At 66.8% G+C, this 95,965-nt stretch carries 89 protein-coding genes (1 of these 89 only partly in view); 39 read left to right on the top strand and 50 right to left on the bottom strand.

Features of this window, described 5'->3' with window-relative positions:
* A partial coding sequence (locus N5C88_RS17415) for a GMC family oxidoreductase N-terminal domain-containing protein (RefSeq protein WP_280015881.1) occupies window positions 1–1,391 on the bottom strand: 1,391 nt, incomplete at its 3' end.
* A 206-nt stretch (window positions 1,392–1,597) separates the two neighbouring features.
* Here N5C88_RS17415 and N5C88_RS17410 point away from each other — a divergent pair.
* From N5C88_RS17410 to nirD, 3 genes are all read left to right on the top strand, one after another.
* A complete protein-coding gene (locus N5C88_RS17410) occupies window positions 1,598–2,485 on the top strand; it encodes a LysR family transcriptional regulator (RefSeq protein ID WP_280015880.1) in 888 nt (295 codons plus the stop codon).
* A 307-nt stretch (window positions 2,486–2,792) separates the two neighbouring features.
* Window positions 2,793–5,342: a nitrite reductase large subunit NirB gene (nirB, locus tag N5C88_RS17405; RefSeq protein WP_280015879.1), complete on the top strand. Its 2,550-nt coding sequence runs from the start codon at window positions 2,793–2,795 to the stop codon at window positions 5,340–5,342.
* Window positions 5,342–5,692: a nitrite reductase small subunit NirD gene (nirD, locus tag N5C88_RS17400; RefSeq protein WP_059373409.1), complete on the top strand. Its 351-nt coding sequence runs from the start codon at window positions 5,342–5,344 to the stop codon at window positions 5,690–5,692. Before nirB ends, nirD begins: the two co-directional genes overlap by 1 nt.
* A gap of 17 nt (window positions 5,693–5,709) precedes the next feature.
* Here nirD and N5C88_RS17395 read toward each other — a convergent pair whose 3' ends face one another.
* A complete protein-coding gene (locus N5C88_RS17395) occupies window positions 5,710–7,761 on the bottom strand; it encodes a transcriptional regulator (protein ID WP_280015878.1) in 2,052 nt (683 codons plus the stop codon).
* A 125-nt stretch (window positions 7,762–7,886) separates the two neighbouring features.
* Between N5C88_RS17395 and N5C88_RS17390 the strand changes: the two genes are divergently transcribed.
* Window positions 7,887–8,735: a class I SAM-dependent methyltransferase gene (locus N5C88_RS17390; RefSeq protein WP_280015877.1), complete on the top strand. Its 849-nt coding sequence runs from the start codon at window positions 7,887–7,889 to the stop codon at window positions 8,733–8,735.
* 219 nt (window positions 8,736–8,954) lie between these two features.
* On the opposite strand, the gene N5C88_RS17385 is transcribed toward N5C88_RS17390, so the two are convergent.
* The 6 genes from N5C88_RS17385 to N5C88_RS17360 form a co-directional block, all read right to left on the bottom strand.
* Window positions 8,955–9,815 carry a D-amino acid aminotransferase gene (locus N5C88_RS17385; protein WP_251881513.1) on the bottom strand — a complete coding sequence of 287 codons (861 nt, stop codon included), beginning with the start codon at window positions 9,813–9,815 and terminating at the stop codon, window positions 8,955–8,957.
* Window positions 9,816–9,840: 25 nt separating this feature from the next.
* Window positions 9,841–10,569: an amino acid ABC transporter ATP-binding protein gene (locus N5C88_RS17380; protein WP_251881515.1), complete on the bottom strand. Its 729-nt coding sequence runs from the start codon at window positions 10,567–10,569 to the stop codon at window positions 9,841–9,843.
* Between the two features lie 27 nt (window positions 10,570–10,596).
* Window positions 10,597–11,280, bottom strand: coding sequence for an ABC transporter permease subunit (locus N5C88_RS17375; protein ID WP_059373420.1), 684 nt, complete (start codon window positions 11,278–11,280; stop codon window positions 10,597–10,599).
* Window positions 11,277–12,032, bottom strand: coding sequence for an amino acid ABC transporter permease (locus tag N5C88_RS17370; protein WP_059373422.1), 756 nt, complete (start codon window positions 12,030–12,032; stop codon window positions 11,277–11,279). The genes N5C88_RS17375 and N5C88_RS17370 overlap by 4 nt, the downstream gene beginning before the upstream one ends.
* 81 nt (window positions 12,033–12,113) lie before the next feature.
* Window positions 12,114–13,022: a transporter substrate-binding domain-containing protein gene (locus tag N5C88_RS17365; protein WP_251881518.1), complete on the bottom strand. Its 909-nt coding sequence runs from the start codon at window positions 13,020–13,022 to the stop codon at window positions 12,114–12,116.
* A gap of 101 nt (window positions 13,023–13,123) precedes the next feature.
* Complete coding sequence (locus tag N5C88_RS17360; RefSeq protein ID WP_059373425.1) at window positions 13,124–14,023, bottom strand: LysR family transcriptional regulator; 900 nt, start codon at window positions 14,021–14,023, stop codon at window positions 13,124–13,126.
* Window positions 14,024–14,447: 424 nt separating this feature from the next.
* Between N5C88_RS17360 and N5C88_RS17355 the strand changes: the two genes are divergently transcribed.
* The gene (locus tag N5C88_RS17355; protein WP_280015875.1) at window positions 14,448–15,866 is read left to right on the top strand and encodes a DUF6602 domain-containing protein; all 1,419 of its coding nucleotides are present in this window, start codon (window positions 14,448–14,450) and stop codon (window positions 15,864–15,866) included.
* A gap of 85 nt (window positions 15,867–15,951) precedes the next feature.
* On the opposite strand, the gene N5C88_RS17350 is transcribed toward N5C88_RS17355, so the two are convergent.
* Window positions 15,952–17,013 carry a LacI family DNA-binding transcriptional regulator gene (locus N5C88_RS17350; RefSeq protein ID WP_059373427.1) on the bottom strand — a complete coding sequence of 354 codons (1,062 nt, stop codon included), beginning with the start codon at window positions 17,011–17,013 and terminating at the stop codon, window positions 15,952–15,954.
* A gap of 112 nt (window positions 17,014–17,125) precedes the next feature.
* On the opposite strand from N5C88_RS17350, the gene N5C88_RS17345 reads away from it, so the two are divergent.
* The 6 genes from N5C88_RS17345 to N5C88_RS17320 all read left to right on the top strand — a co-directional run bounded on the left by N5C88_RS17345 (window position 17,126) and on the right by N5C88_RS17320 (window position 24,274).
* Window positions 17,126–18,145 (top strand): TRAP transporter substrate-binding protein, encoded by a 1,020-nt coding sequence (locus N5C88_RS17345; protein ID WP_054456226.1) that lies wholly within the window; start codon window positions 17,126–17,128, stop codon window positions 18,143–18,145.
* Window positions 18,146–18,154: 9 nt separating this feature from the next.
* Window positions 18,155–20,035: a TRAP transporter large permease subunit gene (locus tag N5C88_RS17340; RefSeq protein ID WP_280015874.1), complete on the top strand. Its 1,881-nt coding sequence runs from the start codon at window positions 18,155–18,157 to the stop codon at window positions 20,033–20,035.
* 66 nt (window positions 20,036–20,101) lie between these two features.
* Window positions 20,102–20,641 carry a VOC family protein gene (locus N5C88_RS17335; RefSeq protein ID WP_280015873.1) on the top strand — a complete coding sequence of 180 codons (540 nt, stop codon included), beginning with the start codon at window positions 20,102–20,104 and terminating at the stop codon, window positions 20,639–20,641.
* 23 nt (window positions 20,642–20,664) lie between these two features.
* Window positions 20,665–21,942, top strand: coding sequence for a ribulose-bisphosphate carboxylase large subunit family protein (locus tag N5C88_RS17330; protein WP_280015872.1), 1,278 nt, complete (start codon window positions 20,665–20,667; stop codon window positions 21,940–21,942).
* Entirely contained in the window at window positions 21,939–23,288 is a 1,350-nt protein-coding gene (locus tag N5C88_RS17325; RefSeq protein WP_280015871.1) for a four-carbon acid sugar kinase family protein, read from the top strand. The genes N5C88_RS17330 and N5C88_RS17325 overlap by 4 nt, the downstream gene beginning before the upstream one ends.
* A 74-nt stretch (window positions 23,289–23,362) precedes the next feature.
* The gene (locus tag N5C88_RS17320; protein WP_280015870.1) at window positions 23,363–24,274 is read left to right on the top strand and encodes a TonB family protein; all 912 of its coding nucleotides are present in this window, start codon (window positions 23,363–23,365) and stop codon (window positions 24,272–24,274) included.
* Here N5C88_RS17320 and N5C88_RS17315 read toward each other — a convergent pair.
* A complete protein-coding gene (locus tag N5C88_RS17315; protein ID WP_280015869.1) occupies window positions 24,271–24,993 on the bottom strand; it encodes a GntR family transcriptional regulator in 723 nt (240 codons plus the stop codon). The genes N5C88_RS17320 and N5C88_RS17315 overlap by 4 nt on opposite strands.
* A gap of 111 nt (window positions 24,994–25,104) precedes the next feature.
* Here N5C88_RS17315 and N5C88_RS17310 point away from each other — a divergent pair, with 111 nt between their 5' ends.
* The 5 genes from N5C88_RS17310 to N5C88_RS17290 all read left to right on the top strand — a co-directional run bounded on the left by N5C88_RS17310 (window position 25,105) and on the right by N5C88_RS17290 (window position 31,047).
* Window positions 25,105–26,118 carry an Ldh family oxidoreductase gene (locus tag N5C88_RS17310; RefSeq protein ID WP_223283248.1) on the top strand — a complete coding sequence of 338 codons (1,014 nt, stop codon included), beginning with the start codon at window positions 25,105–25,107 and terminating at the stop codon, window positions 26,116–26,118.
* A gap of 31 nt (window positions 26,119–26,149) precedes the next feature.
* Window positions 26,150–27,373 (top strand): iron-containing alcohol dehydrogenase, encoded by a 1,224-nt coding sequence (locus tag N5C88_RS17305; RefSeq protein ID WP_251881528.1) that lies wholly within the window; start codon window positions 26,150–26,152, stop codon window positions 27,371–27,373.
* A gap of 34 nt (window positions 27,374–27,407) precedes the next feature.
* Window positions 27,408–28,856, top strand: coding sequence for an NAD-dependent succinate-semialdehyde dehydrogenase (locus N5C88_RS17300; RefSeq protein WP_059373440.1), 1,449 nt, complete (start codon window positions 27,408–27,410; stop codon window positions 28,854–28,856).
* A gap of 70 nt (window positions 28,857–28,926) precedes the next feature.
* Complete coding sequence (locus N5C88_RS17295) at window positions 28,927–30,015, top strand: isocitrate/isopropylmalate dehydrogenase family protein (protein ID WP_118932658.1); 1,089 nt, start codon at window positions 28,927–28,929, stop codon at window positions 30,013–30,015.
* 48 nt (window positions 30,016–30,063) lie between these two features.
* Window positions 30,064–31,047 carry a tripartite tricarboxylate transporter substrate binding protein gene (locus N5C88_RS17290; RefSeq protein ID WP_280015868.1) on the top strand — a complete coding sequence of 328 codons (984 nt, stop codon included), beginning with the start codon at window positions 30,064–30,066 and terminating at the stop codon, window positions 31,045–31,047.
* 15 nt (window positions 31,048–31,062) lie between these two features.
* On the opposite strand, the gene N5C88_RS17285 is transcribed toward N5C88_RS17290, so the two are convergent.
* From N5C88_RS17285 to N5C88_RS17265, 5 genes are all read right to left on the bottom strand, one after another.
* Complete coding sequence (locus N5C88_RS17285; protein WP_280015867.1) at window positions 31,063–33,471, bottom strand: DNA internalization-related competence protein ComEC/Rec2; 2,409 nt, start codon at window positions 33,469–33,471, stop codon at window positions 31,063–31,065.
* A gap of 167 nt (window positions 33,472–33,638) precedes the next feature.
* The gene (locus N5C88_RS17280; protein ID WP_280015866.1) at window positions 33,639–34,571 is read right to left on the bottom strand and encodes an SDR family NAD(P)-dependent oxidoreductase; all 933 of its coding nucleotides are present in this window, start codon (window positions 34,569–34,571) and stop codon (window positions 33,639–33,641) included.
* Between the two features lie 2 nt (window positions 34,572–34,573).
* A complete protein-coding gene (locus tag N5C88_RS17275) occupies window positions 34,574–36,115 on the bottom strand; it encodes an AMP-binding protein (protein ID WP_280015865.1) in 1,542 nt (513 codons plus the stop codon).
* A gap of 188 nt (window positions 36,116–36,303) precedes the next feature.
* Entirely contained in the window at window positions 36,304–36,723 is a 420-nt protein-coding gene (locus N5C88_RS17270; protein WP_251881921.1) for a MaoC/PaaZ C-terminal domain-containing protein, read from the bottom strand.
* Between the two features lie 11 nt (window positions 36,724–36,734).
* Window positions 36,735–37,181, bottom strand: a complete 447-nt coding sequence (locus N5C88_RS17265; RefSeq protein WP_280015864.1) for a MaoC family dehydratase N-terminal domain-containing protein — start codon at window positions 37,179–37,181, stop codon at window positions 36,735–36,737.
* Between the two features lie 209 nt (window positions 37,182–37,390).
* Between N5C88_RS17265 and N5C88_RS17260 the strand changes: the two genes are divergently transcribed.
* From N5C88_RS17260 to N5C88_RS17245, 4 genes are all read left to right on the top strand, one after another.
* Window positions 37,391–37,777: an OB-fold domain-containing protein gene (locus N5C88_RS17260; protein WP_280015863.1), complete on the top strand. Its 387-nt coding sequence runs from the start codon at window positions 37,391–37,393 to the stop codon at window positions 37,775–37,777.
* A gap of 7 nt (window positions 37,778–37,784) precedes the next feature.
* Window positions 37,785–38,948, top strand: coding sequence for a thiolase (locus tag N5C88_RS17255; RefSeq protein WP_251881542.1), 1,164 nt, complete (start codon window positions 37,785–37,787; stop codon window positions 38,946–38,948).
* Window positions 38,949–39,003: 55 nt separating this feature from the next.
* Window positions 39,004–39,747, top strand: a complete 744-nt coding sequence (locus N5C88_RS17250) for a TetR/AcrR family transcriptional regulator (RefSeq protein ID WP_280015862.1) — start codon at window positions 39,004–39,006, stop codon at window positions 39,745–39,747.
* A gap of 64 nt (window positions 39,748–39,811) precedes the next feature.
* The gene (locus N5C88_RS17245; protein WP_059373445.1) at window positions 39,812–41,026 is read left to right on the top strand and encodes a benzoate/H(+) symporter BenE family transporter; all 1,215 of its coding nucleotides are present in this window, start codon (window positions 39,812–39,814) and stop codon (window positions 41,024–41,026) included.
* A 25-nt stretch (window positions 41,027–41,051) separates the two neighbouring features.
* On the opposite strand, the gene N5C88_RS17240 is transcribed toward N5C88_RS17245, so the two are convergent.
* Window positions 41,052–41,912 carry a DUF2272 domain-containing protein gene (locus N5C88_RS17240; RefSeq protein WP_165867835.1) on the bottom strand — a complete coding sequence of 287 codons (861 nt, stop codon included), beginning with the start codon at window positions 41,910–41,912 and terminating at the stop codon, window positions 41,052–41,054.
* 364 nt (window positions 41,913–42,276) lie between these two features.
* On the opposite strand from N5C88_RS17240, the gene N5C88_RS17235 reads away from it, so the two are divergent.
* The 5 genes from N5C88_RS17235 to N5C88_RS17215 all read left to right on the top strand — a co-directional run bounded on the left by N5C88_RS17235 (window position 42,277) and on the right by N5C88_RS17215 (window position 47,585).
* The gene (locus N5C88_RS17235) at window positions 42,277–43,800 is read left to right on the top strand and encodes an amidohydrolase family protein (RefSeq protein ID WP_280015861.1); all 1,524 of its coding nucleotides are present in this window, start codon (window positions 42,277–42,279) and stop codon (window positions 43,798–43,800) included.
* Between the two features lie 117 nt (window positions 43,801–43,917).
* The gene (locus N5C88_RS17230; RefSeq protein WP_280015860.1) at window positions 43,918–45,024 is read left to right on the top strand and encodes an ABC transporter substrate-binding protein; all 1,107 of its coding nucleotides are present in this window, start codon (window positions 43,918–43,920) and stop codon (window positions 45,022–45,024) included.
* Window positions 45,025–45,033: 9 nt separating this feature from the next.
* Window positions 45,034–45,897, top strand: a complete 864-nt coding sequence (locus tag N5C88_RS17225) for an ABC transporter permease (protein WP_280015859.1) — start codon at window positions 45,034–45,036, stop codon at window positions 45,895–45,897.
* Window positions 45,894–46,703 (top strand): ABC transporter permease, encoded by an 810-nt coding sequence (locus N5C88_RS17220; protein ID WP_280015858.1) that lies wholly within the window; start codon window positions 45,894–45,896, stop codon window positions 46,701–46,703. The genes N5C88_RS17225 and N5C88_RS17220 overlap by 4 nt, the downstream gene beginning before the upstream one ends.
* Before the next feature lie 15 nt (window positions 46,704–46,718).
* Entirely contained in the window at window positions 46,719–47,585 is an 867-nt protein-coding gene (locus tag N5C88_RS17215) for an ABC transporter ATP-binding protein (protein ID WP_280015857.1), read from the top strand.
* Between the two features lie 67 nt (window positions 47,586–47,652).
* Here the strand turns inward: N5C88_RS17215 and N5C88_RS17210 are convergent, their stop codons facing one another.
* The 9 genes from N5C88_RS17210 to N5C88_RS17170 form a co-directional block, all read right to left on the bottom strand.
* Entirely contained in the window at window positions 47,653–48,633 is a 981-nt protein-coding gene (locus tag N5C88_RS17210) for a tripartite tricarboxylate transporter substrate binding protein (RefSeq protein WP_223283247.1), read from the bottom strand.
* A gap of 108 nt (window positions 48,634–48,741) precedes the next feature.
* Window positions 48,742–49,161, bottom strand: coding sequence for a nuclear transport factor 2 family protein (locus tag N5C88_RS17205; RefSeq protein WP_059373460.1), 420 nt, complete (start codon window positions 49,159–49,161; stop codon window positions 48,742–48,744).
* Between the two features lie 8 nt (window positions 49,162–49,169).
* The gene (locus N5C88_RS17200) at window positions 49,170–50,393 is read right to left on the bottom strand and encodes an FAD-dependent oxidoreductase (RefSeq protein ID WP_280015856.1); all 1,224 of its coding nucleotides are present in this window, start codon (window positions 50,391–50,393) and stop codon (window positions 49,170–49,172) included.
* A complete protein-coding gene (locus N5C88_RS17195) occupies window positions 50,390–50,710 on the bottom strand; it encodes a non-heme iron oxygenase ferredoxin subunit (RefSeq protein WP_280015855.1) in 321 nt (106 codons plus the stop codon). The genes N5C88_RS17200 and N5C88_RS17195 overlap by 4 nt, the downstream gene beginning before the upstream one ends.
* Window positions 50,711–50,712: 2 nt before the next feature.
* Entirely contained in the window at window positions 50,713–51,981 is a 1,269-nt protein-coding gene (locus tag N5C88_RS17190) for an aromatic ring-hydroxylating dioxygenase subunit alpha (protein ID WP_059373465.1), read from the bottom strand.
* A 22-nt stretch (window positions 51,982–52,003) separates the two neighbouring features.
* Window positions 52,004–52,495 (bottom strand): aromatic-ring-hydroxylating dioxygenase subunit beta, encoded by a 492-nt coding sequence (locus N5C88_RS17185; protein WP_054456184.1) that lies wholly within the window; start codon window positions 52,493–52,495, stop codon window positions 52,004–52,006.
* 35 nt (window positions 52,496–52,530) lie between these two features.
* Window positions 52,531–53,631 carry an AraC family ligand binding domain-containing protein gene (locus N5C88_RS17180; protein ID WP_059373468.1) on the bottom strand — a complete coding sequence of 367 codons (1,101 nt, stop codon included), beginning with the start codon at window positions 53,629–53,631 and terminating at the stop codon, window positions 52,531–52,533.
* A 58-nt stretch (window positions 53,632–53,689) separates the two neighbouring features.
* Window positions 53,690–54,688, bottom strand: a complete 999-nt coding sequence (locus N5C88_RS17175; protein WP_280015853.1) for an ornithine cyclodeaminase family protein — start codon at window positions 54,686–54,688, stop codon at window positions 53,690–53,692.
* A complete protein-coding gene (locus N5C88_RS17170) occupies window positions 54,681–55,550 on the bottom strand; it encodes a fumarylacetoacetate hydrolase family protein (protein WP_059373471.1) in 870 nt (289 codons plus the stop codon). The genes N5C88_RS17175 and N5C88_RS17170 overlap by 8 nt, the downstream gene beginning before the upstream one ends.
* Here N5C88_RS17170 and N5C88_RS17165 point away from each other — a divergent pair.
* From N5C88_RS17165 to N5C88_RS17150, 4 genes are all read left to right on the top strand, one after another.
* Entirely contained in the window at window positions 55,549–55,719 is a 171-nt protein-coding gene (locus tag N5C88_RS17165; protein WP_280015851.1) for a hypothetical protein, read from the top strand. The genes N5C88_RS17170 and N5C88_RS17165 overlap by 2 nt on opposite strands.
* 47 nt (window positions 55,720–55,766) lie before the next feature.
* Window positions 55,767–56,498, top strand: a complete 732-nt coding sequence (locus tag N5C88_RS17160; RefSeq protein ID WP_054456177.1) for a GntR family transcriptional regulator — start codon at window positions 55,767–55,769, stop codon at window positions 56,496–56,498.
* A gap of 14 nt (window positions 56,499–56,512) precedes the next feature.
* Window positions 56,513–57,331, top strand: coding sequence for a hydroxyethylthiazole kinase (gene thiM, locus N5C88_RS17155; protein WP_280015850.1), 819 nt, complete (start codon window positions 56,513–56,515; stop codon window positions 57,329–57,331).
* Between the two features lie 97 nt (window positions 57,332–57,428).
* A complete protein-coding gene (locus N5C88_RS17150) occupies window positions 57,429–59,540 on the top strand; it encodes a 5'-nucleotidase C-terminal domain-containing protein (RefSeq protein WP_280015849.1) in 2,112 nt (703 codons plus the stop codon).
* Here N5C88_RS17150 and N5C88_RS17145 read toward each other — a convergent pair.
* The 5 genes from N5C88_RS17145 to N5C88_RS17125 are packed head-to-tail and all read right to left on the bottom strand — an operon-like array spanning window position 59,537 to window position 65,314.
* A complete protein-coding gene (locus N5C88_RS17145; protein ID WP_280015848.1) occupies window positions 59,537–60,301 on the bottom strand; it encodes an ABC transporter ATP-binding protein in 765 nt (254 codons plus the stop codon). The genes N5C88_RS17150 and N5C88_RS17145 overlap by 4 nt on opposite strands.
* On the bottom strand, window positions 60,298–61,284 hold the full coding sequence (locus N5C88_RS17140) for an iron chelate uptake ABC transporter family permease subunit (protein ID WP_280015847.1): 987 nt from the start codon (window positions 61,282–61,284) through the stop codon (window positions 60,298–60,300). The genes N5C88_RS17145 and N5C88_RS17140 overlap by 4 nt, the downstream gene beginning before the upstream one ends.
* The gene (locus N5C88_RS17135) at window positions 61,277–62,269 is read right to left on the bottom strand and encodes an iron chelate uptake ABC transporter family permease subunit (protein ID WP_118932671.1); all 993 of its coding nucleotides are present in this window, start codon (window positions 62,267–62,269) and stop codon (window positions 61,277–61,279) included. The genes N5C88_RS17140 and N5C88_RS17135 overlap by 8 nt, the downstream gene beginning before the upstream one ends.
* 33 nt (window positions 62,270–62,302) lie before the next feature.
* Window positions 62,303–63,253 (bottom strand): siderophore ABC transporter substrate-binding protein, encoded by a 951-nt coding sequence (locus N5C88_RS17130; RefSeq protein ID WP_059373481.1) that lies wholly within the window; start codon window positions 63,251–63,253, stop codon window positions 62,303–62,305.
* Between the two features lie 42 nt (window positions 63,254–63,295).
* A complete protein-coding gene (locus tag N5C88_RS17125) occupies window positions 63,296–65,314 on the bottom strand; it encodes a ligand-gated channel protein (RefSeq protein WP_059373483.1) in 2,019 nt (672 codons plus the stop codon).
* A 212-nt stretch (window positions 65,315–65,526) separates the two neighbouring features.
* Between N5C88_RS17125 and N5C88_RS17120 the strand changes: the two genes are divergently transcribed.
* Both N5C88_RS17120 and N5C88_RS17115 read left to right on the top strand, forming a co-directional pair.
* Window positions 65,527–66,240 carry a response regulator transcription factor gene (locus N5C88_RS17120; protein ID WP_059373486.1) on the top strand — a complete coding sequence of 238 codons (714 nt, stop codon included), beginning with the start codon at window positions 65,527–65,529 and terminating at the stop codon, window positions 66,238–66,240.
* Window positions 66,240–67,631: an ATP-binding protein gene (locus N5C88_RS17115; protein WP_280015846.1), complete on the top strand. Its 1,392-nt coding sequence runs from the start codon at window positions 66,240–66,242 to the stop codon at window positions 67,629–67,631. The genes N5C88_RS17120 and N5C88_RS17115 overlap by 1 nt, the downstream gene beginning before the upstream one ends.
* 7 nt (window positions 67,632–67,638) lie before the next feature.
* Here N5C88_RS17115 and N5C88_RS17110 read toward each other — a convergent pair whose 3' ends face one another.
* Genes N5C88_RS17110 through N5C88_RS17100 form a run of 3 tightly spaced genes read right to left on the bottom strand, consistent with a single transcriptional unit; the run spans window position 67,639 to window position 70,411 of the window.
* Window positions 67,639–68,457, bottom strand: coding sequence for a TatD family hydrolase (locus N5C88_RS17110; RefSeq protein ID WP_118932674.1), 819 nt, complete (start codon window positions 68,455–68,457; stop codon window positions 67,639–67,641).
* 39 nt (window positions 68,458–68,496) lie between these two features.
* Window positions 68,497–69,186: an ABC transporter ATP-binding protein gene (locus tag N5C88_RS17105; RefSeq protein WP_059373492.1), complete on the bottom strand. Its 690-nt coding sequence runs from the start codon at window positions 69,184–69,186 to the stop codon at window positions 68,497–68,499.
* On the bottom strand, window positions 69,179–70,411 hold the full coding sequence (locus tag N5C88_RS17100; protein ID WP_240633261.1) for a lipoprotein-releasing ABC transporter permease subunit: 1,233 nt from the start codon (window positions 70,409–70,411) through the stop codon (window positions 69,179–69,181). The genes N5C88_RS17105 and N5C88_RS17100 overlap by 8 nt, the downstream gene beginning before the upstream one ends.
* A 178-nt stretch (window positions 70,412–70,589) precedes the next feature.
* Here N5C88_RS17100 and N5C88_RS17095 point away from each other — a divergent pair, with 178 nt between their 5' ends.
* Window positions 70,590–71,534 carry a hypothetical protein gene (locus N5C88_RS17095; RefSeq protein WP_280015844.1) on the top strand — a complete coding sequence of 315 codons (945 nt, stop codon included), beginning with the start codon at window positions 70,590–70,592 and terminating at the stop codon, window positions 71,532–71,534.
* Window positions 71,516–73,216 carry a single-stranded-DNA-specific exonuclease RecJ gene (gene recJ / locus N5C88_RS17090; RefSeq protein ID WP_059373498.1) on the top strand — a complete coding sequence of 567 codons (1,701 nt, stop codon included), beginning with the start codon at window positions 71,516–71,518 and terminating at the stop codon, window positions 73,214–73,216. Before N5C88_RS17095 ends, recJ begins: the two co-directional genes overlap by 19 nt.
* Before the next feature lie 95 nt (window positions 73,217–73,311).
* Here the strand turns inward: recJ and N5C88_RS17085 are convergent, their stop codons facing one another.
* The gene (locus N5C88_RS17085; RefSeq protein ID WP_251881575.1) at window positions 73,312–74,622 is read right to left on the bottom strand and encodes an MFS transporter; all 1,311 of its coding nucleotides are present in this window, start codon (window positions 74,620–74,622) and stop codon (window positions 73,312–73,314) included.
* A gap of 256 nt (window positions 74,623–74,878) precedes the next feature.
* Between N5C88_RS17085 and prfB the strand changes: the two genes are divergently transcribed.
* From prfB to N5C88_RS17065, 4 genes are all read left to right on the top strand, one after another.
* Window positions 74,879–75,983, top strand: a protein-coding gene (prfB, locus tag N5C88_RS17080; protein WP_118932677.1) for a peptide chain release factor 2 whose coding sequence is annotated in 2 segments (ribosomal slippage) — window positions 74,879–74,959 and window positions 74,961–75,983 — 1,104 coding nt in all. Because the reading frame shifts where the segments join, the coding sequence is not laid out codon by codon here.
* A gap of 40 nt (window positions 75,984–76,023) precedes the next feature.
* Window positions 76,024–76,779, top strand: a complete 756-nt coding sequence (locus N5C88_RS17075) for an SDR family oxidoreductase (protein ID WP_280015842.1) — start codon at window positions 76,024–76,026, stop codon at window positions 76,777–76,779.
* Between the two features lie 10 nt (window positions 76,780–76,789).
* Window positions 76,790–78,313 carry a lysine--tRNA ligase gene (gene lysS / locus N5C88_RS17070; protein ID WP_059373507.1) on the top strand — a complete coding sequence of 508 codons (1,524 nt, stop codon included), beginning with the start codon at window positions 76,790–76,792 and terminating at the stop codon, window positions 78,311–78,313.
* 15 nt (window positions 78,314–78,328) lie between these two features.
* Complete coding sequence (locus N5C88_RS17065) at window positions 78,329–78,649, top strand: preprotein translocase subunit TatB (RefSeq protein WP_059373509.1); 321 nt, start codon at window positions 78,329–78,331, stop codon at window positions 78,647–78,649.
* 21 nt (window positions 78,650–78,670) lie between these two features.
* Here N5C88_RS17065 and N5C88_RS17060 read toward each other — a convergent pair whose 3' ends face one another.
* The 8 genes from N5C88_RS17060 to N5C88_RS17025 are packed head-to-tail and all read right to left on the bottom strand — an operon-like array spanning window position 78,671 to window position 87,133.
* Window positions 78,671–79,297 (bottom strand): TetR/AcrR family transcriptional regulator, encoded by a 627-nt coding sequence (locus tag N5C88_RS17060; RefSeq protein WP_187523948.1) that lies wholly within the window; start codon window positions 79,295–79,297, stop codon window positions 78,671–78,673.
* Window positions 79,298–79,312: 15 nt separating this feature from the next.
* Window positions 79,313–80,467, bottom strand: a complete 1,155-nt coding sequence (locus N5C88_RS17055) for a thiolase family protein (RefSeq protein ID WP_251881583.1) — start codon at window positions 80,465–80,467, stop codon at window positions 79,313–79,315.
* A complete protein-coding gene (locus N5C88_RS17050) occupies window positions 80,464–82,323 on the bottom strand; it encodes an AMP-dependent synthetase/ligase (protein ID WP_280015841.1) in 1,860 nt (619 codons plus the stop codon). Before N5C88_RS17050 ends, N5C88_RS17055 begins: the two co-directional genes overlap by 4 nt.
* On the bottom strand, window positions 82,320–83,114 hold the full coding sequence (locus N5C88_RS17045; RefSeq protein ID WP_054456135.1) for an ABC transporter ATP-binding protein: 795 nt from the start codon (window positions 83,112–83,114) through the stop codon (window positions 82,320–82,322). The genes N5C88_RS17050 and N5C88_RS17045 overlap by 4 nt, the downstream gene beginning before the upstream one ends.
* Before the next feature lie 52 nt (window positions 83,115–83,166).
* Entirely contained in the window at window positions 83,167–84,348 is a 1,182-nt protein-coding gene (locus tag N5C88_RS17040; protein ID WP_059373517.1) for an ABC transporter substrate-binding protein, read from the bottom strand.
* A gap of 41 nt (window positions 84,349–84,389) precedes the next feature.
* Complete coding sequence (locus tag N5C88_RS17035) at window positions 84,390–85,427, bottom strand: branched-chain amino acid ABC transporter permease (protein WP_280015840.1); 1,038 nt, start codon at window positions 85,425–85,427, stop codon at window positions 84,390–84,392.
* A 3-nt stretch (window positions 85,428–85,430) separates the two neighbouring features.
* Complete coding sequence (locus tag N5C88_RS17030; protein WP_280015839.1) at window positions 85,431–86,309, bottom strand: branched-chain amino acid ABC transporter permease; 879 nt, start codon at window positions 86,307–86,309, stop codon at window positions 85,431–85,433.
* Window positions 86,309–87,133: an ABC transporter ATP-binding protein gene (locus N5C88_RS17025; RefSeq protein WP_165867837.1), complete on the bottom strand. Its 825-nt coding sequence runs from the start codon at window positions 87,131–87,133 to the stop codon at window positions 86,309–86,311. Before N5C88_RS17025 ends, N5C88_RS17030 begins: the two co-directional genes overlap by 1 nt.
* Window positions 87,134–87,364: 231 nt before the next feature.
* Between N5C88_RS17025 and N5C88_RS17020 the strand changes: the two genes are divergently transcribed.
* Entirely contained in the window at window positions 87,365–88,168 is an 804-nt protein-coding gene (locus tag N5C88_RS17020; protein WP_280015838.1) for an enoyl-CoA hydratase-related protein, read from the top strand.
* A 26-nt stretch (window positions 88,169–88,194) separates the two neighbouring features.
* On the opposite strand, the gene N5C88_RS17015 is transcribed toward N5C88_RS17020, so the two are convergent.
* The 3 genes from N5C88_RS17015 to N5C88_RS17005 are packed head-to-tail and all read right to left on the bottom strand — an operon-like array spanning window position 88,195 to window position 91,183.
* Window positions 88,195–88,980 carry an enoyl-CoA hydratase/isomerase family protein gene (locus tag N5C88_RS17015; protein WP_118932683.1) on the bottom strand — a complete coding sequence of 262 codons (786 nt, stop codon included), beginning with the start codon at window positions 88,978–88,980 and terminating at the stop codon, window positions 88,195–88,197.
* A gap of 14 nt (window positions 88,981–88,994) precedes the next feature.
* Complete coding sequence (locus tag N5C88_RS17010) at window positions 88,995–90,206, bottom strand: CaiB/BaiF CoA-transferase family protein (protein ID WP_280015835.1); 1,212 nt, start codon at window positions 90,204–90,206, stop codon at window positions 88,995–88,997.
* 2 nt (window positions 90,207–90,208) lie between these two features.
* Window positions 90,209–91,183, bottom strand: coding sequence for a tripartite tricarboxylate transporter substrate binding protein (locus tag N5C88_RS17005; protein WP_118932684.1), 975 nt, complete (start codon window positions 91,181–91,183; stop codon window positions 90,209–90,211).
* Between the two features lie 127 nt (window positions 91,184–91,310).
* Here N5C88_RS17005 and N5C88_RS17000 point away from each other — a divergent pair, with 127 nt between their 5' ends.
* A complete protein-coding gene (locus N5C88_RS17000) occupies window positions 91,311–92,270 on the top strand; it encodes a LysR substrate-binding domain-containing protein (protein ID WP_280015834.1) in 960 nt (319 codons plus the stop codon).
* On the opposite strand, the gene N5C88_RS16995 is transcribed toward N5C88_RS17000, so the two are convergent.
* The 5 genes from N5C88_RS16995 to hscB all read right to left on the bottom strand — a co-directional run.
* Window positions 92,263–93,147, bottom strand: a complete 885-nt coding sequence (locus N5C88_RS16995; protein ID WP_118932685.1) for a methylglyoxal synthase — start codon at window positions 93,145–93,147, stop codon at window positions 92,263–92,265. The two genes, N5C88_RS17000 and N5C88_RS16995, sit on opposite strands and share 8 nt — an antisense overlap.
* 139 nt (window positions 93,148–93,286) lie before the next feature.
* The gene (gene iscX / locus N5C88_RS16990) at window positions 93,287–93,481 is read right to left on the bottom strand and encodes a Fe-S cluster assembly protein IscX (protein ID WP_251881602.1); all 195 of its coding nucleotides are present in this window, start codon (window positions 93,479–93,481) and stop codon (window positions 93,287–93,289) included.
* Window positions 93,481–93,822: an ISC system 2Fe-2S type ferredoxin gene (gene fdx, locus N5C88_RS16985; protein ID WP_006395860.1), complete on the bottom strand. Its 342-nt coding sequence runs from the start codon at window positions 93,820–93,822 to the stop codon at window positions 93,481–93,483. The genes iscX and fdx overlap by 1 nt, the downstream gene beginning before the upstream one ends.
* Window positions 93,823–93,831: 9 nt before the next feature.
* Window positions 93,832–95,694, bottom strand: coding sequence for a Fe-S protein assembly chaperone HscA (hscA, locus tag N5C88_RS16980; RefSeq protein WP_280015833.1), 1,863 nt, complete (start codon window positions 95,692–95,694; stop codon window positions 93,832–93,834).
* Between the two features lie 72 nt (window positions 95,695–95,766).
* On the bottom strand, window positions 95,767–95,965 hold the 3' portion of the coding sequence (gene hscB / locus N5C88_RS16975) for a Fe-S protein assembly co-chaperone HscB (protein WP_059373542.1). The gene runs 314 nt beyond the window's last position; 199 of the gene's 513 nt are visible here — the last part of the coding sequence; the start codon falls outside the window, past its right edge; its stop codon occupies window positions 95,767–95,769.

Genomic DNA, 95,965 nt, shown 5'->3' with positions numbered 1-95,965 from the left:
GTGGTGCCGATCTTGCCGGCCGCTTCCCGCAGCTCGGCGTCCGTCTGGAACGCGGGTCCCGGCAGCCATTCCTGCGGCTGGTAGCGCTGCAAGGCCGGCGCCGCCGCGATCCGCCGCACCAGGCGGATCGAGTCCGCCGCCACGCGCAGGTCTTCGTCGGTGCTCAGATACCTGGGCGTGATGGCGGGCGCGCCCTGGGGCCCCTGCGCATGCACGCTGCCGCGCGAGGTCGGCCGCAGATTGCACACGCTGGCGGTGAAGGCGTCAAAACCATGCAGCGGCTCGCCAAAGGCGCCCAGCGACAGCGGCTGCACGTGGAATTCGACGTTGGCGCGCGCCTGGCCCGGATCCGACTTGGCGAACGCGCCCAGCTGCGACGGCGCCATGCTCATCGGGCCGCTGCGTTTGAGCAGGTACTCCAGGCCGATGCCCGCCTTGCCCAACCAGGTGGAGGCGATGCGGTTCAGCGTTTTCACGCCCTGCACCTGGATGATGACGCGCAGTTGCAGGTGGTCCTGCAGGTTCTCGCCCACGCCCGGCAGGGCATGATGCAAGGCGATGCCGCTTTCGCGCAGGCGCGCGGGCTCGCCCACGCCGGAGAGTTCCAGCAGATGCGGCGTATTGACCGCGCCTGCCGCCAGCACCACTTCGCGGCGCGCGCGCAAGGTCGCGCTCTGGCCTTTGCGGCGCAGTTGCACGCCGACGCAGCGCTTGCCCTCGAATACCACTTGCTCGGCATGGGCGCCGGTCATCACGCGCAGGTTCGGGCGCTTTTGCACCGGCCGCAGGAATGCCTTGGAGGTATTCCAGCGCCAGCCGCCGCGCTGGTTCACTTCGAAATAGCCGCAGCCGAAATTGTCGCCGCGGTTGAAGTCCTGCACGCGCGGAATGCCCTCCTGCTCGGCCGCGCCGGCGAAAGCTTCCAGGATGTCCCAGCGCAGGCGCTGCGATTCCACGCGCCATTCGCCGCCTGCGCCATGGAACTCGTCCGCGCCGCGGTGATAGTCCTCGCTGCGCTTGAACACCGGCAGCACCTGGTCCCAGCCCCAGGCGGGATCTCCGGACAGTTCGGCCCAGTCGTCGTAGTCCTGGCGCTGGCCGCGCATGTAGATCATGCCGTTGATCGATGAACTGCCGCCCAGCACGCGGCCGCGCGGATAGATCAGGGAACGGCCGCCCAGACCGGCTTCCGCCTCGGTGCGGTACATCCAGTCCGTCCTGGGGTTGCCGATGCAATGCAGGTAGCCGACCGGGATATGGATCCAGTGGTAGTTGTCGTTCCCGCCCGCCTCCAGCAGCAGCACCTGCACGGCGGGGTCGCGGCTCAGGCGGTTGGCCAGCACGCAGCCGGCCGAGCCCGCACCGACGATGATGTAGTCGTATGTCTCCATAAGCTCTTCTTATCTTCTTGCCGGGGCGGTACGCCTGCGGACTGGGTGAGCCGACCCGGCTCTGGTGACCTTGCACGCGCCGGGCATCTACCGTGACTCTCGCGCAGCCGGGCGGAACTGTCCAATGAATTGTTGAAAAACGGTTTATAAGCAACTTAAATAATGCTCAGCCCCTTTTGCTGGCCGCCTACTCCGGGAACCGCCCCATGGACCTGAAGCACATCCGCACTTTTGCCGCCGTGGCCCGCGAGGGCAACCTGACGCGCGCGGCCGAACATCTGCACCTGACCCAGCCCGCGCTCAGCCTGCAGTTGAAGAACTTCCAGGAATCGCTGGACCTGACTTTGTTCTCGCGCACGGCGCAGGGCCTGGCGCCCAATGCCGACGGCCGCGCGCTGCTGCCCTCGGCGCAGCGCATCCTGGACGCCCTCGACGACTTCCAGCGCGCCCTGGGCGCCTTGCGCGACACCGTCCAGGGCGATCTGCGCATCGGCACCATCCTCGATCCCGAATTCCTGCGCCTGGGCGCCACGCTGCAATACCTGGTGGAGCACTACCCCAAGATCCGCCCCACCCTGCGCCACGGCATGTCCGGATCGGTGGCGAAACAGGTGCGGGCGGGCGAGCTGGACGTGGGTTTTTCCCTCGGGCCGCAAGGGCGCGACGCGGCTCCCGCCGGGCTCGAGGCGCTGCCGCTCGCCTCCTTCGCCTATTTCGTCGTCGCCCCCAAGGGCTGGGGCGCGCAGGTGGCCGGCCGCGACTGGGCCGCGATCGCCGCCCTGCCCTGGATCTGGACGCCGCCGGATTCGGTGCACCACAGGCTGCTGTCGGATAAGTTCGACGCGCTGGGCGTCGCGCCCAACGCCGTGGCCGAAGTGGACCAGGAAGCCTCGATGCTGGACCTGGTGCGTTCGGGCGTGGGCCTGTCGCTGGCGCGCGACTCGATCGCGCTGCGCGAGTCCCAGGCCAGCGGGCTGGTGCTGGTCAAGGGGCTGGCGATCCAGGCCGAACTCGCCTTCATCACCCAGGCCTCCCGCCGCGACGATCCCCTGGTCGCCGCGGCCTTCGCCGCCGTCCAGGCGGCGTTTGCCTAGGTCCATCCGCTGCGCCAAACGGGTGCAGCGACGCACGGCAATATGCACCGCCTTGACGCACGCCGCCTGCAGCTGCGCGGCGCGCGACACGCGCGCCAAAAGCCATCCTGGGTCCGCTTCCCCTATGAAGATCCGCGCGCGCCGATGGTCATCGGCATCCCTGGCACAGACTTTGCTTGATGGTTCATGCGCGGGCCGCAAGGCTGGCGAGACAACTTGAGCAGCAACGGCAATGGCGCCCCGACCGCAAGGTCCAGGGCGCCTTTGCGTTTTCTGAAACCCGAATACCCAAGCCCGGGGACATCCCATGAAAGTAGCGGCCGCATCCGATTCTCTGCAGACCCTCGTCGTCATCGGCAACGGCATGGTGGGTCACCATTGCGTCGAGCAACTCATCGCCGGCGGCGCGCTTGCGCGCTACCGCATCCACGTCTACGGCGAGGAAAGCCGCCGCGCCTACGACCGCGTGCACCTGTCCGAATACCTGAACGGGCGCGACGCGGAATCGATGGCGCTGGGCGATGCCGCGCTGTATGAACACGAAGGCGTGACCCTGCACCTGGGCACACCCGTGCTGGAGATAGACCGCCGCCAGCGCGAAATCGTGACCGCCAGCGGCCGCAGCGCCTACGACAAGCTGATACTTGCCACGGGCTCCTATCCCTTCGTGCCGCCGATCACGGGTGCGGAAGGCGCATCGCGCCTGGTGTACCGCACGCTCGACGACCTGGACCTGATCCGCGAGGCCGCCCGCGGCGCGCGCCGCGGCGTGGTGGTGGGCGGCGGCCTGCTGGGGCTGGAAGCCGCCCATGCGCTGAAGTCGCTGAACCTGGAGGCCCACGTGGTCGAGTTCGCGCCGCGCCTGATGCCGGTGCAGCTGGACGAGCAAGGCGGCGCGGCGCTCAAGGCGCGGATCGAGGCGCTGGGCGTGGGCGTGCACCTGTCGCGCGCCACCCAGGACATCAAACCCGGCACGCAGTACCGCTACCGCATGCGCTTTGCCGAAGGCGCCCCGCTGGAAACCGACCTGATCGTGTTTTCGGCCGGCATCCGGCCGCAGGTGGCGCTGGCGCGCAAGGCCGGGCTGACGCTGGCCGAGCGCGGCGGCGTGGCCATCGACGACCAATGCCGCAGCAGCGATGAACACATCTACGCCATCGGCGAATGCGCGGCCTGGAACGGCAGCGTGTTCGGGCTGGTGGCGCCTGGTTATCAGATGGCGCGCACGGTGGCGGCGGCGCTTTGCGGCAACGCCGATCAGGCCTTCAGCGGCGCCGACATGTCCACCAAGCTCAAGCTGCTGGGCGTGGACGTGGGTTCGATCGGCGACGCCCACGGCGCCACGCCCGGCGCGCGCAGCTACCGCTACATCGACGAAGCCGGCGCCGGCTACCGCCGCCTGGTAGTGTCGGCCGACGGCAAGCGCGTGCTGGGCGCGGTGCTGGTGGGCGACAACAGCTACTACGACACGCTGCTGCAATACGTGCAGAACGGCATCGCGCCGCCCGCGGACCCGGCCAGCCTGATCCTGCCGCAGGGCCAGGGTGCGCCGCTCCTGGGCGTGGATGCGCTGCCCGCCGCCGCCACCATCTGTTCCTGCCATAACGTGAGCAAGGGCGCGGTCTGCGCCGCGATCGACGGCGGCTGCGCGGACCTGGCCGCGGTCAAGAGCTGCACCAAGGCCGCGTCCGGCTGCGGCGGCTGCGCCAGCCTGCTCAAGCAGGTGGTCGAGCACGAACTGGCCAGCCGCGGCGTGGCCGTGGACAAGAGCCTTTGCGAACACTTCCCTCACACCCGCCAGGAGCTGTACGCCATCGTGCGCGTGAGCGGCATCGAATCCTTCGACGAGCTCCTGGCCAGCCACGGGCGCGGCCAGCAGGGCTGCGACATCTGCAAACCCGCGGTGGGCTCCATCCTGGCCTCCTGCTGGAACCGCCCGATCCAGGATCCCCACCTGGTGCCGCTGCAGGACACCAACGACACCTTCATGGCCAACATGCAGAAGAACGGCACCTACTCGGTCGTGCCGCGCATCCCCGCGGGCGAGATCACGCCCGACGGCCTGATCGCCATCGGCGCGGTCGCCAAGAAGTACCAGCTGTACACCAAGATCACCGGCGGCCAGCGCATCGACCTGTTCGGCGCGCAGCTGCATGAACTGCCGGACATCTGGGCGGAATTGATCGCCGCCGGGTTCGAGACCGGCCATGCCTACGGCAAATCCACTCGCACCGTGAAGTCCTGCGTCGGCAGCACCTGGTGCCGCTACGGCGTGCAGGACAGCGTCAAGATGGCGCTGGACATCGAGCACCGCTACAAGGGCCTGCGCTCGCCGCACAAGCTGAAGTTCGCCGTGTCCGGCTGCACCCGCGAATGCGCCGAGGCGCAAAGCAAGGACATCGGCGTCATCGCCACCGAAAACGGCTGGAACCTCTACGTCTGCGGCAACGGCGGCATGCGCCCGCGCCACGCGGAACTGTTCGCCACCGACCTGGACGACGCCGCCCTCATCCGCACCATAGACCGCCTCTTGATGTTCTACATCCGCACCGCCGACAAACTGCAGCGCACTTCGGTGTGGCGCGAATCGCTCGAGGGCGGCCTGGACTATCTGAAGCAGGTGGTGCTGGAGGACAGCCTGGGCCTGTGCGCCGAGCTGGAAGCGCAGATGCAGCTGGTGGTCGATCGCTACGAATGCGAATGGGCCAACGCGCTGAACGATCCGGAAAAGCTCAAGCGCTTCCGCACCTTCGTCAACGACGCCAGCGCCGACCCCGGCATCCAGTTCGTGCAGGAACGCGGCCAGCCCCGGCCCGCTCCCGCGCGCGTCATCGCCATCACCGAGGAGATTGCCTGATGGACGCCCTGATCCGCGAACCCCAAGACTGGCGGCCGGTATGCCGGCGCCAGGATCTGGTGCCCAATTCCGGCGTGGTGGCGCTGGTGGATGGCGCGCAGGTCGCCTTGTTCTACGTGCCGCAAGCCGCCGGCGACGGCGTCTATGCCATCGATAACCGCGACCCCAAGTCCGGCGCCAACGTCATCGGCCGCGGCATCGTCGGCCACGTGGGCGGCGAACTCATCGTGGCCTCGCCGCTGTACAAGCAGCACTTCCGGCTTGCCGACGGGGTATGCGTGCAATACCCGGAGCAGCGGCTGCGGACCTGGTTGGCGCGCTTGAACGGCGATGCGGTGGAGATCGCCTGAAACGCGCCGCCGCCGGCTCAGCCCAGTCCGATGCGCCGGGCGCCCGCCCTGAACAGCGCTTCGGCATCGCCGGCCAGGCGGAAGGCCGCCAGGAAGTCGTCCACGCGATATGCGGGATGCGTCTTGCGTATCGCGGCCAGCAGGCCGGAGGTTTCATCGTCCTTGCCGGCTATCGCCAGGCAGCAGGCCGCGATCGCCAGGATGTGCACGTGGGCGTTGGGGCGGGCCGCCGCCTTCAGCGCCCAGCCGGCGGCTTCCTCGAACCGGCCCAGGCGCACCAGCGCCAGGGCGCGCACGGCCAGCATGCCGAACAGCAGCGGGTCGTAGGGACTCAGTTCGCGTGAATGGTCGGACCAGCCTATCGCGGCCTCGGCGTCGCCCGACTGGCAGTGGACGAAGCCCAGGGTGTAGTGCGCCAGCGCGAAGTTCGGGCTCAGGTCCACGGCGCGCGTCAATTCGGCCAGCGACTGATCCTGGCTGCCGCGCAGCCATAGCGCCCGGCCCATGGCCCAATGCGCCGCCGGGTCGCGGTCGTCGGCGATCAGGCCCTGGCCGGCGGCTTCGAACGCCAGGTCGATGGCCGGCGCTTGTGCGCCCCAACGCTGGAACGCATCCTGCCAATGGGTGAACGACAGGCCCGCGTAGGCCCGCGAGAACGTCGGGTCCAGCCGCAAGGCCATTTCGAAAAAGTGCCGCGCCTGCTCGTTGTCGGCCCGGTTGAAGCGGTACATGTGCCACAGGCCGCGGTGATGGGCCTGCCAGGCGTCCAGGGAGTTCGGCGGCTTCAGAATGGCGCGGTTGCGCTCGGCGGCCTCGATTTCGATGTCGACGGCGGCCACGATCCGGTTGCCGATTTCATCCAGGGCCAGCAAGGCATCGTCCAGCTGCCGGTCGTAGACGTCCGCCCATACGATGCGCGCGGTCCGGGCTTCTATGAGTTCAACGGCCACGGCGATGCGGTCTTGCCGGCGCTGCAGCCACCCGCTCACCACGTAGTCCACATTGAGCGTGCGGCCGGCCTCGTCCGGCCCCACGTTGCGCTGGTCCAGCGCGAACACCGTGCCTTGCGCTATGACGAACAGGCTGCGCAGCTTGGCCAGCCGGGCGATGATGTCATAGGCCAGGCCATCGGCCAGCCCGCCGCGCACGCCGGCCAGCGCCGAGCGGTCCACGAACGGCATCACCGCGATCGAGGCGCGGCCCCCGCGCTGCGCGGGCGGCTCCTCGGGCGGCTCTCCTGGCGCGGCCTCCGGCTGCGGCGCCTGGCCGGTCCGCCCCCTCAACGCCCGCCACGCGTCGCGCAACGGCCGCCAGTCCAGCCCGTCCGCCTCGAAGGCCCGCACCGCGGCGGCCAGATGTTCCTCGCCTTCGCGCCACTGGCCGCGCTGCGCCAGCAGGCCCAGCAACAGCTCGTGCGCACGCCGGTCGAAGGGCGCAAGCTGCAGCCACTTGTCCAGGCAGGCGAAGGTATCGCCTGACCCTGCCGGGAGCCTGGCCGCCAAATGCTCCAGGACGGCGGCATGGCAGGCTCTCAGCCGCCGGCGCTGCGCGGTCAGCCAGTTGTTGAAGAAGGGATTGCGGTCGATCTCCAGCCCCTCGAGGAAATCACCCGCGAACTGCCCGGCCAGCGCTTGCAACCGCCCGCAGTCCACCTGGGCGATACCCTGCTGCATCGCACTGCCGATTTCGATGGCATCGACATGGCAGTCGGCCAGGTCCAGCCGCACCGTATCCTGCGCCGTCTCGACCCTGCGCCGGCCGGGCTCGTCCAGCAGCGCGCGGGCCTTGCTGAGGCACCAGCGCAGTTCGCCGCGCGGATCGTTCGGAACGTCCCACAGCAGTTCGCACAGATGCGCGCGCTGCACGGGCTGCGGGGCAAGCGCCAGATAGGCGACAAGCGCGCGCAGCTTGCGCGACGGCGGCAGCGACAAGGCCGCGCCCGCCCGGCTGATCGCCACGGGTCCGAGCAGGCGCAGCCGGACCTCGCCGCCGGGGACGGAACCGGCCGGCTGCGCGGGGCCGGCCGAACCCTCGGCCGATTCCACGCCGGCTACCACGCCCGCCTCCATGGCCCGCTCTTAACTTGGATCTCGGGATGCACGGTGCGCGCAAGCCTGCGCGGCGCCGGTTGCGATTCCCCGGCAGGCCGGTATCGCGCGCTGCCGCATACACAGAGCCTTAACGGAGACAGACCATGTCCATTTCCTCCCTCGCCACCAGCCCCGTGCGCGATTCCGCGCAGCCCGACCTGGCCGCCTTGAAGACACGCCAGCAAGGCACCTGGGCTTCCGGGGACTATGCCGTAGTCGGCACCACGCTGCAGATCGTAGGAGAACAGCTGTGCGAATCGCTGGATGTCCGCGCCGGACAGAAGGTGCTTGATGTCGCCGCTGGCAACGGCAATGCCTCGCTGGCCGCCGCCCGCCGCTGGTGCGATGTCGTTTCGACCGACTACGTGCCGGCGCTGCTGGGCCGCGGCCGCGAACGCGCCGCCGCCGAGCACTTGAAAATGGAGTTCCAGGAAGCCGACGCCGAGGCCCTGCCGTTCCCGGATGGCGGATTCGACGCGGTCGTCTCGACCTTCGGCGTGATGTTCACGCCCGACCAGGACCAGGCGGCGGCCGAACTGGTCCGCGTCTGCCGCTCCGGCGGCAAGATCGGCCTGGCCAACTGGACCCCCGAGGGCTTCATCGGCCAGGTCTTCAAGACCATAGGCAAGCATCTGCCGCCGCCCGCCGGCGTCAAGTCGCCGGCGCTGTGGGGCACCCGCGCGCGCATCGAGGAAATGTTCGGTCCGCACGCCTCGTCGATCCAGACCCAGCCCCGCCACTTCGTGTTCCGTTACCGCTCCCCGGAACACTGGCTGCAGGTCTTCAAGACCTATTACGGCCCCCTGCTCAAGGCGTTTGGCGCATTGGATCCGGCCACCCAAGCCGCGCTGACCAGCGATCTCATGGTGCAGATAGACCGGTATAACCGCTCCGGTGACAGCGCGATGGTCGTACCCAGCGAATACCTGGAGATCGTGGTGACGCGCCGGTGACCGGACCTTGATGCCTGGCTTGGGCCGGTCCGGGCCATCCACGCGGACAGCGGACGGGAAGCGATCCATGGCGCAACGCCTTCACGGCCGCCCGCGGAATGGCCCGGGCGGCCGATGTAGACCAACCATACGATGAGATAGGCAATGGCGTGCCGGCCATTGCCGGACGGGGTGCGAGCCCTTATGCGGAATCATACGCCCGCCCTGGCTCGCGCGCCGCTACAGCGCGGAAGCCAGCGCGTACTCCATATAGAGCTGCCGCAGCTCGCGGCACACGGGTCCGGGCTGGCCCGTACCGACGCGCTGGCCGTCCAGCTCGATGACCGGCAGCACGAAATGCAGCGCCGACGTCAACACCAGCTCCGTCGCCCGCCGGCATTCGTCCAGCGTGAACTTGCGCTCCTCCACCGCCACCCCGCGCTTGGCGGCCAGCGCCAGCACCGCCGCGCGCGTGCAGCCCGGCAGTATCTCGCGCGACAAGGGCCGCACCACGATCCGTCCTTGCGCGTCGACCAGCAGCGCGCTCGACGAGGCGCCTTCCGTCACCACACCGTCGGCATCGACCATCAACGCCTCGAACGCGCCCGAGGCCTGCGCGGCCTGCTTGGCCAGCACCTGGGCGATCAGCGACACGCTCTTGATGTCGCGCCGCTGCCAGCGCATGTCCGGCACGCTGGCCACCCGCACGCCAGATTCCGCCAGCGGATTGACGCGCAAGGACTTCTCGCTGACGTACATCATCACGGTGGGCTCGACGTCGGCGGGAAAGGCGAAATCGCGCTTGCTGTCCGTGCCGCGCGTCACCTGCACATAGACGGACCCCTCGCGCAGGCCGTTGCGCAGCACCAGTTCGCGGCAACGCGCCAGCAACGTGTCGCGCGGCAGCGGATTGCGGATGCCGACTTCGGCCAGGCTGCGCGCCAGGCGGGCGGCGTGCCGCTCGAACTCCAGCAGCAGGCCGTCGATTACCGCGATCACCTCATAGACGCCGTCGCCGAAAAGAAAGCCCCGGTCCAGCGCCGGGATGACGGCCTGCTCGGCCGGAACAAGATTGCCGTTGATATGGAAAATGGAAGACATGGATGCCTAGGTGGAGTGAAGGAAATCAGTGGCTGATGATGCGGGACAGGAAAGCTCGCGAACGCGCCGACGCGGCGTTGCCGAAGAACGCCTCGGCGCTGGCATCGTCGACGATCTCGCCGGACTCCATGAACACGACGCGGTCGGCGACGCGGCGCGCGAATCCCATTTCATGCGTGACGACCATCATGGTCATGCCGTCGCGCGCCAGCCCCGTCATCACGTCCAGCACTTCACCGATCATTTCCGGGTCCAGCGCCGAGGTCGGCTCGTCGAACAGCATCACCACCGGGTCCATGGCCAGCGCCCGCGCAATCGCGACCCGCTGCTGCTGCCCGCCCGATAGCTGTCCCGGGTGCTTGCCGCCATGCGCCGCCACGCCGACGCGTTCCAGCAGCGCGGCCGCCTTCTCCAGCGCTTGCGCGCGGCTGCGGCCCAGCACGCTGACCTGCCCCAGGCAGACGTTCTCCAGCACCGTCAGATGGGGAAACAGCTCGAAATGCTGGAACACCATGCCGACGCGGGCGCGCAGTTTCGGCAGATCCGTGCCGGGCGCGCCGACGTCGGTGCCGTCGACCACGATGCGGCCCGCATCGAAAGGTTCCAGACGGTTCACGCACTTGATCAGCGTGGACTTGCCCGACCCGGACGGCCCGCAGACCACCACGACCTCGCCGCGCTGCACGCGCAGCGAGCATTGCTTGAGCACCGGCAGATCGCCGTAGCGCTTGCCGACCCGTTCGATCTCGATCATGTATGTAGACTCCTCATGGAAACAGCTTCAGGCCCCGATCCGGGCGCGCAGCGCCCGCACGCCGCGCGAGGCGGTGAACGAGATCACGAAAAACACCAGCGCCACCAGCATGTACATTTCCACCAGGCGGTTGTCGCGCTGCGCGATCTTGGTCGCGGCCCCCAGAAAATCCGTGAGCGACAGGACGTAGACCAGCGCCGTTTCCTGGAAGATGACGATCACCTGGGTCAGCAGCACCGGCAGCATGTTGCGAAATGCCTGCGGCAGGATCACCTTGCGCAGCACTTGCGCATGCGTGAGGCCCAGGGCGCTGCCGGCGGCATACTGGCCTGGCCCCACGCTCCCGACCCCGGCCCGGATGATTTCGGAAAAATACGCGGCTTCGAACAGGATGAAAGTGATGAACGCCGACCCCATGGCCCCCAGCACGATGGGCCGCTCAGCCCCCGTGACCGCCTGTAGCGCATACGGCAGGATGAAATAGATCAGGAAGATCACCAGCACCAGCGGCAGCGAGCGGAACAGGTTCACGTACACCGTGGCAGGCCACGCCAGCAGGCGGCCGCCATACAGCCGCGCAATCGCCAGCAAGGTGCCCAGCAGCACGCCGCCCACGGTCGACGTGAAGGTCAGCAGCAGGGTAAAACGCAGGCCCGACAGGATCAGGTACGGCAACGCGTCAACGATGGCTTGCAGGTCGAAATCCGTCATGCCCTGCCCCCTTTCGCCGCGCGCCCGCCGACCGCGCGCCCCGGAATGCGCAACTTGTATTCGAGCGCCCGCATCACCACGATCACAATCAGGTTGAGCGCCAGATAGGCCATGGTCGCGGTCAGGAACGCCTCGAACACCTGGAACGAAAACTCCTGCATCGCATGGGCCTGGGCGGTCAGTTCCGCCAGCCCGATGGTCAGCGCCACCGAGGTGTTCTTGATGGTGTTCAGGCAGTCCGACGTCATGGTGGGCAGGACCGTGCGCAGCGCATTCGGCAACAGCACGTGCCAGTACAGCTGGGGCAGGGTCAGCCCCAGCGCCAGACCTGCGTTGCGCTGCCCCTTCGGCAGCGCTTCAATCCCCGCGCGCAGCTGTTCGCCGATGCGCGCCGACATATACATGCCGATGGCCAGCGCGGCCGTGTAAAAGGACGCGTCGGGCAGTTGCTTGATCCAGTCTCCCGCCGCCGTCGGCAGCAGTTCCGGCAAGACGAAGTACCACAGGAACATCTGCACGATCAGCGGGATGTTCCGGAACACTTCCACGTAGACGGCCGCCGCCGCGCGCACCCCGCGATACGGCAGCGTGCGCGCCACGCCGACCGCCAGGCCCAGCGCCAGCGCGATCAGCCACGCCAGCGCCGCCGTCTTGACCGTCACGCTCAATCCATCCAGCAGGGTTTGCAGATAGGTTTGCCCGCCATCGGGCGACGGGGCCAGCAGCACGCCCCAGTTCCATTGATATGCCATGCTTTTCTCGATGATCAGGCCGCGCGCGGTCCCGGCCCCGGGGCGGGGCCGCGCATCGGCGTATTGCGGCAGGTTCCGGGCCTAGCGGTAGGCGGCCGGATCGCCCGAGTCGGTGGGAGTGGCGACCACGCGCTTGAGCGCCTCGCTCATCGCCACGTTCAGGTTGATGCCCTTGGGCGGCAGCGGGCTGCGGTACCAACGGTCGTACAGGGCCTGGAACTCGCCGCTGGCATAGAGCGCCTTGATGGTGTCGTCCACCAGCGCCTTGAACTGCGGATCGTCGCGGCGCAGCATGATGGCGTAGGGCTCGATCGACAGGGACTCGTCGGACACCTCGTAACGGTCGGGCTGCTTGGCGTTGGCGATCAGGCCGTACAGCAGGATGTCATCCATCACGAAGGCGGCGGCGCGGCCGGTCTCCACCATCAGAAAGCCTTCCGCGTGCTCCTTCACGGGCACGATGCGCATGCCCAAGCCCCGCGTTTCATTCAGCTCGTTGATCTGACGGATGTTCGCGGTCCCGGAGGTCGACGCCACCACCTTGCCCTTCAGGTCGTCGATGGAACGCAACTTGGACGACTTCTGGCTGAGGAACCGGTTGCCGGTGACGAAGGTCGTGACCGAGAACGCCACCTGCTGCTGGCGGTCCAGCGTGTTGGAGGTCGAGGCGCACTCCAGGTCTATGGTGCCGTTGCCCATCAGCGGAATGCGCGTGGCGGAGGTGACGGGCAGGTATTTGACCTGGATGTCGCTGCGCTTCAGACGGGCCTGCACCGCGCTGACGATGCGATTGCAGATGTCGATGGAGTAGCCGACGGGTTTCTGGTTGCCGTCGTAGTAGGAAAACGGGATCGACGTCTCGCGATGGCCGATGGTGATCGCGCCGGTGTCAGCGACCTTCTTCAGCGTGCCGTCGAGCTGCTGGGCCGCGACGGGGCCCGCCATTGCAACCGTCAATGCCGCGATCAATGCCTTGATGGAAAGTGCCATGCTTTTCTCCTTGGGATTCATGTACTTGTGGGGTGCTGCGCAGGACTCGCCGCCGAGCGCGCCCGTCTCCCGCCCGTGGCGGGAGTGGCGGGCGCGGCCAGTCAACGTTGGGTATACAGGTTGAACACGCGCTGCACCGGCTCCTGGGCCGGCCCCTGGCGGCGCGCATACATGCAGATCTGCATCGGGACGGCGCAGCGCCGGTCCTTGATCGCGACGATCTCTCCCGCGTCCACCGACGCCCGGGCGCTGGACTCGGGCAGCCACGCCAACCCGACGCCGGCGCTGACCAGCGTGCGCGCGCCGTCCACGAAATCGGTTTCGCAGACGCGCTGCAGGACGGGACGTTGCAACAGGTCGCCGCAAGACAGGTCTACCAGCCGCCGGAAATAGGCGCCCTGGGCATGCGACACATAGGGGTAACGCGCCTGGGAATCGGCGTCGTACAGCGCGGTTTCGTCCACCGGCATCGCGGCGGGGCGGAACAGGCGCAGGAAATCGGGTTCCATGCCGGTCCGCATGTAGGCTTGCGGATCCAGCTGTATATCTTCCGCGGCGTGGCGAAAGCACACCAGCAAGTCCACCACGCCGGCCGCCAGCCACTCGACCGAATCGTGCACATTGCCCACATGCAGGCGCAGCGACTCGACCCCGCTCTCCTCCTTCCAGCGGACGCACCAACCCGGGAAGTGCGAGGTCGCCAGGCAATGCGGCATCGCCACCCTGAGGACCGCGCCGTCATGGCCGGTGACGCTGGCCTCGCCGCGCGCATCCACCACCTTGCGCACGATCTCGGCGGCATTGGAACGGAATTGCTCGCCCGCCACGGTCAGCCGCAAGGGAAAGCAGCCCCGGTCGATCAGCGCCGCGCCTGCCCAGGTTTCCAGGGACTGGATGCGGCGGCTGAACGCCGACTGCGACACATGCCGCAGCTCGGCCGCCGTGGTGAACTGCCCGCATTCCGCCAAGGTCAGGAAATCCTGGAACCAACGTAGATCCATTGCAACCGCCGCGCCGTCAGAGTGAATGCGAGGCAGTATAGGGACCGCGCCCGGACGCCTTATGCATAGTTTGCATAACGCCCTCGCCGTCAGGGTTACTCCGGACTGACCTGCTCCCTCTCCATCCCTGCCGGATCTTCCATTTCGATATGCTTCTTGAACCGGAAACGGCCTTATCACGCCCTTTTTTTGAGCGTCCCAGCACAGTCCAGATGGAAAATCTGGGGATCACGCGGCTGGCCGAGTCGATGTAGGCGTACCTGAGGACCCGATATGGAGCTCCCAGAAATAGCGCGAAGCGCGGGGCAGAATTTTCACAAGTGGGTCGGAACTCAAGAAGTGAACCCAACTCCACCGGATATTCGATCAAAGGGTCTATCGCCCCCCTGAGAAAATACAGTCTTTCGATATAGGATGGACTCGGATGACTAACCCATTCGGCAGTAATCTTTCGCGTGGCCACAGAGCAGTGTGGATAGATCAAGCCTGGGACAAACTGGACGTCTTTCTCGTCCAGGAAGTTTCGCCAGTAATTAAGCTAACCGAATACCCCGGAGAAATTATCAGCGGGAAGATCGTCCACACCATTCCACAAGCGAGCATTTCTCAGGTAATTATCTCACCATACAACAACCAACATCCGAACTCACCGAGCCCAATCACTCGCCACGCGCATTTTATTGAAAACCTGGCAAGCTCCATAATTCGCGAAACGGGAAATATTTCACCCGAAGACCTTGTAACGCATCTAGAATCAGATTCACGCCTGAAGGGTTGGGATTCACGAACCATCGAGATATTGATAAAGTGCATGGTTGCATCCAACCGCCTCCATGCAACCGTTAAAACCACTGGAAGAGGCCGCAATCGCAAAAGCTCGGTCGAGCTAACCCTGTCGAAGGGCGCGCTGCTAGTTGAGAAAGCAAGAACGTTCGCAGGTACGTTTGCCAACGAGCTAGCTCAGCTCAGCGAACGTGTACGCCACATGATCAGCCATCCTGGAGCGGTTGGCTCCTATCGAGAATCTCTTCTACAGAACTTACTAAAAAGATCCCTTCCAGAACGCTACCATGTTGCCACTGGTTTTATCCACGGATGTCCCAGGCAGCTCGACATATTGATCTACGATAAAATCGAGTACCCAGTCCTGTTTCGGGAGGGAGACCTCGTCGTGGTGCCACCGGCTTCGGTTCGCGCGGTCATTGAGGTGAAAACAAATTTGGGAAAATCTGAATTGTGGTCCAGCCTCGAACAGATAGCACAGGTCTCCAGCTTTGACACCCCGGGGCGGCCGTTTTTTAAAGGCATATTCGCTTTCGAATCCGGCCTCAGTGACGATACGCTTCTAAAGCATCTGCACTCATTTTATTCAGATTCGATCGATGACAATATTTCGGCAATACCGGATTTTGACGAGAATCAGCCGCATATTGTTCACCCCGGATTCGGCTCAATCAGTCAGCCCTACCAACATTTGACTAGCCTCTGCATATTGGACTTACTGTATGCATACATCGACTACGAGAAGTCCAGCAAAGGACGGTACGAAGCTGCGATCTGGAATCTAACCAGCGCCACCAAATTAAAAGCACAAGCGGCTCATTTCGTTGATCAACTTCTGGCATATCTCAATATTGGTCAATCGCCAAACCTTCACAACTATCATTACAGAAGATCGCTAGGTGCCGACACCATCATCACGAAATTTTGTGACATCACGGCTAAATATTCATATGCCTGGGGAGCTTATTTCGCAGAGGAACAGGGCATAGATGGCGGCTTAGAAGATCGCGAAGAAATGGAAAAGAGAATCAATGAAACCCAGCTATGGCTAAAGATGTAAAGCGCCTATAACGTCCGAGCATACGCACATATCACCCCAGCAAGCGATCATGATAAAGATCGCTTCGCCAAGGCCCCCTCTCTGCCTAGGGCAGGTTTTCCCGGAAGATCACCTGGCTGCGCGCCAGTTCCACCCCGTTCATCGGGCTGCGCTTGTCGCGCAGGTTGCAGAAGATGCGCACGCAGCTCATCAGCGCTTCCATCGGGCTTTGCGTGATGACCGCGTCCATGGTGCCGTCGATCAGCAGCGCGCGGGTGTCGGGCGTGAGGCCGTGGCCGATGAAGACCACCCGGTGCTGCTGCCCGGCTTCCTTCAGCGCGCGCGCCACGCCGTCGGACGCGCCGCCGATGTTGTAGATGCCGGCCAGCTGCGGATATTGCTCCAGCAGTTGGCGGGTCTGTTCGTAGTTGCGCTGCGCGTCGTCGTAGCCTTCGCGCAGGTCCACCACCTGCATGGCCTGGAACTGTTCGGCGTACAGCTGCAGGAAGCCGCCTTCGCGCTCTTCGTGGGCGCGGTAGTGGCGCGACCCGGCGATCAGCGCCACGTGCGCCGCGCGCGACCCGATGAAGCGCGCGATCAGGTAGCCCGCGGTGCGCCCGGCGGCGCGGTTGTCCAGGCCCACATAGGCCACGCGGGCGCTGTTGGCCAGGTCGGAGATCAGCGTCACCGCCGGCACGCCCTGCTGCGCCAGCAGGTTGACCGCCTCGCGCACCGCGGGGTGCTCCAGCGCCATGAACGCAATGCCGTCGGCGCGCTTGCCATGCTTGGCCAGCGCCTGCGCCAGCGCGTCCGGATTGAAGCTCTCCACGTACTCGACCTGGCACCTGGCGTTGAGCGGTGCGAAGTGCTCCTGCGCATAGCTGACGGTGTCGCCCAGCATGCGCAAGTAGCGGTTGCTGCCTCGCGGCAGCAGGAACACCAGCCGCAAGGGTTCGGGCGCCGCGGCCGCGCGGACCTCCTGCTCCGGCAGGTAATCCAGCTCGATGGCCGCCTTGAAGACTTTCTGGGCGGTGCTGGCGCGCACGCCCGGCCTGCGATTCAGGACCCGGTCGGCGGTCGCGGTCGACACTCCAGCGCGCTCCGCCACATCGGCCAGGCGTGCCAGCTTGCGTTCGGGAGGCGTTCGATTCACATCAAAATCCATCATTAATCAGGTTTGACGATGTTGGCAACGATTCACTATTGTCCAGTCTGCCGCATGGTACTGGCGCTGTTGTGGCACATCAAAAAACATCATAACCAAGATTATGGAGACAAGCATGAAGCTGCTGACACGCCGTAGCGCCCTGCGCCGCCTTTGCGCGGTTCCCGCCGTCGCCCTGACCTCGGGCTTTCCGCTGATCGCCCGCGCCGCCGACTACACGCTCAAGTACGGCAACAACCTGCCGGTCACGCACCCGCTGAACATCCGCGCCCAGGAGGCCGCCGAACGCATCCTCAAGGAAAGCAACGGCCGCGTGGACATCAAGATCTTCCCGAACAACCAATTGGGCGGGGACACCGACATGCTGGCCCAGGTGCGCTCGGGCGGCATCGACTTCTTCACCCCGTCCGCGCTGGTCATCGCGACCCTGGTGCCGGTCGCGGCGATCAACGCCGTAGGCTTCGCCTTCAAGGACTACAACCAGGTCTGGAGCGCCATGGACGGCGCGCTTGGCGCCCACGTGCGCGCCGCCATCGCGCAGCGCCGCCTCTACGCCTTCGAAAAAATGTGGGACAACGGCTTTCGCCAGACCACCAGCAGCAAGGCGCCGGTCAAGTCCGCCGCCGACATGGAAGGGCTGAAGATCCGCGTGCCGGTCAGCTCGCTGCCGATCTCCATGTTCAAGGGCCTGGGCGCCGCCCCTGCCAGCCTGCAGTTCAGCGAGGTCTATTCGTCGTTGCAGACCAAGGTGGTGGATGCGCAGGAGAACCCGCTGCCCATCATCCAGGTGGCCAAGCTGTACGAAGTGCAGAAGTACTGCTCGCTCACCAACCACATCTGGGACGGCTATTGGTTCATCGCCAACGGCCGCATGTGGGAAGGCCTGCCGCAAGACCTGAAGACCGTCGTGGCGCGCGGCATCAACGAGGCCGGCCTGGCCCAGCGCGAAGACATCAAGAAGCTCAACGCCTCGGTGCAGTCGGACCTGGAGGGCAAGGGACTGCTGTTCAACCAGCCGTCGGCAGACAGCTTCCGCGAGCAATTGCGCGCGGCAGGCTTCTACAAGGAATGGCAGGGCCGCTTCGGCAACGAGGCCTGGACCCTGCTGGAGCAGGCCGTCGGCAAGCTGGCCTGAGGACGCGCCATGTCCTCCCTGTCCGCTCCCCACGCCGCGCCGCAGGCGCTGCCGGCCCACCCCTTGCGCCGCGCCGCCGGCGCGCTCGACGCGCTGCTGGGCAGCGTGGTCGAACACGTGGCCGCGGCCATCGTGCTGGTCGAGATCGCGGTGCTGTTCGCCGGCGTGGTGGCGCGCTACGCCTTGCACAGCCCGCTGGTCTGGTCCGACGAACTGGCATCCATCCTGTTCCTGTGGCTGTCGATGCTGGGCGCGGTGGTCGCCCTGCAGCGCGGCGAACACATGCGGATGACGGCGCTGGTCAACAACGTCAGCCCGGCGCGCCGCGCCCAGCTGGAAACGCTGGCGCTGGCCGCGTCGCTGGCCTTCCTGGCGCTGATCCTGGCGCCCGCCGTGGAATACGCGCATGAAGAACACTTCATCATCACGCCCGCGCTGGAGCTGAGCAACGCCTGGCGCGCCGCCGCGATTCCGGTGGGCATGGGGCTGATGGCGGTGGTGGCGCTGCTGCGCCTCCTGCGCACCCAGACCGCGCCGCAGATGCTGGCGGCGCTGGCGGGAGCCGCGGCCGTGGTCGCGCTGTTCTGGGTGGCGCAGCCCCTCTTCGCCACGCTGGGCAAGCTGAACCTGCTGATCTTCTTCGTGGGCATCGTCGCCGCCACGGTGTTCTCGGGCGTGCCCATCGCGTTCTCGTTTGCGCTGGCCACGTTCTCCTACCTGGCCCTGACCACCAACACGCCCATGGTGGTGATGGTGGGCCGGCTGGACGAGGGCATGTCGCACCTGATGCTGCTGGCGGTGCCGCTCTTCATCTTCCTGGGTTCGCTGATCGAGATGACCGGCATGGCGCGCGCCATGATCCAGTTCCTGGCCAGCCTGTTGGGCCACGTGCGCGGCGGGCTGTCCTACGTGCTGATCGGCGCGATGTACCTGGTGTCCGGCATCTCGGGTTCCAAGATCGCCGACATGGCGGCCATCGCGCCCGTGCTGTTCCCGGAAATGCAGAAGCGCGGCGCCAAGCCCGGCGACCTGGTGGCGCTGCTGTCCGCCACCGGCGCGCAGACCGAGACCATTCCGCCGTCCATCGTGCTCATCACCATCGGCTCGGTGACGGGCGTGTCCATCGCCGCGCTCTTCACCGGCGGGCTGCTGCCGGCCGTGGTGCTGGGCCTGGCCCTGTGCTCGGTGGTGTGGTGGCGTTACCGCAAGGAAGACCTGAGCCTGGCGCAGCGCTTCAGCGCCCGCGAGATCGGACGCTTCTTCGTCATCGCCCTGCCCGCCGTGGCCCTGCCCTTCGTGATCCGCGCCGCGGTGGTCGAAGGCGTGGCCACCGCCACCGAGGTCTCGACCATAGGCATCGTGTACTCGGCCGTGGTCGGCCTGCTGATCTACCGGCGCTTCGACTGGGCCCGCTTGAAGCCCATGCTGATCGAGACCGCCTCGTTGTCGGGCGCCATCATGCTGATCGTGGGCTGCGCCACGGCCATGGCCTGGGCGCTGACGCAGTCCGGCTTCTCCGGCGACCTGGCAAAGCTGATGGCCGGCATGCCCGGCGGCAGCTACGGGTTCCTGGCCGTGTCCATCGTGGCCTTCATCATCCTCGGCAGCGTGCTGGAAGGCATACCCGCCATCGTGCTGTTCGGCCCGCTGCTGTTCCCGATCGCGGCGCAGGCCGGCGTGCATGAGGTGCACTACGCCATGGTCGTGATCTTCGCCATGGGCATAGGCCTGTTCGCGCCGCCCTTCGGCGTGGGCTACTACGGCGCCTGCGCCATCAGCCGCGTCGATCCCAACGAAGGCATCGGCCCGATCTGGGGCTACGTCGCCGCGCTGCTGGTGGGCCTGGTGATCGTCGCCGCCTTCCCCTGGTTCTCCATCGGTTTCCTGTGAGGTCAGCGGCCCGCAGCGGGCCGCATCCTCCCGACATCCTCAAACCTCTCCCGCAAAGAATCCATCATGAGTCGTTTCCTGGGCGAAATCCGCCAACTCGGTTATGTGGTGCACGACATCGAAGCCGCCATGGACTACTGGAGCAGCACGCTGGGCGTGGGCCCCTGGTACTACAACCCGCGCGTGCCCATCGTCAACTACCAGTACGACGGCGCGCGCCACGAACCGCACAACTCGGTAGCGCTGGCCAACTCCGGCTTCGTGCAGGTCGAACTGATCCAGACCCGCAACGACGTGCCCTCCATGTACCGCGACTTCCTGCAGGCCGGCCGCACCGGGCTGCAGCACGTGGCCTACTGGACCGAAAGCTACGACGCCGACCTGGAACGGCTGCTGGCGCAAGGCTTCAAGCCCAAGATGAGCGGCGAAGTGGGCGAGAAAGGCCGCTTCATCTACTTCGACACCGAATACCACCCGGGCACCGTGATCGAACTGTCCGAAGTCGCCGGCCCCAAGGGCCGCCTGTTCGACCTGATCCGCGACAGCGCCCGCGATTGGGACGGCAAGGACCCCCTGCGCCCCTTTCCCGACCTGAACCGGATCTGATTCCCTTACCCGCCATCGCCGCCATGAATTCCCAATCGTTTAGCGCCACCTACCTGATCGAAACCCCGCTGGACCCCGCAAGGGTCGCGGAGATCATGGCCGGCGAGCAATCCTGCGGCACCTTTGCCCGGGTGCAGGGCGAAACCGACGAGCTGCGCGCCCGTGCCCGCGCGCGCATCGAGTCCATCGAGTCCCTGGAATCCGTGTCCGCGCCCAGCCTGCCCAACGCCTGGCTGGCGCGCCAGCCGGGCGGCATGCCCGGCCGCTACCAGCGCGCCCGCGTGCGCATCGCCTTTCCCGTCGCCAACGTCGGCGCCAACCTGCCGACGCTGGCTGCCACGGTAGGCGGCAACCTGTACGACCTGGGCGAAGTCACCGGGCTGCGCCTGGAAAGCATGGAGCTGCCGGCCAACTACCGCGCCCAATTCGACATGCCGCGCGCGGGCATCGCCGGCACGCGCCAACTGACCGGCGTGGCCCACGGTCCGCTGATAGGCACCATCATCAAGCCCAACGTCGGCCTGTCGCCCGAACAGACCGCGCACCTGGCGGCCCAGCTGTGCGCCGCGGGCGTGGACTTCATCAAGGACGACGAGGTCTGCGCCAACCCCGCCCACGCGCCGCTGGCCCAGCGCGTCGCCGCCGTCATGGCGGTGGTGCGCGCGCACCGCGAACGCACCGGGCGCCAGGTCATGGTGGCGTTCAACATCAGCGACGAAACCGACGCCATGCGCCGCCACGCAGACCTGATTGAACGCGAAGGCGGCACCTGCGTCATGGCCAGCCTGAACCATTGCGGCTACTCGGCCATCCAGACCCTGCGACGCGGCACGCCGCTGGCGCTGCATGGGCATCGCAACGGCTACGGCGCGCTGTCTCGTGACCCCTTGCTGGGCGTGGGCTTCCAGGCCTACCAGACGCTATGGCGACTGGCCGGCGTGGACCATATGCACGTGCACGGCCTGCAGGGCAAGTTCGCCCAGGAAGACGCCGAAGTCGTCGAGTCGGCGCGCGACTGCCTGGCCTCGCTGACTCCCGGGATCGACGACCCCGTCATGCCGGCATTCTCGTCCGGACAATGGGCCGGCACCGTGCCCGCCACCTGGGCCGCCGTGCGCAGCGACGATCTGCTGTTCATGTCCGGCGGCGGCATCCTCGCCCACCCGGACGGCCCCGCCGCGGGCGTGCTCAGCATCCGCCAGGCCTGGCAGGCCATGCGCGACGGCGAGCGCCTGGAAGACTACGCGCGCAACGCGCCGGAACTGCGCCGCGCCATCGAGCGCTTCGGCGGCCGCGCATGAATTCAGCGGCGCAAGAAGAAACGCGGCCGCGGCTGGGCTGGTACGGCGACGACTTCACCGGCGCCACCGACACGCTGGCCGAAACCGCCCGCGCCGGCCTGCGCAGCCTGCTGTTCCTGGGCGTGCCCACGCAGGAACAACTGGGGCGCGCCGGGCCGCTGGACGCCATCGGCATCGCGGGCGCGGCGCGCGGCATGGCGCCGGCCGACATGCAGGCCGAACTGCGCGCCGTGGGCCGCTACATGGCGGGTGCGGGCGTGCGCGTGCTGCACTACAAGTGCTGCTCCACCTTCGACAGCGCGCCGCATGTGGGCAGCATCGGCGCAGCCGTGCGCGAGCTGCGCCGCCACATGCCCAACCCGCTGGTGCCTATCGTGGGCGGGCAGCCCAGCATCGGCCGCTATTGCAGCTTCGCCCAGCTGTTCGCGCGCGCGGGGTCCGCGCCCGAGATCCACCGCATCGACCGCCATCCGGTCATGAGCGCGCATCCCGTCACCCCCATGCACGAGGCCGACCTGCGCCTGCACCTGGCGGCGCAGGGCTTGGCGGACATCCGCTCCTTGCCGCACACGGCCTACCCGCGCCTGCGGCGGGCGGCGGATGCGCCGCTGCTGGACGACTGGATGAACCAGGTCATCGACAGTACCGACGGACCGCTGCTGCTGGATCTGGTCGACGAAGAACAGCTGGCCATCATCGGCCGCCTCATCTGGCGCGCGGCGTCCTGCCTGCCGCTGCTGGCGGTCGGCCCCAGCAGCGTGCAGCAGGCGCTGGCCCGCGCCATGCCAACCGGCGGCACAAGCGCCGCGGCCGCGCCGCTGCAAGCGGCCTCGGGTCCGGTGCTGGCGGTCGCCGGCAGCCTGTCTCCGGTCACGGCCAGGCAGATCGCCGCGTGCCGGCAATACCAGCGCCAGCCGCTGCAGGCGGAACGGCTCTTGCGGGACCCTGCCTATGCCGCGCAACAGGCGCAGCTGGCCGCCGCCACGCTGGCACAGGGCCGCAACGTACTGGCGCACACCGACCGGCCCGCCCAGCCCCTCGCCCCGCATCAGACCGCTGCAACCGCCCGCGCCACCGGCCAACTGGTGGCGGACATCGTGCGCGCCAGCGCGCAAGCCGGCGCGCGCCTGTCGCGCATCGGCATCGCCGGCGGCGATACCTCCAGCCAGGCGACGCTGGCCCTGGGCGTCTGGGGCCTGGCGTTCCGCTGCGTGCTGGCGCCCGGCGTCACCGTCAGCCTGACCCGCAGCGACGACCCCGTGACCGACGGCATCGAGCTGATGCTCAAGGGCGGACAGATGGGCGGCGATCTGCTGTTCGATGAGTTGGCGTCGGGGCAGCGCTGAAGCGTGCGCGTCCGGGTTATGCTGCGCCGGTGCGCCCAGCCGGCGGGCGCCGCATCCCCAGGAGACTTGCCCACATGAACTGGCCGATACGCGCCTGCGCCATGGCCGCGATCGCCTTGTGCGCGTCCACGGCGGTTTCGGCCGCCGCCCCCGCCAATCAGGCCGAGTGGACCACCGGCGCAATGCGCAAGCTGCAGAACCATCTCGAAATGCCCTCGGAGGCGTACGAACTTGACGGTCCCCTAAGCCTGCGCCTGCGCCTCACCGTCCTGCGGGACGGCAAGATCGAGGCGGTGGACCTGGCCAGCTCCTCGGGCTATGTCGCCGTCGACAAGGCCGCGGTCCGCATGGTCCGGCGCGCCAGCCCGCTGCCCGCCTTCACCAGCGACATGTACGCCGACAGGCAAATCCTGATGCTGCCGGTGCGGTTCCAGATGATCGACGAGCCCGCCAGCGACGCCGAGCGCCGCTATGCCGACCGGACGCGCGGATTCGGCGTAGCCGTGCCGGCGGCATATCGGATCGTGAAGCACGGCAAGTCCGACGAATTCGACGTGCTGGTCGAGATCGTCCGCGCCAACGGCGCGCCGCAAGTCCCGGATGCGGCCGGCTACCTGTGCGGCATCGGCTTCAGCATGCCGCGCAAATCGCTGAAGACGCATCCCGGCGCCGAAGCGCCGCCCTCTGCCGCCGAGCGCATGGCCGCGGCCGAGGCGATCCTGGCCGCGCAGGGCGAATCGCCCGAGCAGCGCAGCGGCTTTGAGTTGCAAGGCGCCAAGGGCATCGACTATGTCGCGCCCGCAGGCGCCCGGCCGGATGGCACCCGCCTGCGGGAGTACAACGCGCTGGTGGATACGGCGACGCTGCGCGTGGCCATGCGCTGCACAGTGGCAAGCGAAGACATGCCGGCAGCCCTGTCCGCGTTCCGCAAGATCCGGGACGGCATTAGCCTGGGCGGACAAGCGCCCGGACCCGCCGCGCGCTAATCCAGCATTTCGAAGTACGGCGCCATGCGCTCGCGCGACCTGAGGATGTGGTCGCGCATGGCATCCTGCGCGCCGTCAGCGTCACGCTCGTTCAGCGCCCGCACGATGCGCGCGTGCTCGGTCACGGCTTCTTCCGTAACCCGCGAGTGGAAACGCAGCCGGAACAGATGGGTATGCGCATACAACCGGGCCAGCGCTTCGGCAAGCAGCTCATTGCCGCTCTGTTCCGCGATCCAGGAGTGGAACTGCGCGTCCAGCACGGCGAATTTGCCATAGGCCACGCGCGCGTCATCGGCGCTCGGGGCGCTCATCGCCGCAGACAGCGCCGCCAGTTCCTGCAGTGACGCGTCCGTCATGCGTTGCGCCGCCAGCCCTGCCCCGAATGGTTCCAGCTGCAAACGCAATTCGTACATCTGCTCGAAACGCCTGCGCGTAGGCATGGGCGCCGCGCTGTATCCCACGTGGTGCGTCTTGACCACCAGCCCTTCGGTTTCAAGCCGGATCAGCGCGGCGCGTATCGGCGTTTGCGAGACGCCTAGCTCACGCACCAGCGCATCGACCGCGATACGCATGCCGGGCGCGATCTTCAGGGAAATGAGCTGCGACAGCAGCGTTTCATAGACCTCATCGCCCAACGACCGCACGCGCTCGCCCAGGCGCTGGCCGGCCGCGGGCGGGGTCGAGAGTACGGCTGCGGAACCGCGAGAGAGTGTCGTCATGGTTGTTTCACCCTGATTTGCCAACTATGTGTTGACGTCCAATTTGTTACGAGGTTAGCATAAATCAGATCGTATTTCAGATCCGATCGGATTTAACAACTTAACGACACTATGACGACAACGATAAAAATGGGGGAGGCACGGCAAGTCTGCATCCGCGCACTGGAACTGGCCGGAACCCCGGCCGACCACGCCGCGACGCAGACCGACCTGCTGCTTGAAGCCGAATTGCGCGGCCGCGCGTCCCACGGCCTGTTGCGCCTGCCGCGCATCATCGAACGCATCCACAACGGCGTGGCCGACCCGAAGACCCGCGGCACGGCCGTCTGGCGCTCCCCAGCCTTCCTGGACATGGATGGCGAGCGCGGCCTGGGTCCGGTGATCGCGCTGGCAGCCCTGGAGCAGATCCGCGAACGCGCCCGCGAGACGGGAATCGCCATCGCCGCGGTCAGCAACAACAACCATATCGGCATGCTGGCGCTCTACGCGGAAAGAGCGGCGCGCGAAGGCCAGATCCTTTTGGCCCTGTCGACCAGCGAGGCCCTGGTCCATCCCTGGGGCGGCCGCCACGCCCTGATCGGCACCAATCCTATCGCCATCGGCGTGCCCACCGCGGACGAACCGTTCGTGCTGGACATGGCCACCAGCCAGGTCGCCATGGGCAAGATCCACGACTACGCCAACCATGGCCGGCCGCTCGATCCGGGCTGGGCGCTCGACGGCGCCGGCAACCCCACCACGGATGCCGAAGCTGCCAAGGCGGGCGCACTGGCCCCCTTCGGTGAAGCCAAGGGTTACGCGCTGGGCCTGGCGTTCGAGGTCCTGGTCGCCAGCCTGACGGCATCCGCGCTGGGCAATGCCGTCAAGGGCACGCTGGATTCCAGCGAAATATGCAACAAGGGCGACGTCTTCATCGCGATCGAGGCTGGGTCGGGCGGGATTGCCAGCCGCGTCACCAGATACCTGGATGACATCCGCGCCTGCCCTGCCCTGCTGCCCGGGCGGCCCGTCGCGGTGCCAGGCGATCGGGCGCGCACCGAACGCCGCCTGCGGCTGGATAGCGGCATGGAACTGGCCGACGAGGTCTGGCGCCGCATCCTCGATCTCGCGCAACGCACCGCCTGAATTTCCCAAGACTCCCCTTCAAGGATCCACAATGAGTGAATTGTTTGGAATCATGCGCGCACCGCGCGCCGTGCTGTTTGGCAACGGCCAGCGTCTTGCGCTGGGCCGCGTCGCGGCCGCCCTGGGCCAGCGCGCGCTGATCTGCACCGACGAGCGCTTCGCCGCCACGGCGGAAATGTCCGAACTGCTGGCCACACTGGAAAGCGCCGGCGTGCGCGTCCAGGTGTACGACCGCACCCAGCCGGACCTGCCCGTCGAGGGCGTCTACGAATGCGTGGCAGCGCACGGCGCGTTCCAACCACAGGTAATCGTCGGACTGGGTGGCGGCAGTTGCCTGGACATGGCCAAGCTGGTCAGCCTGTTGCTGACGCATGGCGGGAAGGCCTCCGATTACTACGGTGAATACAAGGTGCCTGGCCCGGTGCTACCCGTGATCGCGCTGCCCACCACATCGGGCACGGGCTCCGAGGTCACGCCAGTCGCCGTGCTGGCCGATAGCGCCCGCGATCTGAAGGTGGGCGTCTCCAGTCCGCACCTGATTCCCCACACCGCCATCTGCGATCCTGAACTGACGCTGACCTGCCCCAAGGGACTGACCGCCATCGCCGGCGCCGACGCCTTGACCCATGCCATCGAGGCCCTGACCGCGGTCCGCCGCAGTCCGGATGCCGACATTGCGCAGACCCGCGTATTCGTCGGCAAGAACGCCTTCAGCGACCAGCAGGCGCTGATTGCCATCCGCGCGCTCGCGTCCTATCTGCCCCGCGCCGTCGACGACGGCGCTGACCTTCATGCCAGGGGCCAGGTCATGGCCGCGGCGCTGGCCGCTGGCCTGGCCTTCGGCGTGGCGGGCACCGCGGCGGCGCACGCCATCCAGTACCCGATCGGCGCGCTGACGCACACGGCGCACGGCGCGGGCGTGGCAACCCTGATGCCCTATGTCATGGATTTCAACGCAACGGCCTGCAGCGCCGACTATGCGGCCATCGCTACGGCGATGGGGGACACGGAAACCGATCCCGCGCGCCTCGCCGCCCGCGCGCCGCGCCATGTGTATGACCTGTTCTCGCGCATCGGCATCCCTGCGACGCTGGCCGGACTGGGCGTGCGCGCCGACCAGCTCGAATGGATCGCCGCGCAGTCCATGCTGGCCGCGCGCCTGGTCACGAACAACCCGCGCCCGCTGGACCAGGACGGCATCGCCGCCATCGTGGCCGCCGCCTACGCGGGACACGGCTCGTTTCGCGCATCTTGATAACCCGCCTTCCACCCACATCCGGAGCTGACGCATGACCATCGAGGCCAACAAGCTGTCCACAGACCTTTACATCGACGGCGCCTGGCGCGCCTCCACCTCGGGCCGTCGCATCGACGTGTACGACCCGTCCACCGAACAGGTGATCGCCAGCGTGGCGGACGCGACGCTCGAAGACGCCGCCGCGGCCGTGGACGCAGCGGCGCGCGCCGCCGCCGGCTGGGCAGCCACGCCCGCGCGCCAGCGCGGCGAAATCCTGCGCAAGTGCTATGAACTGATGATCCGCGACGCCGACCATCTGGCACGTCTGATTTCCCAGGAAAACGGCAAGGCGCTGACCGACGCGCGCGGCGAGGTCGCCTACGCCGCCGAGTTCTTCCGCTGGTTTTCCGAGGAGGCGGTGCGCATCAATGGCGATATCAGCGTGTCGCCCAGCGGCGCCAGCCGCATCATCGTGCAATACCAGCCCATAGGCATCGCATTGCTGGTCACGCCGTGGAACTTCCCCGCAGCCATGGCCACCCGCAAGATCGCGCCCGCGCTGGCCGCCGGCTGCACCTGCATCCTCAAACCCGCCACCGAGACCCCCTTGACCGCCTACGCCGTCATGCGCCTGCTGGAAGAAGCCGGCGTGCCTGCGGGCGTGGTCAACGTACTGACGACCTCCTCGGCGGGCAAGTTCGCCAACGCGGTGCTGGACGATCCGCGCGTGCGCAAGCTCTCCTTCACCGGCTCGACGGAAGTGGGCCGCGTGCTGCTGCGCAAGGCGGCGGATTCCGTCATCAGCTGCTCGATGGAACTGGGCGGCAACGCGCCGTTCCTGGTCTTCGACGACGCGGATATCGATGCCGCCGTGGAAGGCGCCATGATCGCCAAGATGCGCAACGGCGGCGAAGCCTGCACGGCGGCCAATCGCTTCTACGTGCAGCGCGGCGCGGTCGAGGAATTCAGCGCCCGCTTCGCCGTACGCATGGCCGCGCTGAAAACCGGCGACGGCGTCGATCCCGGCACGCAATGCGGCCCCTTGGTCAATGCGGGCGCGGTGGACAAGGTGGCATCGCTGGTGGCCGACGCCGTCGCCAAGGGTGCGCGGATCAAGGCCGGCGGCAAGCGGCTGGACCGCGCCGGTCACTTCTACGAGCCCACCGTGCTGGTGGATGTGCCCGCCGATGCCGACCTGCTTGCTGAAGAAATCTTCGGTCCCGTGGCGCCCATCGTGGCGTTCGATACCGAGGACGAAGCCGTGGCCTTGGCCAATGCCACCGAGTATGGGCTGGTGGCATACGTCTATACGCGCGACCTGGCGCGTGGACTGCGCGTATCGGAACGTATCGAAAGCGGCATGATCGCCCTGAACCGCGGCCTGGTATCGGATCCCGCGGCGCCCTTCGGCGGCGTCAAGCAAAGCGGCCTGGGCCGCGAAGGCGCGCACCATGGGCTGCTGGAGTTCATGGAAGCCAAGTACATATCGACCAATTGGTAAGCCCTGACGGCCGCGTCCCGGACGCGGCCGTCCCTCTGATTGCAAAACCCTCACGAGGAGACAGCCACACATGGCTAAGTATGAAATTGCGACCATCGACGGCGATGGCATCGGTCCGGAGGTCTGCCAATCGGCAATCACCGTACTGAAGGAAGCCTGCGGCGCCGACCTGCTCTCATTCAGCAGCTACGACGGCGGCGCCGATCACTACGTCAGGTCGGGCCAGGTTTTGCCCGACGACACCTACGCAGCCTGCAAGGCGGCCGACGCCATCCTGCACGGCGCGGCGGGCATGCCGGGCGTGACCTATCCCGACGGCACCGAAGTCGGAAACGACCTGCATCTGCGCCTGCGCTTCCGGCTGGACCTGTACGCCAACGTGCGCCCGATCCGCCTATACCAGGGCGTCGATTCGCCGCTCAAGCATTTCAAGCCCGGACAGATCGACTACGTCATCGTGCGCGAAAACACCGAAGGCCTGTACGCCAGCCGCGGCGGCGGCATCGTGCTGCGCGACGAAGTGGCGACCGACACCATCGTCGTCACCCGCAAGGGCATCGAACGCGTCGCCCGCTTTTCCTTTGAGCTGGCACGCCAGCGCAACGGCGCGCCGCGTGACGGCAAGCGCCGCGTCACGGTGTGCGACAAGGCCAACATCCTGCGCACCTACGCCTTCTTTCGCGCAGTCTGCGACGATGTGGCCGCCAGCTATCCCGACGTCGAAATCGATTACGCCTATGCCGACGCCATCACGGTGCACATGCTCAAGCGGCCGGATTTCTATGACGTGATCGTGGCGGAGAACATGTTCGGCGACATCATCTCCGACCTGGGCGCCGCCACGATAGGCGGCATGGGCCTGTCGGCCTCCGCAGAACTGGGCGACACCCATGGGCTCTTCCAGGGCGCGCACGGATCCGCGCCCGACATTGCCGGCCAAAACGCCGCCAGTCCGCTGGCCACCATCCTGTCGGGCGCGCTCATGCTGCGCTGGCTGGGCGACAAGCATGCCGATGCCGCGCTCTCCGAATCCGCGCAACGCATCGAGCGCGCGGTCGAACAGGTGCTCGCCAAAGGCGACCACGTGCCACGCGACCTGGGCGGCACGGCAAGCTGCACCGACATGACCGACGCCGTCTGCCGCGCGTTGTCGCGCTGACGGCCAGGCCGATCCCCACCTAGAAAAGAGAATACGAGGAGACACCCCATGCTACGCATCACCCCCTTCCTGTGCGCCGCCCTGACCGCGGCAGCCTTTGCCGCTCCCGCCGCCGCCCAGGACTATCCCAGCCGCGCCATCACGGTCATCGTGCCCTTCGCGCCCGGCGGCACCAGCGACACGCTGGGCCGCCTGGTGGCCACGTCGCTGTCCAAGCAACTGGGCCAGACGGTGGTCGTCGAAAACTCCGGCGGGGCCGGCGGCCTCATCGGCATGCAGAAGCTGCAGAAGAGCGCACCGGACGGCTACACCCTGGCCTTCAACAACATGTCGCTGGCGATCCTGCCGCATCTGCATCCCAAGGCCAACTACGATCCGCAAAAGGAATTGGCGCCCATCGGCATCGTCGCGACCGTGCCCATGGTGCTGTCGGTCAGCAACAAGAGCGGCATCCAGGATCTGCCCGCCATGCTCAAGCGCATCCGCGACGCGAACGCCGTCAAGCTCAACCTGGGCTCAAGCGGGCCGGGCAGCACGGCGCACCTGGCCGAGGCCATGTTTCTGCACTTCGCCGACGCACGCGGCGAACTCATTCCCTATCGCGGCACGGGTCCCGCGCTGACCGACTTGATGAGCGGCATGATCGACGGGGTCATCGACCAGACCGTGACCATGCTGCCGCTGCATCAGGACAAGCGCGTCAAAGCCATTGCCGTGACCGGAACTGCGCGCCTGACGCAAAGTCCGGACATCCCCACCTTTGCCGAGGGCGGGCTGCCTGAGTTTGATCTGGCTATCTGGAATGGCCTGGTGGCGCCGGCTGGCACGCCGCAGCCTGTGATCGAAAAACTGGCCGCCGCTCTGTCGCAAGCGATAGACACCCCCGAGTTCAAGACTCGTCTGGAACAATTGGCGGCGCAAGCGCCTACCACGCAGGAACGCGGCCCCATCGCATTCTCCGATCTGCTCAGGCGCGACTCGCAACGCGTATCGTCGCTGGTCAAGAGCGCGAACCTGCTCGGCGCCAATTGAACGCCGCGGGCGGCCTCAGCGCCCATGCCAGTACCGCCGCCCGCGCTCACGCTCAGCCGTCACATCCAGCCCCCCGGCGCCTGAAGTCGCCATCACCGCGCCATCGCGGTCGCTGCGCCAGAACGCCGCGCCGGCGCGCGTCCACCGCAGCTCCACCGCCCGGGCCGGATGGCGGAAGCGGTTCAGATGCCCCGCCTGCGCGATCGCATGACCAGCGGCGGACGCGGCCACCAGATCCCGGCCCGAGGATGATGCCGAACCGTGATGCGGCGCTATCACCACGTCGACCTGGGGCAATGCCTGGGCCAGCGCATTTTCCTGAGCCACGCCCACATCGCCCGTCAGCAGCAGCGCATGCGATGTACCTTGCACCAGCAGCACGCAGCTATCGGCATTGCGGCCCTCTCCCTTCTTGCCACCGCCATCGGCGGGATTCAGGAAGGTGAACGCCACGCCGTCCGCCTCCCAACTCATGCCGCGCTGGCAACGCCCCATGTCGGCGGGCAATGGCGGCGCGGCGCTGCCGGCTTGCGGCCACATCCGGATATCGCGTCGCAGGAACGCAGCCAGATCGAACGATGCGTAGCTGCGCCCAGCCGGAACCGCCGCCAGCACCGCGCGCAATCCGCCCACGTGGTCCAGATCGGCATGCGACAGGACCAGCACGTCCAGCTGCCGGATGCCCCGCGCCAGCAGGAACGGCGCGACGACGCGCTCGCCCGCGTCGCTGCCGCCGTAATGACGCGGCCCCGCGTCGAACAGCAAGGCCTGGCTGGCCGTCTCAACCAGGATGGCGCTGCCCTGCCCCACATCCATCGCGCTCATGCGCCAATATCCCGGCTCGGGCCGGTCGGGCCGCCAAAACAGCAACGGCAGCATGCAGAGCCACCCCAGATGCCTGCCCGGCCACCCGCGCACCTGTAGCGCCCACGCCATGCCCGCCACGGCCAACAGCAGCCATGGCCATGGCGCAGCCGCAACCGGCATGCTGGCCCAGGACGCGTTGCCCACCCAGGACACCGGCGCCATGGTCAGGTCAAACGCCTGCAGACCCCATCGCCCGGCCAACTCGGCCAGCCCCTGCGCGCCCGGCAAAACCGACAAGGCCGCGCATAGCAAGGCCAGCGGCGTCACGATGAAGGTCACGACGGGGATCGCCACCGCATTGGCCAGCGGCGATCCCAGCGATACCTGGTGCACCAGGTAAGCCAGCAAGGGGGTCAGGCCCACGGTCACCATCAGCTGCAGGCGCGCCGCCTGCGCCAGCCTGGCCGTGCAGCGCCGGCGCCAGCCGGCTTCGCGGTCAATCGGCGCGTCTGCGATGCGCAGTAGCACCGCCACCGCGCCGAACGACAACCAGAATCCCGCCGACACCGGCGCCCACGGATCCAGCGCCACGACCGCCGCAGCCGCGCACGCCAGCACCCGGCCGCCCGACAGCGGCAAACGCGACACCGCGGCCGCCAGCACCACCGACAGCATGAAGAACGTGCGGCGCGCCGGCACGCCCCAGCCGGCCAGCAGGCAATACAGCAGCGCGACCAGCGCGGCCGCGGCTCCGCCCGCCACCCGCGCAGGCACATGCTCGGCCAGCCCCGCGCCGCGCCACCGTCCTCGCCGCCACAGCGCCGCCACCAGCAACCCGGCGATGCCCGCGATCGACGTCACATGCATGCCGCTGATCGACACCAGATGGGTAATGCCGCTGCGGTTGAACAGCAGCCAGTCCTCGCGCGCCACGCCGGCCTGGTCGCCAATGGCCAAGGCGATCATCACCGGCGCATAGCGATGCTCACCCAAGGCCGCGCGCAAGCCCTCCCGCACGCTGTGGCGCGCCCGCTCAATGGCGATGCCTGGCGTCGCCCAGGGCCGGTCCGCCAGCAGCCTGGGCTGCCCGCGGACCGTAGCTACCGCCCGTATCCCTTGCGCGAACAGGCGCCCTTCCACATCCGGTCCGGCTGGATTCAACAAGCCGTGCGGACGCCGCAACACCAGCGCCATGCGCCAGACCTGGCCGGGCTTGATTTCGGGAAGCAGCGCCTGCGGGCCGGGCGGCGCCTGCCAGGCGACCTGGATGCGCGAGGGAATGCCGGGCGGCGCAGGTTCGTCGAGTTCGGCCAGAAAGCGCTGGCTGCGCTCGTCGCCAGCGGGCAGGCTGGCCACGCGCAGCGCCAGGCGCGACACGGCGTCCTGGTGCTCGTCCGACAGCGCGTCGTCCAGCCGGAGTTGCGCCTGCAGGGCGGCATTGAGGAGGCCCGCGCACGCCCCCAATGCCAGCGCCGCAAGCTGGCGCGCAACGCCGCGGCGCATGTGCGGGCGAAGAACGAACGCAAACAGGCAGATTCCTGCCAGCACCCACTGGACGCCGGCGGCGGGGACTTGAGCAGATATCTGAACCAGCCCCGCGCCTGCCACAAACGCCATGCAGAGAATTCGGCCCGTGATTTCCGCCTCCCGAAATGGGATAGCGTAGGCCCAGGGGCGGCGCCGTAGCAGGTTGCGTGCACGGTTTCAGCCCTTACGGTCGAACGCAGTTTCGAAGAAACTGCGTCCGTTGCAAACCGCTCCGGCCGAAGCCCGCCTTAGCTCATCTAGCTGGCCGCCGCGTTGGCAGGCGGCATCGCGAACACGCTCGGCGGCAGACCGTCGGCGACCTGCTTGAACGTCTTCTCCAGCATGGAAGACAATTGATCAAACTGCCACGGAGCGGCAGAGCTGATCTGACGTATCTCTTCGGGATTGCTGTACAGCCCGACATCGAAACCGCCGGCGGACAGTGTGCGCCCGTTGAGCCAACCCGAACGTTCGCTGGCGAGATACAACGCGATCGGCGCAATGTTCTCCGGCATGAGCGCTACCTTTCTGGCACTGTCCATATCGCCCCCCTTCTTGTCGCTGGGAATTGTGCCGGTCAGTCGCGTTGCCGCCAGCGGAGCGATGGCGTTGGCCGTAACGCCGTAGCGCGCAAGTCCTTGCGCCAAGGAATACGTCAGCCCCACCACCCCCATCTTGGCCGCGGCATAGTTGGCCTGCCCGGGCGACCCCTGCAGGCCCGAAGCCGAAGTGAAGTTGATGATGCGGTAGTTCCCTTCCGGGTTGCGCTGCTGGCGGAAATAGGCTGCCGCGGGCTGAACGGTGCTGAAATGCCCCTTCAAATGCACGCGGATGACAGCGTCCCAATCGGCCTCGCTCATATTGAAGATCATCCGGTCGCGAAGTATGCCCGCGACATTGACGACGATATCGAGTTTCCCGAATTTCGCCACTGCCGTCTCGACCAGCCGCCGCCCCGTCGCAACGTCGGCGATGTCGCCCGCGTCAGCCACCGCGCTGCCCTTGAGATCGTTGATCTGTTCGGCGACGCGATGCACCGGGCCATTGTCGCCGCCAGTGCCGTCCGGTCCGGTTCCCAGATCGTTGATGACCAGATTCGCGCCCTCTCGCGCAAAGGCGAGGGCAATGGCCGCGCCGATTCCCTGCCCTGCTCCCGTGATGATCGCGGTACGGCCTTTCAGGATACCCATGCTCAATTCTCCGTTGTGGATGTGTTGTAACGATCTCTAAGAACATTTCTTTGCAGCTTGCCCGCCTCCGTGCGGGGCAGCTCTTCAAGAAATTCATACCGTCGCGGGCACTTGTAGCCAGCCAGCGTCGCGGCCGCATAGGCGCCGAGCTCTTGCATCAAGGCCGCGCGGTCGCCGCCTGCGTCCACGGGCTGTATGACCGCCAGCACGCTCTGCCCCCATTCAGGATCGTCCACGCCGATGACCGCAACATCCTTTACCGATTGGTGGCTGATCAGGCGGCCTTCGATTTCGGCGGGATAGATGTTCACACCGCCTGACAGGATCAGATCATTGCGGCGGTCAAGAATGAACAGGAAGCCATCCTCGTCGATGGTGCCGATGTCGCCGGAAGTCGCGTAGCCATCGACGAGATGAGTCGCCCGGGTCTTTGCTTCGTCCTTGTGATAGGCAAAGTCGGTCAAGCCATTGCGCGAATAGATCACGCCGACTTCGCCTGCCGGCAGCTCCTGGCCGTGCTCATCCACGATCTTGAGTGCCGTCCCGGGCACGGACTTCCCCACGGTTCCCGGCTTTCGGCGCCAGTCCTCCGGTCCCACCATCGAATACATGCCAGCCTCGGTCGAACCAAGGTATTCCCAGATCCTTGGCCCGAACCAATCCAGCATCTTGTACTTGACGTCGATCGGGCAAGGCGCCCCGGCGTGCACTACGCATTTCAAACTTGAAATGTCGTATTGTTCACGGCCCTCGAGCCGCAACAATCTGACAAAATGCGTCGGCACCATATGTATGGTCGATACCTGATACTGCTCGATATCCCGCAACACCAGCTCAGCGTCGAATTTGTTGCGGCAGACGATCGTGTGGCCGCGATGCAGGGACGAGATCGCCCACGCCGCTGGCGCGGAGTGATACAGGGGCGAAAACACCAGATGACAACCGGCGTCGTGAGCGGCGCCAAACAGCGCCAGCATGTCGGGTTGATTCGCAAGGACTTCCTCGGGGCTCTTGCCCGCAAGTTTGCGCTTCACCCCCTTGGGCATGCCGGTAGTGCCGGAGGTATAGCCCATCAATGAGCCTGCGCTGCGCTCTTCGGGGCTGCGGCTATCCCCCAGCAGTTCGTCGTACTCCTGCCAGCCAGCCGCTACCGCACCAACGGCAAAGCGCAAGTCTGGCAATTCGGCCGACACCAGGTTTTGCGCGAATTCATGCGATGCGATCAGTATCTTGGAATCGCTGTCGCGCACGATGTAGGCGACCTCGTCGGCGGTAAGGTGCCAGTTGACCGGTACCAGGTACAGCCCGAGCTGGCCCGTAGCCAAAGCCAGCTCGAAATAGGCCTGACAGTTCTTCAGCAGCACGGCGACGGCATCGCCGGTGCGCAAGCCCCGCGCGCGTAGTCCGTTCGAGAGTCCGTTGACCCTGTCGAGCAACTGGCCAAAGGTCGTCGACGCGCCTTCGGGATCTATGTACGCAATACGTTCGGGGTGCCGGCAAGCGAAGCTGTAGAAACCTTTCGATTCGGGTCCTTGGCCATGCATGAGTCTTCCTCCGTGGGGTATTCGTTCTTATTTGGAAACCGCCGCCTGGTTTTACGGACGATTTTTGTCTGTAAATACTATTGACGCGATCATCTGCTGTCAAGCGGCAAAATCCATCGCTTTTTTCGTGGGCGTAGGACAGGTCGGCCTGCCGCAAGCGCGCAGACCATCGCCAGCCCGCGCCCGGATCAGAGGGCGGCGACTACGGCCTCGCCTATCAGCTTCTGCGCGCCATTCTGATCCTGGCAGCCCAGGCTTAGCCTGACCAGTTTCTCTCCATTGTCCTCGGACTTTTCGATCACCCGACCTATACATTTTGGCTGGTCGCCAACGTTGGTAATGCCGGTGAATCTCACCGACATGCTGCGTATGTCTTCCTGCGGCGCCAGCTTTGTCAGCAGTCTTCCCAGATATGCCGCCGAAAGCATGCCGTGCGCAAATACGTCCTGCATTTTTGCTTTCCTGGCGAAATCGATGTCCACATGGATCGGGTTGTGGTCGCCGGACGCGCCGCAGTACAGCGCCAAGGTGGTTCGGGTGATGGCCGGAATATCGGTCAGCGCAATCTCATCGCCAATGGAGACGGCCGAAAATTCAAGTCTTTGCACGTGCATGCTCCTTATCCGTTTCTGCGCTCGACGAGCGTGCTGCGAAGTTGGGCCACCGCTGCTCCGTCGGCGTCGCTTACGGCGGTTTCCATGACGACGAAATGCAGCAGGCCGTCCTTCTTGTCGTACACATCGGCCACCTTGGTTTCAAACTGCAGGACATCGCCCGCATAGACCATTTTTTGATAGGTGAACGCCTGCTCGGCGTGCAGAATGCGCGCCAGGTCCAGCTTCAGGATCGCCAGGGTGTTGCTGGCGCTCGCGACTTCGCTGTTGAGGCAGAACAGGAAAGTCGGCGGCACTGGAATGCCGCGGTACCCGGCGGCAAGCGCCGCGGACTCATCGGAGTAGATCGGATCGTGCTCCCCGATCGCCTTTGAAAAGAACTTCAACCGCCCCCTTTCTACCGTCGCGGTTCCGCGGGACAGGATCGTCCCGATGTCAGCTGGCTCAGCCATTGCGCATCTCCGTGGAAAAGAAATTCCGTTCTGGCGCGTACCGCCTGCCCAGGCCACCAGCCGCTCGCCGGCAGAACCGTTGACTTGCTCACACACCAGCACTATTATTTTCAGACCATTTTCGTCTGAAATTCATCGTAGCACAGAAATTGCGGAGCTAAACAGCAAGTCGAAGCAACACCATCGTCAATCACACCGAAGCGACACACATGAAGCCCATACCCACACCCGAAACCCTTCCATACTGGAACGCCGCGAAACAAGGCCGCCTCGAAATCCAGCATTGCGACGACTGCGGCAAGTTCTTTTTCTATCCCGGAATCTTTTGCCGGCATTGCCTTTCCGGGCAGGTCCGCTGGAAGCAGGTTTCCGGCAAGGCAAAACTGATCTCCTATGTCATCAATCACCGCCCCATCCCGGGCAATGAAGGCGCTTCGCCCATCATCGCGCTGGTCGAACTGGCCGAAGGTCCGCGCATGATGACCAATATCGTGGGCGTCGCGCCCCAGCCGGAAAACCTGGCATTGGACATGGATCTGGTCGTGGACTTCGTCCAGCGCGATGACATTTCGCTTCCTGTTTTCAGCCCGAGGTAACCAGCCAATGAGCAACATGAACATGCATGGCGGAAACGTAGCCATTGTGGGCGCGGCCGAAACCGATGAGATCGGCGTCCTGCCCTCCAAATCGGTGATCGCGCTCCATGCCGAAGCGGCAAGAAATGCGCTCCGCGACGCGGGCCTGTCCCCCTCGGATGTCGACGGCATCGCAACTGCGGGCCTGCTGCCCATGGAGGTCTCGCACTATCTGGGGATCACCCCCAGATGGATCGACGGCACCATGGTCGGCGGATGCAGTTTCCTTTCCCACGTGCGGCATGCAGCCGCAGCCATTGCGTCGGGAGCGGCGAACGTCGTCCTCATCACGCATGGCGAGTCCGGCCGCTCCAGGGTCGGAGCTCCCGCCTGGAACATCAACGCAGCGGCTGCGGATGGGCAATTCGAAGCGCCCTACGGCGCCGTGGCGCCTTACTCCACCTTTACCGTACCCGCGTTGCGCTTCCTGCATGACCGGGGCATGGGAACGCGGGATCTGGCGGAAGTCGTGGTTGCGCAACGGAAATGGGCAAGCCGCAACGCCCGCGCCATGCGCCGGGACATCGTCACGGCCGATGAGGTGCTCGCCGCGCCCGCCATCGCCTACCCGTTCACGCGCGACATGTGCTGCGTCGTCACCGATGGCGGCGGCGCCCTGGTCCTGACCAGCGCCGAGCGCGCCGCGGACCTGCCTTCGGCAAGCCGCGCAGTCTATCTGCTGGGTTCGGGCGAATCGGCCGAATCGCGGCTGGTTTCGCAAATGGAAGACGTAAGTTCGTTCCAGTCTTTCCGCCGGTCGGCCAAGGAAGCTTTCGAAACCAGCGGAATCAGCCATGGCGACGTGGATCACCTGATGTGCTATGACGCATTTGCGCACCTGCCGCTATACATGCTCGAAGACTTGGGATTCGTGGGCAAGGGCGAGTCCGGCGCGTTCATTGCCGATGGCAATACGCTGCCGTCCGGCCAATTGCCCATGAATACCAATGGAGGAGGCCTCTGCTACACTCACACGGGCATGTACGGCATGTTCGCCATTCAAGAAGCAGTACGGCAACTGCGGGGCTGCGCCGACGCCCAAGTTGAAAATGCGCAGCTCAGCTTCGTGCAAGGCGTGGGGCTGTTTTTTGCGGCATCGACCAGCCTGGTACTGTCTGCCAGCCGTCACTGATTTCTGCTCGCGGAGGTATGTCTGGCATCCACGCCGTGAGTCCCCACGAAGGAGCATGCGCTTTGGCGGCATGCTCCGTTTTGCTTTATGGGGAGCCGTGCTCGCCATCCGCTCCGCATCCGAGGACAGCATCCTGAATTCGCCTACACCCATCCGCGGCCGCCCCGTAGATCCGACACTCGAACCCCGGGTCTTTGCCGCTACGCGTGTTCTATATAAAGAGCTGGGCTGGGCCGGGCTGACCATCGATGGCGTTGCACGCGCGGCGAAGGTCGGCAAGGCCGCCATATACAAGCGCTGGCCGAGCAAGGAAGCCTTGATCGCGGACACCTTGAAAGACCTATCCCCCCCGCTTCCGGATTTCGGCAATACCGGATCCCTGCGTGGCGACCTGGTCGCCCTGGCGGTCGGAATCTTGCGGTTCTACGCCCAGGGTTACGGACTCATCGTCACCCGCTTGCGCATCGAGGCAAAGCTCTTTCCTGAAGTGTTGGGAAAATCGCTGGCAGACTGGGAACGGAGCAGCCGCGACCACGGGCGGAAGATGATCCTGCAAGCGATGGAACGGCGGGAAATTCCCAAAGACGTGTCTCCGGCCCTGATACTCGACCTGGTCGCCGGCGCGCTGCTGAACCATTTCCTGTACACCCCGAACGACAAAATGGAATTGCTGCAGAAAAACTGCGCAAGCTACGCCGAAACGGTCGTCGACTTCGTTCTGCGCGGCGTGGACTACCGGCATCCCGCGCCCGACGGCAAGGCGCAGGGCGCCCCGGCCCGGCGGCCCCGAGCTTCATAGCGCGATATTTCCTGTATTGTTTCGGTGCTCGGCAAAATGCTTCACTCATTAATGAGATAAGTCCATGGCCCACCCAGAAACGATCCCAGCCGCCCCGTCCTCGTTCCCGGCGACTGAGCTGACGAACGCTTTCGTCGCCTTCCTGTTTTCCGCCTCGGCGCCGGTAGCCATCATCCTGAGCGCCGGCGTGAAAGGGGGTCTCAGCCAGGCCACCCTCGCCTCCTGGATCTTCGCGGCCTTTGTGCTCAACGGCATCCTAACCATCGTGATGTCGGCCATTTACCGGCAACCATTGGCCTTTCTCTGGACCATCCCGGGCGCGGTGCTGGTCGCAAGCGCCCTGCAGCATCTGCCCTTCGCCGAGGTCATCGGCGCCTACCTGCTGACCGCCGCGCTGATGCTGGTGCTGGGGCTGACGGGCTGGGTCGGCGCCATCATGGACCGCATCCCCATGCCCATCGTCATGGGCATGGTCGCGGGCGTCTTTCTCAGCTTCGCGCTGGACTGGATCCGATCGTTCGCCTCCGATCCCTGGCTGGCAGGCGCCATGACCGCGACCTTCTTCGCGGTCTCGTTGTTTCCCGCGGTGCAAAAGCGGCTCTCCCCCATCATCGGCGCGCTCATCGCCGGCGTGTGCACGCTGGCGTTCACCGGCAGGACGCCCGCGCTGGAACATGTGACGTTGGCGACCTCGTTGGCAAGCCCGCAGTTCTACGCGCCGGTGTTCTCGTGGGCCGCCGCGTTCGAGCTGGTGCTGCCGCTTGCCGTGACCGTGATCGCCGTGCAGAACGCGCAAGGCATTGCCGTGCTGCGCAACTCGCTGCACCGCCCGCCGGTCAACGCCATCACCAATGCCTGCGGCGTGTTCTCGGCGCTGACCGCCTGCCTGGGCTGCGTCTCCACCTGTCTGGCCGGGCCGTCGAACGCCATCATTGCCTCTGGCGCCAACGCGTCACGGCATTGGCTGGCCGCGATCTTCCTCGGGGTCATGGTGATCGTGTTCGGCCTGTTCTCTCCCCTGGTCACGCAGGCGCTGCTGGCCACGCCCGCGGCCTTTGTCGCCACGCTGGCAGGCCTGGCGCTTCTACGCATCCTGCAAGGCGCATTCCACACCGCGTTCCGCCAGCACTTCACGCTGGGCGCCCTGGTTGCCTTCCTGGTGACGCTGGGCGGCCTGCCGCTGCTGGGCATCGGCGCGCCGTTCTGGGGCGTGGTGTTCGGCGTGGCGACCAGCTTCGTCCTGGAGCGCGGCGACTTTGCGAAGCAGCCCGCGGCTTGAGATTGCTTGCGCAACACCGCTCCCCTCAATCGATTCGGTTCTTCATCAGGACGATGGCTTCTCCAACCAGCTTTTCCTTGAAGAAACGCTGGTTCTTCGCGATATTGCCGTCCGCCGTCAGCTGATACCCGGTAACGAAGACCGACTGGCTGACGTTGCCGCCTATGGCCAACGCAACTTCGGTGCCTACCGCCACAATGATGTCGGAATGGCTGGGAGCTTCCGGATTCTTTGAGGCTGCGAGATATTGATCGAACGTGTAGGGCTTGTCCCGCCAACTGCCGATGATGTCGCCGACCTGCGGCTTTTCTTCCGCTATGCGTACGCCCCAAAACGGCGCGGACTTGTCCTGGCTCGCCCGCTTCTTGATGGCATCCCACATGTACGCCGCATGACCGATGGAACGCTTGAACGCCTTGAATTCCGGGATGACCTTGGCCGCATTGCTCACCATGAGAGAAATAGCGACGGCGGACCAGGGATAGCCGGTGTCCTTTCCGCTCAGATTCTTGCCCAGCGCCTTCCACATCTCGTGGATGTAGCTGCTATAGGGTTCGACGGTCTCCTTTCCCCGCCCTTTGTCGAATCGTAGCCACTGTTCCACCGCCGCTGCCACGAGCGTCTCGCGAGCCCGGGTATCGGGTGGCCGCAGGGTTGGCTGCCTGGCTGTGGGGGCCCACTTGAATTTCGAATCCGCCAGGCCATCGACTGCATAGCCTTCGACGGTCAAGCCGCCCATTTGCGTCCGAACATGGTGCCAGCCCGCGGGTGCATCCCCTAGATCGTCAACCTCCTGGCCCAACGTCAGGCTACCGACAGGCGTGTTGTTCTCGGTGCTGGGAATGGACCGCAGGTTGACTGCCTCGACATTGACGAAACGCTTCATGAAACGCTCCCGGAGCTCCTCGGACATGGGCAGCCGCGCACGCCAGGCCGAGCAGATGTTGTCTGTCTATCCAAATGCCAAAAGAGACGCAGGTTCCAGAATGCCGCGTGGACCGACGGTACGCGAAAACGTCCCGACTAGCCCTCCTCCGGTCGCATGAGAGGCGCAGCCGCGGATACCATCCGCACCAAATATGGGAATGCCGGAATTCCGACAATCTCCCCCAATGCCATAAGCACATCACTTAGTTGGAAATTGCGAATCGGTCGTTTGGCCAGGCGGCCAACTCCCGTAATGTGACCTGTCCGCGCCGGCCTTGCCGAATCCGCAAGGCGCCGCGTCCGTTTCACTCTCGGAGACCCGCATGAACGACCGGCTGCACCGTACCCAGGCTTCCCGATCCGCCGCGATCAAGGCGAAGCTGGACTATCCCGTGATCGATACCGACGTACACGTCAACGACTACGCGCCCGTGCTGGAGGACTACATCCAGCACTATGGCGGTTCCAAGCTGGTGGACGTGCTGCGCAAGACGCAGGGCTCGCGCTTCGCCACCAAGTCCCAGGGCAAGGACTGGTACCAGCAGACCCCGGAGGAACGGCAGCGCAACCGCACGTTGCGCTCGCCCTGGTGGGCGCGCGTCACGCGCAACACCCTGGACCTGGCGACCGTCACGCTGCCGGAGCTGTTGTACGAGCGCCTGGAAGAACAAGGCTCGGACTACTCCATCCTGTTTCCCAACGACGTGCTGGCGCCGCTGGGCGCGGGCGACGAGTATCGCCAGCCCCTGCACCGCGCCATCAACCACTTCCATGCGGACCAGTACCGCAAGTACAGCGACCGCCTGACGCCCGTGGCAGGCATTCCGCTGAACACGCCGCAGGAAGCCATCGAGGAACTCGAATTCGCGGTCAAGACGCTGGGGCTGAAGGTGGCCAACATCCCGGGCGGCGTGCGCCGGCCGATCAAGGCCATCGCCGACAAGTACCCGCCCGCCGAATTCCCGGAGATCGCGCGGCATGCGTCCTATGTGGATTTCTTCGGTCTGGACAGCGAGTACGACTACGACCCGTTCTGGGCCAAGGCGGTGGAGCTGGGCGTGCCGCTGGCCACCCACTACGGCAGCCAGGGCTGGACCGGGCGCCACTCCATCAGCAATTACATGTTCAACCATATCGGCCACTTCGCCGACGGTTCCCAGGCCTTTGCCAAGGCGCTCTTCTTCGGCGGCGTGACGCGGCGTTTTCCGAACCTGCGCGTGGCCTTGCTGGAAGGCGGCGCCGACTGGGGCGCGCACGTGTACGCGCACCTGGTGGACCGCTGGGAAAAGCGCAACCGCGACGCCGTGCAGCAATACAACCCGGCCAACGCGGACGTGGAGCTGCTGGCGGACCTGTTCGAACGCTACGGCGCGGACCTGCTCAATGGGCGCGAGCTCAACAAGGACACCCTGTTGCGAGACAGCCTGGGCCTGTCGGCGCTGCACCACAGCCGCGACCCCCAGGGCGATGAGCTCGACGACTTCGCCGCGGCCGGCATCGAAAACGTAGAGGACATCCGCAAGCGCTGGGTCGACAGCTTCTACTTCGGCTCGGAGGCCGACGACCGGACCATAGGGGCGGCCTTCAACGACCGCGCCAATCCGCTGAACACCAAGCTCAACGCGATCTGGTCCTCCGACGTCGGCCATTGGGACGTGCCGGACCTGACCGAGCCGCTGGCCGAAAGCTGGGACCTGGTGGAAGACGGCGTGATCTCCGCGGCGGATTTCAAGGCCCTGGTGTTCGACAACCCATACCGCTTCTACACCCAGGCGCATCCCGACTTCTTCAAGGGCACGCGCATCGAACAGAAGCTGCAGGCGCGCGCCGAAAAGCGCGCGGCCTGACCTTATCGCGTACCTGCAATCCCGCCCGCCGGCACATGCCGGCGGGCGCCTAGTCCTGCCCGCGGCCGGCGCCTGCCAGCCCGGACCTGTCTTTCATCATCGATATACGGAACGACCATGCGCACCCTGCTCTCTCCCCGCAGCCTGATTTCACGCCTGATGCTGGGCGCAGCCTTGTGCGCCGTCAGCCTCGCCTCCCTGGCCGCGCCCGACGTGGTCCGCATCGGCGTGGCGACCGCCGGCGGCGGCGACCCCATCACCTGGGGCGGCTCGCCGGGCGGCGTGGCGCGCGCCAACAACTGGCTGGAGGAAGCCTTCAAGGGCACCGGCACCGAAGTACAGTGGTTGTTCTTCAAGGGCGCAGGCCCCGCGGTCAACGAAGCGCTCTCGAACAAGCAGATCGATTTCGCCTACCAGGGCGATCTGCCGTCGGTGGTGGGCCGCTCCAACGGGTTGAAGACCCGCATCCTGTTGGGCAGCGGCGTGCGCAACAACCTGTACGTCTCCACGCCCAAGGACTCCCCGCTGCAATCGCTGGACGACCTGAAGGACCGCAAGGTGTCGATCTTCCGCGGCACCAACGGCCATCTGGTCGCCATCAACGTGCTGGCCTCGCGCCAGCTGACCGAACGCGACATCAAGGGCGTGAACCTCGACACCGGCAGCGCGCAAGCAGCGCTGGTCTCCAACGGCGTGGATGCGGCCTTCGGCGGCTATGAATACTTCAAGCTGCGCGACCAAGGCCTGGCGCGCATCATCTATTCGACCAAGGGCCAGGATCCCTCGTTCACGCGCCAGGCGTCGCTGCTGGTGCGCGAGGATTTCGAAAAGGAGAATCCCGAAGCCGTGCAGCGCGTGGTCGACGTGTTCGTGCGTGCGGCGCAATGGTCCTCGGACGAGCAGAACCGCGATGCGCTCTTCAATATCTGGGCGCGCAGCGGCACGCCTTACGCGTCCTGGCAGGCAGAGTTCGACGGCGAAGTGCTGGCCGTGCGCAATTCGCCGCTGCTGGACGAGTTCCTCGCCGCGCGCTACCAGGCCGTGGCGGACGACGCGCTGAAATTGAAGCTGATCCGCCGTCCCGTGAGCGTGGACGGCTGGTTCGAGCCGCGCTACCTCGACGCCGCCTTGCAGAAGGCCAATCTTGCCGCCCGCTGGACCGCGTTCAATGCGCAAGGCCAGCCGGCCGCGGGCGAGCGCCAGGCCAGCGCCGCCGTACGATAAGGAGCCGCCATGTCGGGAAACACGCTGAACGCCCCATTTGCGTCCGCGCGGCGCGGCGCGCGCCCGGCGCCTGCCGCCCTGCTGCGCAACGCCGGCGGCCGCCTGCTGCCCTGGCTGCTGCCGCTGGCCCTGCTCGCGCTTTGGCAGCTGGGCGCATCGCAGGGCTGGATCTCGCCGCAGGTGCTGCCCTCGCCCGGCTTCGTCTGGCTGACCTTGCAGGATCTCTACAGCAGCGGCGACCTCTGGCTGAACGTGCAAGCCAGCATGCAGCGCGTGCTGGTGGGCTTCGCGGCCGGCAGCGCGCTGGGCCTGGCGCTGGGCGCCGCGATGGGATTGTGGCGTCCGCTGGAAGCCTACATCCTGCCCACCTTCAATGCGCTGGTGCAGATCCCGGTCCTGGCCTGGCTGCCCTTCGTCCTGCTGCTGGTGGGCATAGGCGAACCACTGAAGTACATCCTGATCGCCAAGGCCGCGCTGGTGCCGGTGACGCTGAACACCTTGCAGGGATTCCGGCAGACCCCGACCAGCCTGCTGGAAGTGGCCCGCGTCTATGGCTACACGCGCCGCCAGCAGGTGCTGGAAGTCGTGTTGCCCCACGCCCTGCCGACGCTCTTCACCGGCTTGCGGCTGGGCTTCACCAAGGCCTGGCTGTCGCTGGTGGTGGTGGAGCTGGTCGCGTCCAGCGAAGGACTCGGCTACCTCATCGTCTACGGCCGTCAACTGTTCCAGCTGGATCTGGTGATGGCGGCGGTGATAGTGGTGGGCGCCATCGGCTACGCCATCGACAAGCTGCTGGACCTGGCCGAAACCCGCGCGGGCGGCGGCCAGGCCGCTACGCGCCTGGGCGCGGCGGCCACCGGAGCCCGAACATGACCGCGGCGTTCATCTCCACGCTTCCCGTGGTCCGACGCGGCAGCGCCTGGTTGCGCGCGCGCTGGCGCGGCCTGGTGCTGCCCGCCGCCGCCATCCTGGCCTGGTGGGCGCTGGCGCGGCTGGACTGGGTATCCACTCCGCTGCTGGTGTCGCCGGGCAAGGTGCTGGAGACGGCGGCCAGCCAGATATCCTCGGGACGGCTGTGGCGCGCGCTGAGCGCGAGCCTGGCGCGCGAATTCACCGGATTCGCAATCGGCACCGCGCTCGGCCTGATACTGGGCGCGCTGCTGGGACTGCTGCCGTTGTTCAACCGCATCGTCGGTCCCAGCTTCAACACTTTCAAGCAGATCTCGCTGTTTGCCTGGATCCCCCTGATCTCGGTCTGGTTCGGCCTGGGCGACGTGGCCAAGGTAACGTTCCTGTCGCTGGCCGCCCTGGTGCCCGTGGTCGTCAATACCTGCGATGGCATACGCAGCACCCCCACGGCGCTGCTGGAAGTGGCCCGCGTGTACGGCTATTCCCGCTGGCAGACGCTGCTGCACGTGGTCCTGCCAGCGGCCGCGCCTTCGATATTCACCGGCGTGTACCTGGCGCTGATCTACTCCTGGCTGGCGACGATAGGCGCGGAGTACCTGCTGGTGGCCGGCCACGGCATCGGCAACACCTTGATCGAAGGCAGCGAACACTTCCAGATGGACCTGGTGATCTTCGGCATGTTCGTGATCGGCCTGGTGGGCTGGTTCATGAATGCCTTGGCCCGCGCGCTGGAGCGCAGGCTGGCGCGGCACCGCTACGGCGCCGCCTGATGGAGTAGGAAAGGAATGACGAGCATCTTCGGCAAGGAATTGAACATCCGCGGCGTGGGCAAGCGCTATGCCGGCCCGGGCGACGGCGCAGAGGCGCTGCAAGTCCTGCAGGACATCAACCTGGACGTGCCCGCCGGGCATTTCGTCAGCATCGTGGGCGCCAGCGGCTGCGGCAAGTCCACGCTGCTGCGCCTGATCCTGGGGCTGGATGGCGACTACGCCGGCCAGATCCTGCTGGACGGCAACCCAGTGCGCGGCGCGGGCCTGGACCGCGGCATCGTATTCCAGGACCACCGGCTGTTTCCGTGGCTGAACGTGGAACGCAACATCGCGGCGGCGCTGCGCAACGCACCGCTGTCGAAGGCAGAAAAGCGCGAGCTGGTGGCCGAGCACATTGCGCTGGTCGGCCTGCAGGGGTTCGAGAAATCCTACCCGCACCAGATCTCGGGCGGCATGGCGCAGCGCGTGGCGATCGCGCGCGGCCTGGTCAACCGCCCGCGCGTGCTGCTGCTGGACGAGCCGCTGGGCGCGCTGGACGCGTTGACGCGGTCGCGGCTGCAGAACGAGTTGCAGCGCATCTGGCAGCAGGAGCAGATCACCATGGTGCTGGTCACGCACGACGTGGAGGAAGCCGTGTTCCTGGGCGACCGCGTGGTGGTGATGCAGCCGCGCCCGGGACGCATCCGCCGCATCGTCGACGTGGATCTGCCGCATCCGCGCAACCGCAGCGATCCGCGCTTCATCCGATTGCGCGACGATGTGCTGAGCGATTTTCTCGATCCAGATGGGCGCGTGGCCCGCCATGAAGAACAGCCGCCTGACGGCCTGGCGGCCACGATGGGCGCACTGCCCGCGTTGGGGCGCTTGCGCATGGCTTGGTAGTTTCCTTGCGCACAAAGCCAAGCCGGCGGCACGCGCCGCCGGCTTGGTTGGTTCAGGCCTCAGCCGCTCAATCGATCGACGCGCCCGCCACCTTCACGACCTTCCCCAGCCGCGCGTACTCTTCCGCACCGAACTCCGCCAGCGCCTGGCGCGACGTGGGCGAAGGAATCGCACCACGCGACTCCAGCATCTTGCGCACTTCGGGCTGCTGCAGCGCGCGGTTGACCGCCGCGTTCAGCTTGTCCAGCACTGCCGCCGGCGTGCCCTTGGGCGCGTACAGGCCGTCCCAGGCGAAGAACTCATAGCCCTTGACGCCCGCTTCGCTGATCGTGGGAATGTCCGGATTGGAAGCCACGCGGTCCGGCGTCGTCACGCCCAGCGCCCGCAGCTTGCCCGCCGCAATCTGCCCCGACACGTTGGGCATGACGTCGATCATGAACGAAATGCGGCCGCCCAGCAGATCGGTCATGGCCGCGCCGCCGCCCTTGTAGGGAATGTGCATGACCTTGGTGCCGGCCATCTGGTTCAGCAACTCACAGGCCAGATGCGAGGACGTGCCGTTGCCGGCGGAACCGCAGGTCAGCTCACCCGGATTGGCCCGGGCGTAGGCCAGCAGCTGCGCCAGGGTCTTGAAGCGCTCGTCGGTGGCATTGACCACCAGCGCCGCCGCAATGACCGTGAAACGCGAGATCGGTTCGAAGTCCGACGGCGCATAGCCCGGCGACTTGTACAGCCAGTGATTGGTGGCCTGCGTGCCATTGGTGCCGTAGGACAGCGTATAGCCGTCGGGCTTGGCGCGCGCGGCGATCGAAGTGCCGATATTGCCGCCCGCGCCGGGGCGGTTCTCGACGATGATGGACTGCCCGAGCTCGCGCGACAGCGGCTCGGCGACCAGGCGCGCCAGCGTGTCGCCACCGCCGCCGGCCGCGAACGGCACCACCAGCGTGATCGGATGGGTCGGCCAGTCGGCCTGCTGCGCCTGGGCGCCGGACACGACGGCCGCACAGGCGGCCGCCAACATGCAATGCAAGATTCTTGAGGGTTTCATGGTTTGTCTCCTGGGGTATTTACGGTACGCGCCCATTGCTTTTTGAATGGTCCGGACGCGTGAGGAACAAGAATTCGGAATGTGCGGGATCTCCGTGATGTCAGTCCGTCATTCCGGCGGAAGATGGCGGCGGCTGCTCTTGTCCGCCAGCCGCCAGCCGCCGTCCGTCTCCACCAGCACGTCCTGGCACTCGCGGATGGCGACCAGGCGCGGCGCGCCGCCCTGCTCGTGCGGCACGCTTTCGTAGGCGGTCAGGAAGTAGCCGACGGTGGCGCGCGCGCCAGCCAGCTCGACCAGTCGCAGATTGGTAATGACGTGGCAGGTGCTGCGCTCGGGCGCGCGGGCATTCAGGGCTTGCAGGATTTCCTGGCGGCCGGCAAGCCGGCGTCCCTGCCGTTGCCAGACGCCGTCCTCGGCCATGAGCGCGGCTGCGGCCTCGTGCCGCCGCGTGTCCAGGGCATGGAAGAATTCCAGCACCACGGATTCGCAGGCCGTCTTGGCCAGCATGGGCAAAATCGGGTTTTCCATTGCGATCCTCATCCGATCTGGGCGCTGGCCAGCGGCACGTCGGGCCGCCCGAGCAACGCCGGGTCCAGGGTCGCGCGCTGCGCGATCCATTTGCGCAGCTGGCGGAAATCGCGGGCTGCATCCACCGATACGCCGGCCACGGCGCGGCCACTGGCGTCCAGCGCCACCGACAGCAAGGCGCGCTCCCCAGCCTGCGGCCGCAGCACTTCGCTGCAGGCCAGGCCCGGGAATCCGACGATCTGCACCATGGCGTCGTATTGTTCCGACCAGACGGCGCCGGTCGGCACATAAGGTTCTCCCAGGCCCAGGGCCGACAGCGCGGCGGCCGTGCCTTGGTCCTGCGCGTTCTGCCACGACTCCATGCGCGCATGGCCGTCCTCGGCCGTCAGCACCGCGACGTCGCCCGCCGCATAGACGTCCGCCGCCGAGGTCCTGCAGTACGCGTCGACCAACACGCCACGCTCGCAGGCCAGGCCGGCTTCACGCGCCAGTTCGTCATTGGCCCGCAGGCCCACGCCCAGCACGATGGCGTCCGCGTCCAGACGCGTGCCGTCGGCCAGTTCCGCCACCGGGCGGCCGTCCGTCTGCGCCAGCACCGCGCGCAGGCAAGTGTCCAGGCGCAGGTCCACGCCATGGGTGGCATGCAGCGCGGCCAGGTGCGCCGACACCGCAGGCTGCACGCTGCGGGCGCACAGTCGCGGTCCCTGCTCCAGCACGGTCACGGCGCTGCCGGACTGGCGCGCCGTCGCCGCTACCTCCAGCCCGATCCAGCCGCCCCCGACCACCACCAGGCGGCGGCCCGGGCCGAGGCTGGCGCGCAGGCGCAGCGCGTCGCCGCGGGTGCGCAGCACGTGCACGCCGGGGCCATCCACGCCGGGCAGCGCAGGCACGACCGGCCTGCCGCCCATGCACAGGATCAGCTTGTCATAGGCGATGCTGCCGCCGTCCGAGGTATCCACCTGCCTGTCGGCCACGCGCAGCCGCGCCGCCGCCACGCCCGGCCGAAACTCGATGCGCAACGCCGCCAGCCGCTCGGCCGAAAACAGCTCGGTGCTTTCGGGCACGGCCTGGCCGCCCAGCACCGCCTTGCTCAAGGGCGGGCGTTCATAAGGCGCGTGGGGCTCATCGCCCAGCAGCACGATGCGGCCTTCGTAGCCGCGTTCGCGCAAGGTCGCCGCGGCCCATCCGCCCGCCTGGCCGGCGCCGACCACCACGATGGCGCCCGAGTTCATGCGCCTTCCGCCTTCAGGTAGACGGTGCCCGACTCCACCCGCACCTCGTAGCGGCGCAGGTCCGTGGTGACCGGCGGGCATTGCGGCTTGCCGGTGCGGATGTCGAAGACGCCCTGGTGCAGCGGACACTCGATGGTGCCGTCTTCCAGATAGCCGTCGGCCAGGCTGGCGTTGCCATGCGGACAGCGGTCCTGCGTGGCGCAGATGTCGCCTTGCAGGTTGTAGAGGCAGACGCCTTCGCCTTCATGCACCACGCGCAGGGTGCCGGTGTCGGGCGAAATGTCCGACACCATCGCCACAGGTTTCCAGGTATCCATGCTCACAGCCCCATCGCCTTGCGGTAGTAGTCGTAGAAGGAGCGGATCAGCACCTCGGTCACCATGTAGTCGGCGGGCTCGGTGTCGCGGCCGCCCATCTCGATGATGCCGCGCTCTTCCGGATAGCCGGTGACGCCGATCTGCACCTGGTTCAGCATTTCGCTGTCGTCCATCGACACGAAGCCGGCCGGACCCAGCAGGTTGGCGTGCTTCAGGCGCAGGCGGGTCATTTCCTCGTCGTCGTCCTCGTAGCCGTAGTAGGTGAACACCAGTTCGTGCTCGGTCGGGCTGCGCGGGATGACGTGGCGGGTCTTGAGCGAGTTGGCCTGGATGCCGAACTGCGCGGCCGGGAACACCCACGCGCCACCGACGCGGCCGCGGTTGAACTCGGCGCGCGGCGTCACGGTTTCCAGGTCCAGCAGCTCCAGGTCGTCACGGAAACGGCTCATTTCCGTGGTGGCCTCGGTCTTCTTCTTGCCCTCGTTGTGCGACACCATCACGCTGTGCGCGCCGCCGCCCGTGGGGATGCACTCGGACTTGGAGTCCGCGCGCCACAGGCCGAAGGTGATGTAGAAGGTGTGCAGCAGCGTGGCGTGGTACGGATCCTTCAGGTTTTCCAGGTACATCTTCCAGTTGCTGGGGATCAGCTGGCGGCTGTAACCCAGCAGCTTGAGCGGCTTGCCCGGCAGCATGTGGTCGATTTCCGCCAGCACTTCAGGACCGCAGTAGTCCTCGAAGCTGGGCGCGTCCTCGGCGAAGGTGGCCCAGATCGAGCCGCCGCGGTTCACGCTGCGCAGCTTGCGGATGCCGTTCTGCTTGGGATCGAAGTCGCGCGGCATGCCACCCTTGCCCATGGCGCCGCGGCGAAACGGCACGCCTTGCAGATTGCCGTTCAGGTCATAGTTCCACTGGTGGTAGGGGCAGGTGAAGTCCTCCACCTTGCCGGTGTTGTGCCAGCAGATCTGCGCGCCGCGGTGCGCGCAGCGGTTCTCCAGAACGTTGATCTCGCCTTCCGCGTTGCGGACCATGACCACGGGGCGGTCGCCGATCCAGTTGCGCTTGTAGCAGCCAACTTCAGGCACTTCGCATTCCAGGCCCACGTAGTTCCAGGTCTTGCCGCCGAAGAACACGTCCATCTCCTTCTTGAAGATGGCGGGATCGGTGTAGACCCAGTTGGGGATGCGCGTATAGCCTTCCTTGGGCCAACGGCGCTCGATGTGGATGGGAGCCGCCGCCGGAGCCTCTGGCGCGGTCGAGTGGGTACAGGTCATGATGGGTATCCTCGGGGCGGATTCAGATGGGAACGATGAGCGAGGTGCGCACACGGTAGTTGTCGTACACGCAGTCGCGGCGGCTGAACGCCAGGCCCTCGGGCGTCACGCGCACCACGTCCAGATAGCGGCCCACCATGTTCAGGGTGGGTTCGCGGTCGGACAGCGACTCCATCACCGCAAAGTTGGCCTGCGCCACGATGTGGTCGCCCTGCACTTCCAGCACGCGCACGCCGCTGATGAAGTGGCGCAGCGAACGCGGCTCGAACATGGTGGTTTCGCGCAAGGCCGTGACGCGGTCGCGCACCATGTTCTTGTTCATGCAATAGATCAGGCCCAGGGGCAGGCCGGCGTCATGGTTCTCGCGCGACAGCACCCGGTAATGGCAGTCCTCGGTGAAGAAGGCGGGCCAGTCCTCCAGCCGGTCTTCGTCCAGGCAGTAGGCGTAATCGTCATAGAAGTCCCGCAGGCGCGCGCGCAGCGACGGGGTATCGGAAAGCTCGGTCATGGTCATTGCGGATCCAGGTATCGGTTCTAGGAAATCGCGTCCTATCGGGCCGCGGCCAGTTGCGCGCGGTTGCTCTCGAAGCCGCTCTGGCTGCCCAGCGCCAGGATGGGTTCCTGCATGCGCTCCTGCCAGATCAGCGACTCCATGGCAATCTGCAGCGGATGGTCCTGCACCGTCAGCGCGGAGGTGGTTTCCGTGCCCGAGTGATGCGAATGCATGGCCCAGCCTGGCGCCGACAGGATCAGGTCGCCCGCCTTCCAGTCCAGCCGCGTGCCATTGACCTTGCTGTAGCCGTTGCCGCGCAGGTAATAGTTGATGGCCGACGAGCTGTGGCGGTGCGGCACGTGGTGGTTGTCGGGCGGCGACGAGGAAATGGTGGCGAAGAAGCTGTGCGTGGTGCCGATGCGGCGTTCGGTCGCCGGGTTGTACAGCACGAACAGGCGGCGGCCGTTGTAGCCGCGCGCCATGTCCTCGACGCTGGGCAGCTGGCGCGACACCGCCGACCAGGGCCAGTGCAAGGCCTTGGATTCCAGCACGTCGATGTCGATCAGCCACTCGTAGCCCAGCAGCCAGGCGCCCTCGGGCGTGATCTGCTCGCGCAGCGCCAGGTCGCGCGAACGGGCCGCGTCGGGCGCGCGCGGCGGCACCGGCTTGGTATTGGCGTCGGCCGGCGGCACGCTGCCCTCGAACTCCTCGACGTAGTGGATCTCCAGCTTTTCCAAAAGCGGCGCGTTGGAGTACGACAGGCGCACCCACGGCGTCTTGCCTTCGTTACGGTAGGAATGCACCTGCATGGCGGGGGTGTTCCAGACGTCCCAGTGCCCCACGCGGATGTCGCGCCCGGCCACCGTGGCCACGCCCTCGCCGCTGATACAGATCTCCAGCATGTTGGAGTTCTTGCGCAGATTGAAGGTGCTTTCACCCGGATTGACCACGTTGATGGTGACGTCCGTTCCCGGGGCCAGGCCCAGGCCCGGCGCCGTGGCTTCCGGGTGCACGATGAGGGAGGCGCGGCGGCCGTTGTCCGGCCGGGGCGCGTCGGTCAGGCGCGCGATCTCAAGATCGATGTCCTCTTTGGGGATGACGATGGACTGCCATTTGTTTTGTTCCCGCGGACTGGCGCCGCTGATATCGACGAACATGTATGTCTCCTCTTGCCGCCGGCGCCCCGCGCCGGCTGTGCGGTTATGCGAATTCGGTTCAGGGCTGCGCCAGCAGCAGGTTCTCGCGGGTCTGGGGCGGCAGCGCCACGCCCAGGCCATGGTCGCGGGCATGCTCGTACACCACGCGCGCCATCGCCAGGTCGGACAGGCCCATGCCCATGCCCTTGAAGATCGTCAACCGTGCGCCTTGCGGACGGCCCTCTCCCGCGGCGAGCAGGTCGCTCAGCACGGTCACGCCCTGCCATGGCGCAACGTCTGCGCCAAAGCGCTCGCGCAGTTCACGCGAACCGCGGCGGGCGTTTTCCAGGTCGTCCACCACCACGCGGTCGGCGCGTTCGAACACGTCCTGCGCGAACTCGGCCTTGGCCGGCAGGATCGCGCCCACGGCGTTCAGGTGCCTGCAGTCGGCCAGCATGGCCGCGTCCACGAAAGGCTCGACGGCGCGCGTGATCAGGGTGACGATCTCGGCGCCGGCCAGCGCCTGTTCCAGGCTGGCCGCTTCCTCGACCTCGAATCGATACTTGCCTTGCACGCTGGCGACAAAGGCGCGGCGCTTTTCCGGCGTGGGGCTGTAGACGCGCACGCGGCGCAAGTCGCGCACGGCGGCCAGCGCGGCCAATTGGGTGACGGCCTGCGGGCCGGTGCCGATCAGCGCGGCGCAGGCGGCGTCAGCCGGCGCCAGCGCGCGCGTGGCGACCCCGCTGATCGCGGCGGTGCGCAGCATGCCCAGCGCGCGCGCCTCGATCACGGCGCGCAGAAATCCCGACTCGGCGTCGAACAGGCTGAACAGCGAGCCTCCGCCGCTCTTGGTATGGACCCAGGTCTTGAAACCCGCATAGCCGCCCGCGCCGGTCTGCACGGAGCCCAAGGCATGCATCGAGCTGCCGTCGCCCCAGGTCGCCAGCGCCTTGGGCAGGTTGCGGGCCTGCTCGCGCCCTTGCGCGACCAGCATGGCGTGCAGGGCTTCGATCGCCTTGGGAATATCCAGAACCGAGACCACGTCCCGTTCCGTCAGGTACCGCAGCGCATCAGACATGCGCGTCTCCTTGTTCGTCGGCGGCGGGCTCGTCCGCCACCGTGTTGATCAGTGTTCCGAGGCCGGGAATCTCGACTTCCAGCGTGTCGCCGGCGCTCATGAAGCGTGGAGGCTTGCGGCTGGAGCCCACGCCTTCGGGCGTGCCGGTGGCGATCACGTCGCCCGGCGACAGGCGGGTGAAGCTGCTGATGTAGGCGATCAGCTCAGGGATGGGGAAGATCAGGTCGGACACCTGGCCGTGCTGCATGACCTCGCCGTTGAGGCGGGAAATGACTTCCAGGCCAGCCGGGTCGCCGATCTCGTCGGCCGTGACCAGCCAGGGACCCAGCGCGCCGCTGCGCTCGAAGTTCTTGCCCGGCGTCACCTGCGCGTTGTGCTTCTGGAAATCGCGCACGGAGTTCTCGGCCATGCAGGTGTAGCCGGCCACGTGCGCCAGGGCGTCCTTGGCGGCGATATGGCGGCCACCCCGGCCGATCACCACGGCCAGTTCGGCCTCGTAATCGAAACGATCGGAGGCTTGCGGCTTCCACACCGCCTCCCCGTGGCCGACGAAGCTGTCCGCAAAGCGCGCGAACAGCGAGGGGTGCGCGGGCAGTTCGCGCCCGGCCTCGGCCACATGGCGGCCGTAGTTCAGGCCCACACAGAGAATCTTGCGCGGCGCCACGACCGGCGGCAGCAGGCGCAGCCCGGCCAAGGGCATACAGGCCTGGCCAGCCGTCTCCGCGGCGCGCGCGATCTGTTCCACCCCTGCCTCCAGCGCCGCGACCATGTCGGGCCAGACCTGGGTCAGCGCCACGACCTCGGCGCCGCGCACCACGCCCCAGGCGCTGCGGCCTGCCTGAACGAAGCTGACGAGCTTCATGTTGTCTCCTGTGCTTGCGGCGGCTTATGGCATGCATCGACGGATTTCTTTGCATGCATTTATCGCTTCAACCGCACTTGAATCGCTGTTTTTCCGAATTATTGCATGCAATTTTGATAAATCGCAAGGCAAGATCGGTTTTTTTATTGACTATTGCATGCAATTTTGACGGTACACTGAAAGCCCTCACAGACCGGAACCAGCCTCCCCCTCCCTATGGCCGCACAAATCGATAAAGTCATTTCCGAACTCCGGGACATGGTGCTTTCTGGCGTTCTGCAGCCGGGGGAACGCGTGGTCGAGTTGCAGTTTTCGGCGCGCCTGGGCGTATCGCGTACCCCGTTGCGCATTGCGCTGACCGAGCTTGAAAAGGAGGGCCTGCTGGAACGGCTGCCTTCACGCGGCTTCCGGGTACGGGCCTTTACGGTGGACGAAATCGGCGACGCGGTGGACGTGCGCGGCGTGCTCGAAGGCATGGCGGCCCGCCTGCTGGCCGAGCGCGGCGCCTCGCAGGACGTGCTGGACCGCTTGTCGCAGGCGGTGGACGAAGGACGCGCCCTGCTGGCCCCGGCCCGCCGCGATCCCAACACCACCGTGGATGCTCGCGCCTGGGGGCAGATCAACCGGCGCTTTCACGAGATCCTGTGCGAAGCCGCGGGCAACCGCGCGCTCTTGTCGGCGCTGGAACACAACAACAAGACGCCGCTGGCCGGCCCGGCCGCGCTGACCCTGCCATCCACGCCCTCGCTGCTGGAAACGCCGTTCGTGCTGCGCGCGCAGGCGGACCACGAAGACCTGCTGCGCGCCATTACGCGGCGCGAGGCCGTGCGCGCCGAGAACCTGATGCGCGAGCACGCCTATCGCAGCCGCGAAAACAAGCGCGTACTGCTGGAATCGCTGCGCGGCGCCCTGCCCGCGCAGCCCGGGCTGTCGGACGTCAGCGCATAAACAGGATCCACGGCATGCAATCCATTCCCGACCTTTCCGCCCAGGCGCTGATCTCGCGCGACCTGGTGGCCGCCCTGCGCCGCGATGCGCCGCTGGTGCAGTGCCTGACCAATTTCGTATCCATGAACACCGCCGCCAACGTGCTGCTGGCCATGGGCGCTTCGCCCGCCATGGTGCATGCGCAGGAAGAAGCGCCCGAGTTCGCGCGCGTCTGCGGCGCGGTCGTGATCAACATCGGCACCCTGTCCTCGCCCTGGCTGGACAGCATGCTGCTGACCGCCGCGTCGGCCAACGAAGCCGGCATACCCTGGGTGCTCGATCCGGTGGCGCACCACGCCACCGCTTTTCGCCGCGACGCGGTGCGCCGCCTGTTGGACCTGCGGCCCGCCATCATCCGCGGCAATGCCTCGGAGATCATCGCGCTGGCCGGCGGCCAAAGCGCGAGCAAGGGCGTGGACGCGCGCGACGCGGTCTCGCAGGCGGAGCATTCCGCGCATGCCATCGCCGCCAGCCGCGCGACGGTGGTGGCGGTGACCGGCGAAACCGACTACGTCACGGACGGCGCGCGCGCCGTCCGCATAACGGGCGGTTCGCCCCTGATGCCGCGCGTCACCGCCACGGGCTGCGCGCTGACGGCGCTGGTTGGCGCCTGCGCCGCGGTGTCGCGCAACGATCCGTTTTCCGCGGCGGTCGCCGCCCTGTCGTGTTTCGCCATCGCGGGCCAGCGCGCCGGCGAGCTGGCGCAAGGCCCCGGATCGTTTGCGTGGCGCTTCCTGGATGCGCTTGCGGCGTTGGAAACGGGCGACCTCATCGAAGAATCTCCGCTGTGCTAGACGCGGCACGACTGCCCCGCCCCGTGGCGCGACCGTGTCACGGCCGGGTCACACGCTATGCGCAGAATTCCTTTCCTTCAAACCCGGAGGAAAGACGGTGAAGCCGAACCTAGGAAAGCTCTTTGCGCTGTCCGCCAGCGCCGCGTTGCTGGCAAGCCTGGCCGCTTGCGGCGGCGACAATGACGACGACACGCCCGACACCCCGCCGCAGGCCGGCGTGCCCGCAGGCTCCACCCTGGACGTGGCCATCCTGGGCACCACCGACCTGCATGCCAACGTGCTGGGCTACGACTACTACAAGCTGGCCGAGGACAAGAGCTACGGCGTGGACCGCACGGCCACGTTGATCGCCAATGCGCGCAAGCAGAATGCCAACACGCTGCTGTTCGACAACGGCGACACCATCCAGGGCACTGCCTTGTCCGACTACCAGGCGCTGGTCAAGCCGGTGCAATGCAGCGACATGCTGGCGATCTACAAGCAGATGAAACTGCTGGCCTATGACGCGGCCACGCTGGGCAACCATGAGTTCAACTACGGCCTGCCGTTCCTGTCGCAGATCACCGACACGAATTTCGGGCTGGCTGGCATCGGCAAGGGCACGGCGCAGACCAACCCCGCCGGGGCCAAGGACTGCGCGGCGCCGGGCTTTCCCTTCGTGTCCGCCAACGTGGTGTCGGCCGCCAGCAAGCAGCCCATCTTCAAGCCCTGGGTCCTGCTGAACAAGACCTTCAAGGCCACCGATCCCAACGGCAAGCAGATCGAGGTCGCGCTGAAGGTCGGCGTGATCGGCTTTGCGCCCCCGCCCATCCTGCAATGGGACAAAGCCAATCTGGAAGGCCACGTGGAAGTCGCGGGCTGGAAGGAATCGGCGCAACGCTATGTACCCGAAATGCGCGCGGCGGGCGCCGATCTGGTGGTGGCGCTGGCGCACGGCGGCATCGACATGCTCAGCGCCTACAGCCCGGCCATGGAAAACGGCGCGGGCTACCTGAGCCAGGTGCCTGGCATCGACGCGCTGATTACCGGTCACCAACACCTGCTGTTCCCCGACACCAATGCCAAGTCGCAATTCGCGGGGCAGCCCGGGATAGATCTGGAGAAAGGCCTGATCAACGGCGTACCGGCGGTACAGGCCGGCCAGTGGGGCAACAACCTCGGCCAGATCACGCTCAAGCTTGCCTATGACAAAGGCTGGCAGGTGCAGAAGGACGCCACGCGCGTGCAGCGCATCTCCACGCGCCTGACCGCGCAGAACGGCGCCACGCCCGCGACCTACGTCGAACCCGACGCCGCCGCGCAGCAGCTGGTGCAGGCTGAACACGCCGCCACCATCGCCTATGTCAAAACGCCCATCGGCCAGAGCCGCTTCGACATGGCGACCTATTACGCGCTGGCGGGCGACGTGTCGGCGCTGCAAATCGTCAACATGGCGCAGATCGACTATCTGACGGACTACATCGCCAAGAACAAACCCTCGTATGCCGCCCTGCCCATCCTGTCGGCGGCCGCGCCCTTCAAGGGCGGACGCAACGGTCCGGGCGACTTCACCTACGTGAAGCAGGGCAACATCGCCATCAACAACGCCGCCGATCTTTACCTGTACCCCAACACCTTGCAAGTGGTGCGGGTCAGCGGCGACATCGTGCGCCAATGGCTGGAGAAGACCGCCGAGCAGTTCAAGCAGATCGACCCGGGCCAGGTCGCGCCGCAGGATCTGGTCGACACGGGTTTTCCGACCTTCAACTTCGACGTGCTGTATGCCGCGGGCAATGCCCTGCGGTACGAAATCGACGTCACCCGGCCCAAGGGTACACGCATCACGCAGCTGACTTACCAGGACGCGCCGCTCGATCCCGCTGCGCAATTCCTGGTGGTCACGAACAACTACCGCGCCAGCGGCGGCGGCGACTTCCCCGGCCTGGCCGGCGGCAAGGGCGACATCGTGCTGCAAGCCCCGGACGCCAGCCGCGACGTGCTGATCAGCTACATCCGCAAGCACCCGGACCTGGATCTGGCCACCTATGGCCTGGACCGCAGCTGGCGCTTCGCGCGAGTGGGCGTCCTGGCCGGCCCGGTGGTGTTTTCGTCGGTGCCAGGCACCCTGGCCATGGCCGCCGCGCATGGCGTGGACAACGTCACGGTGCATGACGCCACGCCTGACCCGGTGACCCAGCTGTCGCGCTACGCGGTGGATCTCAGCCGCTAAGGCTGGCGGTAGTACACGCAGATGCGCCGGCCGTCGATCTCGTGCACCTCGATCGGCAACTCGTACAGTTCGCTCAGGACCTCCGGCCGGACCAGTTCGGCCGGAGTCCCCTGATGCGCGATGCGCCCTGCCCGCATCGCCACGATGCGGTCCGCATAGGTGGACGCGAAATTGATGTCGTGCAGCACCAGCACCACCGTCTTGCCCAGCTCGTCCGCCGCGCGCCGCAGCGTGCCCATCATGGCGACGGCATGCTTCATGTCCAGGCTGTTCAGCGGTTCGTCCAGCAGGACGTAGCGCGTGTCCTGGCACAGCACCATCGCCACGAACGCGCGCTGGCGCTGCCCGCCCGACATCTCGTCCAGGTAGCGGTCGGCCAGCGGCTCCAGGTTCAGGTAGGCGATGGCGCGGTCGATGTGGTCCTTGTCTTCCAGCGTCAGGCGGCCGCCCGTGTGCGGATAACGGCCGAACGCGACCAGATCCCTGGCCGTCAACCGCAGCGGCAGGTGATTGTCCTGCCGCAGGATGGCCAGGCGGCGCGCCAGTTCGCGGCTGTCGGCCCGGGTCACGTCCAGCCCCTCGACCAGCACCCGGCCAGCGGACATGGGAAGCAGACGGCTGACCATGGACAGCAGCGTGGACTTGCCTGCGCCATTGGGGCCGATGATCGCCGTGACGCCGCCCGCCGGCAGCGACAGGCTGACGTCGTCGACCACCACGCTGTCGCCGTATTGCTTGCTGACTTGCTGGATCTCTATCATCGGCGCCCCCTGCGCAGGATCAGGGCAAGGAACATCAACCCGCCCAGGAATTCGATCACCACGCTGACGGTGGTATTCAGGCCCAGCACGCGTTCCAGCAGCGTCTGGCCGCCTACCAGGAAGATCACGCTCAGCAGCACGGCCGCCGGGACGGTGTGGCGATGCCGGTCGGACCCCATGGCCTGATAGGCCAGGTTGCTGACCAGCAGGCCGAAGAACGTCACCGGCCCCACCAGCGCGGTGGATACCGACACCAGCACGGCGATGGCGGCCAGCGTCAGCATCAGCGTGCGGCGATAGTCCACGCCCAGGTTCACCGCGATGTCGCGGCCCAGCGCCAGCACGTCGTAGCGCCGCCGCATGCGCCACACCAGCAGCGACGCGGCGCACACCGCGGCCAGCGCGATCGGCAGCAGACCCACGCGCACGGTGTTGAAGCTGGCGAACATGCGGTCCTGCAACACCAGGAATTCATTGGGGTCGATCAGCCGCACCACGAAGTTGGACAGGCTGCGAAACAACAGGCCGAAAATGATGCCCACCAGCATCATCAGGTGCAGGCTGCGCACCGCGTCCGAGAACAGCCAACGGAACAGCAGGCAGGCGAACGCGGTCATGGCGCCCACCTCCAGCAGGAAGGCGGCCACCGGATGGCTGGCGGCCGCGGCCGCCTGGCCGAAGCCGAACACCACCACGGCCTGGATCAGCAGGTACAGGGCGTCAAAGCCCATGATGGCGGGCGTCAGGATGCGATTGTGGGTGATCGTCTGGAACAGCACCGACGACACCGCCACCGCATAGGCCACCAGCAGCATCGCAGCCAGCTTGGCGCCGCGGAACGGGATCACGAAGGACCACTGGCCGTTGGCGCCCAGCGTCATGAAGGCGATGGCGCAGGCCAGCGCAATGGCGCCCAGCAGCCACAGGCGCCAGGTCTGCGGCGCCCGGGCCGACGCCGGGACGGAGACTGCAAGCTCAGCCAAGCCGGTTCCTCCGCGCGCGCAACAGCCACAGGAACAGGATGCTGCCCAGCACGCCGACCACCGTGCCGATGGGAATCTCGTAGGGATGGATTACCAGCCTGCCGATGACGTCGCAGGCCAGCACGAACACGCCGCCCAGCACCGCCACCCAGGGGATGGCGCGGCGCATGTTGTCGCCCAGCACCAGGCTGACCGCATTGGGCACGATCAGGCCCAGAAAGGGTATGCCGCCGGCCGTCACCACCACCACGGCCGAAATCGCCGACACGATCAGCAGTCCGGCCAGCGTCAGCCGCGCATGGTTCAAGCCCAGGTTGGCGGCGAACTCGCGGCCCATGCCGGCCACGGTGTAACGATCGGCCGCCGCGTAAGCCGCGCAGGCCAGGCCGAAGCCGATCCAGAGCAATTCATAGCGCCCCCGCAGCACGCCGGAAAAATCGCCCGTGGTCCAGGCGTGCAGCGACTGCAGCAGGTCGTAGCGATAGGCGACGAAGGTGGTGGCCGCGTGGATCACGCCGCCCAGGATCAGGCCGATCAGCGGCACGATGAAGGGCGTGCGCAGCGGCACGCGCTTGAGCAGCGCCAGAAACAGCAAGGTGCCCGCCAGCGCGAAGCCCGTGGCCGTCAACATCTTGCCGATCACGGGCGTGTCCGGCGCCAGCAGCGTGACCACGAGTATGCCCAGGGTGGCGGACTCCACGGTGCCGGCCGTGGTGGGTTCGACGTAGCGGTTGCGCACCAGCATCTGCATGATGAGTCCGGCCACCGCCAGCGACATGCCGGCCAGCAGCAAGGCCAGCGTGCGGGGGATGCGGCTGACCATCAGCAGGCGCCAGGCACGCTCGGCCTCGTCACCAGTGCCCCACAGCGCGGCCAGGCTGAGCTGGCCCGCCCCCAGGCTGACGCTGGCCGCGCACAGGGCCAGCAGCAAGCCTACCGCCACCGCCAGCCCGCCCCAACCGCCTATCGACTGCCGCCAACTCACCCGCGATTACTCCCGCCGCTCATGCATCAGGCTTTACTTGCCCGCGGCCAGCGCGGCCGCGATCTCGTCCACGTTCTGCTGCATCGCGGTCAGGCCCGCGCTGCCCAGCAGATACCAGTTGTAGCCGTTCAGGTAGACCACGCGCTTGTTCTTCCAGGCCTTGGTCGGGCGCACCAGCTCGTTGTCCAGCATGCGCTGGGCCGACACGCCCTCACGGCCGATGGCGGCATCGCGGTCGATCACGAACAGCCAGTCGGGATCGGTCTGGGCGATGAACTCGAACGAGATCGCCTGGCCGTGGTTCGACACGCTCAGCCCCGTCGTCGCCGGCTTGATGCCGAAGGCGTCGTGGATCACGCCGAAGCGCGAACCCGGACCGTAGGCGCTCATCTTGCCGCCGGTGGTCAGCACGATCAGCGCGGTGCCGGCGTTGGCCGCCTTGCCATTCAGGTCCGCGATCGAGGCGCGCAGGGCGTCGAGCTTGGTCTTGGCGACATCCTGCTTGCCATAGATGGCGGCCAGCGTTTCGGTGTTGCGCGCGACGCTGCCCACCAGGTCCCGGGCATTGACCGTCAGGTCCACGGTGGGCGCCAGCTTGGCGAGCTCGTCGTACTTGGGCGCCGAGCGGCCCGCCACGAAAATGAGTTGCGGCGCGGCGGCGTGGATCACCTCGTAGTTGGGCTCGAACATCGAACCCACCTTCAGGTAGCGCTCATCGGCATACTGGCTTAGCTGCGGCGGCCACTTGGCGACCGTCGGTACGCCCGTCGCGTCCACGCCCAGCGCATGCAGCGTGTCCAGCACGGCCAGGTCCATCACCACCGTCTTCGCCGGATTGGCCGGCACGGCGGTTTCGCCGCGCGCATGCTTCACCGGCAGCGTCGCCTGCGCCGCGCATACCGCCGTGGCGGCGCCCAGGACCAGCGCGGCCCCGGCCTGAACCGCCCAACGCCGGACGCGGCCTGCTTGCGTTTGCTTCTTCATGCGTACCTCTTCATGTTGCGGGCGCCAGGCGCCCTTTCAAACTCAGAACTTGACGCCCACGCCCAGCCAGTAGCGGCGGCCGTCCTCGACGTAGCCGTAGTCGTCGTACGTGACCTGCTTGTCGAACAGGTTGTAGATGCCGGCGTACACCGCCACCGTCTTGTTCACCTGGTACGAACCGCCCAGGTCCACGAAGGTGTAGGAAGGCGCGACCACCGACGAGGACGACGGACCGGTGATGGGCTGGCTTTCCTTGCCGCGGTAGTTCAGCCGCGCCCAGGCCTGCAGCGCATCCGAGGCCTGCCAGTTCACCGTGGTGGTGAACAGGTGCTTGGGCAGCTGATTGAGCGGCTGGCCCTTGTACTGGCCGGACTTCTGCTCCGACTTGGTGAACGTGTAGCTGCTGGTCAGGGACCAGTCGCGCGACAGCGGCAGCTTCAGGTTGGCTTCCACGCCGCGGGAATTGGCCTTGTCCACGTTCATGTAGGTGGTCGGATCCGAGCCGAACTGGTTCGGGCCGTCCGTGCACTGGGTCGCGGGGCAGGCGACGCGGGTGATCTTGTCCTTGAAGTCGTTGTTGAAGACGGTCAGGCCGGCGTTGAAGCCTTCGCCGTCGTCATACAGGATGCCGATTTCCTCGGTTACCGACTTCTCCGGCGTCAGGTCCGGATTGCCGTACATATTGCCGCCGCGGCTGACCTGGCCCCAGCCCGCCACCGTCTGGCGCAGGTCGGGCGCGCGAAAGCCCGTGGACACGCCGCCCTTCAGGGTCCAGCGGTCGGCCATGTGCCAGACGCCGTACAGGCGCGGGCTGAAATGCGTGCCGAAGTTCTCGTCTTCGTCCATGCGCAGGCCGGTGGTGACGGCGAAGGTCTCGGTCAGGCGCCATTCGTCTTCGGCGAACAAGGCCCACTGGTAGCGGTCCACCTTGCTGGGGCCGTTGGCCAGCTGGTTGCCGGTCTGGTCGTTCAGGCGCTGGCTGAGGTAGCTGCCGCCCAGGGTCAGCATGTGCGAACCCAGCGGCAGCGTCCAGCTCGTCTGGATGTCCAGGTTCTTGATCTTCATCTGGCGCGAGCGGTTGTCGAACTCTTCCTGCTGCACGTAGCTGTCCGACACGCCCCAGCCCCAGCGTCCGGTATGCGACAGCGCCCACTTGTTGCTGCGGTAGTCGGTATCGGACGAAGCCGGGCAGCCATTGCGTCCGCAAGCCTGGCCGGGCGGCAGCGGCTCGACCGTCTTGCCCAGCGTTTCGTGCAGCTTCTGGCGCATGGTGGTCGCTTCCAGCACGATGTCGTGGTCGCGGTTGGGCGTCAGCGCCAGCTTGGCCGTGACGCTTTCCGAGTTGCGCTTGCGGAAGCCGTCGACGATGTCGTCTTCGTCGCGCTGCGTGGCCTGGCCGTAGATCTGCAGGCCCAGCAGGTCCGTCTTGATCGGGCCGGACAGGTAGAAGTTGCCCTGGTAGATGTCGCCCGACTTGTTGCTTTCCTGGATGGTGCTGTCCAGGCGGATCTCGCCGCCCCACTCCGAGGGCACCTTGCGCGTGATGATGTTGATCACCCCGCCCATGGCGTCCGAGCCGTACAGCGACGACATGGGGCCGCGCACCACCTCGATGCGCTCGATGGCGGAAAGCGGCGGCGTCCAGCCGCCTTCGACGCCCGTGGAGTCCGAGTTGGTGCGGGTTTCGCGCGAATTCTGGCGCTTGCCGTCGATCAGGATCAGCGTGTACTTAGGGCCCATGCCGCGCAGGCTGATGTCCTGGCGGTCGCCGCCGCCCGTCACGATCACGCCCGGCACGTCCACCAGCGCGTCGTTGATGTCGCGGTAGAACTTCTTGTCCAGGTCCTCGCGGGTGATCACGCTGATCGATGCCGGCGCGTCCTGGATCTGCTGTTCATAGCCCGAGGCCGTCACCACCACGGTGTCCAGGGTCTTGGCAGTGTCGGCGCTCTGAGCCCAGGCGGGTTGCGCCACGCCGAAACCCGCTGCGCACAGGGCCGCCGCCAACTGCGTGCGCGAACCCGGACCGCGCCGGCCGGCGACCAATTCTTTGCTGCTCATGATTCCAGTTTCTCCCGTCCCAGGCCCGCGCCCCACCCCGCGTGCGGCGTCCGTCCTGCCTCGTATTTATTAATGAAAACCATTCTCATATTAGAATTGGACCTGCCGGGAGCCAGCAACACGCTTTCCGCAACTTTTATCTTCTTTGCACTTCTTGACACTCCGGCCCGCGGCCATAAGCCAAACTGCCGGATGCAGAACCGACGACACGCATGCCTTTTTCCCACGCACCGGCGACTCGCCGCATCCTGCTGATCGATGACGATGTCGAGCTTGCGCAGATGCTGCGCGAGTACCTGGAACCCGGTCATTGCCGGCTCACCCTGGCGCATAGCGGCACGCAGGGCCTGGCCCTGTTGGCTCAGGACGACTACGACCTGGTGCTGCTGGACCTGATGCTGCCCGACGGCAATGGGCTGGATCTGCTGAAGCAATACCGCCTGCGCTCGCGCCGGCCGGTCATCATGTTCACCGCCCACGGCGGCGAGACGGACCGCGTGCTGGGCCTGGAGTTCGGCGCCGACGATTACCTGGCCAAGCCCTTCAGTCCGCGCGAACTCAAGGCCCGCATCACGGCCGTGCTGCGCCGTTTCGAGGAAGTGCCGGACACGGCCCGCCCCGCCCTGGCGCTGGGCGCAGTGTCGCTGGACGCCGCCACCGGCGTGCTGCGGATGGGCGACAGTGAAATCCCGCTGACCGGCGCCGAACAACGCATCCTGGAAATCCTCATGCGCACGCCCGGCCAGGTGGTCGCGCGCGACCAGATCGGTCTGTACGCGCTGGGCCGCAAGCCCGACCGCTACGACCGCAGCATCGACACCCACATCAGCTCGCTGCGCAAGAAGCTGCGCAGCGACAGCGGCGCCGAGACATTGGCGATCCGCAACCTGCGCGGCCTGGGTTACGTGCTGGCCGGCGCCGACTGATGGCCTGGCTGCCCACCCGTTCGCTCTTCGGACGCGCTTTCCTGACCTTCTGGGGCGCGATGGCGGTCATCCTGGTCTGCGGCATGGTGCTGACGGCCGCGGTCGCCTGGTACCGCTTCAACTCGCTGGACGGCTTGAATCCCGGCAATCTCACGCGCGACGCCGCGCAAATCGCCCGTAGCGAAGGGGCGGACGGCCTGAAGCGCTGGGTCGAGGCCATGGACCAGCGCTACTCGGCCCTGAAAATCTACATCATGGACGCCCGCGACCAGGACATCCTGGGCCGGCGCCTGCCCGCCCGCATGGAAGACTGGCTGAGCGATTTCCGCGCCGGGCCGGACCGCTCGCCGAAAGCCGACTACCTTCCCGCCGACCCCGCCGGCGAGCGCGTTTCCTGGTGGGAGCCGCAGAAGCTGATCCTGCCCGATGGTTCGGTGCTGCTCTTGCTGTTCCTGCCGTTCGACTCCTCGCATTGGGAAGTGCTGGCCCTGTCGCCCGTTGCGCTGGCGCTGATGCTGTTCGCGCTGGCCGTGACCGCGCCGTTCTGCTGGGCCTTGAGCCGCCACGTGACGGCGCCCTTGGCGCAGTTGCGCCAGACCACGCATGCCTTGTCCGCCGGGCGGCTGGATGCGCACACGCCCGCCAAGCTGGCGCGCCGCAAGGACGAACTAGGCCTCCTGGCGCGCGATTTCGACGCGATGGCCGACCGCCTGAAGGCGCTGGTCGACACGCGCGAGCAGCTGCTGCACAACATCGCGCACGAACTGCGCTCGCCGCTAGCGCGGCTGCGGCTGGCGGCGGAGCTGGCGCGGCGCAGGGACGAGCGCCAGGACCTGCAGCTGGACCGCATCGAACTCGAATGCGAACGCCTGGACGCGCTGGTCGGCAACACCTTGCGGCTGGCGCGCCTGGGCGCCCTGCCCGTGCCTACCGACACCCTGGACCTGGCCGAACTCGTGTCCGACGTCGTCGAAGACGCACGCTTTGAGGCCGGCGGCCGGCAGATCCGCATAGAGTGGAACCAGCATGCGCCCGTGCTCCTGGTCGGCGACCGCTGCAGCCTGGCCAGCGCCATCGAAAATGTACTGCGCAACGCCTTGCGCTTTGCGCCCGCGCACAGCGCGATCCGCGTGCGCCTGCTGTCGACCGCGCACGAAGCCTGCCTGGAGATCGAGGACCGCGGGCCCGGCGTGGCCGCGGAAGAACTGCAATCGCTGTTCGAACCTTTCTATCGGACGGCCTCCGGCGCGCGCAAGCCGGGCAGCGGCGCCGGACTGGGCCTGTCGATTGCCCAGGCCGCCGTGGCCGCGCACAAGGGCAGGATGTCGGCCCGCAACATGTCGCCGCAGGGGCTGAGCGTGCGGCTGGAACTGCCGCGCCTGAACGGCTGAGGCCCGGTCAGTCGGCGTCGGCCAGGATCGCGGCCGGCAGCCGCGGCAATACCCGCATGGCGTTGGCCGTGGTGGCATGCGCCACTTGCGCCGGCGTGATGCCGCGCAGCTCGGCCAGCGTGGCGGCGATGCGGACCAGTTCGGCCGGCGCATTGCGCCGCTGCGGCGGATGCAGCCAGGCCGGCGGAATGTCGGGCGCGTCGGTTTCCAGCACCAGGTGCGCCAGATCCACGTCCACCGCATGGCGGCGGATCTGCAAGGCGCGCTCGTAGGTCATCGCGCCGCCCAGGCCCAGCGCGAAGCCCTGGTCTATGAATGCCTGCGCCTGCTGCGCGCTGCCGTTGAAGGCATGCGCGATGCCGCCGATGCGAGGATGGCGGCGCAGGTATTTCAAGAGGATGTCCTGCGACTTGCGCACGTGCAGCAGCACCGGCAGGCCGAACTCGGCGGCCAGCGCCAGTTGCGCGGCATAGAAGTGTTCCTGGCGCTCGCGCGGTTCGCCGGAGGCTATTTCAGGCACGAAGAAGTCCAGGCCGATCTCGCCGATGGCGACGAAGCGGGGGTCGCCCAGCGATTCCTTGACGGCCGCGCGCAACGCCTCCAGGTCGCCGTCGCCGGCGCGCTGAACATACAGCGGATGGATGCCCAGTGCATAGGCGCCGCCGGCCGTCTTGCCGGCCAGTTCGCGCACCACGGAAAAATTGGCGCGCTCGACGGCGGGAATCACGATGGATTGGACGCCTGCCTCACAGGCACGGTCGGCGACCTGCTCGCGGTCGGCGTCGAACTCGGCGGCATCCAGGTGGCAATGGGTATCGATCAGCATGGGCGCGACCTCCTTGCCCGGATTATCCCCCGGCGCGCCTTAACCCGAAACCAGGCGGCCGTTTTCCATGAGCAACTGGCGGTCGGCGCGGGCGGCCAGTTCCGGGTCGTGCGTGACGATGGCGAACGCCGTGCCGGACTCCTGATTCACCCGCGTCAGCAGTTCGAACATATTGTGCGCGGTGTGGCGGTCCAGGTTGCCGGTGGGCTCGTCGGCCAGCACGCAGACCGGGCGCGTGACCAGCGCGCGCGCCAGCGCCACGCGCTGCCGCTCGCCGCCGGACAGCTGGCCCGGGAAGTGACCTTCGCGCGCGGCCAGGCCCACCAGACCCAGAACCTCGTGCGCGGCGGCGCGCGCCTTGTCGCGATTCTCGCGGCGCACGATCAGCGGCATCGCCACGTTGTCCAGCGCGGAGAACTCCGGCAACAGGTGGTGGAACTGGTAGACGAAGCCCAGGCTGCGGTTGCGCACGGCGCTCTTGCGGGCCTCGGACAGCCCGACGGCAAGCTGGCCGTCCACCGACACGGAGCCGCTGGTGGGCACGTCCAGCAGGCCCAGGATATGCAGCAGCGTGCTCTTGCCGGAACCGGAGGCGCCGACGATGGCGACCATCTCGCCACGCGCCACCGACAGGCTGACGTTGCTCAGCACTTCAATGCGCGCAGGGCCTTCGTCGTAGACCTTGACGATGTTGTCGGCCTGCAGCGCGGGAGTCAGCATGTCAGTCATGGCGCAGCACCTGTGCGGGTTGCAGGCGCGAGGCGCGCCAGCTGGGATACAGGGTCGCCAGCAGCGACAGCACCAGGGAAGTCACGCCGATGGTGACGATGTCGCCCACTTGCGGATCGGACGGCAAGGCGCTGATGAAATAGATTTCACGCGGCAGGAAATGCACGCCCAGCAAGCCTTCGATGAAGGGCACGATCACGTCCACGTTATAGGCGATGAGGATGCCGCCCGCCACGCCCAGCAGCGTGCCGATCACGCCGATCAGCGCCCCCTGCACCAGGAAGATGCGGGCGATCTCGCGCGGACCCGCGCCCAGCGTGCGCAGGATGGCGATGTCGGACTGCTTGTCCTTTACGGCCATGACCAGGGAGGACAGCAGGTTGAACGCGGCCACGGCCACGATCAGCGCCAGGATCAGGAACATCATGCGCTTTTCGGTCTTCACGGCCGCGAACCAGGTGCGGTTGTTGCGCGACCAGTCGCTCGCCATCACGTAGGGCGGCAGCACCTTCTGCAATTCCGCCGCCACTTCCGGGGCGCGCTGCATGTCGGCCACGCGCAGGCGCACGCCGGCAGTGCCGCTGTCACGGAACACGCGGGCGGCATCCTCGTCGTCGACGAAGGCCAGCGAGGAATCGTATTCATAGTGGCCGGACGAAAACACGCCCACCACGGTGAACTGGCGCATGCGCGGGGTGAAACCCGCCGGGCTGATCGAGCCCTGCGGCGCCATCATCAAGAGCGTATCGCCCAGCTTCACGCCCATGCCGTCGGCCAGTTCATTGCCCAGCACCACGCCGAAACTGCCGGGCTTCAGGTCGGTCAGCTTGCCCGATACCATCTGGCGCGGCAGGTCCGACACATTGCCTTCGGTCTGCGGATCAATGCCGCGCACCTGCACGCCGCGCAAGGCCTGCCCGCGCACCAGCATGCCCTGCGCCGCCACGAACGGGGCGCCGGCCTTGACCGAGGAATTTTTCTCGGCGGCGGAAGCGAACTCCTGCCATTTCTCCAGCACCCGCTCGGGGGCAGCCCCCGGGATATAGAGTTCAATATGCGGCAGCACCGACAGCATGCGGTCGCGCACTTCCTTCTGGAAGCCGTTCATCACGGACAGCACCACGATCAGGGCGGCGACGCCCAGCGCGATGCCCGCCATGGAACTGGCGGCGATGAAGGAGATGAAGCGATCGCGGCGGCCGCGTCGCTGGCGGATTCGGGCCAACCCGGCATAGCGGGCGCCTATCCAGAGTTCGTAGGGTATTTTCAGCACGAGCGCATTATGGCATTAACCGCCTGGATTCCGCGCCGCGGATGTGCGCGTCCAAGACCAGGCGTTTCAAGCTATGGCAGTGCCAGGCGCCGCTTAGTTCCCGCAGCCCGTGCGGACTACAATCGCGCCCATGCTGATCGTCATTCCGGGCGCTTTGCCCGCCCTATCCGTCGCCGCCGAACTGGCCAAGCTCCTGCCCGAACGCGCGCCCACGCTGCACGGCTGGCTCCAGGCCGGCGCCGCTCGCCCCCAGGCTCACGACGTGCGCGCCCAAGGCTGTACGCCCTACGAAGCCTGGCAGTTGGCCCGCGCCGGCTACGTCCCCGAAGCGGGCCTGCCGCCCGGCGCCGGACTGGGTCCGCTGCTGGCCGGCGCCCAAACCGACGGCGATGAACCCGTCTGGCTGGCCGAGCTGGTCCATCTGGCGCTGGGCACGGACCAGGCCGCCTTGCTCGATCCCGGCCTGATGGAACTGCGCGCCGAGGAAGCGGCCGCCCTGCTGGACACCGCCCGCCCGCTGTTCGAAGGCACGGGCTTCGAGGTCGAGACGCTCTCGCCCGAACGCTGGCGCCTGCGCCTGCCGCAAGGCCTGCGGCCGCAGACCGCCAGCCCGCTGGCCGTGGCCGGACAACGCCTGAACGACTGGTGGCGTCAGGATGCGGAAACGCGCCCGTGGCGCCGGCTGCTCAATGAAATACAGATGGCCTGGCACGAACACCCGGTCAATGACGCCCGCGCGGCGCGCGGCCTGCCTCCGGTCAATGCGCTGTGGCTGTATGGCGGCGGCAGGCCCTGGGCGCAGTCCCGGCCTGTCCCCGCGCAGGTCTACAGCAACTTGGACGCCCCGCAGCGGGCCGGCGACTGGGCCGCCTGGCTGGACGCCCTGGCCGCGCTGGACGCGCAGCATCTGCGCCCGCTGGCCGGCAAGCACGGCCTGCCGGCCACGCCCGCCGAACTGCTGCTGCTGGGCGACGACCGCAAGGTCGCCCTAACCCTGAAACCGCGCGGGGGCCTGCTTGGCTTGCTGCCCGCGCCCAAGAAAAACTGGAGCGCCTGGTGGTCTCACCCCGCTTAACCGTCCGCACCCCCGACCCGCAAGCCTGCCGCATTCTTGAAGCCTCGGGCATCCACCCGCTGCTGGCCCGCCTGTGGGCAGCCCGCGGCGTCACCCATCCCGATCAAACCCAACTCGCCTGGAAATCGCTGCTGCCGCCCAATGGTCTGACGCATTCGGACCACGCCGCCGGCGTGCTGGCCGACGCCATCCAGGCGGGCAAGAAGCTGCTGATCGTGGCCGACTACGACTGCGACGGCGCCACCGCCTGCGCGGTCGGCTTGCGCGCCCTGTCCGCCATGGGCGCCGACGTGGACTTCCTGGTGCCCAACCGCTTCGAGACCGGCTACGGCCTGTCGCCCGCCGTGGTCGAACTGGCGGTGCGGCACCGCGCCGGCAAGCCCGACATCATCATCACGGTCGACAACGGCATCGCCAGCGTGGACGGCGTGGCCGCGGCCAATGAGGCCGGCATCGGCGTGGTCATCACCGACCACCACTTGCCGGGCGACACGCTGCCGGCGGCCCTGGCCATCGTCAACCCCAACCAGCCGGGCTGCGGCTTTCCGTCCAAGAATCTGGCAGGCGTGGGCGTCATCTTCTACATGATGCTGGCGCTGCGCGCCGAACTGCGCCGCCGCGGCGTCTATGCGGCCGACGGCGGCCCGCGGCTGGACGCGCTGTCCGACCTGGTGGCCCTGGGCACCGTGGCCGACGTGGTCAAGCTGGATGCGAACAACCGCCTGCTGGTCACGCAAGGCCTGCAGCGCATGCGCGCCGGCCGCCTGCAACCCGGGCTGCGCGCGCTGTTCGCCGTGGCCGGACGCGAGCCGCGCGCAGCCAACGGCTTTGACCTGGGCTTTGCGCTCGGCCCCCGTATCAATGCCGCCGGCCGCCTGGCCGACATGAGCCTGGGCATCGCCTGCCTGACCACGGACGACGAGGCGCAGGCGCTGGAAATGGCGCGCGAGCTCGACAACATCAACCGCGAACGCCGCACCATCGAAGCCGAAATGCGCGAACAGGCGCTGGCCGCCATGGAAGAGCCGAACGCGGCCGCCGGCGCCACGGTCTGCGTGTTCGACCCGGGCTGGCACCAGGGCGTGGTGGGCCTGGTGGCCTCGCGCCTGAAGGAAAAGTTCTGGCGTCCCACGCTGGCTTTCGCGCCCGCCGGCGACGACGAAATCCGCGGTTCCGGCCGCTCGATTCCCGACGTGCATCTGCGCGACGCGCTGGACCTGGTGTCCAAGCGCCATCCCAACCTGATCCGCAAGTTCGGCGGCCACGCCATGGCTGCGGGCCTGACGCTGGGCCGCAACGACTTCGCCGCCTTCGCCCCCGCGTTCGACGCCGCGGTGCGCGAGCTCACGGGCCGCGACACCTTCGAGCCGGTGATCGAAACCGACGGCTCGCTGGAAACCGGCTACGCCAACGCCGACGTGGCCGGCATGCTGCAGCAGCAGGTCTGGGGCGCCGGCTTCGCCGCGCCGCTGTTCCTGGACGAGTTCGTGGTGCGCAACCAGCGCCTGGTCGGGGAAAAGCACCTGAAGCTGTCGCTGGAACGCGGCCACCAGCGCTTTGACGCCATCTGGTTCGGCCACGACCAGTCGCTGCCCGAACATATTCAGGCGGCGTACCGGCTGGAGCAGAACGTTTGGAACGGGATGGTGTCGGTGCAGCTGGTGATCGAACACGCGGGGTAGGGCCCGCCATCGGAGCCAGCCCGCCGTGACCCGCGATGGCTTGCGCGCGGCGCGCGCCTGAGTCTTTGCCTCAGGCTGCACGCGCTCCACCCATCCTACTTGTTCACCAGCTTCGCCGGCTGCGCCAGGACCACCAGCGCCCCCACCACCAGGCAGCCCGACAGCATGTAGAGGCCGGTGTTGGTGGTGCCGGTCATGTCCTTCAACCAGCCCACCAGGTACGGGCTGACGAAGCCCGCCAGGTTGCCCACCGAGTTGATGAGCGCGATGCCGGCCGCGGCCGCCGTGCCGCCGAGCAAGGCGGTGGGCAGGCTCCAGAACAGCGGCAGCACCGTGCAGATGCCGATGTTCGCCACCGTCAGCGCCACGATCGCCAGCACGGTGTTGCCGCTCCAGATCGCCGAGAACAGCAGCCCCAGCGCGCCGAACAGCGCGGGCAGCGCCACGTGCCAGCGGCGTTCGCGGAGACGGTCCGAGTTGCGCGAGATCAGGATCATGCCGATCACGGCGAACAGGTTGGGAACCGCCGTCAGCAGACCGATGGCCAGCGGGCTCTGCACCCCCGTGCCCTTGATCAGGGTCGGCATCCAGAAGCCCACGCCGTAAAGCCCCATCACGAACGAGAAGTAGATCAGCGACATCGCCCAGACGCGCGGCTTGGCCAGCGCGGCGCGGATCGGCGGGTCTTCCTTCTGCTGTTCCTCGGCCGCGATGTTGCGGATCAGCACCGCCTTTTCCGTAGCGGTCAGCCATTTGGCCTTGTTGATGCGGTCATCCAGATAGATCAGCACCAGCACCCCGATCAACACCGAAGGTATGCCTTCCAGCAGGAACAGCCATTGCCAGCCCGACAGGCCATGGTCGCCATGGAACGTGCTCATGATCCAGCCGGAGATCGGCCCGCCGATCAGCCCGGACATGGGCACCGCGGTCATGAAGAAGGTCGTGATGCGGCCGCGCCGTGCCGCCGGATACCAGTAGGTCAGGTACAGGATGATGCCCGGGAAAAACCCGGCTTCCGCGGCGCCCAGCAGGAAGCGCAGGATGTAGAACATGTGCACGCTGGTCACGAACATCATGCACGCGGAGATGATCCCCCAGGTGATCATGATGCGCGCGATCCAGATCCGCGCCCCCACCTTGTGCAGGATGATGTTGCTGGGAATCTCGAAAATGAAGTAGCCGATGAAGAAAATACCCGCGCCCAGCCCGTACACCGTTTCGCTGAACTGAAGCTCCTGCAGCATCTGCAGCTTGGCGAAACCCACGTTCACGCGGTCCAGGTAGGCCACGACGTAGCAAACCACCAGCAGCGGCACCAGCCGCCACCCTACCTTGCGGTAGATCCGGTCTTCCTCAGACGCCGGGATCGCCGGCGAAACCCCGGGGGCCATCGTATTGTCCATCTATGTCTCCATTCCTCTGTCGGGATAGGCCGGCTGGGCCGGCGCCTTTGCGGCCCTGCCCTCCCGATCAGGAACGGCTGGACCGCTTATACGCAGCCTAGAACCCCCGGCTTGACAAAAAACTGAACAACTTGGATCCACGCCAGGAAACCGCCCGCTCGCGATCCGTCCCCCTTCCCGCCAACGCGGCCGCGCACTTGGCCCAAGCACGGTAAAATGTTTGGTTTCGCACAAAAGTCATCAGGACAGGATCATCATGGAAGCCGAACGTCAGAACCAGCTCGCAGCCCGCCTCGCCGATTACGCGGAGCGCGAACAGGCTCTACGGAGGTATCTTTGACTACGATGCCAAAGCTGAACGCCTGCAAGTCGTAAACGCCGAGCTCGAAGACCCGGCGGTCTGGAACGACCCCAAGCACGCCCAGGACCTGGGCCGTGAAAAGAAAGCCCTCGAAGACGTGGTGGAAACGCTCACGGCGTTGGGCACGGGCCTGTCCGATTCGAACGAACTGTTCGAAATGGCGGCCTCCGACGACGACGACGCCACCCTCGAAGCCATCGAGCAGGACGCCGACGCCTTCCAGGAAAAGCTGGAAGCGCTGGAATTCCGCCGCATGTTCTCCAATCCGGCCGATCCCCTGAACTGCTTCCTGGACATCCAGGCAGGCGCCGGCGGCACGGAAGCGCAGGACTGGGCCTCCATGCTGCTGCGCCAGTACCTGAAGTACGCCGAGCGCAAGGGCTTCAAGGCCGAAGTGCTGGAAGAATCCGAAGGCGACGTCGCGGGCCTGAAGTCCGCCACCATCAAGATCGAAGGCGAGTACGCTTTCGGCTACCTGCGCACCGAAACCGGCGTGCACCGCCTGGTGCGCAAGAGCCCGTTCGACTCATCGGGCGGCCGCCACACCTCGTTCGCCAGCGTCTTCGTCTACCCGGAAGTCGACGAGTCCTTCGAAGTCGAAGTGAACCCCGCCGACCTGCGCGTGGACACCTACCGCGCTTCGGGCGCGGGCGGCCAGCACATCAACAAGACCGACTCGGCCGTGCGCCTGACCCACATGCCCACCGGCATCGTGGTGCAGTGCCAGAACGACCGCTCGCAGCACCGCAACCGCGCCGAAGCGATGCAGATGCTGAAGTCCAAGCTCTACGAACTGGAAATGCGCAACCGCATGGCCGAGCAGCAGAAGCTGGAAGACTCCAAGACCGACGTGGGCTGGGGCCATCAGATCCGCTCCTACGTGCTGGACCAGAGCCGCATCAAGGACCTGCGCACCAACGTTGAAATTTCCAACACGCAGAAAGTGCTGGACGGCGACCTGGATCCTTTCATCCAGGCCAGCCTGAAGCAAGGCATCTAAGTTTCGCGATACTCCCCTCAACGCATCCAGAGGTTCACGAATGTCCGACACCATCGCAATTCTTACCGGCGCTTCGCGCGGCATCGGCGCCGCCATGGCGCGCGGCCTGGCCAAACCGGGCACGCGCCTGATCACGCTGGCGCGCCGCGAAGATCCCGAACTGGCCGCCTATGCGCGTGCGCAGGACGTCCAGCTGGAACAGCTGTCCGTGGACCTGTCGGACCTGAACACCGTTGAATCGGTGGCGCAGCGCATCTGCGCGTCGCTGCCGCGCGATGCCAGCCGCTATCTGCTGATCAACAACGCGGGCACGGTGCACCCCATCGCCGGCACCGACGCGCTGGTCGACGGCGCGGCCATCACCGCCGCCTTCAACCTGAACGTCAGCGCCGTCATGCTGCTCACGGCGCGCTTCCTGGCCGCGGTCGAAGACCTCAAGGCCGACCGCCGCGTGCTCAACATCTCCTCCGGCGCGGGCCGCAACCCGAACGCCGGCTGGGGCGTCTACTGCGCCACCAAGGCTGCGCTCGACATGTACTCGCGCGTGGTCAAGACCGAGCAAGGCGCCGACGGCGCGCGCATCGTCGCGCTGGCCCCCGGCATCGTCGACACCGACATGCAAGTCGCCATCCGTTCCAGCGATCCGGAAAGCTTCCCGGCGCTGGCCAAGTTCCAGGAGTTCCACGCGACCGGCAAGCTGTCCTCGCCCGCCAACGTGGCCTCCCGCATCCTCGCCTACCTGGATCGCGAAGATTTCGGCACTACCGAGATCGACGACATCCGCAATTACGACTGATTCCCCGACCATGACCGACCACTCGACCACTCCGGCGCCCGCCCAGGATGAAAACCGCTTGATCGCCGAACGGCGCGCCAAGCTGGCCAAACTGCGCGAAACCGGGGTCGCGTACCCCAACGACTTCGTACCCGACGCCCGCGCCGCCGCCTTGCACGACCAGTACGACGGCCAGGAGCAGGAAGCCCTTGCCGCCAACCCTGTCACCGTCAAGGTTGCCGGCCGCATGATGCTCAAGCGCGTCATGGGCAAGGCCAGCTTCGCCACGCTGCAGGACAGCACCGGCCGCATCCAGATCTACCTGGACCGCGGCACCCTGGGCGAAGACAGCTACGCCGCGTTCAAGCAATGGGACATCGGCGACATCATCGCGATCGAAGGGTCGGTCTTCAAGACCAACAAGGGCGAACTGTCGGTGCACGCCGCCAGCGCGCGCCTGCTGTCGAAGTCGCTGCGCCCGCTGCCCGACAAGTTCCACGGCGTGGCCGACCAGGAACTGCGCTACCGCCAGCGCTACGTCGACCTCATCATGACGGACGCCACGCGCCGCACCTTCGAGGCGCGCAGCAAGGCCGTGGGCAGCATCCGCCAGTTCATGCTGAACGCGGGCTTCCTCGAAGTGGAAACCCCCATGCTGCACCCGATCCCGGGCGGCGCGGCGGCCAAGCCTTTCGTCACGCACCACAACGCGCTGGACATGGAAATGTTCTTGCGCATCGCGCCCGAGCTCTACCTCAAGCGCCTGATCGTCGGCGGCTTCGAACGCGTCTTCGAAGTCAACCGCAACTTCCGCAACGAGGGCGTGAGCCCGCGCCACAATCCTGAATTCACCATGATGGAGTTCTATGCGGCCTTTGCGGACTACCGCTGGCTCATGGACTTCACCGAAGAGCTGATCCGCCAGGCCGCCATCTCGGCCACCGGCAGCGCCGTGCTGACCTACCAGGAACGCGAGCTGGACCTGGGCAAGCCCTTCGACCGCCTGACCATCTGCGAAGCCATCCTCAAGTACGCGCCGGGCTACACCCAGGCGCAACTGGACGATCCGGCCTTCGTGCGCGCGGAACTCAAGAAGCTGGGCGCCGATGCCGACGGCCCGGTGCTGTCGCGCGCCGGCCTGGGCGCGCTGCAACTGGCGCTGTTCGAAGAGACCGCCGAAGCCAAGCTCTGGAACCCCACCTACATCATCGACTACCCGGTGGAAGTCTCGCCGCTGGCGCGCGCCTCCGATACCCGCGAGGGCATCACCGAGCGCTTCGAGCTCTTCATGACGGGCCGCGAGATCGCCAACGGCTTCTCCGAGCTGAACGATCCCGAAGACCAGGCCGAACGCTTCCGCTCGCAAGTCGAAGCCAAGGACGCCGGCGACGAGGAAGCCATGTACTACGACGCGGACTACATCCGCGCCCTGGAATACGGCATGCCTCCGACGGGCGGCTGCGGCATCGGCATCGACCGCCTGGTCATGCTGCTGACCGACAGCCCCAGCATCCGCGACGTCATCCTCTTCCCGCACCTGCGCCGTGAAGACTAAAGAGGCGCTGGCATCATGATCTTCAAGATCCTGATGCTGCTGCTGGTCGTGGCGGGGCTGATCTACTGGATCAAACAGCCCCGCGGCGGCCAGCCCTATTCCTCCTATCCGGCGGCGCGGCCGCGCCGGCCGGTGTTCATCGCGCTGTGCATCGCCGCGGCGCTCTCGGTGGCAGCTTCGCTCATGACCTTCCTGCTGTGGGCGGGCGGCGTGGCCGGCGGCGTCACCGGCGGCGGCTATCATGGCCAGGTGGATTTCCTGCTGCCCGTGGCGGGCAGCCTGCTGGCGCTGGCCGTCATCTGCGCCGTGGGTGCGTTCCTCAAGCGCCGGGGCTGAACTCCCGGCCCTGCGGCCCGACTATACGGGCCACTTGCCGGCTCCCGCCGGCAGCGACGGCAGCGAAGCCTGCAGCATCGCATCGATGAATTCGGCGGGCCGCAAGCGGCCGTCCGGCTTGTACCACTGCACTGTCAGGTTCATCGCGCCCAGCACGCAGCGCTTGATGACGCGCGCGTCGCCTTGCAGCAGCCCCGTCGCGACCGCTGCCGCCACCGCGTCCTGCCACATTTCTTCGTAGCGGTCGCTCAACGATTTCACGGCCGCGCGGCTGGGCGCGGACAGGCTGCGCCATTCGTAGACCAGCGCGTTCATCGCATCGCCGCCCGCGCCGTGCAGCATGCTCCACATGTGTACGCGGAACAGCGCCGCCAGCCGGTCCGCCGGCGCCTGGTAGCGCGCCAGCGCCCGTTCGCCGTCGTCTATCACTTCCTGAATGCCGTTGTTCATCACCGCCACCAGGATCTCCTCCTTGCTGCGGAAATGATGAAACAGGCTGCCGGATTGCAGGCCCACCGCCCGCGCCAGCTCGCGCACGGTGGTGCGTTCATAGCCGTGCTTGCAGAATAGCTGCCCGGCCGTCAGGATCACCTCGCGCCGGCGTTCGGACTCCGAACCCTCGTCCCGCCCCTGCGCGGCCTCCCGCAGTTTCTCCATATCCGGTCACAGCCTCTGGATGATCGTCGCCGTGGCCATGCCGTGGCCAATGCACATCAGCTGCAAGCCCAGCTCGCCTTCGGTGGCTTCCAGCCCGGCCAGCATCTTGGCCATCAGGCCGGCTCCCGTCGCGCCCAGAGGATGCCCGTGCGCGATCGCCCCGCCCCAGGGATTGACGCGCGACAGATTGGCGCCCAGTTCACGCTGCCAGGCCAGTACCACGCTGGCGAAGGCTTCGTTGATCTCGATCCAGTCCATGTCTTCCAGGCTCAGGCCGGCGCGCGCCAGCGCCAGCCGCGCCGCCGGGATCACGCCCGTCAGCTGCAGCACCGGGTCCGATCCCACCGCCACGCGGGCCAGGAAACGCGCTCGGGGCCGCAAGCCGTCGGACAGCGCGGTATCGCGATCCGCCAGCAGCACCGCGGACGCGCCGTCCGCGAGCTGGCTGGCGTTGGCGGCGGTGACGCCACCCTGTCCCGGCGGCCGCAGCGCCGGCGCCATGGCGGCCATGCGGTCGGGGTCGGTTTTCTCGCGTATGCCTTCGTCACGCCCGGCATCGGCCCGCGGCCCCGGCAGCAGCTCGGCATGGCGGCCGGCCTGCGCGGCGCTCCAGGCGCGCGCATGGCTTTCCCTTGCCCATTCATCCATCTCGGCCTGGGACAGTTGCCAGCGCTCCGCGATCCGCTCCGCGCTCTCGATCTGGTGGATCAAGGGATAACGTTCCAGCAGGGCCGGGTTCAAGCCTTCGAAGCCGCGGAACTCGCCCTGGCCCAGCGTCACGTCCAGGAACATCGGCACCCGGCTCATGCTTTCCACGCCGCCCGCGACCACGTAGCGCATGTCGCCCGCGGCAATGGCTTGCGCGCCGAAATGCACCGCCTGCTGGCTGGATCCGCACATGCGGTTCAGCGCCACGCCCGGCACGCTCTCGGGCAAGCCCGCCAGCATGGCGGCCAGCCTGCCGATATTGGCGCCCTGCTCGCCCGCCTGGCTGACGCAGCCCGCGATCAGGTCCTCGACCTGGGCACCCGGCAGTCCGGCCCGCGCCAACAGGCCCCTCACGGTTTCTGCCAGCAGCGTGTCCGGCCGCGTGTCCGCCCACCATCCTCCGCGCCGCCCGAAGGGGGTGCGCACGGCTTCCACGATCACGGCTTCATTCATGCCGTCGTCTCCTCAACGTAGAGCGCTTCGATCTCGTCCGCATAGCTGCGGTAGATGCTGGCGCGCCTGACTTTCATGGTGGCGGTCACTTCGCCGTCATCATGGTCCAGTTCCTTGGTCAGCAGATGGAAGCGCTTGATCTGCGCCACCGGCGCCAGGCCGGCGTTGGCGCGCGCGACTTCCTGCTGCACCAGCTCGCGCACCTGCGCGCATTCGGCCAGCGAGCGGAAATGCGTGAAGGCGATGCGGCGCGACTCGGCCCACTTGCCCACCGTGTCGAACTCCAGCTGGATCAGCGCCGACACGTACTTCCTGCCGTCCGCGATCACGATGCATTCCTTGACGTAGGGGCTGCCCTTGACCGCGTTCTCGATCTCGGAAGGCGTCAGGTTCTTGCCGCCCGCCGTGATCATGATGTCCTTCAGGCGGTCCACGATGCGCACGCGCCCTGCGTCTTCGGCCACCACGTCGCCGGTGTACAGCCAGCCGTCGCGTACGGTGCTGGCGGTGGCTTCCGGGTTCTTGTAATAGCCCTGGAACACCATATCGCCGCGCACCAGCAACTCGCCGGCATCGCCCATGCGCCATTCCACGCCCAGGATCGGTTCGCCCACGGTGCCCACCTTCACGCGGTCAGGATGCTGGCCGAAGATCATGCCGGCGGACTCCGTCAGCCCGTAGACCTCGATCAGCGGCACGCCCAGCGTGCGGAAGTAGCGCACCACGTCCGGCGAGATCGGCGCCGCGCCCGTCATGGCCACGCGCACCCGCCGCAGCCCGATGAAATTCTGCAAGGCGCGCAGTACCAGCCAGTACCACAGCCAACGGGTCCAGCGCTCGCGCAGGCTGTACTGCGCGGGGGACTTTTCCAGGAACGGCGTGCAGGCGGCCAACGCGCGTCCATAAAGCCATTGCTGCAGGCGCCCGGCTTCCTGCATCTTGATCGAAATGGCGGCGTGCAGTTTTTCCCAGATGCGCGGCACGCCCAGGAAGATAGTCGGCGCCACTTCGCGCAGGTCTTCCTGCACCGTGCGTATCGATTCGCCGAAATTCACCTGCGCGCCCAGGTAGATGGGCACGAAGGTGGACAGCATCTGTTCGGCCACGTGGCACAGCGGCAGGTAGGACAGGTGCACGCTGTTGCCATCCATGGCCAGCCGATCGGCGATGCCCGGCGCCACGCCGCGCATATTGCCGTAGCTCAGCATCGCGCCCTTGGGCTTGCCGGTCGAGCCGGAGGTATAGATCATGAGGCCGGTGTCGTCCAGCCGCTGGCCGTCCAGCGCCGTGTTCAACGCAGCGAGTTCGGCCGCCTCGCGCCGCGCCCCCTCGGCCTCGATCTCGGCGTAGGTCACGATGCGCTCGCGCTCGGCGGGCGCATAGGAGCGCAGGCCCTTGGTCTCCATCATGACGATGCGGCGCAACAGCGGCAGCCGGTCCGCCACCTGCAGCACCTTGTCGGTCTGCTCCTGGTCCTCGCACACCACCAGTTCCACGTCCGCGTGCTCCAGCACGTAGCCCATTTCCTCGGCCGGGCTGGTGGAGTACACGCCCACCGCCACCGCGCCGACCGCGCCCGCCCCCATCTGCGTCAGCAGCCATTCCACGCGGTTCTCGGAGACGATGGCGACCCGCCCGCCCGCGCTCAGTCCCAGGGCGCGCAGGCCCAGTCCCACGCGGCAGGCCCGGCTCCAGTATTCCGCCCAGGTCATGGGCTTCCAGATGCCGAAGTCCTTTTGCCGGATGGCGATGGCCGCAGGCTGGCGCCGGGCCTGTTCACGCAGCATCTGCGGCAGCGTCAGGGCCGGCCACGCCTGCGCCGAAGCTCCAGGAATATCCATGTGCTTGTCCATCATGACAGCCAGCGCTTGCGGCGCTTGTAGTGCTTGATGTCGCGAAAGCCGCGGGCCTCGCCCGTGCCGCCCACGCCCAGGTAGAACTCGCGCACGTCCGGGTCCGCCGCCAGCTTCTCGGCGCTGCCGTCGATCACCACCTTGCCGGTCTCCATGATGTAGCCATAATGCGCCACCGCCAACGCCACCGAGGCATTCTGCTCCACCAGCAGCATCGACACCCCCTGTTCATGGTTGATGCGGGCGATGATGGAGAAGATGTTCTCCACCAGCATCGGCGACAGTCCCAGCGAGGGCTCGTCCAGCAGCATCAGCCTGGGCTGCGCGATCAACGCGCGGCCGATGGCCAGCATCTGCTGTTCGCCGCCCGACAGGTAGCCTGCCAGGCCGCGGCGCCGCTCGAACAGGCGCGGAAAGTAGCCATAGACCAGATCGAAGTCGACCTTCGCCCCCGGCCTGCCCGTCAGGGCATAGGTCGCGGCCACCAGGTTTTCCTCCACCGTCAGGTCCTCGAATACGCGGCGTCCCTCCATCACGTGCGCCAGCCCCGCGCGCACCAGGTTCTGCGGCCTGGCGCCCGCGGTGTCGCCGCCGTTGAAGACGATCTGCCCGCGCACCAGCGCGCCATCCTCCAGGTCCAGCAGGCCGGACACGGCCTTCAGGGTGGTGGACTTGCCGGCGCCATTGCTGCCCAGGAGGGCCACGATGCTGCCGGCGGGCACCGACAGCGACAAGCCGCGCAGCACCTGCACCGCCTTGTTGTAGACGACTTCGATATTGTTGATATCGAGCACCGCCGCTGCGGGCGGCGCGGCATGCGCGCCATGTCCAGGGTTCACGGCCGCCTCACTTCAGCACGATCCAGTCGGATGCCGGCACCATCTGCTTCTGCTTCACATCAGCGCGATAGATCCGCCCCACCGGGATCGAATTGCCCTTGATGGAAATCGGCACGCCGATCAGGCCGCCCGTATCGAAGTCCTTGATGCCGTCCAGCGCCGCCTTCATGTTGGCGCTGGTCAGCTCCTTGCCGGCGTCCAGCGTGCGCTTGGCGACTTCGGTGAACAGCATGGCGGCCAGGAAGCCCTGCATGTAGCCGGTGCTCTGGTATTGCGGACGCATCTCGCGGATCTTCTTCAGCATCGGCGCGTCTGCCGCCGTATCGTAGTAGTAGCGGTACGGCATCACGCCCATGAAGCCCTCGGCGTCCTCGCCCATCTGCATCACGGTGGAGTTGTCCATGGTCCAGAACGTGCCCATGTAGCGCGTCTTCAGACCCATGCGCTTGCCCTGCCCCACGAATTCGGGAATCGGCGCCAGCACGTAGCCGTGGAAGATGGTGTAGTCCGGATCGGCGCGGCGCAGCTTGATGACCTCGGTCGACACGTCCACGCTGCCCGGCGGCGTCATGATCTCGGTCGCGACCTTCAGGCCCAGCTTTTCCGCCACCGCGCGCGAGCTGGCGATGGGATCGCGGCCGAACTCCGTGTCCGAATACACGAAAGCCACCTTGGCGCCGGGCTGTTCCTTGGCGATGTAGCGCAGCAGGATGCCGAACATCTCCGTATAGTCGGGTCCCAGCATGAACTGGGCGGGATACTTGGCCGGATCGTTCAGTTCCGTGGCGAAGGACGCACCGGTCATCAGGATGTCGCCCGTGCGGTTCAGCTCGGCGTTGATGGTCTTGGAGAAGCCCGTGGAGTCGCCGTAGTAGAAGTTCACCTTGTTCTGGCTGGTGATCTTCTTGAAGGCCGCCACCGAGGCATCCACCTTGTAGGCGGTGTCTTCCGGCACGTAGCGCAGCTTGCGGCCCTTCACGCCACCCTGATCATTGACGATTTTCACGTAGTCGGTGATGCCGGCATGGATGCCCTGCCCGGCGAAGGCGAACACCCCGCTCAGCGGGATGGACCCGCCCAGCACCAGGTCCTCGGCCGCCTGCGCGGCTGGCGCCGCCGCCAGGGCCGCCGCCAGGCCCAGGGGGGCCAACAACCTCGATAAACCGCTGCCGATCCGGATGCGCTTCATGGTTAGTCTCCTGAGGGTCTTATGGATGGCCGCCGCCATGGCTAGGTACGGAAAGGCCAGAGGTGGAAGTAGCGGCGCACGCGCCGCCAGATTTCCGCGAGCCCGTGCGGCTCGAAGATCAGAAAGCCCACGATCAGCAGGCCGAAAACAATGGTGCGCACCGGCGAAATCAGGCGCAGCGCGTCGCCGCCCACCGGCAGCCAACCCACGACCAGCTTGAGCAGTTCCGGCACCATGGTCATGAAGATGGCGCCCAGGATGGAACCCAGGATCGTGCCCATGCCGCCCACGATGATGGCCGCCAGGAAGAAGATCGACATGATCAGCGGGAAGCTCTCGGGCGTGACCACCCGGAAGAAATAGGCCCACATGCCGCCCGCCACGCCCGCATAGAACGACGACAGACCGAACGACAGCAGCTTGTAGCGCAGCAGGCGTATGCCCAGCACCTCGGCCGAAATGTCGCGGTCGCGAATGGCGATGAAAGCGCGGCCGATGCGCGTGCGGAACAGGTTGGCCGCGCCCAGCACCATCAGCGCCGTCACCGGCACGATCAACCAGTAGATCTTGAACGAGGTGTCCAGGTCCACGCCCAGCACCCGCGCCGGCGGCACCTGCAGCCCGGTCGTGCCGCCCGTGAACTGCCAGTTGGCGAAGATGAAGTGCGCGATGAACGACGCGGCAATGGTGGCAATGGCCAGGTACAGCCCCTTCACCCGCAAGGACGGAATGCCGACCAGCAGGCCGCCCAGCATCGCCACCAGTCCGCCGGCCACCAGATTGAGCAGCACCGGCGTACCCAGCCGCTGCTCCAGCACCGCGACCGTGTACGCTCCCAGTCCCATGAAGGCGGCCTGCCCCAGGCTGACCAGGCCGGTATAGCCCGTCAGGATGTTCAGCCCCGTGGCGCTGGCGACGTTGATGGCCACCAGGCAGGCCAGATAGAGCCAATAGGCGTCGGCCACGAAGGGAAACATGGCCAGAGACGCGGCCAGCAAGGCCAGCCACGCCTTCTGCGTGCGGGTGTCGAACAGCGCTTCGTCCGCAAGATAAGTCTGCTTGGCAGTCGCGATGCGCATCGGTCAGAGCCTCTCGATTTCACGGGTGCCGAACAGGCCGTAGGGCCTGACCATCAACACCACCACCAGCACGATGAAAGTGGCCAGCAACTTGTATTCGCCGCCCATGTAGGCGCCGGCCCAGGCTTCCAGCAGGCCGATGAACACGCCGCCCACCAGGGCGCCCGCCACGCTGTCCAGGCCGCCCACGATCACCACCACCAGCACCGACAGGCCGAACACGCCCATCGACGAGGAAATGCCGCCGATGGCGCCCACGATCACGCCCGAGACCGCGGCCAGCGCGCCCGCCGCCACCCAGGCCAGCGAAAACACGCGCGGCACGTTGATGCCCATGGCATAGGCCGCCCCCTGATCCGATGCCGTGGCGCGCAGCGCCACCCCGCCGCGCCAGTAGCGGAACACCACCAGCACCAACAGCGCCAGCACCACCGCCACCCAGAAGCCGTAGAACACCTTGGGCGCGACGAAGGCCTCGCCTATCATCACCGGCGAGCGCGGCATGAATTCCGGCAGGCGGCGCTGGTCCGCCGTCCAGATCAGTTCGACCACGCCCACCAGGATCGACGCCAGCCCCACCGTGACCATGAATACCGAGATCGGCGCTTCGCCCAACATCGGACGGATGGTCAGCCGCTCGACCAGCGCCCCCAGTGCGCCCGACACCACCACCGCGCCCACGATGGCCAGCCAGATCGGCCATTCCATGCCGGTGGCGAAGGCATAGAACACGTAGGCGCCCAGCATCAGGAATTCGCCGATGGCGATGTTCACCACCCGGGTCGCCTTGTAGACGATGACAAAGGCCAACGCCGCCAGCGCATAAAGCCCGCCGCTGCCCAGCCCGGCCAGCGTGACTTCCAGGAAGAACAGCATGTCCATCAGGCCGCCTCCCGCAGGCGACGGCGCAGGTCGCCCACGTCGCCCGCGCCCAGATAAGCCTGGATGACCTGGGGATCGGCCTGCACCTGCGCCGGCGTGCCATCGGCAATCACCTGCCCGAAGTTCAGCACCACCACGTGGTCCGACAGGTCCATCACCATGCCCATGTCATGTTCCACCATCAGCACCGTCACGCCCCATTCGGAGCGCGCGTCCAGGATGAAGCGCGCCATGTCGTCGGTCTCTTCGCGGTTCATGCCCGCCACCGGCTCGTCCAGCATCAGCACCTTGGGATTCATGGCCAGCGCTCGCGCCAGCTCCACCCGCTTTTGCAGGCCATAGGACAGCGCGGCCACCGGCGCGTGGCGGATGTGGTCGATCTCCAGGAAGTCGATGATGCGTTCTTCGATGTCGGCGCGCAGCGCCATCTCTTCGCGGCGCGCCCGCCCGAAATACAGCAAGGCGTCCAGCACGTTGGTGCGCAGGTGGGCGTGGCGGCCCAGCTTGATGTTGTCCAGCACCGTCATGCCGCGGAACAGCGCAATGTTCTGGAAGCTGCGCGCCAGGCCCAGCTTGGCGCGTTCGGGCGCGGCCACGCGCGTGATGTCGCGTCCCTGGAACCGGATGTGTCCTGACGCCGGGCGGTAGAAGCCGGAAATGGTGTTGAACAGCGAGGTCTTGCCCGCGCCGTTGGGGCCGATGACCGTGGTGATGGAGCCGGGCTCCACGCGAAAGCCCACCCCGGTAAGCGCCTTGACCCCGCCGAACGCCAGCGTGACCCCATCCACCTCCAGCAAGGGAGGGCTGTCGGACTGATCCACCATTTGTCTCCTCGCCTTTACATGCGAAGTTTTTTATCGACGTCGGTCTGGCGAACCCGCGAGGCAGGAGATGCAACGAACCTGTCTTTACCTACGCCAGTACAGCGCCGGAAAATCGTTCTATGCGTTACGCTAAGCGTGCTTAAAAGAAAACCAAGCAAGCGCTCGGTTCAGACCATAGCATCGCGGTTTTTGGATCGACAGTTGGTACTTACCCGATAACGGAGACTCGCCATGACCCAAGAACACCCCGCCTTCCAGACCCTGTTCCTGGAAACCGACGGCGCGATCGCGACCGTGACGCTGAACCGCCCCGACGCGCTGAACGCCATCGATGTGGCGATGGCGCAGGACCTGCAACGCGCCGCGCAATGGCTGGAAGCGCGCGACGACATCCGCGCCGTGTTGCTGCGCGCCACCGGCAAGACCTTTTGCGCCGGCGGCGACATCAGCATGTTCACGGGCGAGCCCGCCCTGGTGCGCGCCACCCTGCTGGACCTGTTCACGCCATTGAACGACTTCATTGCGCGCATTGCCCGCATGGACAAGATCTGGATTGCGCAGGTCCACGGCATCGCCGCGGGTGCGGGCCTGTCGCTGGTATTGGCTTGCGACCTGGCCATCGCCGACGCCGACGCCCGCTTCATGACGGCCTACCTGAAGCTTGGAGCGACGCCCGACGCCGGCATGACCCATGGCCTCACGCGGGTGCTGGGCGCCCGCCGCGCGCTGGACCTGCTGCTGCGGCACGACGCCTTTTCCGCCGGCGACGCGTTGGCCTGGGGCATCGTCACGCGCACCGCCCCTGCCGGAGAACTCGCGCAAGCCGCGCAAGGCTACGCGCTTGAGGTCGCCCGCCACGCGCCGCACGGCATCGCGGGGGCCAAGGATCTGCTGCGCTCGGCCGAACACGCCGCGCTGGAAACCCAGCTGGCCGAAGAGACCGCGCGCTTCCTGGACAGCGCCTCGCGCGCGGACTTCGCGGAGGGCGTGCGCGCGTTCCGCGAGAAGCGCGCGCCGCAGTTCAAGGGCGAATAGGTTCCAGGGTGCGCCTCGCGGCGGCGCTAGCCGCCTTGCCGCAGCCCGCTCCAGTCGGGCGCGCGCTTTTGCACGAAGGCGCTCAGTCCTTCGCGCGCCTCGGGCGTGGCGGCTGCATTGCAGAACACCTCGACCGCCGTCGCCACCCGGCGCCGGTACTCGTTGTCGTTGCTGTAAACGAAGGCGCGCCGCCCCATCGCCAGGACTTGCGGCGGCTTGCCCGCCAATGACCGCGCCAGCGAGCGGGCCTGCTCCAGCAGCTCCGCTTCGGGCGCGACGCGCGCCACCAATCCCAATCCCTGGGCCTCTTGCGCACTGAAGGTGCGCCCGGTGAACAGCAGGTCGAACGCGCGGTGCTTGCCAACGATGCCCGGCAAGTGCACGTAATGGATCGCCGGCAATACACCCACATCGATTTCGGGATAACCGAACGTGGCGGTCTCCGCCGCCACCACCATGTCGCTGGATATGGCCACCGTCATCCCGCCGCCCCGGACCGCACCCGACACCACCGAAATCGACGGCTTGGTCAGGTTGAACTGCGTGTCGTAGAGCTTGATGTACAGCTTGGACAACAGCGCGTGGATCCGCGCCGGCGTGCTGTCCAGCAGCTTCTTCATATCCAGCCCGGCGCAAAAGCGCCCCGGCAGATCGCTGGCCAGCAGCACGGCGCGCACGCCGGAGTCGGCATTGGCCCGTTCCAGCGCGGCGATCAGCGCGTCCAGCATGTCTTCGTCCAGCGCATTGACGGGCGCATGGCATAGATGGATTTCCGCAATCTGATCGCGGACTTCATAGCGCAGGAATGTCATCGTCGCTCTCGTTTTCAGGAGTGGGCTTGCACGCTGCCCGACGCCAGCAATGCCTGGATGTCGGCTGGGGCGTAGCCCAGTTCGGCCAGGATCTCGCGCGTGTGTTCGCCCAGCACGGGCGCGGGCAGCGCGGCCTGGCGGGGCTGGCGTCCGAAGCGTATCGGCAAGCCGATGTTGCGGACTTCCCCCAGGACCTTGTGCTCACTTTTCACGACGAGTTCGCGCGCAGCGACCTGCGGATGCGCCAAGGCCTGGTCCAGCGTATGAATCGCAGAACAGGCAATGCCCGCTGGCTTGAGCGCTTCCAGCCATTGCGCCACGCTGCGCGTCTCCATGCGCGACTGGACCAGCGCGACCGTCTCGGCAAAATTGCGTACCCGGTCGGCGTTGGTGGCGAACTGCGGCGCATCGACCTGGTCTTGCAGCCCCGCAACGGCGCAGAAGCGCTGCCATTGCGCATCGTTGCCCACGCCCAGCATGATGTCGCCATCAGCCGCGTGGAACGCCTGATACGGACACATGGCGGGATGGCCCGTACCCATGCGGCGCGGAATCTGGCCAGTGCGCCAGTAGTTCTGCGCCATGTACGACATCAGGCCGAGCGACGTATCCAGCAAGGAAACGTCCAGGTACTGCCCCTTGCCGCTCTGGCTGCGCTCCAGCAACGCGGCCAGGATTCCGCTCAGCGCAAAGGAACCCGTGCCCAGGTCCACCGGCGAGAAGCTGGCGCGCGCAAAATTCCCACCCGGTTCGCCCATGGTGCTGATCATGCCGCTGAAGGCCTGCAGCATGACGTCGTAGCCCGGCTCCTCGCCCATCGGACCCTCGCGGCCATAGCCCGAGATTTCGCAGTACACCAATCGCGGGTTGAGGCCGCTGAGCGTCTCGTAATCCACGCCCAGGCGCGCGGCGGTCTTGCCGCCGAAACCTTGCAGCACCACGTCCGCCTGTTCCGCCAGGCGATGCACCACGGCGCGCCCTTCCGCGGTTTTCAGGTCCACGGCCAGACTGCGCTTGTTGTGGTTCACCGCCAGGAAGGTCGCCGACTGGCCCGCATCCTGCGGCAGCCAGGCACGCGTATCGTCGCCCGAACCCACCGGTTCGACCTTGATCACCCGCGCGCCCAGCTCGCCCAGATACTGGCCGCATAGCGGCCCGGCCAGCACCTTGCTCAAATCCAGGACGGTAATGTTCTTCAGCGGCGTCATGCGCGCATCCATCGACATGATTACTGCTCGCTCTTCAGGCCGATGGTTTGCGCGGCCTGGGTCCACTGCGCGGTTTCACGCTTGAAGAACGCGTCCAACTCGGCGGGAGCGACCTGGAAGGCTTCCGCGCCTCGGTCCTGCATCGCCTTGCGGTAGTCATCGCTCGCGACGACACGCGCTACCGCCTCGCGCAGCTTCTGCACCACTTCCGGCGGCGTGCCCGCGGGCGTTTGCAGGGAGAACCAGAATTTGAGGTCCAGGCTGGGATAGCCCGCTTCCTTCAGCGTGGGCACGTCCGGCAACAGGGGCGACCGGTCGGCGGAGGTAATGGCCAGGGCCTTCAACCTGCCGGCCTGCACCTGGCCAAGACTGGTCGACATGCTGTCGAACAGGAAATCGACCTGCCCGCCGATCACGTCGGTCACGGCGTTCGCGCTGCCTTTGTAGGCGACGCCCACGGCTTGAAAGCCGGCCAGCTTCTGCAGCGACGCACCATAGACGTGCGGCGAACTGCCCGGCCCGAAGGTCGCATAGCTAAGCCCGTTCTTCATGCCGCGCCCGCGCTGGACCAGATCGGCCAAGGTCTGGACCGGCGTGCGTTCGGGATTGACCACCAGCAGATTGGGCATGGCGCCCGTCGTGCCGACGGGCACGTAGTCCTGCAATGGATGCATCTTCGCGCTCGGGTACATCAGCGGGTTGATGGCCTGCATGGCCACCGTGTTGTGCATCAGCGTGTAGCCATCCGCCGGGCCATTCAGCACGCTTTGGTAGCCGACGTTGCCGCTGGCGCCCGGCTTGTTCTGGACGATGACCTGCTGCCCCAGCTCGCGCGCCAGAGGCTCCGCCACCAGACGCGCGATGAAGTCGGTCGGACCGCCGGCCGAGAAAGGCACGACCAGCGTAATGGGCTTTGAAGGCCAGGTATCGGCCAACGCCGGCCCGGACAGCGCCGCCGCAGCCATGCCAGCGGCGAGGATTTTCTGGAACGCCATGATGTCTCCGTTATGTTCTTGGTGGGATGGCGCCCATTATGCGAAGCGTCTTGATATATTAGAAATACCGTTTAAATATGCAGGCCATAATAAACTTATTATGCCCCTGCCCGCCTGAGGTCTGCGCATGTCCATGTCCATCCGCGCGATGCAATGCTTTGTCGCCGTGGTTTCCACCGGGTCGATCAGCCGCGCCGCGGCCGCGCTGCATGTGGCGCAACCCGCGTTGAGCCTGCTGATACGCAATCTGGAAGAAGATCTGGGCGTGGTGCTGTTGCATCGCAGCGCACGCGGCGTCACGCCGACAGCGGCGGGATCACGCATGCTGGCGCACGCGCGCGAGATCCTGGGGCGCATCGACACGGCGCGTGCCGACGTGCGCGAAGACCTGAACGCTCCCCGGGGCACGGTATCGCTGGCCATGTCCATGTCCATGGCCAAACTGGTGACCGTGCCGTTGCTGCGGTTCTCGTTGGAGCACTGGCCCGGCGTCTACCTGAAGATCATCGAATCCAGTACGGGATACATCCCGGGCTTCGTCAGTTCCGGCCATGCCGACCTGGGACTGACTTTCAGCGACGACGCCTCGGTCGATCTGCGCTTCCAGCGCCTGATGGACGAAGAGCTGGTCGTGGTTTCGCCGCCCTCGGCCAAGCCGCGAAAAAAGCCGTCCCCAGCCGCGCTGCATGCGCTGCCGGTCATGGATCTGCACGCGCTCGCCGAACTGCCGCTGGTATTGCCCGGCAGTCAACACAGCCTGCGCCGGTTGCTGGACCAGTATCAGCAGCAGGAACGCGCCGAGTTCCGCGTCATTGCCGAGGCCAACGCCATCCCGCAGCTGATCGAACTGGCGCAGGCGGGCATCGCGCACACCATCCTGTCCTACGCGGCGGTGCACCAGGAAGCCGCGCGCGGCGAGGTCATCCTGCACCGCATCGTCAAGCCGCGCCTGACGCGGCCGGTGTTCCTGTGTCGGTCGGACGTCCTGCCCTTGTCCATGGCCGCGTCGGCCGTGGCCGACCGGGTCGGCCGCATCATCACGGACTCCCGGCCCGGCGCCGCGCCCACCCGGGCAAAGCTCAGATAACGCGCTTTTCCACCGCCTGCGCCCAGCGCCGCGCCACCGTCGGCGAGGTGGCGCAGGTGGCGGACTCGGTCACTACGCGCACCGCGCGTTCCAGTAGCTGGATGTCGGCCTCGTGCTGGCGCGCCACATGCGGATCCTCGAAAAAGATCACGCGCTGGCATTGGTGTTCCAGCACCAGCTCCGCAATCTGGGCATCGCCGCCCAGCGGCCCGCTGAGATAACGGTGCACCCAGGGCGTATCCTTGGGCCAGCCGCGCGACCAGGCCAGCTCGTTCAAGCGGCCGCCGGTGGTACCCGTGGCCACGCGCCGCGCAAATCGCGACAGCACGTCGAAATGCTCGCTGGCGAACGCGACCATTTCGTCCTTGAGCGCATCGTGGGCGATCAGCGCCACCGTCTGGCCGGTGAAGTTGAAATGGCGCGAAGCCGAGACGTCCGGCGGCAAGCCGGCATGGACGCGTTCGACTTCCATCCATTCTATGGCGCCCGCAAGCGTCGAGATGAACGGACGGCCGTGCGTGATGCATTGGCGCTTGAGCGCCAGCGCTTCCGGAAAAATCGATGACGGGTCGACGGGATCGATCAGGTAGATCGCGCCGTCGAACGGCGCCTGCCCGTCACGCCCTTCCGTCACCCGGGCCACCAGCTTCATCAGGCCGCCTTCGCGGCCATAGGGATAGCGGATCAGCCCGCCGTAGCCCTGCAGCATACCCTCGCGCACGATCGCGTCATGGGTGCGGCCGACGGTGTGCAACTGCACGCCCAGCTCGCGTATCGTGCCGGAACACGCGCGCAGCCAGGTAAACAGCGCGGCATCGGGAGTTTCGTGGTGCAGCCGGTTGGCGGCCAGGCCAAAGCGCAATTGGGCAGCGGGCATCGGTAGACTCAGGCAGGTAAGGACAACGGGAAGACCCTTGATGATACCGTGGCGGGCATGCCCGCGGCGGGATCGGTCCGGATCCGCCAGCGCTCAAAAACAAAAACGCTCCCCGCAGGGAGCGCTTCTGGTTTGGCGATCAGTCCGCCTCGTCGATCCAGGCCATCTGGATGGCCTCCAGGATCTTCTCGCCGCTATGTGCGGGGTCGTCGTTGAAATCCGGCAAGGCCAGGACCCACTCGCGCAGCTGCACGAAGCGCAGCGTCTTGGGATCCACGTCGGGATGCGCGTCGAGCAGCGCCTCGGCGATCTGGTAGGTATCGGTCCACTTCATCAATGGCCCTCTTTGGCGTGGTTGATGGTGTACTTGGGGATCTCGACCGTCAGGTCGGCGTCCGTCACCAGCGCCTGGCAGGACAGGCGCGAGGTCGGGGTCAGGCCCCAGGCCTTGTCCAGCAGATCCTCTTCGTCATCGGTGGCGTCTTCCAGCGAAGCATAGCCCTGCTTGACCACCACGTGACAGGTCGTGCAGGCGCACGACAGTTCACACGCGTGTTCGATGTCGATATGGTTGTCCAGCAGCACGCGGCAGATCGACACGCCCTTGGGCGCGTCTTCGATCACGGCGCCTTCCGGGCAGTAGTCGGGATGAGGCAATACGGTCAGTTTCGGCATAGCGTGTTATCAGGCAATCTCATCAAGTTTGCGGCCCGCCAGCGCGGCGCGGATGCTGCGGTCCATCCGGCGCGCAGCGAAATCGTCGGTCGCGGCCGACAGGGCCTGGACCGCGTCCTTCACCGTGTCCACGTCCTGCGCGTCCTGAGCGGCGATGGCAGCCTGCAGGCATGCGTCCACACGCTTGCGTTCTTCGGCATCCAGCAGGTCGCCATCGACGGCCAGCGCGGCCTGCACCGACTCGACCAGTTGGCGCGCGTCCACCTGTTGCTCGCGCAGCATGCGGGCGCGAGCGTCGGTGTCGGCTTGCGCCACGCTGTCGGCCAACATCTGCGCGATTTCGTCGTCGGTCAGGCCATAGGACGGCTTGACCGACACCATGGCCTCGACGCCCTTGCTCTGCTCGCGCGCGGTCACGCTCAGCAGGCCGTCGGCGTCCACCTGGAAGGTCACGCGGATGCGGGCTGCGCCCGCCACCATGGGCGGAATGCCGCGCAGCTCGAAGCGGGCCAGCGAGCGCGAATCGGAGACCAGGTCGCGTTCGCCCTGCACCACATGGATGCTCATGGCCGTCTGGCCATCCTTGAAGGTCGTGAATTCCTGGGCGCGCGCCACCGGAATCGTGCTGTTGCGCGGGATGATGCGCTCCACCAGGCCGCCCATGGTTTCCAGCCCCAAGGACAGCGGGATCACGTCCAGCAGCAGCCAGTCTTCGCCGGGAGCGCGGTTGCCCGCCAGCAGATTGGCCTGCAAGGCGGCGCCCAGCGCCACCACTTGATCGGGATCCAGGTCCGTCAGCGGTTGCGTGCCGAACAGCTTGCCCACGGCAGCGCGCACGACCGGCATGCGCGTGGCGCCGCCGACCATCACCACGCCGCGCACGTCGGCCGGCGTCAGCGATGCGTCGCGCAAGGCGCGGCGCGCGCAGTCCAGCGTGCGCACGATCAGGGGCTGAGCCAGTTCTTCGAAGGCGGCCCGCGTCAGGCTCGTGTCCACGGATCTGCCGTCGGACAATTCCAGCTTCAGGCCGGCCGCATCGGCGTCCGACAAGGCCTCGCGCGCGGCGCGCGCCGCCATCAGCAAGCGGCGGCGGTCCGCCGGCGAAAACTCGCCCGCGGCAAGCGCGGCCACCACATGATCGACGATCAAGGCATCGAAGTCGTCACCGCCCAGCGCGGTATCGCCGCCGGTGGCAATGACCTCGAACACGCCCTGGGTCAGGCGCAGGATGGAAATATCGAACGTGCCGCCGCCCAGGTCGTACACGGCGTACACGCCTTCAGCCGCGTTATCCAGGCCGTAGGCAATGGCCGCTGCGGTCGGTTCATTCAGCAGGCGCAGCACGTTCAGGCCGGCCAGACGGGCGGCGTCGCGCGTCGCCTGGCGCTGGGCATCATCGAAATAGGCGGGCACCGTGATGACCGCGCCGACCAGGTCATCGCCCAGCACGTCTTCGGCGCGTTGGCGCAGAACGGCCAGGATCTGCGCCGACACTTCGACCGGGCTCAGGTCGCCCTGGACGGTGCGGATGCGCACCATGCCGGGCGCGTCCACGAATTCGTACGGCGCACGGCTGGCGCGCGCCTCTTCCAGCGAACGGCCCATGAAACGCTTGACCGACACAACGGTATTCAGCGGATCCTCGGCCTGCTGCGCGAGCGGTTCGCGCCCCGTGGTGACCTTGCCGCCGGCGAAATAGCGCACGGCGGAAGGCAGCAAGGCGTGGCCTTGCTCGTCCCTCAGCACTTCGGCGACGCTGCTGCGCACGGCCGCGACCAGGGAATTGGTGGTGCCCAGGTCGATCCCGACCGCCAGCTTGCGCTGGTGAGGCGCGGGCGATTCGCCAGGCTCTGATATCTGCAATAAGGCCATGATTCTGTTTTTATGGTCAGTAGGCGGCGCTGTGCCGGCGCCCGTGTCGCGGACGCCCCGGCGCGGCCTGGGCTATGCGGCGGGCTGGGCGTGCGCCAGTTCTTCCGCCAACTTCTCCACGAACATCCACTCCCGCACCTTGAGCCCCGCCGCCGCGTAGTCGCGGTCCTGGTCGATCAGACGGGCCAGCGTGGCGCGCATGGCGGCGCGCGCCTGCTGCAATTCCGCCTGCAAGGCCGCCAGGGCGTCGGCGTCGTCGCGCGCGTCGTCC

Source organism: Achromobacter sp. GD03932 (assembly GCF_029839485.1).
Lineage (GTDB): Bacteria > Pseudomonadota > Gammaproteobacteria > Burkholderiales > Burkholderiaceae_B > Achromobacter > Achromobacter bronchisepticus_A.
This window is presented reverse-complemented; position numbering and strand designations above follow the sequence as displayed.

Excerpts from the sequence above, each read along its gene's own strand:
- N5C88_RS17020 (WP_280015838.1), top strand. The coding sequence starts at position 87,365 with ATGACCCAAGAACACCCCGCCTTCCAGACCCTGTTCCTGGAAACCGAC.
- N5C88_RS17015 (WP_118932683.1), bottom strand. The coding sequence starts at position 88,980 with ATGACATTCCTGCGCTATGAAGTCCGCGATCAGATTGCGGAAATCCAT.
- N5C88_RS17250 (WP_280015862.1), top strand. The coding sequence starts at position 39,004 with ATGCGCTTTGGCGGCATGCTCCGTTTTGCTTTATGGGGAGCCGTGCTC.
- N5C88_RS17370 (WP_059373422.1), bottom strand. The coding sequence starts at position 12,032 with ATGGCATATCAATGGAACTGGGGCGTGCTGCTGGCCCCGTCGCCCGAT.
- N5C88_RS17280 (WP_280015866.1), bottom strand. The coding sequence starts at position 34,571 with ATGGGTATCCTGAAAGGCCGTACCGCGATCATCACGGGAGCAGGGCAG.
- N5C88_RS17130 (WP_059373481.1), bottom strand. The coding sequence starts at position 63,253 with ATGAAGAAGCAAACGCAAGCAGGCCGCGTCCGGCGTTGGGCGGTTCAG.
- N5C88_RS17300 (WP_059373440.1), top strand. The coding sequence starts at position 27,408 with ATGACCATCGAGGCCAACAAGCTGTCCACAGACCTTTACATCGACGGC.
- N5C88_RS17195 (WP_280015855.1), bottom strand. The coding sequence starts at position 50,710 with ATGGATACCTGGAAACCTGTGGCGATGGTGTCGGACATTTCGCCCGAC.
- N5C88_RS17055 (WP_251881583.1), bottom strand. The coding sequence starts at position 80,467 with ATGAATGAAGCCGTGATCGTGGAAGCCGTGCGCACCCCCTTCGGGCGG.
- N5C88_RS17200 (WP_280015856.1), bottom strand. The coding sequence starts at position 50,393 with ATGAACTCGGGCGCCATCGTGGTGGTCGGCGCCGGCCAGGCGGGCGGA.
- N5C88_RS17180 (WP_059373468.1), bottom strand. The coding sequence starts at position 53,631 with ATGTTCGTCGATATCAGCGGCGCCAGTCCGCGGGAACAAAACAAATGG.
- N5C88_RS17000 (WP_280015834.1), top strand. The coding sequence starts at position 91,311 with ATGTCCATGTCCATCCGCGCGATGCAATGCTTTGTCGCCGTGGTTTCC.
- N5C88_RS17005 (WP_118932684.1), bottom strand. The coding sequence starts at position 91,183 with ATGGCGTTCCAGAAAATCCTCGCCGCTGGCATGGCTGCGGCGGCGCTG.
- N5C88_RS17185 (WP_054456184.1), bottom strand. The coding sequence starts at position 52,495 with ATGACCATGACCGAGCTTTCCGATACCCCGTCGCTGCGCGCGCGCCTG.
- N5C88_RS17225 (WP_280015859.1), top strand. The coding sequence starts at position 45,034 with ATGTCGGGAAACACGCTGAACGCCCCATTTGCGTCCGCGCGGCGCGGC.
- N5C88_RS17065 (WP_059373509.1), top strand. The coding sequence starts at position 78,329 with ATGATCTTCAAGATCCTGATGCTGCTGCTGGTCGTGGCGGGGCTGATC.
- fdx (WP_006395860.1), bottom strand. The coding sequence starts at position 93,822 with ATGCCGAAACTGACCGTATTGCCTCATCCCGACTACTGCCCGGAAGGC.
- N5C88_RS17315 (WP_280015869.1), bottom strand. The coding sequence starts at position 24,993 with ATGACGACACTCTCTCGCGGTTCCGCAGCCGTACTCTCGACCCCGCCC.
- N5C88_RS17105 (WP_059373492.1), bottom strand. The coding sequence starts at position 69,186 with ATGACTGACATGCTGACTCCCGCGCTGCAGGCCGACAACATCGTCAAG.
- N5C88_RS17220 (WP_280015858.1), top strand. The coding sequence starts at position 45,894 with ATGACCGCGGCGTTCATCTCCACGCTTCCCGTGGTCCGACGCGGCAGC.
- N5C88_RS17120 (WP_059373486.1), top strand. The coding sequence starts at position 65,527 with ATGCCTTTTTCCCACGCACCGGCGACTCGCCGCATCCTGCTGATCGAT.
- iscX (WP_251881602.1), bottom strand. The coding sequence starts at position 93,481 with ATGAAGTGGACCGATACCTACCAGATCGCCGAGGCGCTGCTCGACGCG.
- N5C88_RS17310 (WP_223283248.1), top strand. The coding sequence starts at position 25,105 with ATGACGACAACGATAAAAATGGGGGAGGCACGGCAAGTCTGCATCCGC.
- N5C88_RS17050 (WP_280015841.1), bottom strand. The coding sequence starts at position 82,323 with ATGATGGACAAGCACATGGATATTCCTGGAGCTTCGGCGCAGGCGTGG.
- N5C88_RS17175 (WP_280015853.1), bottom strand. The coding sequence starts at position 54,688 with ATGTCTGATGCGCTGCGGTACCTGACGGAACGGGACGTGGTCTCGGTT.
- N5C88_RS17305 (WP_251881528.1), top strand. The coding sequence starts at position 26,150 with ATGAGTGAATTGTTTGGAATCATGCGCGCACCGCGCGCCGTGCTGTTT.
- hscA (WP_280015833.1), bottom strand. The coding sequence starts at position 95,694 with ATGGCCTTATTGCAGATATCAGAGCCTGGCGAATCGCCCGCGCCTCAC.
- nirD (WP_059373409.1), top strand. The coding sequence starts at position 5,342 with ATGGACGCCCTGATCCGCGAACCCCAAGACTGGCGGCCGGTATGCCGG.
- N5C88_RS17345 (WP_054456226.1), top strand. The coding sequence starts at position 17,126 with ATGAAGCTGCTGACACGCCGTAGCGCCCTGCGCCGCCTTTGCGCGGTT.
- thiM (WP_280015850.1), top strand. The coding sequence starts at position 56,513 with ATGCAATCCATTCCCGACCTTTCCGCCCAGGCGCTGATCTCGCGCGAC.
- N5C88_RS17170 (WP_059373471.1), bottom strand. The coding sequence starts at position 55,550 with ATGAAGCTCGTCAGCTTCGTTCAGGCAGGCCGCAGCGCCTGGGGCGTG.
- N5C88_RS17085 (WP_251881575.1), bottom strand. The coding sequence starts at position 74,622 with ATGGACAATACGATGGCCCCCGGGGTTTCGCCGGCGATCCCGGCGTCT.
- N5C88_RS17205 (WP_059373460.1), bottom strand. The coding sequence starts at position 49,161 with ATGGAAAACCCGATTTTGCCCATGCTGGCCAAGACGGCCTGCGAATCC.
- N5C88_RS17285 (WP_280015867.1), bottom strand. The coding sequence starts at position 33,471 with ATGGCGTTTGTGGCAGGCGCGGGGCTGGTTCAGATATCTGCTCAAGTC.
- N5C88_RS17235 (WP_280015861.1), top strand. The coding sequence starts at position 42,277 with ATGAACGACCGGCTGCACCGTACCCAGGCTTCCCGATCCGCCGCGATC.
- N5C88_RS17380 (WP_251881515.1), bottom strand. The coding sequence starts at position 10,569 with ATGATCGAGATCGAACGGGTCGGCAAGCGCTACGGCGATCTGCCGGTG.
- N5C88_RS17245 (WP_059373445.1), top strand. The coding sequence starts at position 39,812 with ATGGCCCACCCAGAAACGATCCCAGCCGCCCCGTCCTCGTTCCCGGCG.
- N5C88_RS17215 (WP_280015857.1), top strand. The coding sequence starts at position 46,719 with ATGACGAGCATCTTCGGCAAGGAATTGAACATCCGCGGCGTGGGCAAG.
- N5C88_RS17295 (WP_118932658.1), top strand. The coding sequence starts at position 28,927 with ATGGCTAAGTATGAAATTGCGACCATCGACGGCGATGGCATCGGTCCG.
- N5C88_RS17125 (WP_059373483.1), bottom strand. The coding sequence starts at position 65,314 with ATGAGCAGCAAAGAATTGGTCGCCGGCCGGCGCGGTCCGGGTTCGCGC.
- N5C88_RS17355 (WP_280015875.1), top strand. The coding sequence starts at position 14,448 with ATGACTAACCCATTCGGCAGTAATCTTTCGCGTGGCCACAGAGCAGTG.
- N5C88_RS17340 (WP_280015874.1), top strand. The coding sequence starts at position 18,155 with ATGTCCTCCCTGTCCGCTCCCCACGCCGCGCCGCAGGCGCTGCCGGCC.
- N5C88_RS17075 (WP_280015842.1), top strand. The coding sequence starts at position 76,024 with ATGTCCGACACCATCGCAATTCTTACCGGCGCTTCGCGCGGCATCGGC.
- N5C88_RS17410 (WP_280015880.1), top strand. The coding sequence starts at position 1,598 with ATGGACCTGAAGCACATCCGCACTTTTGCCGCCGTGGCCCGCGAGGGC.
- lysS (WP_059373507.1), top strand. The coding sequence starts at position 76,790 with ATGACCGACCACTCGACCACTCCGGCGCCCGCCCAGGATGAAAACCGC.
- N5C88_RS17335 (WP_280015873.1), top strand. The coding sequence starts at position 20,102 with ATGAGTCGTTTCCTGGGCGAAATCCGCCAACTCGGTTATGTGGTGCAC.
- N5C88_RS17365 (WP_251881518.1), bottom strand. The coding sequence starts at position 13,022 with ATGGCACTTTCCATCAAGGCATTGATCGCGGCATTGACGGTTGCAATG.
- N5C88_RS17350 (WP_059373427.1), bottom strand. The coding sequence starts at position 17,013 with ATGATGGATTTTGATGTGAATCGAACGCCTCCCGAACGCAAGCTGGCA.
- N5C88_RS17190 (WP_059373465.1), bottom strand. The coding sequence starts at position 51,981 with ATGACCTGTACCCACTCGACCGCGCCAGAGGCTCCGGCGGCGGCTCCC.
- N5C88_RS17210 (WP_223283247.1), bottom strand. The coding sequence starts at position 48,633 with ATGAAACCCTCAAGAATCTTGCATTGCATGTTGGCGGCCGCCTGTGCG.
- N5C88_RS17275 (WP_280015865.1), bottom strand. The coding sequence starts at position 36,115 with ATGCATGGCCAAGGACCCGAATCGAAAGGTTTCTACAGCTTCGCTTGC.
- N5C88_RS17290 (WP_280015868.1), top strand. The coding sequence starts at position 30,064 with ATGCTACGCATCACCCCCTTCCTGTGCGCCGCCCTGACCGCGGCAGCC.
- N5C88_RS17240 (WP_165867835.1), bottom strand. The coding sequence starts at position 41,912 with ATGAAGCGTTTCGTCAATGTCGAGGCAGTCAACCTGCGGTCCATTCCC.
- N5C88_RS17260 (WP_280015863.1), top strand. The coding sequence starts at position 37,391 with ATGAAGCCCATACCCACACCCGAAACCCTTCCATACTGGAACGCCGCG.
- N5C88_RS17035 (WP_280015840.1), bottom strand. The coding sequence starts at position 85,427 with ATGCGCATCGCGACTGCCAAGCAGACTTATCTTGCGGACGAAGCGCTG.
- N5C88_RS17165 (WP_280015851.1), top strand. The coding sequence starts at position 55,549 with ATGTTGTCTCCTGTGCTTGCGGCGGCTTATGGCATGCATCGACGGATT.
- N5C88_RS17325 (WP_280015871.1), top strand. The coding sequence starts at position 21,939 with ATGAATTCAGCGGCGCAAGAAGAAACGCGGCCGCGGCTGGGCTGGTAC.
- N5C88_RS17395 (WP_280015878.1), bottom strand. The coding sequence starts at position 7,761 with ATGGAGGCGGGCGTGGTAGCCGGCGTGGAATCGGCCGAGGGTTCGGCC.
- N5C88_RS17375 (WP_059373420.1), bottom strand. The coding sequence starts at position 11,280 with ATGACGGATTTCGACCTGCAAGCCATCGTTGACGCGTTGCCGTACCTG.
- nirB (WP_280015879.1), top strand. The coding sequence starts at position 2,793 with ATGAAAGTAGCGGCCGCATCCGATTCTCTGCAGACCCTCGTCGTCATC.
- N5C88_RS17145 (WP_280015848.1), bottom strand. The coding sequence starts at position 60,301 with ATGATAGAGATCCAGCAAGTCAGCAAGCAATACGGCGACAGCGTGGTG.
- N5C88_RS17330 (WP_280015872.1), top strand. The coding sequence starts at position 20,665 with ATGAATTCCCAATCGTTTAGCGCCACCTACCTGATCGAAACCCCGCTG.
- N5C88_RS17230 (WP_280015860.1), top strand. The coding sequence starts at position 43,918 with ATGCGCACCCTGCTCTCTCCCCGCAGCCTGATTTCACGCCTGATGCTG.
- N5C88_RS17160 (WP_054456177.1), top strand. The coding sequence starts at position 55,767 with ATGGCCGCACAAATCGATAAAGTCATTTCCGAACTCCGGGACATGGTG.
- N5C88_RS17115 (WP_280015846.1), top strand. The coding sequence starts at position 66,240 with ATGGCCTGGCTGCCCACCCGTTCGCTCTTCGGACGCGCTTTCCTGACC.
- N5C88_RS17095 (WP_280015844.1), top strand. The coding sequence starts at position 70,590 with ATGCTGATCGTCATTCCGGGCGCTTTGCCCGCCCTATCCGTCGCCGCC.
- N5C88_RS17025 (WP_165867837.1), bottom strand. The coding sequence starts at position 87,133 with ATGGTGGATCAGTCCGACAGCCCTCCCTTGCTGGAGGTGGATGGGGTC.
- N5C88_RS17385 (WP_251881513.1), bottom strand. The coding sequence starts at position 9,815 with ATGTCTTCCATTTTCCATATCAACGGCAATCTTGTTCCGGCCGAGCAG.
- N5C88_RS17390 (WP_280015877.1), top strand. The coding sequence starts at position 7,887 with ATGTCCATTTCCTCCCTCGCCACCAGCCCCGTGCGCGATTCCGCGCAG.
- N5C88_RS17110 (WP_118932674.1), bottom strand. The coding sequence starts at position 68,457 with ATGCTGATCGATACCCATTGCCACCTGGATGCCGCCGAGTTCGACGCC.
- N5C88_RS17010 (WP_280015835.1), bottom strand. The coding sequence starts at position 90,206 with ATGTCGATGGATGCGCGCATGACGCCGCTGAAGAACATTACCGTCCTG.
- N5C88_RS17255 (WP_251881542.1), top strand. The coding sequence starts at position 37,785 with ATGAGCAACATGAACATGCATGGCGGAAACGTAGCCATTGTGGGCGCG.
- N5C88_RS16995 (WP_118932685.1), bottom strand. The coding sequence starts at position 93,147 with ATGCCCGCTGCCCAATTGCGCTTTGGCCTGGCCGCCAACCGGCTGCAC.
- N5C88_RS17040 (WP_059373517.1), bottom strand. The coding sequence starts at position 84,348 with ATGAAGCGCATCCGGATCGGCAGCGGTTTATCGAGGTTGTTGGCCCCC.
- N5C88_RS17360 (WP_059373425.1), bottom strand. The coding sequence starts at position 14,023 with ATGGATCTACGTTGGTTCCAGGATTTCCTGACCTTGGCGGAATGCGGG.
- N5C88_RS17265 (WP_280015864.1), bottom strand. The coding sequence starts at position 37,181 with ATGGCTGAGCCAGCTGACATCGGGACGATCCTGTCCCGCGGAACCGCG.
- N5C88_RS17320 (WP_280015870.1), top strand. The coding sequence starts at position 23,363 with ATGAACTGGCCGATACGCGCCTGCGCCATGGCCGCGATCGCCTTGTGC.
- N5C88_RS17030 (WP_280015839.1), bottom strand. The coding sequence starts at position 86,309 with ATGGACATGCTGTTCTTCCTGGAAGTCACGCTGGCCGGGCTGGGCAGC.